Here is a 114448-nt window from a genome sequence, read left to right as displayed (position 1 = left end):
CGGTATCAAAGGGAGTCGATCGCCCGTGACGGTGAAGCCAGCGTGGTTACGAGTCAAAGCGCCGCAGTGGGAGCGCGTCGGCACAGTCAAAGAAATTTTGCGCGATCTCGACCTCAACACCGTTTGCGAAGAAGCCTCTTGCCCCAACATTGGCGAATGCTTCAATCACGGCACGGCCACCTTTTTGATTATGGGGCCTGCCTGCACGAGAGCTTGTCCCTATTGCGATATCGACTTTGAAAAAAAACCAAAAGCGCTTGACCCGACCGAACCCGATCGCTTAGCCGAAGCCGTGCGGCGAATGCGGCTCAACCACGTCGTTGTCACTTCTGTCAATCGCGACGATTTACCCGATGGCGGCGCGACACAATTTCAGCGCTGCATCGAAGCCATTCGAGCAGCTTCGCCACGAACGACGATCGAAGTTTTAATTCCTGATTTGTGCGGCAACTGGGAAGCACTCGCGCAAATTCTCGCGGCGAAACCAGAAGTGCTCAATCACAATACCGAAACGATCGCCCGCTTGTATCGCCGTGTGCGTCCGCAAGGTGACTATGCGCGATCGATCGAACTGCTGCGTCGCGCAAGAGAAATCGCATCTGGGGTCTATACAAAATCTGGGCTAATGGTCGGTTTGGGCGAGACAGATGCCGAAATTGAGCAGGCGATGCGCGATTTGCGATCGGCAGACTGCGATATTTTGACGCTGGGGCAATATCTTCAGCCCAGTCCTAAACACTTGCCCGTGCAGGAATTTGTCACGCCCGATCGCTTTGCGGCATGGCAGCAGTTCGGTGAATCGATCGGCTTTTTGCAGGTGGTTTCTTCCCCGTTGACTCGTAGTTCCTATCATGCCGAACAGGTGCAGCAGTTGATGCAGCGCTATCCTCGCGCTGTGCAGCCATCTCCTGCGCTCCAATAAGGTCGGCTCGCACTGGAAGTCACAAAAGATTGTATATTTGACTACTTCTAGGGCTAGGCAGCGCTAGATCTTGTTCTAATGCTGTTGGAGAAGGCATCGAGTTTAGATGACACAAAGATGCTGTGATTTTCTCAGTAATCCTTGAACTCATGTGCTGCATGATACTTTGCTTTGAATCGATCGCAGTTATTTTCTTTACATCTTGTCTGAGCAGTACGTACTGCGATCGCGTCTGCCGCTCGGCCATTCTGTCAGCCCAGAAGCCGATTAATGCTCGTTCTTTTGCCAAACACTGCGTGGGATTGCGGTGTCTTCAGTCTCTTCGTGAAGTTTGAGTAAAGTGAAAAGTGCTTCTCTCGATCGCTGCGTAAATATGCGGTGAAGTTCGGTTGTGATTTTGATATCTTGATTTCCGGTTTGATTAAATGAAAACAAAATCAATTTGAGAACCTGAAAACAACTGATTAGATTCACTGTCTATTTGGCACTGAATCTAAACACTGAAAATCTCTGAGGATCGTCACGACAGCTCAATTCAGTTGGTTTCGCGATCGTGACGATCACCTGAAGCTTATTGCCTTTGTGCAGCTTCAGCATCAAGCACGTCAGGGGTATCGTCATTTCTTGAATGGCCCATCTAACAAACTAGCAGCGATCGCTGCTAGAAAGCTGGATTGAGTGAGTAGCGCTGGCAACTCGCTCACAAATGTCGATGCAGTTCTGATGCATAGGAGTTCATTACCGCAATGAGCAGCTTGGATTCGCAAATTGCCACCTCCATTCTTGACAAGATCGAGAATGCTGAGCCGCCACAAAGTAACAAGGGAGTCTTGCCTGAGCCATTGGCAAACACCGACTTACTCACTGGTGCTGTGGAAAACAAAGTGGTTAATTTCAGCGCTCCTGCTGCCAATGGTGGTTCCAGCACGACGATCGCCGTCGAAGTGCCAATTGCCGTCGAGAACGTCGTTGAGAACATTGTGACGGGTACAGACGGCAGCGATCGCCTGATCGGGCTGGCTGGCAACAACATTTTCCAACCGCGCCTCGGCTTCGATCAGGTCGTGGGCGGCGCAGGCATCGACACGCTGGTAGTCGATTACTGGCTCCAAGATGGTGCAGTACGAGGCGGTGGAGCAAGCGGGATCGTAACGCGATCGACCCCAACTGGAACCATTCTTGAGCGCGTTGAATACACCTCGATCGATCGCTTCCGCATTCGAGGGTCTAATCAAAACGATGACCTGCAAGGAAACAGTCTCGATGACACCCTTGACGGCAGCGCAGGCGACGATCGGTTGGAAGGCGGTGCAGGTGCAGATAGCCTGATCGGAGGCGAGGGCAGCGATACGACTGTGTACCGCAACTCCACCAGCGCAGTCACGATCGACCTGAGCACAGGCACGGCTACAGGTGGCGATGCCACAGGCGATCGGCTCGACTCGATCGAGAATTTGGTTGGCTCTCGTCACGCCGACAGGCTCACGGGCGATGGTCGTGATAACGTGATTGCGCCGCTGCTGGCATTTGCCGCAGGCGATCAGCCCGATTCGATCGATTTTGCAGACGGTGGCGAGGGCAGCGATTTGCTCATCCTCGACTATTCTGACGTTGTTGCCGAGAACGGACTGGAGCAGCTTGACCGCAGCACAAACGGCACGGGACGCTACGCGCTCACCATTCAAGGACAGCGCCAGCAAGTGCACTACGTCAACTTTGAGCGCTTTGAGATTACCGGAACCGCACAGAACGATCGCATCTACGGCGGCACGGGCAGCGATCGACTGGTGGGCGGAGCTGGAGACGATCTGCTTGATGGTGGCACGGGCAGCGACACTCTTTTAGGCGGCGCAGGCAACGACATCATCATTAGCCAAATGAGCGGCAGCAGCCAAATGAGCGGCAGCAGCCAAATGAGCGACTCACGATCGCTCGATCGCGCGGCAGTCAATCCTGTTGTCGTGCTGGATGGCGGGGCGGGCATCGATACGCTCTCGGTTGATCTCAGCCGCCAATCTGTCAATATTCTGCTTGATTCCCGTATCGATAACCTGTTTCTTCAGCTTGCAGACGGCACGCGCATTCAAAATTTTGAGGTGCTTGCCAACATTAATACAGGCAGCGGCAACGACACGATCGTCCAAACAGGCCGCGTGGACAACATCATTCATGCCGGAGCCGGAGACGACATCGTGAATCCGGGGGCAAGCCTCACAATCGATCAGGTAGACGGCGGGGCGGGCATCGACACGCTGGTGCTGAACTACGCTAGCGAAACCTTGAGACGCCTGAGCGTGAATGGCACTGTTTATACGCTTGAAAATTTAGATCAATCGACTGCATCGAGTGTTCAAACTACCAACTTTGAAACCGTGAATATTACAGGCACACCAAACAACGATTTGATTTCAGGAACGATCGGCAATGACATCCTCCTGGGTGGCAGCGGCAACGATACCATCAGCGGTCTGGGCGGCAACGATACGATCGATGCTGGAGCCGGAGATGATGTGGTGATCGCCGCAAATCGACCACCCGGTTTATTTGCGGCTCAAACCAACGATGTGCTGGTGCTCAATGGTGGAGCCGGGATTGATACGCTCTCGGTAAATCTGTCTCAAAAGCAAGGCCGGATCGTTTTTGACAGCACCAATCCGCAAATCCTTCAGCTTGCTGATGGCACTCGGATCAGCAGTTTCGAGATCTTTCAAGATATTTTGACGGGCAGCGGCAGCGATCGCCTCGTGCAAACAGGCGCAGTGGATAACCAGTGGGCAACCGGAGCAGGTGATGATTTTGTCAACTCCGGCTTGGGCAACGATACGGTCGATGGCGGCTTGGGAATCGATACGCTCTACCTCGACTACTCCAGCCTGGATGGAACGATCGAGCGCTTAGCAGACAGCTATCGTGTCACCAGTGCGGCAGGACGCAGTTTGACCCAGGTGAACTTTGCCAATTTCGAGCGCTTCACCGTGATTGGCACTGCCAACAGCGATCGACTGATCGGCGCAGCAGATGAAGACATCTTGCAGGGCGGCGCGGGCGACGACACCTTGAGCAGCGAAGCAGGAGACGATACGCTGACGGGTGGCCTTGGAAACGACATGGTAAACGGCGGTGAGGGCATCGATCGCCTCGTTGAAACTGGCGATGTCAATTTCACCGCCACCAACACCAGCTTAATCGGCTTGGGAAGCGATACCCTTGCTGGCGTTGAACAGCTTGTTCTCACAGGTGGACAAAGCAGTAATGTAATTGATGCTTCGGCCTTTAGTGGCGCAGTCACACTTGCCGGATTGGGCGGCAGCGATGTGCTGATTGGCGGCACTGGCAACGACAGTTTCAGAGGCGGATTGGACAACGATACCCTGCGCGGCGGCGCGGGCAGCGACACTGTGATCGAATCAGGCAATGTCAACTTTCTCCTCACCGATCAAAGCTTGAGCGGCATCGGACTCGACACGCTGGAGGGCATTGAGCAAGCAACGCTCACGGGTGGTGCAAGCGCCAATACGATCGATGCGTCCCTGTTTTCTGGAAGCGTAACGTTGAGCGGTGGTGCAGGCCACGATACCTTAATCGGTGCAACTAATTCGATCGGGCAGCCAATTTCGCAATACGCCAGTAGCGTGATCGCCGCGAGTTCCGAGTTTGGCAGCGGTTTTTGGTCGGCACAGCAGGCGCTGGGTGTTCCCGATGTGTTCAGCTTTGGTGACTCGCGGCAAGCTTGGACACCTGCCACTCGCGACGGCGGGATCGAACAGCTCACGGTTGGATTTGCCACACCAGTTCAAGCAGCAGGTGCTACCATTCGCCAAAACTCAGGAAATGGATTTGTCCGCAAAGTTGAAGTTCTCAACGTAGACAACACGTTTACCGAAGTGTGGCAGGGCGTCGATTCAAGCTTGTCAAATACAGTGTTTGATTTTCGGGTGGACTGGGCACCGACAAACAGTTTGGTCAAGGGTCTGCGGATCACGATCGATACCAACCACGACCCCTACGCCTGGGAAGAAATTGACGCCGTTCAGCTTCACGGCTTCACGGCGGCGATCGGCGATCGGCTGGAAGGCGGCACAGGCAGCGACATCCTCATTGGCGGCGCGGGTGACGATACGCTGGTGGGTGGGGCAGGCAGCGATCGTTTTGTGTTCAACAGCGTTCACGATGGCAGCGATACAATTTTGGATTTTGCAATTGCGAGCGACGTTCTTGATTTGCGATCGCTAATCGAGAACATGGGCTATGGTGGCAACACGCCGATCGCAGACGGCTACTTGCAGCTTGTGCAGCAAGGCGTCAATTCGCAGATTCAAATTGACGCAGATGGACGCGGCAGCCGCAGCAGCTTTACAACGCTGGTGACGCTTAACAACGTGAACGCAAATACTTTGGTGCGTGGCAGCAATTTACTGCTGTGAGTTTATGGTTTGAAGCGGTTTGAGACGGTTGCATCTACAGGACAAGAGATGATTCAATTAAACGGTAATCCGGTTCTCCAAATCGGCAATTCTCACTACGAGTCTCCGGAGCAAGGCACTGCGATCGTCAAATTGCAAAGGCTGTTGCGGCTGCACGGCTATCGACAGGTTGCGATCGACGGTGAGTTTGGTGCTCAAACGCAACAGGCCGTTTTGGATTTTCAGCAGCGGTGGCACTTGCCCACCAGTGGAATTGTGACGCCCGAAACTTGGCTGCTGCTTAGACGCAGTTTGATTCAGCCTGCGATCGAACTGCGTGAAGGTGAATGTTCGCGTGCGGTAATTGAGCTTCAGCATTTGCTACAGCTCCACGACTTCACCTATGTCATTGTCAACGGCTATTTTGGCGCGATGACCAAAGCTGCGGTGATGAACTTCCAAAAGCAGCAGGGGCTACAGGTCAACGGCATCGTCACGGCAGAAACCTGGGCAACGCTGCGACATTTGCCTTAACCGATCGCCCGCTGAGCATCTGCTACCGTTGCGCTGCCTGGAATGGCGCAGCGGCAATGGTGCACGCGCTTGTGCTGACATCGCGTATGAATATCGATCGGCTCAAGTGCGCCGCGCTGTGACTGCGTTGGGACAGCAAGTCACACCAGTGCGCCTTCTTGAGGACGATTCTTCTTGGATATTACAACCTTCTGAGGGTATTGCGGATAGGAGATTGAATCTTTTCATCTGTAAAAAGATTGTAAAAGCCAAGCGTTTTAAGTAGAAACAACAATTGTTTATAAACTGCCACGCGAGCTGAGCAAGTTATTTTTGATACCCATAGAAGCTGAAATTAAAAGATAATTAAGACCCTTAACAAGCAGAAAAATTTCTAATACAAAAGAGGTGGCTTCACAACCCCAATTCAAGATAAGTAAAATTTAGTTCAATCTCTGGCTTACAGACTCCAAAGCATTTGAGAAATCTGTCTTTTGAGGCAAGCTTTACTCAAAACAACAACAGTTTACCCAAAGTTATATTTGTCCAAGAAAAAAGAGACTTTGATCGATAAAAGCGAAGAAATACGAAAGCTGGAAATCAACCGTCGATCGCTTCAAGTGTTCACGCAGCAAATTGAATAGCCTGTTTCTAACAAAAATCAGCCTATTTCAATCAGATATATTGAGAGTCGCCTCACCTCCAAAAAGATGAAAACCTATTCTTGTTACGTTTTAGTATTAGCGCCTCCGACCGACGATGTTCGCGTCTTAGAAGGCCTGCTCACGCACTTGCAATGTCAAACGATTGTGGCGCGATCGACCGAACAAGCGATCGCGCAGGTACATGAAACCGTTCCCTGTCTGGTCATCCTGGCAGGACAGCAGCCGCACCAGTCGATTGCCAGCGAGCTACGCAATACAGAGATTTCCAGCAGCGCGACGATCGTGGCCTTGAGTGATTTTCACACACCCAACTGGAACTATGAAGACAACTCTGGACTCGACGGCTTTCTGGTCAAGCCAATGACGAGCGATGTCCTCACGTCGCTGGTGCAGTCGGCAAAGGTGCGGCAAACCTGCTCACAGGCAAGCTAACCGCAGTGGCAGAATAAAGGGATGGAAGTTGCTTCTTTTTTGCCTTATCTTTATCGTGTCTTGCAGCCGACGTTTCCAGATTGCCTCTGGGCAGGCACGTCCGATCGCCCGATCGTTGCCTTAACCTTTGATGATGGCCCGCATTCGCGCCACACGTCCGAATTAGTTGAAGTTCTCGATCGCCACTCGATCATCGCTAGCTTTTTCTGGCTGGGCATCTGTGTCGATCGCACGCCTGATCTGGCTCGCGAAATTTGGCAGCGCGGCCACTGGATCGGCCTGCACGGATATGACCATCGATCGTTTCCGCTGCTCAGCACCAGCGAATTGCAGCAGACTTTAGCGCAGACGCAGCGATCGATCGCGCAAGCTTGTCATCTGGATTTAGCCGACGTGCAGGCAAAAATTCGCGATGTACGTCCGCCCAACGGACTTTTCACTCCGCAGATTTTACGGCAGTTGCGCCAGTGGAACTATCGCCCCGTGATGTGGAGCGTGGTTCCCGAAGACTGGGTGCGTCCGGGCGTTGACAAAGTTGTGCAGCGCGTCCTCGCTCAGGTGTGCAATGGTGCTCACATCGTTTTGCACGATGGCTATTGCGGTGGCGAAGATGTGGCAGAAACCGTCGATCGCCTCATCCCCTGCTTGCTCGATCGCGGCTACGAGTTTGTGACGATCGACGAACTGTGGCAGGCTAGGTCGATCGCAGCTTGCGACGCGCCACCCAAAACAGAAACGACACCACGATAATCGCGGCAATCACCTTGGACACCGGAGCGAGATATTCATCGACGAGTTCGTAATTGTCGCCCAGGAAATATCCGGCAGCGGTCAGCAGCGTTGTCCACAGAACGGTTCCGATCGTGGAAAACACCAGGAACACGGGTAGATTCATGCCGCTAATTCCAGCAGGCAGCGAGATTAGCGTCCGCACACCGGGAATCAAGCGACCAATCAAAACCGCCTTGATGCCTTGTCGATCGAACCAGCGATCGGCGCGATCGATGTCCTTCCCGGTGACGGTGAGCCAGCGACCGTAGCGATCGGCCAAGTCGCGAACGCGCTCTGTGCCCAGAAAATGACCAATGTAGTACCAGGGCAACGCGCCCAAAACCGTGCCGATCGTTCCGGCAAGCACGGCCAGAAAAAAATTCATTTCGCCCCGCGCAACGGTAAATCCGGCCAGGGGCATGATCAGTTCAGACGGAATCGGCGGAAACAGATTTTCGAGAAACATCAACAGGCCAATCCCCCAATAGCCGAGGGAAGTCATGACATTGGTAATCCATTCCGCCATTAGGCAAGTCCTTGTGTGAATTGAAAAGTCGTAATTCGTAATTCGTAATTTGGGAGTCGAGCTTGCGGCTGTACCCAATTACGAATTACGAACTTCTAATTACAAATTACGTTCCTGCTGTCCAGGAATTGATGTACTCGGTTTGCTCTGCGGTGAGCGAGTCGATCGCAATGCCCATTGCTTGCAGCTTCAGGCGAGCGATCTCTTTGTCTACTTCGGTCGGAATTGAGTGCAATCCGGGCTGAAGCTGACCTTTGTTCTTGACCAGATATTCGCAAGCCAAGGCTTGGTTTGCGAAGCTCATGTCCATGACGGCGCTGGGATGGCCTTCGGCAGCGGCCAAGTTGACCAAGCGACCTTCGCCCAGAACAACGACCGATTTGCCGTTTTTCAGCTTGTATTCTTCGGTGAAGTTACGAGCCTGCTTGACTTCATTCGCCATTTCCTTGAGCGATTTCAGGTCGATTTCGATGTCGAAGTGGCCGGAGTTGCACACCATCGCGCCGTCTTTCATCGCCTCGAAGTGTTCGCCGCGAATCACGTGCTTGTTGCCCGTCACGGTGATGAAGATGTCACCCTGGGGAGCGGCGAGTGCCATCGGCAGAACGCGGAAGCCGTCCATCGTCGCTTCGATCGCCCGAATCGGATCGATCTCGGTCACGATCACGTTTGCGCCCATGCCACGAGCGCGGAGGGCCGTTCCCTTACCGCACCAGCCGTATCCGGCAACGACGATCGTTTTTCCGGCCAGCAAAATGTTCGTGGCGCGGATGATGCCGTCCAGCGTCGATTGGCCTGTGCCGTAGCGGTTGTCGAAGAAGTGCTTCGTGTCGGCGTCGTTGACGTTCATGGCAGGAAAGGTGAGAACGCCATCGCGCAGCATCGCTTGCAGGCGAACGATTCCCGTTGTGGTTTCCTCCGTTGTGCCGATCAGGTCGGCGATTTGGTCTTGGCGCTCTTGAATCAGCGTCGCCACCACGTCGCTGCCGTCGTCAATAATAATGTTTGGCTTGTGGTCGAGCGCGATGCGGACGTGGCGATGATAGGTGTCGTTGTCTTCGCCTTTTTGGGCAAAAACGGAAATGCCGTGATCGGCCACGAGGCTAGCGGCTACGTCGTCTTGAGTGGAAAGCGGGTTGCTGGCGATTAAGAGCGCATCGGCTCCGGCAGCTTTGAGGGCGATCGCCAGATGCGCGGTTTCGGTCGTGACGTGGCAGCAAGCAACCAGTCGAATTCCGGCTAAGGGTTTTTCTTTGCCAAAGCGCTCTTGAATCTGGCGCAAAACGGGCATTTCGCGGCCTGCCCACTCGATGCGCTGTTTGCCCAGCGGCGCGAGTGACAAGTCTTTGACATCGTGTTTAACAGTGGTGAAGGTCATGCCTGATTCAAATCCTTAAAATTTGTGGCGATAATTAACCTCTCTGAGCTTAACCGAAATTAATTCGGGCTGCTGCTGGCGATCGCATCTCAAACCTTGTGCTGTCCGACGATCGCAGCCAATTCACGAAGATTGCTGTGTCAAAAGGATCGATCGCCAGCAATGCGCTCACGGCAGCTTATGATCTGAAATGCCGCTAATTCTAAACAAATTGTGAAAGCGATTTCTCTGCTGGGTTCGACTGGCTCGATCGGAACGCAAACGCTCGACATTGTTGCCCAAAATCCCGATCGATTCCGCGTCGTCGGCTTGGCCGCTGGCCGCAATGTGGAAATGTTGGCCGCTCAAATCCGCCAGTTTCGCCCGCAGATTGCCGCGATTTGTGATGCGGATGCGCTGCCGCAGTTGCAAGACGCGATCGCTGATCTGGATGCGCCGCCGATTTTGCTGGCCGGATCAGACGGCGTGGTGGAAGTGGCTCGATATGGAGATGCGGAAGCGGTTGTCACCGGAATTGTTGGCTGTGCAGGACTGCTGCCGACGATCGCGGCGATCGAAGCGGGAAAAGACATCGCCCTTGCCAACAAAGAAACGCTGATTGCAGGTGGTCCGGTTGTTTTGCCGCTGGTGCAGAAGCACAAAGTTAAGCTGCTGCCTGCGGATTCCGAGCATTCCGCGATCTTTCAGTGTTTGCAAGGTGTACCGGAGGGCGGCTTGCGGCGCATTTTGCTGACGGCTTCGGGCGGGGCGTTTCGCGATCGACCCGTCGAGCAGCTCGCCTCGGTGACGGTGGCGGACGCGCTCAAGCATCCCAACTGGACAATGGGACGCAAAATTACGATCGACTCGGCCACGCTGATGAACAAAGGGCTTGAAGTGATCGAAGCGCACTATCTGTTTGGCGCAGACTACGACCAGATCGAAATTGTCATTCATCCGCAAAGCATCATCCATTCGCTGATTGAACTGCAAGATACATCAGTTCTCGCGCAGCTTGGCTGGCCGGATATGCGCCTGCCGCTGCTGTATGCGCTGTCGTATCCCGATCGCATCCCGACCGACTGGAAACCGCTCGATCTGGTCAAAGCGGGCGATCTCACCTTCCGCGAACCGGATCACGCCAAATATCCCTGTATGCAGCTTGCTTATGCTGCCGGACGCGCTGGCGGCTCGATGCCCGCCGTTCTGAATGCGGCGAACGAGCAGGCGGTTGAACTGTTCCTCAATGAGCAAATCGGCTTTTTGGATATTCCTCGCCTGATCGAGCAGGTGTGCGATCGCCATCAATCCGACAATCGCCCCGATCCCAGCCTCGACGACATTCTCGCTGCCGATCAGTGGGCAAGACAGCAAGTTTCGATGAGCCATTTTGCGATCGGAGCAGCCCATCCGGTCATCGAATTCACCTAGATCAAGTGTGTTTCTCGCGGCGAATCAGGCTGAGATAGTTTCCCAAAAAGGGTAGGCCAGCGATCGCCGGAAGTAAATAGCGAGACGTACACAGCAGTCCTAACGCGGCTGCCGTTGCTGGATTGAAATACGGCTGATAAAACAAAATCAAGGCTGCATCGCGAGTTCCAACTCCGGCAAAGGTCAGCGGTAGCAGTCCCGCCAAAATTGCCAGCGGTGCCAGCGCAAGATTGGCAAGAAACGGCGTCCATGCATTCAAAGCGAGGATGAAAAACCAGATTTGCAGCAGGTGCAGAAACCAAATGAAAACCGAGAGGCTGGCAACTCGCCACAGCCGCAAGCGATCGCGCCAAAAATGATTGTGCATCGCGTCCCAAGCGGTTTGTAGCTTGTCTAACTTTTTGCCAGAGACGATCTGGCGAGCAAGCTGAAAGGCGCTCAGGGCAATGCGGCGACTGGCGATCGCGCCCAGACCGATCGCCAATCCACCGACAACGGCAAACGTCATCAGCGCAAACAGCCAGTCGCGACGCGGATAGATCAGCAGACCGATCGCGCACCAAAACAGCAGCGACAGGAGATCACAGGCTTTCTCAAAAACGACCAGTGAAAGCGATTGCGCTCCGTCTAAGTTGGCTCGATTCCGTTCCCTCTGCGCTACGCGATCGCGCATAAAATACGCCTTGGCAATATCGCCCATCTTCGAGGGCAGCACCATATTTAGCGTACAGGCGGCGAGAATCAAGCGGTTTGATTCGCCCCATGCCAGCCTACCGGGACTGAGAATTTGCAGCCGCCAAGCCGTCAGTCCGGTGAGGGGAATCACCATGCCCAAGCTGATCAGCAGCCAGAAGCGATCGCCATTGGCAAACGCCCGCGCCAATCCCTGCACGTCAATTCGCCAGTAGATGACGGCCAAAATCGCCAAGCTGACGATCAGTGAGAGAAAGCGCTTCATGAATTCCGCCAGCTTGAGCGCACTTCGATCGCTTGGTTCAGTTGATAGCTTGCAGGCGCAATCAAAGCAGGCTGCAATTCTTCCAGGCTGAAGCTGTCCGCACTGGCAACGTGACGCAAATTTTGGCGCGGGCTGGGCGTGGCCGTTGAATTGGGAGAAGCGGCAAAGCGATCGATTACCTCAACGCCATCAGCGGAAATTTGCACGGTGCGATCGAACGGGACGCCTTGCGCTTGTCCTGTCCGAAAAATCATTTGCTGTTTGAGCAAGGGAATGAGGCGATCGCCCAATAGTTTCGCCAAAATTCGCAACAGGCCATGCTTGAGCGGGGTGGAAATGTGGAATTTGGATGCTTGACACGCGCCGGAAATGCGGATTGTGTCGGCGGATCGATCGAGCTTCCATTCGTCTGACCACCAGTTGCTTGTCCACAAATTTTTGCCGGAACGAATGCGCCAGCCAAAATCGACGATCGCCCCTTCCTGCCGATGAATCCGCACCAATCCGCCTTTTTTCGCCGCAACGTAAGCCGTCCAGGTTCGAGCGGGATTCCAGAAAATCCAGTAGCCGCAGCCTTCCAGCCAAATTTCGGATTCAGGTGAGGGAGCTTGCGGCGGCAGCATTTTTTCTAGATGGGGCAGAGCGCGAACGACGCTGGCGTAGATGTAGTGGCAGTGATAGCGATCGTCCGTCGCCCAGAGAAAATGCTGCGGTTCATCCGCATTCGCAAACAGCGTTTCGACGAGCCAAGAGGCGATCGGATTTCTTGCCGCCGCCCGCACCAAGCCATACGGTACGACGTAATCGGTGTTGCGACAGTTCAGCGTTGAGGGCAGTTTGCCATCTGCGCCGACCAAGCGCGACAGGAAAGTGACGGCGCGATCGATCGCTTCGATGGCGCGATCGTCCTGCGTCACGTCGTAATAGTCCGTCAACGCATCCAGCGTCACCGCCAAATAGCCGAAGTCGGGGCCACCGTATTCATAAAACCAGCCTTCCGGGTGCTGACTGGCGAAGAGGCGATCGGCGTGGGGTTTGACTTGTTCCGGCGAAATCAGCGACAGTTTGGCCGCCAGCGCCAAGCCCGCCAAGCCCGCCGCCTGCTGATTCATCGCTTTCGACTCGACGCGATCGGCCAAATGTTCCGCCAACCGTTTCAGCGGTTGCCAGTCGATCGAATCTCGTAAATGCAAAGGCCACTGCGTCAACACGCGACCAGCGGCGTACAGTCCAAAGGCGGCAGCGGGATAGCTGCGCTCAAACGGGTAGTATTCATCCACGCCGCCCGATCGATCGACCTGTCTTCCCAGCGCATTCACAGCGGCAACGCACCACGATTCGATCGTTTCTGGTTGAACATCGGCCAGCAGATCACCTTGCCGAACCGCATCGATCGCAAACACGCCCTGCTGCAAAATCGATGAGGGAAAATCGCGGATTTTGTAGTGCCAATAGTTGCGATCGAAACAGCCGAACGTGGGCGAATTTGGGTCGCGATCCATCTGCGTCAGAACGCGCCTCAGTTGGGCATTGGCATAGCGGTGAAGTTGAATCGACAGGTCAGGCATCGATCGCAGTACAGGGTTTGCCCAAACAGGCTAACCTGTCGCCTGTCGGTAAGTAAACTGGGCAAGCTTGCTTTTGGTTGCCCGGTCGAGTAGCTTGAAAGGATTCTGACCGCCAAGTTGTGCTGTAGCAAAAGCAAGTTTCAAAGCTAAATTATCGATCGAATTCGCCATGAATGGAAAGCGAATTGTTGCTTATTGCAGCGGAAGTGTGATTTTGGCGATCGCCTTCTTCGCCTATATGGAATTTATTTATATGTTGGGTTTTCCAGATGGATTTGTCTCGGAACTGCAATTGATTCAACGAAATTTCGCTTATGTATTAATCGGCGTCAGCGTTGGTTTCAGTTTCTATTTTTTCTGGTTGGGTGCGATCGCGTCTCGCAGACAGATTAGCAAGCCGCTATTGGATGCGATTGTTTTGTATCTCTTATTTATTATCAGTATTGCCTTGATCTACGATCACTATCGCCTGCGTTGAATCAACAGCGCGATCGCCCAAAAAATCAGGGATGTCCAATGGCGGCATCCCTGATTTTTTGGTATGAGGTTGTGATAGTTAAGGCGCGATCGCGCCCAAAGCTCTACCAGGAGTGGGGAGTGTGATCGATCTCCCTAAATCCCCCTTAACAAGGAGGACTTTGAGGAGTGGTTCGGCTCCCTCCTTAAAGAGAATTGGGCAGGATCAAACGACCTCAAACCGCGCCCTAGTCTTTGCCTGTGATTCTTTCGAGCGCTTTTTCGACTTGGTCTTGCGCGGTCACGGCTTCTTCTGAATTTTCAGTTGTGCTGAATTTCTCCAGATCTGAATCCTCCTGGACTTCATTTAAGCCATTGTTAGCCGCTTCGGTCGTGGCTTCTCCACCCGGAGGGCCACCTTTGAGTGCATCTTCAGAGCGCTCGTAGATGTTGTTGATCGGCGCTTCACCTTCACGAGGATCGCTCTTGGGAGCGCTGATTGCCAATGCCGGAAATGCATAGGTAAAAAATACAACCGTAGCAACAAAAGCCGCTAGCAAAAAGCGCAGCGGACGCAGTTTAGATAGAGTCGATCGCATAGACATTATGGTTTACCTCCAAGCTTTGTATCGGAGAAATCACGAATGTCTTTTTATAACCCGAATCTCGATCGCTCCGTATCGACCTGAAGAATGAGCTTGCTAGCACAAGCTCGCCGAGCGTACCCTATCTTCAGACAGATTCATCTAAAGTTTTTTTGCAAAACTGATATGAATTCGACCCTTTCTGCTATCGGTTCCTAACAAAATAGATTAGTCTTGACAAAACGCAAATTCACGCGCCAACTCCCAAGGGCCATTCAAATAGCGCCATAGCAGCAGACCTTCACCGATCGCCTCCGACTGCTTCCAGCTTGCCGCCAATTCCTGATAAAGCTGTTTTGCTTCCTCCGGTGAAACTTTGTTTTGAATCGTCACATGTGGCCTGTATTTCTGCTGGTCTTGGCGCGTCAGCCAGATTTGCCAGTCGGCAGCAAGGCGTTGATGCAAGTGCAACAAATCAGGCGCGTCAATTTCAGCCGCGACACCTTTGCCGAGCGATCGCACAGTGGGAAATTTCAGCTTGATTAATTTCGTCTGAGCACAAACGGTTTCGAGGTGCCGCTCGATCGTCTCAGCTTGATCGCCCGGAAGCGCATGAAACAGCGTGATGTGGGCAGGCAAAAAGTTTCGCGCTGGCGGAAAGTGACGCTGGCGCAAATCGTTGAGGCGATCGAACGCGGCGCGATCGAGCTTGAGTGTCAGAATCAGCGGGGGTGAAGTCATGAGCAGGCAAGTCGCAATAGATCTTTATTTTTCACGGTTCGATCGCCCAAATCCTCCTCCGGGCGTTTCAATGATGAACCTGTCACCTGGATGCATTTGAATTTTGGCTTTGCTGGGGAGAAGTTCGATCGATATCCGTCCTGCTGCTGAACCGTCCTGATTAGCTCGATCGCAGCCGTTCGGTTTACTGCTAATTCACCCGCTCTCTTGCCATGCTATCCTAGAGAAGTTGTCTAAAAACCCACACATCCGGGGTTTCGGGTGTTTTTCGGCTTTTTGTAGCTTTGAAAAATACGCCCGGATGGAAGGATTAACCCGAAAGGAGTTTCAGTTCATGCCCGTTGTTTCATTGGCTCAACTGCTTGAGTCAGGCGTCCACTTCGGCCACCAAACCCGCCGCTGGAATCCGAAGATGGCTCCGTATATCTACACCGCCCGCAACGGCGTTCACATCATTGATTTGGTGCAAACCGCGCAACTGATGGACAACGCCTACAACTATTTACGGACGGCTTCCGAGCAAGGCAAAAAAGTTCTGTTCATCGGCACGAAGCGGCAGGCAGCAGGCATCATCGCCCAAGAAGCGTCGCGCTGCGGCTCGTACTACGTGAACCAGCGCTGGCTGGGCGGCATGTTGACGAACTGGGCGACGATCAAAACGCGAGTCGATCGCCTCAAAGACCTCGAACGTCGTCAGGAAACCGGAGCGCTCGATTTGCTTCCCAAGAAAGAAGCTTCGACGCTGCGCCGCGAACTGGAAAAGCTGCAAAAGTACTTGGGTGGCATCAAGAACATGCGGAAAATTCCCGACATTGTTCTTTTGGTTGACCAGCGCCGCGAATACAACGCCGTTTCTGAATGCCAAAAGCTGGGAATTCCGATCGTCTCGCTTCTGGATACGAACTGCGACCCTGATACGGTTGATATTCCGATTCCCGCCAACGATGACGCAATTCGATCGATCAAGCTGATCATTGGTCGGCTGGCAGACGCGATCAGTGAAGGGAAAGGGATTCACGGCCAGTCTGATACCGAAGAAGAATACGACTACGAAGGCGCAGAAGAAGAATACGACTACGAAGCTGAGTTTGCGCCGGAAGACGAGGAAGCCGAAAGCTAGTTTGATTTGGGATGAGTTTTGCGCGTCATGACTCATCCCCAGCGATCGCGTCACACTAAAAATTTGAGAGAGTGATTGAGACAATGGCAGAAGTAACCGCAAAATTAGTGAAGCAACTGCGCGACGAAACAGGCGCAGGCATGATGGACGCGAAGAAAGCCCTGATTGAAAACGAGGGCGACATCCCCAAAGCGAAAGAATGGCTGCGGCAAAAAGGCATCACCTCGGCTGAGAAAAAAGCAGGCAAGGTTGCGGCTGAAGGCTTGGTCGGCAGCTACATCCACACGGGCGGACGAGTCGGCGTTTTGGTGGAAGTCAACTGCCAAACGGATTTCGTCGCTCGCAACGAAGCCTTCAAGGAACTGGTGCAAAACATCGCCATGCAGATCGCTGCTTACTCGAACGTGGAGTATGTGCGCGTCAGCGATATTCCGGCTGAAATTGTCGAGAAGGAAAAATCGATCGAAATGGGTCGCGAAGACATGGCAAACAAGCCGGAAAACATTCGCGAAAAAATCGTCGCCGGACGGATCGAAAAGCGCCTCAAGGAAATGACGCTGCTCGATCAGCCCTACATCCGCGACCAGAGCATCACGGTCGAAGACATGGTGAAGCAAAGCATCGCGCAGTTGGGCGAAAATATTCAAGTCCGCCGCTTTGCCCGCTTTGTCCTGGGTGAAGGCATCGAGAAAGAAGAATCCGACTTTGCCGCAGAAGTGGCCGCGCAGACGGGCGGTTAAGTTGCGGTTTCGATCGCTTCCCAAAAGACAGGTCATCTTCCGGCCTGTCTTTTGCTGTTTTTAATTGACTCAAAACTATGGCTTCAGTCGATCGAATCAAAAGCGAAATTGTCCAGCTTGAACAGGCAACGCAGGCGATCGCCCAAGAATTTCGCGATGCCTACACGCAGTACCTCACGGCTTTAGCCAAGGCAATGCAGCAGCAGCTTATTCTGGCGAGCTTTCGGCTGTGTACGCAGGGCTATCCCGATCGCTTTCTCAAGCTTTCCTTTGATGAGCGACAACGGCTTCAGCAGGCATTGCGGCAGGTTGGGCAGCAGGCGATCGAGCAGTTGATGTTGCCGCTGCAAGAGCCGTCATCGGCTCCAGAATTTGATCAAACGGAGGATGACGACGAGTTTGATGAGATGCTGTTTGTGCCGCAGGCAGACGATCGAGATCAGGACGAAGCGGAAGCAGACGAAACGAGCGAAGCAGACGAAGATGCGGCTGAAGATGACGAATTGCTGGAAGTCACCATTTTGCAGTTGCGCTTTGACGAGCCGATTCCGCCGAAAGCGCTTCAGCAGTGGCGCGAGGGCGTCGAGGCAAATGTGGCGATCGTGCTGCAAACAATTTCTCAAGCTGCTAATCGGCTATTGCATCAAGCCAAAATTCTGCCCAAGCCCTTGCCGCCCGTTTTGGAAGTGGCGGCGCAAACCGGAATTGTGGCTGAATCAGCCAGCAGTACGCCGAATCTGCTGAATCTGCTGATCGATACGGGCGGAGAAGCGGAAACGAAGATGACGCAGATTATTGCGATTCGACTGCGGCTGGCGGAAATTGAATTTGCCGAGCCTGCTTTGACAAATGGGCGATCGCAAATTCGCGCACTGGTTGCCCGCTTGCAGCAGCTAGAGCGCAACTATCGCAAAAAACAGCGCGATCGCGCCGTTGCCGAAGCCGAAGCCGCATGGCGATCGGCGTGGTATGAGGAATAATTGAAAAGACATCTTTGCTGCGATTCGCATGGACTGGTCACGGCTGCAAAATGCGCTTTCCTATGAGGTCGATCACGGCTTCAGCGATGTGCTGGGCACTCGCTATCGCTTCAGCGAATTCCTCAGCCTCAGCTTGAAAGAGCCGCCTGCCGAACTTCCTAGGGTCGAGCAAGAACGCTTGCAGGAAATCAGCGATCGCTTTGCCCGCTATCCCGACCTGACCGAAATCGAACGCCGCCACCTCGTCGCCAATGCCAGACGCGCCCTGATGCACTCGCAGCGACTCGTCGAAACCAAGGCGGAAGTGCAGACGGATCGATCGCGAAGCGCTCCCGGAACGGTATCGCGCAGCGCAGAGGAAACGGTATCGCGCTATCGCGCCAAAGAAGCGACTGTACGAACGACGGCGCTAGCCGATGCCAGTCGTCATGTTGAACTCGATTGGGCTGTCACATTCTTACCGGGAATTGGACCAAAAAATAGCGAAAAGCTGGCAAAACTCAATCTGTTCACCGTCCGCGATCTGCTCTACTACTATCCGCGTGACCACATTGATTACGCTCGTCAGGTCGATATCCGAGAGGCGAAAGCGGGAGAAACTGTAACCTTGGTTGCCGTCGTGAAGCGCTGCACCTGCTTCAACAGCCCGCGCAATCCAAAGCTGACGATTCTGGAATGGCTCTTGCGCGATCGCTCCGGCTCAATCAAAATCAGCCGCTTCTATGCCGGAACGCGCTATCAAAATCGCGGCTGGCAAGAGCAGCAAAAACGCCAATATCCACCGGGAGCGATCGTGGCCGCTTCCGGCTTGGTCAAGCAAACGAAGTACGGCTTGACGCTGGACGATCCGCAGCTTGAGGTGATTGATGCGGAAGGTGGATCGATCGATTCGCTCAAAGTCGGGCGCGTCGTTCCCATTTATCCTTTAACTGAAGGCGTTCCTGCCGATCTTGTGAGAAAGGCTGTGGTTGCCGCATTGCCTGCGGTTCAGCAGTTGCCGGAAGCCTTGCCGGAAGTTTTGCGCCAGCAAAATGGGCTAATTGGGATTCAAGAGGCGATCGCGCACATTCACTTTCCGCCGGATTCCAAGGCGCTCGATCGTGCCCGCCATCGCCTGATTTTCGATGAATTTTTCTACCTCCAGCTTGGCCTTCTCCAGCGACGCAGACAGCAGCGACAGGAACAAACGAGTGCCGTCCTCGCGCCCACTGGAAAACTGCTCGACGAGTTTTACAACGTCCTGCCGTTTGCCTTGACGGGCGCACAACAGCGCGTCATCAACGACATTTTGAACGACTTACAAAAACCTGTACCGATGAATCGTTTGGTGCAGGGCGATGTCGGTTCGGGAAAAACCGTTGTCGCAGTGGCGGCAATTCTGGCGGCGATTCAGTCCGGCTATCAGGGGGCGTTGATGGCTCCGACTGAAGTGTTGGCCGAACAGCACTATCGCAAATTAGTCGAGTGGTTCAATCGTCTGCATCTACCCGTCGAACTCTTGACCGGATCGACCAAAACCGCCAAACGTCGCGAAATTCACAAGCAGCTAGAAACGGGTGAACTGCCGCTTCTCGTCGGAACGCACGCGCTAATCGAAGATCCCGTCAAGTTCCAGAAACTCGGACTGGTCGTGATCGATGAGCAGCATCGCTTTGGTGTGCAGCAGCGAGCCAAATTGCAGCAAAAAGGCGAACAGCCGCATGTTTTGACAATGACCGCAACGCCGATTCCGCGTACCTTAGCGCTGACGATGCATGGCGATTTAGACGTCAGCCAAATTGACGAACTGCCACCCGGACGCAAAGCGATTCACACAACCGTCTTGGCGGCTCGCGATCGCACCCACGCCTACGATCTGATCCGCCGCGAAATCGCCCAAGGCCGCCAGGTTTACGTGGTTCTACCTCTGGTTGATGAATCAGAAAAGCTCGATTTGAAGTCGGCGATCGAAGAACATCAGCGCTTGCAGGAAGCCATTTTCCCCGAATTCAAAGTCGGATTGCTGCACGGACGGATGACGAGTGCAGAGAAAGATGAAGCGATCGAGCAGTTTCGCCAAAATCAAACGCAAATTCTTGTTTCTACCACAGTCGTCGAAGTGGGCGTGGATGTCCCGAATGCAACCGTGATGCTGATTGAACATGCGGAACGGTTTGGACTGTCGCAGCTTCACCAGTTGCGCGGGCGCGTCGGACGCGGCGGAGCGCAATCGTTCTGTTTGCTGATGAGCAGTTCCAAAGCGGAAACCGCGCAGCAGCGTCTGAAGGTACTGGAGCAGTCGCAAGATGGGTTTTTCATCTCTGAGATGGACATGCGCTTTCGGGGGCCAGGGGAAGTGCTGGGAACGCGCCAGTCGGGTTTGCCGGATTTTGCCCTCGCGAGTCTTGTTGAAGATCAAGATGTGCTAGAACTGGCGCGGACTGCGGCGGAACAAGCGATCGCCCAAGATGAAACGCTAGAAAGCTGGCCGGAGATGCGTTCAGAACTCGCCTACCGCTATCGCAAACTTATGGGCGGCGCAATCCTCACTTAGGGGTTAGGGGTGGAGGTGATTCGCCGCGATCAATCGATTGACTTTCATCCGGCTCAGTCCCTCAATGCTCCAGCCCAACTCCTAATCCCTGTACCTCTATGAACAGAAAGCGCTTGTCTGAAATTGGCTTAGGACTGCTGGGCGTGCTGATGTTCAGCTTGTCGATCGCAGTGATCGCCCATGAACTGCGGCAAAACAACCATCAAGACATTCTCCGCAGCCTTGCCGCCATTTCCAAGTTGCGGCTGCTGAGTGCGATCGCGCTGACAGTAGTGAACTACTGGGTGCTGACCGGATATGACCTGCTTGCCCTGCGCTATGTCCGGCGATCGCTGCCCTATCGTCGCGTTCTGCTGACGGCCATTATCAGCTACGCGATCAGCAACAGTGTCGGATTTGCAGTTCTGACGGGTGGCGCAATTCGCTATCGGCTCTATTCGCTGTGGGGCATGGGCGCGATCGATATTGCCCGCATCGTCGCTTTTAGCAATCTGGGCTTTTGGATCGGGCTATTTGCGATCGGTGGCGCGGTGTTTTGGCTGGAGCCAATCGCGATTCCAGCTTTGCTGCATCTGCCGTTCACCTCTGTTCGACCGATCAGCGTTTTGTTTCTGACGCTGGCACTGGCCTATTTGATCACCAGCTTGGTGAGTCAGCGATCGATTAAAATTGGCCGCTGGCTTGTGCCGCATCTGCCGATTAATCTGTCGCTGCTGCAAATTTTGCTGACCTCGCTCGACTGGGCGATCGCAGGCGGTGTGCTGTACGTTTTGCTGCCAGAGAGCGACATTTCATTCCCCGCTTTCTTTGGCGTGTATCTCTTGGCGCAAATGGCCGGACTGATCAGCCATGTTCCCGGTGGGCTGGGCGTGTTTGAAACGATCGTGCTGCTGCTGCTAGAGGCCAAAATTCCCTCTGTCGATTTGATCGGGGCAATGCTGGCCTATCGCGGCATCTATTACTTTTTGCCGCTGGGCGTGGCGATCGTGCTGCTGAGTTTTTACGAAGTCAAGCAGCATGTGCGTCCTCCGATTCGCTAGCCGCTGATCGCTAAATTGTCGCGATGCACGACCGTTTCCGCTCCGCCATAGCCGAGAATTTGAGGAATTTGCTCGGATCGAGCACCGCGAATTTTTTGAAGTTCGCTGCTGCTGTAGTTGACGATGCCTCTGGCAATTTCCTGGCCGTGTCGATCGCAAATCTGGACGGCATCTTGACTTTGAAATTCGCCTTTGACTTCAACAATTCCCGCCGCCAGCAGCGACTTGCCGCCTTTGCGAACGGCTTCCACCGCACCCGCATCGAGATACAGCCGTCCCGCCGTCACCAGTCCATGTGCAATCCAGCGTTTGCGGGCGCTAACTGCTTCCTGTTCCGGCTTAAACTGCGTCCCCAGTGGTTCACCCTGAAGGATGCGATCGATGTTGTGCGGCGATCGTCCCTCGGTGATTACCGTTCGCACTCCGGCAGCAGTGGCAATTCTCGCAGCGGCGATTTTTGTCACCATGCCGCCCGTTCCCCAAGCCGAGCCGCGATCGCCCACTTCCACGTTGAGTTCGCTCAGGTCGGCAATGCGATTCACCTCGACGATCGGCTGCGCGTCCGGGTTCGATCGCGGATCAGCCGAATAGAGGCGATCGACATCCGTAAGCAGAAACAGCCAGTCCGCCTTCACCAAACTCGCCACCAGAGCCGAGAGCGTATCGTTATCGCCAAACTTGAGTTCTTCCGTTGCCAGCGTGTCGTTTTCGTTGACGATCGGAATCACACCCAGCTTCAGCAGTTGCCGAAACGTCCGGTACGCATTGACATAGCGGCTGCGCTGAACAAGATCGCTGCGGGTAATTAGAACTTGCGCGATCGGCTGCTGAAGCGAACTAAAAAAGTCGTCATAGACACGCATCAGGCGACCCTGCCCGACTGCGGCGACTGCTTGCTTCATGGCGATCGTTTTCGGTCGCTCTGTCAAGCCCAGCCGCGCACTGCCCACACCCACTGCACCCGAAGAAACCAAAATCACCTGATGCCCCTGCCGCCGCAGGTCGCTCAAGGTTTCGACTAGGGTGGCGATCGTCGAAAGCGCCAAAAAACCGCTATCCGGACGAGTCAGACTGGATGTTCCAATTTTGATTACGATCGTTTGCGCCTTCATCCCTCATCCTCATCCCTCATTCTCATCGTAAAATGCCAGCCCTCTAAACGTAAGGACTGGCATTTCACAGCAGTATTCACAGGGATTTATCGGCTAGGGTCTCAAATTCGCTGACCCCATTTGAACTGTAATTAGAATGCCAGGAATTTCTCACTTTCTGATTGTTCGTAATCTTTTCTTTATATTTACTTCAAATGCGAAAGATTAAGAAAGATTAAGTCTTGCTGTTGGAGGGAAGTGTGGCACCCAAAGCCTGCGACAGCCAAACCTCAACGGTGCGGACAGGATAGCGCTGGGCAACCTTGGCCGGATCAACCATCGGTTCCACTAAAATCGTGAACATACCGAGTCGATTTCCGGCCAGCACATCGGTGAACAAGCGATCGCCCACCATTGCCACCTGCTCGATCGGAATGTCCATCGCTTCAACGGCCTGCCGCAGCTTGCGCCGTGACGGTTTTCTTGCGCCCAGAATGTAGGGCAGATTCAGCGCTTCGGCAATGCGGCTGATGCGATTTTGGCTGAGATTGTTGCTGACAAGCCACAGCGACACGCTGGGTCGGAGCGTTTGCACCCAAATTTGTAGATCCTCAGACACTTCGGCCAAACTCATGGGCACTAGTGTTTCATCTACGTCGAGCACCAAGCCTTTTAGGTTGTTCTGATGCAAAATTTCTGGCGTCAAGCTCAAAATTGGCTCGCCTAAAACTAAGTCGGGTTGTAGCAGTTTGCCCCAAGACATAAGCCGTTTCGATTGAAAAAGTGAATGAATGCAGTAGAAGGATTTGCGGCTTGCCTATTGAAGCACCCCGATCGAAAAGCTTTTCAGCAAGCACCCGTCTTGCAGTGGCCGACCATCGCCCGCTGAGAAAATGTATGCGGCATGACTGCACGCGCTCGAAACTGCAAGCAGCGGGCGACCATTTCTCAAGCGCAATTTCTACCTGAAAGCAGCGCTTCAGCAAAGCGGCAGTTTTCCCATTCTATCGAGTTTTTGGGGCGATCGCGCTAGTTGGGAGTGCTCTCAGACGGCTGCGCGGCCAGATCATCTTGAATTTTGATCTGGGCGGCTTCATGTTCGGCCAGGGTGCGGCTGAAAACATGCGTGCCGTCATAGCGAGCCACAAAGTAAAGGTATTCCGTATCTTGCGGCTTCAAGGACGCTTCGAGGCTGGCAAGTCCCGGACTGGCGATCGGCGTGGGTGGCAAGCCCGCATTAATGTAGGTGTTGTAGGGCGAAGGCTGACGCACCTGAGCCAGCGTCAGCGGTTGACCCGGAGCCTGCCGCAGGTTAAACGCATATTCCACAGTCGGGTCAGCCCCAAGCGGAATGGATTCCCGTAGGCGACGAGCGAAGACACTGGCGATCGTGTCTCGTTCCTCATCCACAACCGATTCTTTTTCGACAATGCTCGATAGCGTCACCCAGTCCTTGAGGCTGTAGTCCGATTGCCCTTCTTGATAGACGGGGAGGGCGACTTGCTCGAAGCGATCGAGCATTTGATTCACCACCTGTTCGGGCGTGGGATTTTCCGGCGTTTGGTAGGTGTCGGGAAACAAAAAGCCTTCGAGATGCGGCAGATCTTTGGGCAGCCAGGGGTAGCGATCGTAAGGCACTTGGCGAGCCGCAGCAAGAAACGCATCAGCCGAGAAGAAGCCTTCTTCCTCGAAATAAGCAGCCATCTGTCGCATCGACCAGCCTTCGGGAATCGTGAAGCTGGCCTGCACGACATCGCCCTGCCAAACCTGATTGGCGATTTCATCGAGCGGACTGGCAGGCGAAAGCTCATACGTGCCTGCCTGAAAGCCGCCTTCGCGATTTTGCAAGCCTTGCCAGCGCGTCCACAAATTCCAGGCTCGGCGCGATCGAATCAGGCCTGCGGACTCTAGATCTGCACCGATTTGCTGGGCAGATGTTCCCGGCGGGATTTCGATTTGCACGGTGCTGTCGGCGGCTTCTCCGGCGCGGGCAGGAGCGGTTGCCCAACTCCACCACGACCAGCCCTGCCAAGCGCAAACGCCCAGCGTGGCTGGAAACACAAGCAGGTAGAAAAATCCTTTGGAGATGCGGCGGGCGATCGTCATGAGTCAACCCCTTGGGCGATTGGCAAGCAAATCTAGGCTATTCCATTTCATCGAAAAGCTGGTCTTCAAGCTGCGATCGAATGGCTTGAAATTCCGCTGGTGATAGTAGCTCAGGTTTGCCTGTTTTGTCCATCCGAGCAAAAAACAAAAGCGGATCGAGCGGAGTGCAAATCGCGTATTCCTGCTCTTCATAGAAGAAATTGCCGAGCAGTTGAAACTGTTCGGATTCTGCTTCGGGCATTCCTTCATCTTCAATGTCGAGCGTGATGATGTCGTCTTCTTCGGCGGGTGGAATTTCGCCGGATGCGGTCAAGGTCAAAGCCGTCCGCGACAAGGTTAAATCCTGTTCGGCCATGACTGCGCGGGCAGTAGAAAACACTTCGTCAATTTCTTCGTCTTCGATATCAACGAGCGTTTCGGCTTCGTCGTCTTCTTCGTCTGGCTCCCAAGCAAAAATTTCGATCGGCGCATCGACAGGCAGCAGCAGCACATATTCTTGCCCTTCGACTTCCAGCGAATGCTCAATGTAGCAAACGAGCGATCGCCCCGCTTCGTCTGTGAGCGTCAGGGTCGGCGCATCCGATTCGTGATCATCGTTGCGTGCATTGTTTTGACCCGATGCCATACCGTATCCTCCTAAGCTGCCAAACACAGAAAATTTAACGATCGCGATCGCTTGGCGATAAAGCCACTACAGAAAAATTTACAGCATGGCCTGACCCGAAAACCGCTTTTTCGCAATTTCTGCCAGAAGGTGTGCCCTGTTCGAGAACAACCCGTGCAAAACCAGCGCATCCGTACAGCGGTGGCCTGCCGATTGATCGCCCGGTTTAAAATCGCCACTCAATCCAGCTTGGCAACCACAGGGGTCAGCAAAATGGCGCTTTGACTGTCCACCAGCAGGGCAGTGAAATTCTGTCTGGTCAAGATTTGCAGCACTTGATTTGCTGCGGCGAGATCTGGCGTTTGAATGGCAAGCAGGTAGGGACGCTGGCCGTAAGCAACCAGACCGACATCGCGAGACAGGACTTGCCGCACTTCGATCGCCACTTCCGGTCGGTTCGCATAGTCCACCAGGACGGCATAGCCTGCTCCGAGCGGCTGCGGATTGTAGATCGTGGTGGCGGGTGCAGCGGCGACGGGCGATGTGGGAGCAACAGGCGCTGGGGCAGCAGGCGAAGCAGGAGCAATCAGTGCAGCGGCTGACGTGGGTGCAGGACTGGGGGCGAGGCTGGTCGGCTGAGGAAATGGATCGACTGGTGGAACCACAGCGGGTTGAGGAGTAGGAGTGATAGCGGCTGTCGCGGGTGGAGCGATCGCCGCCGGAGTGGGCGCGATCGCAGGAGCCGCAGCAGCGACAGGGGGACGCGCCACAAACGTTCGTAGGCCGCTGGCGTCGCTGGCATACTGCGCCCAAGACTGAGCAACCTCTGGCGTGTTGAAGCCGTCGATGCGTAAAACGCGATCGGTCAGATAGGTGCAAACCGTCGCAGTCGCATTGCCGGGAAGCGCGTTGCCCAATTGCGTTTGGATTTCCTCAGTTGGATCTACCACGATCAGCAGATATTCATTGGGGCGCGGCGGTTCACAGGCAGGAAGCGATTGCGATCGACTCGGCAGCAGGGGCAGCGTGACGGTGGCGATCGACAAGGCGGCAGCGCTCAGCAACAAACGAATGGGCGGCATCGATCTTGGCTCCCTCAAACGAAAATGCAGTTTGCAAATTATCGATCGAATCGACGCATTAAGTACGCCACGCCAAAATCGCCGTTGGGATGATTCTCCAACCGTTCCGCCAGGTCAAACACTCGTGCGGCCAAGTCTTCGCCTAATTTTTCGATCGTGGCTTCGCGTTCGCGCTCTGCCGTTTCGCGAGCCTTGATGCGGATTTGCCATTCGCTGGTGAAAAGGTGTTCGATCGCCGTGTGCAAACCAAGCTTTTCCAGCACTTCCCATTCGCCATGATCGCACCAGATGCCGTTGCAGTTCGGGCAGCGCTCCACGTAGAAGGGCGTTTTGAGGCTGACTTTGGCGCGGCTGAGGTAGTGGTTGCACTCTGGACACAAAGCGGCTTTGGTGTCGAACGGCGACTGCACATAATCTACATCCAGCGTCGCAGGCAGATCGTGAATTCGATCGTGCTGGCTTTGCCAGGTTTCATATTCGGCAGCGGGAATCCAGGTTCCTTTGCAGTCTGAACAGCACTGCACAGCCAAATTGCCGCTGAGCGTGCTGCTTTCGAGTTCTGTTTTGCGGTCTTTGGGGCAGCGCACCGTCATTTCTCCACTCGCTGCTTTTCATTAAACCATCGCGATCGACGGTTCGATCGCCCTCACGATACGATCGAACCCACTGCCCTCCTTTTCCCATGCTGCTCGGCCTGGATTTTGGCACAAGCTCAGTGAAAGCCCTGCTGCTCTCGATCGAGGGCGCGGTTTTGGCAGAAGCGTCGCAACCCTATCCGGTCGATACGCCACAGCCCAACTGGGCAGAAACCGATCCGCAAGCGTGGTGGAATGCCGCTGCGATCGCCGTTCGCTCGATCGCTCAAGGCCAATCCGTGCAGGCGATCGGACTGTCGGGACAAATGCACGGCGTTGTGCTGGCAACTGCAACAGGTGCGCCATTGCGTCCAGCGATTTTGTGGGCAGATACGCGCTCGCATCCGGCAATTGCCACCTATCAGCAGCTTGATTTAGAAATGCGTCGGCGGCTTGCCAATCCGATCGCGGCTGGCATGGCCGGAACTTCGCTGCTGTGGCTGCGCGATCGCGAACCGGAAATCTACAGGGCGGCTCGCTGGGCGCTTCAGCCGAAAGACTGGATTCGCCTGCGGCTAACGGGAATTGCCGCTGCGGAACCATCCGATGCGTCGGCAACGCTGCTGTATGATTTGCCGAGCGATCGCTGGGCGGAAGACATTGCCGCTGCCTTGAACTTGCGCTTTGATTGGCTAGCTCCGATCGCCCCTTCCAGCCAAATTGCCGGACATCTCACATCGGAAGCTGCCGAACTGTTCAATTTGCCTGCGGGGATTCCCGTCGCGGCAGGAGCGGGCGACACGGCAGCGGCTTTGGTTGGCAGCGGTTTAACCGAGTCGGGACTGGCACAACTGACGATCGGCACAGCCGCGCAGATTGCCGCGATTCGATCGCAGCCCGCGATCGATCTGCAAACGGGAACGCATTTGTTTCGATCGGCTCTGCCTCAGCAGTGGTACAGTTTGGCCGCAATGCAAAATGCTGGACTGGCATTGGAATGGGTGCGCCAGATTTTGGGCTACAGTTGGCCGCAAATCTACGCCGAAGCGTTTGCGATCGAGCCTGGCTGTGCAGGCTTGACGTTTCTGCCGTATTTGACGGGCGAACGCACGCCGCATCTTGATCCACAAATTCGCGGCAGTTGGATGGGGTTGAGCTTGGTTCACACTCGCGCTCACCTGATGCGATCGAGCCTGGAAGGAGTCGCGTTTGCCATCCGGCAGGGACTCGACGCGCTGCGGTCAACGGGAATCGCGATCGAGTCGCTGCGATTGGCAGGCGGCGGCTCGCTCGAACCACAATGGCGACAGCTTTTGGCCGATGTTTTGCAAGTGCCGCTGCACAGCATGAGCCTCAGTGCTGCCTCTGCTCAAGGTGCAGCCCGACTTGCTGGCATGGCGATCGGATTGGAATTCAACGCGCCCCAAATCGCTCAAGCCACCGTGCCGCGATCGATCGCACGACTCGAAGCCGCCTATCAGCGCTTTTGTCAGCTTTACCCGCGCCTTGCTGGATTTCGTTCAACCTGAGCAGGATGCATGGAGGAAGTGGAAATTATTAAGCGAAAAATTTCACTTCTCCAGGACTGACGCATCAGCACCCAAAAATGAATCTCCAAAGCTCAAGTCGGTTTCAACGGACTCAGCCTGTCAACCCATTTGAATGGGTTTGCGCTTTCAGCCGGAAATTGATTGCACGGCTTTTGCCGCTGTCCTGATTTTCCACTTTGAAAACTGAGTAAAATTGTCGAAGCATCCTTCCCAAGCCTCAGTGAATTAACTGAAGCCTGCAACTATCTTTAAGGCATTGAGCTTTTAGACATTGAGTCACTTCAAAATCCTCGAATTGTGACGATGAGGAGGCAAGCAAGCTCAATCTCAACTTCGCTCAATTCTTTGACAATCTGCCCGCATCGATCGCCAGGAAAAAGCAATTTGCCTGTCGCCATTCGCCGCACGCGCGGGAATGCTATTGCCAAGCATTTCATTCACCTGGCGCTGCTCCAACGCCATTCATCCGGTCATCCGACATTCACTGCAATGACAGCTACTCCGCGTCTCGATGTTGTCGCTCAGGCGATCGCCCAAAGTCACAGTCAGCAGCGCGTCAAAAAACTGCTGGTTTACGCTTGTCACGGCAGTTGGGAAAGCGAACCACTCAAGCTGAATCAATATGCCTGGATCGATTTGCTGCAAACAATCCAGCAGATCGCCCCAACCTTCGATCGCCTCCAGGCGCATCTGACAACGCTCGTCAAAACGTTGAACAAGCCTGCCGAATACACGCTGGTTGCCAACGTCATTGCCAACTGCTGCCGCCTGCTCTACACAGCACCTCCCCCTTCGCCCGAAAAGCGCCAGCGCTATGACCAAATTGCCGCTCAGCTTCAGGCCGAGCCGGACGCAGTACGCATCAAAAAGCTGTTGGTGTGCGCCTGTCACAATGTCTGGGAAAACGATCGCGCCCGACTCGATCGGATTTCGCTGAGCGAACTGGTCGAAGAACTGCACAGCCTCGCCACGACGATCGAGCAGCTACAGGCCGTCCTCGAAAGCATTGTTAAAACGCTGAACCGACAGGGACACTATCGCATCGTGGCGCAAGCGATCGCGCAAATTTTCGCGCCGCTGTATCGCGACGAACTCGAAGCCACAGTGGTTTTGCCCGATCCGCCGATCGCGCCGTCTGCCGATGCGCCCGGTTCGATCGTCAAGTCAACCCCCAGCCTGCCGCTGTCTGCCCGTGTGGATGCGCTGCTGTTTGATCTGCGGCTGGAAATTCTCAAATATGCGAATCCGCTGCGGGCAAAGCTGTTGCTGTTTAGCGCTCTGCATGAACCGATCGACCTGTCGCAAATCAGCCTGCTCAAAACCGACGACCTCGATCATCTGCTGCGATCGATCATCCGCATTCATCCCACGCCTGCCGCCTTGGAACTGCACCTCAATGATACAGCTCAGCAGTTAAAGGGCGACTACGTCCAAACGGCACGATCGATCGCGCGATCGCTGCAAGGTTTCTACCAAGATGCGGATCTGCGAAACTTTTTGCGATCGCCGGATGTTGCGGAGGGCGACCAGATCCGCACCTTTGCCGTCACAGCAGGCAAAACCGAACTGGCAGGCGGAGCGATCGGGCACTCAACGGATCTGAGCCGCCCGCTTGAAATTACGGGAACTTCCGCTGCTCCTGCCTCCGTTCAAGATCGTTTTTCTGCTTAATTCCTAACCTCAATCCTTCTGTGCATGAATGCGATCGAACTGCTCAAACGCTACGAATCTGGTGAAACCAACTTTCAAGGTGTCAGCTTGCGAAATGCCCGTTTACCGGGTGCGGATTTGATCGGCATCAATCTCAGTGGAGCCGATTTGCAAAGCGCCATTCTTGTTTTGGCCTATCTCAATCGCGCTCGGCTGAACAAAACTAGCCTCAAGCAGGCGAAACTTTGTGGCGCAAATCTCAGTCAGGCCAGCTTGACAGGAGCCTGCTTGCAAGATGCCGATCTGCATGGCGCAATTTTGCAAGGTGCTGATCTGCGGAGTGCCGATCTGACGCTGGCCTATTTGCTCGATTCCAATTTAGTCGGAGCCGACTTACGCAACGCCAACCTCAGCGGTGCAAATTTGACGGGAGCCTGTTTGCGCGGCGCGAACTTTCGCGAAGAAAACAATCGCTACACCGCCAATCTGCGCGGAGCCTGTTTGCGTAAGGTTGATCTGCGCGGTGCGAATCTCACCGGAGCCGATCTTGCTCGCGTCGATTTGCGCGGTGCGAATCTGAGTGAAGCCACGTTGCGCGAAGTCGATTTGCGCGAAGCCGATCTCACCGAAGCCAATCTCAGCGGCGCACTGCTGACTGAGGCAAATTTGACAGGCGCAATTTTGCGGCAGGCGTTGCTCGCAAATGCCAAGCTGGAGCGATCGCACCTGACCGAAGCCGACCTTGCCACCGCAAATTTGCGCGGAGCCGTGCTGCCCGATGCCAAGCTCGATCGTGCTCACCTTGTCCGTGCCGATCTCAGCTTCACCAACCTTGCTCGCACTGACCTGAGCCGCGCCAATTTGACGGACGCGAATTTGCGATCGGCCAGCCTCACCGATGCCTATCTTGCCCGTGCCGACTTGAACGGAGCCGATTTGCGCGAAGCCGGATTGATCCGAGCCGAAATCAGCAGCGCGAATTTGATCAACGTTCAGCTTGAAGGCGCGACGATGCCGGATGGCAGCATCAGCACTTAGCTGGATGACAAAATTTCCTAGGCAAAATGGGAACGTTTGGAGCGATCGCGTCATCCAGTCAGGCAAGAGTGCAACCGGGAATTTCTCCGGATGTGTTTAGAAATCGGGGGATTCCAGTTAAAGTAAGGTCGGACTAACCGTCGATTTTTCGGCTCGCCATACAAACGACTTCATGAGAATTCGGATCGATCGCCCCGTCAAGTTTTTCTCAAACTGGGAGAAACAGCCTGCTTTTGCCTGGGCTATTTCCCTCAGTTGGGTGCTGCTGCTGTGTGCAATCGCGTTTGGCTATCACTTGGGTAGCATCGGACTGGTGGATGAAACCGAGCCGCTGTTTGCCGAAGCTGCGCGCCAAATGGTCAAAACAGGCGACTGGATCACGCCTTATTACAACGGCCATACGCGATTTGACAAGCCGCCCCTCGTGTACTGGCTGATGGCGATCGGCTATCGAGCGATCGGTGTGAATGAGTGGGCAGTCCGTTTGCCGTCTGCTCTTGCTGCTACTGCTCTGACGGTGTTTGGCTTTGTGACGCTGCGTAAGTTCGGCTATGTGCAGCCTGCCGACGGCACCGAAGCAGCATCGGATCGCCATGCTTCAACTTCGCGATCGCTCTGGCTTTCGGCTTGGATTGGAGCAGCACTGATGGCACTGAATGCCGAAACGCTGGTTTGGGCGCGGACAGGCGTTTCAGACATGCTGCTGAGCGGCTGTATGGGAACTGCACTGATGGCATTTTTCTGGGGCTATGCGACCGAGGATCGATCGAGCAAAACCCGCTGGTATTTCGCTTCCTACGTTTTGTGTGCGCTGGCCGTTCTCACCAAGGGACCAGTCGGTGTCGTTCTGCCAATCTTGATTGTCGGCGCATTTTTGCTGTATGTCGGTCAGTTGCAATCGACCCTGCGCGAAATGCACCTGCTGCCTGGAGCGCTGCTGTTTCTAGCGATCACGCTGCCCTGGTATTTTCTGGTGATTCGCGCCAATGGCGATGCCTACATCAATTCGTTTTTTGGCTATCACAACATCGAGCGGTTTACCAGCGTCGTCAACGACCATGCTGCCCCCTGGTATTTCTACTTCATCGTTGTTCTGGTTGGCTTTTTGCCCTGGTCGCTTTATCTGCCGATCGCCATTTCCCGCTGGCGCTTGGGGCAACGCCGCCAGTGGCAGTCGCAGCCGCGATCGACGCAGTTTGGCTTGTTTGCGCTGTTTTGGTTTGCGGTGATCTTCGGCTTTTTCACGATCGCCGTCACCAAACTGCCCAGCTATGTCCTGCCCTTGATGCCTGCCGCTGCGATTCTCGTTGGGCTGCTGTGGAGCGATCAGATGCAGCGTCCGCGCTTGCAGCGGAGCGTGATGATTACAGCGATCGTGAATTTGGTGTTTTTGGTCGTTTTGGCAGGCGTAGTGCTCTACAGCGCTAACTGGATGGGTGACGATCCCGCCATGCCAAACTTGCCGGAAACGATGCGGCAGTCCGGCGTTTTGATTTGGGGCGGCTTAATTTGGGTTTTGGCAGCCGCGATCGGAGCGCTGCTGCTTGTTTCGCGGCAGGGTCGCTGGCTGTGGAGCGTGAATGCGATCGCGTTTGCCGCTTTCATTTTGTTTACGATCGTTCCCGCAGCGTTCTTGATGGATGTCGAGCGACAGCTACCTTTGCGCCAAATTGCCGCCACGATTCGCACCTATCCGCCAACGGAAACTGTCCTGATGGTTGGCTTTGAAAAGCCCAGCTTGGTGTTTTACACGCAGCGATCGATCACTTATCTTTCGCATCCCGATCGCACGATTGACTACTTGCGGCGATCGCGCACTGAGCAGCCTGCGCCTCAATCTGCCCTGGTATTGGGCTATCCAGACAAGCTGGAAGAAACGCGACTGCGTCCCAGGCAGTACGATTTGATTCAAACCGCAGGTGCTTATCAGCTTTGGCGCGTTCCGCTACCGCTACGCGAATAGGGGCACGGCACGCCGTACCCCGATCGGAAGCATCCTAAAACTGTGATCTAAAAGCGATCGCTTCAGTCGTCGAATTCGCCGAGCATTTTGACTTCCGGTTCTAGTCGCACTGACCAGGACTCTTCCACCTTTGTTTGCACGTGGCGGATGAGCTGGAAGATATCGGTGGCCGTTGCGCTGCCGCAGTTCAAGATGAAATTTGCGTGCCGCTCTGCAACTTGCGCTCCGCCGAGCGAATAGCCCTTCAGTCCCGTCTGCTCGATCAGCCAGCCTGCCGTGCGGAAATCAGGATTGCGAAAAACGCTGCCACAGCTTGGCAGATGATAAGGCTGCGTGGCGCGACGCGCATCGAGATGGGCGGTGGTTTCGGCGATCACCTGCTGCGGATCGGCTCCGGGTTGCAGTTGAAAAGTCGCCTGCGTCACCAGTTGACCGCTGCCCTGCAAAATCGACGTGCGATAGCGAAAGCCCAATCGATCGCGATCGAACGATTCGAGCGTCCCTGTCTGCGAAATTACCTGAGCGTTGAGCAGAATATCTGCTGTTTCCGATCGATGCGCTCCGGCGTTCATTGCCACTGCACCGCCGACCGAGCCGGGAATGCCCACTGCCCACTCTAGCCCTTGCCAGCCGCGCTCTGCCGCCTGCCATGCAAGACGAGCGATCGGCACGCCTGCTGCTGCCGTCACCTGTCCGGTTTCCGGGTCAAAGCGGGTAAAGCGCAAGTGGCGCGTTCCCAAGATCAATCCGGGCAGGCCGCGATCGCTAATCAGTAAATTCGTGCCTGCGCCGAGCAGCGTCACAGGCAGCGCTTCGGACTTTGCCCATTCCAGCAGCGGCCATAAATCAGCGGCATCACGCGGAGCCACATACCACTCGGCTAGCCCGCCAACGCGCCAAGAAGTGTAGTTTGCGAGTGATACCTGCGCTTTGATCACGCTGGTTGTATCGGGCAGACAGATGGTTGGAGGATGAGACACAGGTGCGATCGAGCGGCGTTTCAGCTTTTGGAGCGGGATGCCGACACTGCGAACACTGGATCGATTATCAGAAAGGGTCATAAAAATCAACTCTAAAGAGGGAACAGACGCTTGATTCGTTCAGTCGTCTCTCTAGTGAGAGAAAATTTTGAGGAGAGCACGCGCCGGAAATGCGATTGCTAAGCCGTTGCTTCTGGCGCTTCAGCCTCAAGCTGTGCAAAATAAGCAGTCAGTTCCGGAATGATACGGTTGAGATTTCCCGCTCCCAAGAACATCACCAGATCGCCAGGCGCAAGCTGCTCCATCAGAAAAGCAGAGACAGCAGGCAGCGTCGGTTGAAACACAACCTGCGGATGATGGGCAGCGATCGCGTCCGCTAGCTGAGCACCACTGACGCGATCGAGCTGCGGCTCTCCTGCACTATAGATTTCTGTTGTGATCACGAGATCGGCGCAGTTGAACGATCGGGCAAACGCTTCCAAAAAGGTTTGCGTGCGGCTGTAGCGATGCGGCTGAAAGACGGCCACGACTCGACGCGCTCCTGCTTGAATGCGAGCCGCTGCCAGCGTTGCTTGAATTTCGCTGGGGTGGTGCGCGTAGTCGTCAATAAAGCGAATGTGGTTTGCTTCGCCGCGATACTCAAACCGCCGTCTTGCTCCGCTGAAGGTTTCAAGAACCGAAGCGATCGTGACGAATTCCAGTTTTAACTGACGCCCGACGGCGATCGCCGCTAGCGCATTGCTGAGATTGTGACGACCGAGCAGCTTGAGATTGAGCGCTCCCAACAGTGTGCCGCGCTCCCAAACTTGTGCCGTTGTTCCCTCCGATCGATAGCTGATGCGATCGACCCAGTAATCTGCTTGGCGATCGTGCAGGCTGTAGGTGATCTGCGGCTGTAGATCGTTGCGTACCGTGTCGCAATCGATGCAGCCCACAAGAATTTGACAGCGCTGTGCAAAAGTTTTGAACGTGCTGACCACCTGATCGAGCGTCGCATAGTGGTCGGGATGGTCAAGCTCGATATTGGTGACAACGCCGATCGCCGCCGACAGTTTGACCAGCGAGCCGTCAGATTCATCTGCCTCTGCTACTAGATATGGCCCGTCGCCGAGGCGAGCGTTGCCTTCCCAGGCATTGACCTCGCCGCCGACCACAATTGTCGGATCTAGTCCTGCGTTGAGCAGCAAATAGCCGATCATGCTGCTAGTAGTGGTTTTGCCGTGCGTTCCGGCAACCGCAATGCTTTCGTATTCTTGAATCAGCGCAGCGAGAATGTCCGATCGATGAAAGATCGGACAGCCCAGATCGAGCGCAGCGCGATATTCGGAATTGGCCGGATTAATCGCCGTTGAGCAAACAACCTGCGGCAACACCGGGTCAGGTGAGAGTGTAACAACACTTGCGGTTCGAGTCGGTTCCGCTTGCGGTTCAACGGGCGATCGAAAATGCGTCAAATTGGCTGCATCTTGGCTCCAAAAGATATGTGCACCTTGTTCTTGCAGCCGCTGTGTGATGTGGCTGAGGCTAATATCTGAACCTGAAACGGGCAGCTTGCGTTTTGCTAAAATATAGGCGAGAGCCGACATTCCAATTCCACCAATCCCGATGAAATGAAACGGCTTCCCGCTGAAATCTACAGAATTCAGCATTCTTGCTCCTTAAACACCACACCACACCGATAACACGCGGATATCATAGCAAGATTTGCTTTTTTGCGATACATCCGCGAGCGCGAAATGAAATTCGCCTAAATCAAATCGAAATCATCGATATTGAGTTAACTACAAGCGTTTCTAACTCGATTTCTGAAACCGATCAAAAATTTTCAGCTATATAAATTCAGCATCTCGGCTTTGTCAAAAAACGATCGAAAACTCAAGGCTGCTTACGGAAGAGGCAGCTTCAAGCCTGGTTTTATCTTTGCGTGTGTCCACTTACTGAGAAGGTCGTGAAAGGCGAGGCGATCGCAATGCCCCGACGCGCCATCTTTGGAGGCACATTCAATCCGATCCACTGCGCTCACCTGGAGATGGCCTGCGCTGCTTGCGAACAGTTTCATCTCGATGAAGTCGTTTGGGTTCCCACACTCGCGCCGCACTATAAATCGCAAGCTGCACCGTTTGAGCATCGGCTGGCGATGGTGGAACAGGCGATCGCTCCTTATCCTCAGTTCACCTTGGCTGGCTTATCGGCGCGATTTGCGATCGAGATTTTCACGGCGCTGCAACAACAAAAACCTGACACTCACTGGTTTTGGCTGATCGGACTAGATGCCTTTGCGACGCTGCCGCGCTGGGTCGATCGCCACAAGCTTGCTTCCCAGTGCGATTGGCTGATTGCTCCGCGCGGCGAGCCGGACAAAACTCAACCGCAAATTCACCGGATTGAACGTCAGCTTCAGGCCGAGGGGATCACGTTACGCTGGCAGATGCTCGATCGATCGCCCAGTCCAATTTCTTCCAGTTTGGTGCGCGATCGCTGCCAAGCAATTTTACCTATTGCAAAATTAGTTCCAATGCCCGTCCAGACTTACATTCAGCAGCATGGCCTCTATCGATCGTGATCCCCAAAGCCGATTCCAGTCACTGATCCCTATTGAGAGGCGTACCTCGAAAGTGTATGATTTTCTTGACCGTAGACCGCTAGCAGAAATGGAACTGACTTGAAATTTGCGCTTCAGGTGCAGTGCAAGTTTTTCTGAAATTAGGGTCTAACCAGAGCGATACCCTTCGGGGACGCCGCGATCGATTTTAGTAAACAGAGGGCAAGACGCAGTGATTAGAGTAGCGATCAACGGTTTCGGACGCATCGGACGTAACTTCATGCGATGCTGGCTCGGACGAGAAAACAGCAATTTTGAAATTGTCGCCATCAACGACACATCTGATCCCAAAACAAACGCGCATCTGCTGAAATACGATTCGATGCTCGGCAAAATGAATGCCGACATCAGTGCCGACGAAAACACCATCACGGCAAACGGCCATGTGGTGAAATGCACCTCCGATCGCAATCCGCTCAATCTGCCCTGGAAAGATTGGGAAATTGATTTGATCATCGAATCGACGGGCGTGTTTACCAGCCGCGAAGGAGCCTCGAAGCACCTCGAAGCCGGAGCCAAGAAAGTTCTGATTACCGCTCCGGGCAAAAACGATGACGGAACGTTTGTGGTCGGCGTCAACGACAAAGACTATGACCACAGCAAGCACACAATCATCAGCAACGCAAGCTGCACGACCAACTGCCTCGCGCCGATCGCTAAAGTGATTCACGAATCGTTTGGCATCGTTAAAGGCACGATGACGACGACGCACAGCTACACCGGAGATCAGCGCTTGCTAGATGCAAGCCACCGCGATCTCCGCCGTGCCCGTGCTGCCGCCTTGAACATTGTTCCGACCACAACCGGAGCCGCTAAAGCCGTCGCGCTGGTGCTGCCGGAACTGAAGGGCAAGCTGAACGGCATTGCTCTGCGCGTTCCGACGCCAAACGTATCGATCGTCGATCTCGTAGTGCAGGTCGAACGCGGCACAATTGCCGAGCAGGTGAACGAAGCCCTCAAAGCTGCTGCCGAAGGACCAATGAAGGGCGTTTTGGCCTACAGCGATCTTGAACTGGTTTCCTGCGACTATCGGGGAACCGATGAATCCTCGATCGTGGATGCCAGCTTGACGATGGTAATGGGCGGCGACATGGTGAAAGTTGTCGCCTGGTATGACAACGAGTGGGGCTACAGCCAGCGCGTGGTTGACCTAGCTGAAATCGTCGCCCAAAAATGGACAGCATAGGCGATCGCTCTTTCACAGTCTAGTCAGCAAAGGGGCGTCGTGATCTTTGCCCCTTTGCTGGTTGATGCCCTAAGAAGCAGAATTACCGCTGGTTTCCGGCGCTTCAAACTTGTAGCCAACGCCGCGCACTGTTTGAATCAGCGCAGGCTGCGTCGTATCGATCTCGATCTTCTTGCGAATCTGGCCGATGTGGACATCGACAACGCGCTGATCGCCGACATATTCGTAGTCCCACACCTTCTGAATCAGTTCGGCTCTGCGCCACACGCGACCGGGATGACTCGCTAGAAAATGCAGCAGATCAAACTCTAGCGCCGTCAGCAAGATGGCCTCGTCGTTCAGCGTGACTTCGCGGCGAACCGGATCGATCGATAGCCCGTTAAACGTTAAAGACTGCTGAGCAGGCGGCGTAATCGGTCGTTGCCGCTTCAAAATCGCACGAACGCGCACTTCTAGCTCACCCAGGCCAAACGGCTTGGTCAAATAGTCGTCTGCGCCTTGAGAAAAGCCGCGAATCTTGTCTGCTTCGTCGGTGCGGCTTGTTAGCATCAGAACGAACACATTCGTGCGGCTTTGCATTTCTTGACAAAGCGTGTAACCCGTGGCGTCTGGAAGATTAACATCTAGAATCACCAAATCTGGGTTGAACTGCTCAAATAGCGTCATGGCCGATTTGCCATCTTCGGCAGACTCCATCTGGTAGTTTTGCTTAGACAAGAACCGATGGATGAGTGTGCGGATGGCAGGGTCGTCATCAACGACAAGAATCTTGGCTGAAGCCATGACCATTACCTTTCAAAGTGGAGGGTTAAATGAACAGGTATATTCCCTAACCCATTATGAAACCTGAATGAAAAGTTGCCAGTATTTGATCAACTGTTCCCAAATCGATTCACAATGGAGATGGAGGTAGATGCGCCACCCTAGCTGCCCTAACCCATTATCCTTCTAAAAATTAGCAATGAGAATATCCTGAATGGGAAAAAATTGTCATGCTGAGGTTGAGTCAGCCAGTGCAGCGCACAATCTTTGCAAACCTGTGACAATTGTTTGCGAAGCGAAAGTAGGCGGTTACACTAATGGCTAGTGGCTAGAGCACCTGATTAGCGGTCAGAGCAGCCGTCGAGAACGCTGAGCGTTCGCATTTCTTTCTGCTCATCATACTCGATACTAGTGGGGGTCTTTCGGGAGGTCGTCAATGAGTGATCAAAATCACTACGCGAAACTTGGCGTAGATGAAAGTGCTTCGTTTGAAGAAATTCAAGAAGCCCGCAATCGATTAGTTGAGCAGCACAGCGGCGATCGCCGTCAGGTCGAAGCGATCGAGGTCGCCTACGACGCGATTTTGATGGATCGGCTGCGGCTGCGACAAGAAGGCAAGATCAAAGTGCCTGATGTCATTCGGTTTCCAGAACGCACCGTAGAGCCGCCCGCAAAACTTGCTCCAACGCCGTCAGCAAATTCACCAGACTGGCTTCAGCGCATGGTGGATACGCCGAGTCGGACGGACATTTTGCTACCCGCAGGCTTGTTTTTGGTGACGGGGCTGCTGAGTGTTTTGTCCTCACCGCAGCTTGCTCTGGCGCTGGGGGTGGGGTTCAACCTTTATTTCCTCAATCGCAAAGAGCGCAAGTTTGGGCGATCGCTCCTCCTGACGCTGGGCGGACTGGTGGGCGGCGTGTTTCTTGGCTTGCAGCTTGGGCAGTTTTTCCCTCAGCCGCTCGCCGCCGCAGGGTTGTCGCTCGAAGCTTTTGCCTCGCTGGTGACGTTCTTTGTCCTGTGGCTCATCAGTAGCTTCTTGCGTTAGCAACCATGACGATCGACCCCAAAATGCGACTTCTCGGCGGTTGGCGAGAAGTCGCGTCTTGTTTTCAAGCTTCGATCGATTCTAGCCGCTCCGCAAATTTGATCCCCTCATTCTGACGGACTATCGCTAGAATGATGGTTAAAGTTCTGTCAACTTTTGTTCACATGCTTACCGTTCGCGAAATACTGCCATCGTCACTGATTCGCGAATCACTCCACTGCAACGCACTCAACTGTCAAGCTTCAATCATCCATGCTTCCTCATTTCGTCGCTTTCAGTTGAGATCCGCCAATTTTTCTATTTAACCACAATGACTTTAACGGCTACTTGCACCCCCTGCTACCGCATTCCTCCCAGCCGATCGGGTCGATTTACTGCCGCCTGCCCTTCGTAAGCGACGGCTGCGTCGCAAAGATGCAGTGATGGCTCGATCGCTGCTTTGTTGGACTTTCAAAGTTGTGTGTTCAGGAGAAGCAATTCATGCTACACCGCAAGATCTATCAACTCTGTTGTGATGGTCGCGAAGTTTGGATCTTTCTGCGGGATCAACAGCGCTGGATTGAACGCGCTCGTATTCTAGACATTGAAGGAGATTTGGTTACACTGCGCTACGAAACAGAAGAAGACGACGAAATCTGCTCTTGGGAAGAAATGGTGCGGCTCGAAAGCATCGGCGCAGTGACGCAAAAACTGGCAACTGTGCCGCGCGGCGATGTGGAGCCGTTGGTGTCAGAAGACTGCCCCGAAGCCGAACAGATTCGTCGCCGTCCTGACGAACCGTAAACGCAAATTTCTGGGCGCGATTTTTTCTAGGTTGGATCGATCGCGCCCCTTTGCTAGCGATCGCGCCGACTAGTCCGGCCACTTTTCAAGCTGGTCGTTACGCAGCCAAACATTCGGCGCAGGCATGTAGCCAAACTTCACCAGCACATAGTCGCCCTTAGCATCCACCACTTCACCTTTGGTTTCATAAATGTAGGGCGGAAATCGATCGTCGCTTGCTTTCGCTTCCAGGCTGTTTTCCATCTTGTCGCGCAAAGCTCGCACCAAATCACCTTTCTTGACGGGCATGATTGACTCCTTCTTGTGTCCTTTCAGTAGTTTGACATTTTCTTAAGCGGGAAGCGCGATCGCTCACTTTGGTTGCAAGCTGTCGTTCCATCATCTCCAACCTCCTTGAACTCCCTATAGATCTTTCTGTCGATCGAGAGTAGGATCTTCAGCATTTGCTGGCAGCGTGGGGATGTGACGGAGTTTTCGATATGACCAACAGTGGCAAGCCAAAGCGTCGATCGCCGCCTGCGATCAAAGTAATCGTGCCGAATCGATCGAGTCGGGCGAAAAAACCGCTTCCTGCCCAAGCAAACCTGCCCACTGATGCGTTGCCTGTTGTGAATGCTAGGATTGCTCCGACACCTGCTTCACCTGTAATGATTGAACCGGAACCTGTGACTGAAGGTGAAACGCTGGCAGCACCGTCGCACAAATGGCGCTGGCGATTTCCAACAAGCTTAAGGTTTTGGGCAGTTGCTGCCCTGACCACCACGCTTGGCATTGGCGGCTTGTCGATCGCGCTGCTGCTGAAGCTGCCCGCCCTGCCAAACTGTCCATCGATTTTTTGGCCGACCGCCTCGGCCCGACTGCGGTTTTACTGTGCCGACCTTGCCGCCAACAAGCAAACCGTTGATGATTTGCTCGAAGCGATCAAACTGATCAACAGCCTGCCCGCCGATCACCCCCTGCGTCCCGAAATCAATCGGCAAATCGAAACCTGGGCAACCGATATTTTGAATTTGGCAGAAGCCGCGTTTAACAACGGCAAGCTGGACGAAGCGATCGCCACTGCTCGGCGCATTCCCGCCAACACTTCCGCACACAGCTTGGTGGAAGACCGAATTAAAAAGTGGCAAGACATTTGGCAAAAGGCCGACTCGCTCTATCAGGGAGCGCAAAACGCCCTGAAAGCGCAAGATTTGCAAAAGGCATTCACCCTGGCGGTTCAGCTTCTCGATGTCGAGAACGAATATTGGCGGACGACGAAATATCGCGAACTGAACGGGCTAATCGCCATGTATCGCGAAGATGGCAACAAACTCGGTCGCGCCCGCAGCCTGATCGATCGCGGCGGCAAAGAAAACCTGCTGGAAGCCGTCAAACTGATTGAGGAAATCAAGTCAAACAGTCCGCTGTATGCCGAAGCCGACAAGGTGATGGCCGAACTGGGACAAAAAATGCTTGATTTTGCGTCTGCCGCGCTCGATCGCCAAGATTGGGAAGGTGCGCTGGACGTGCTGCGCCAAATTCCCGAACGCGCCAAACTGCAAGCCCAAGTGCAAGACTTCCGCGACTTGGCCGAAGCGCAGCGGCAAGCTTGGGGCGGCACGGTGGCCGATTTGGAAGCGGCGATCGTGCAGGCGCAACGGCTCGCGCCCGATCGCCCACTGTACGATCGCGCTCAATCGCTGATTGGCCGCTGGCGGCTGGAAATCGAAGCGGTCGGCTATTTGGAACGCGCTCGCCAGCTTGCCGAACCAGGCGGACTGGGTGACTTGACATCGGCCATTTCTGAAGCCTCAATGGTTCGGCAGGGAAATCCGCGTCGTGCCGAAGCGCGTCGCCTGATTGCCGACTGGTCGCAGCGCGTGGAAGACATGCAAGACCGTCCGCGCCTCGATCAAGCCGAACAGCTTGCGATTCCGGGCGATATGGCTTCGTTGCAGGCGGCGATCGCAGAAGCCAGCCAAATTCGCCCTGGTCGAACGCTTTATCCCCAAGCGCGAGAGCGCATTCGCGACTGGACAAGCCAAATCCAAACCATGCAGGATCGGCCAATTCTCGATCGCGCTCGTCAGCTTGCCCTTTCAGGCAATTTGCCAGAGGCGATTCAAACAGTGGAATCGATCGCGTCTGGCCGCGCGTTGTCTCGCGAAGCTCAAACGGATTTGCGCGACTGGCGTGCCCAAATTCAAGGTCAAACGCAATTGCAGCAGGCATATCAGGCCGCCAGCAGCAACACGATCGCAGGTTTGGTTTCATCGATTCGGATTGCCAGCCAAGTTTCTGCGAATAGCTCAGCTAGGGCAGAAGCCGATCGCCTGATCGATGCTTCCAGCCAAGCGCTGCTGCAAACGGCTCAGGCACAAGCCCAAACGGATTTGGCGGGGGCGATCGACACTGCCGAAAATATCCCGTCGCGATCGTCTGTCTACGGCTCTGCCCAATCGCTAATTCAAGAATGGCGATCGCGCCAAGTTCCCGTTTCGCCGTCTATCCCGTCGTTCTAGGGCGATCGCTAGTCCTCCAAAATTTCACCCAAATACAGCCGCACAAATTCCCTAGCCGCATCAGGATTCATCTGCTTGAGCGCTTTGGTAATTTCAGCAATATTCTCGGCACTGGGATCGAGACCATGAAACCAGCGACCGACGTTGGCGCGACTAATGCCCATCGTGACGGCTAGCTTGTTTTGCGTGATGCCGTATGTTTCGAGAACTTGCTTGAGTGCTTGGCTGGCTCTGCCCATGCGGAAAAATTATTCATCCTCCTCGGTCGATTGAAGAATGTCGCCTAAGTAGAAATCGACAAAGGCTTGTGCGGCATCGGGGTTAATCTTTTGCAGAGCGGCTGTGATGGCGGTGATGGTTTCGCCTGTCGGGTCGGTGCGCTCGTGCGTCCAGCGATAAACCACCGTGCGCTCAATGCCCATTGTGACGGCTAACTTGTTTTGACTGATGCCAAACGTTTTGAGGGTTTGCTTGAGCGATCGACCTGCCTTTCCCATGCGCTCGATCGTGTCAGAGGACGATGACCGAGTAAATGTGAATTAACTAGTTCACATACAGTATGATGTAAGCAAGTAAGTTTACATACAATTTCTGGTGTCCTATGGCTGAAGAATTTTTGTCAAATGGTGATGCAAATGTTCCACCGATCGATCCGCCTGTCGATCGTCCGAAAAAGCGCGATACCGTTCCGGGAGCGCTTCGCGATCGCCGTGAAGCCGTCCGCATTATCGTGGTCGGCTCTGATCCGGCAATTACAAACATCATCTATACGCTGTTTGTGAAAGAGTTTGCTGAAATTTATGAATGGAGCGATTCGCTTCCTGAACCGAATACCGGAAAGCTGATGCGCGTCGTGACAAAATACGTGAATTTGGATTGATGGTAGTCGGTCAACCTACAACGATGATGTCGAGTGCAGGCGGGGAATTGATATGACGGCGATCGTTCTCAACCTCAAGCCGCTAATTGAACTGAATGATGATCAGTTTGAACAATTGTGCCGCAATCATCACGACCTTAGCTTTGAGCGAACAGCAAAAGGAGAGTTAGTAATTGTTCCTTTAGTTGGCGGTATAGATGGCATTCGTGAAGCTGAGTTGATTAGCCGTTTGGTTTTGTGGAATCGACAAACGCGATCGGGAATTGTGTTTAGTTCTTCGGCTGGTTTTCGGCTACCAAATGGGGCAATTCGATCGCCTGATGCGGCTTGGGTGTCGATCGATCGCTGGGAAAATCTCACACCTGATGAGCAAAAAAAGTTCGCGCCGCTGTGTCCTGACTTTGCGATCGAGCTTCGGTCAGAAACCGATGAAATTACAGATTTGCAGCAGAAAATGCAGGAATATCTCGATAATGGTTTGCGCTTGGGCTGGCTGATTAATCCTCAAGATCAACAAGTTGAGATTTATCGAGTGGGACAATTAAAGGAAGTGTGCGATCGTCCTTCAGAACTCAATGGTGAAGATGTTCTTCCGGGTTTTGTTCTTGGTCTTGCGATGATTTGGGAGAGTTAGGAAGAGAGGCGATACCGTTTTGGGACAGCGCGATCGATTGGGCTGCGTGGAATGCCCTGAATTAAAATTCGGGCTAATAGCTGATGTCCGTTGAAACGGACTGGATTGAATTGGGTTAACCCGTTTTAACGGGTTTTCGCTGTGAGCCTGAAATTTATTTCAAGGCGATCGATCCGTTACGATTTGCCTTTGTTCTGCTTCCACGCTTCAATTTCTGCGATCGGCAACAACAAAGTCTCCTCAATCTCCTGCCGCACTTCTCGACTGACATAACAATCACTATTCAAACAGTTCACTAACAGCAAGTTTGCATCGTAATACTGATGCAAAAGTTCCTCCTGTTCTTCGCTAAATTGCCAGTTGTGACCAACATCTCGATATTTAATCATTAATATTCTAAGTTGCTTAACCCAAGATTTTCCCTTGGTGTTGTACCATTTCAGCAATGCTTTTTCCTCTACAAACTCAGGGTCAGGTAGTTCTTGTCCGAGAGTGCTCAACTCCTTGAGAGTTTCTGCATCTCTGCTTGCAGTCAAAGAATTCTTGATGACTTTTACAATGCCAGAAATATTTTTGCTGTCTGGAAAGCTATTAGCAAAAGTACAGACTGTATCAAGTGCCAGTCCGCACGTCAGTAAATCTTCATTGTCATCTGTGGCTTGAAAGGTTGAATCGAGGAGTATTGCCAAATCAGGTGGACCTGGCAATACTTCTATAGATCGTTGAGGATTAGTTACATGTCTCCATCCTAGTTCTTCTGCGCCATAAAAAAAGTAAAATGCTCTAATCGCAGTCAATCTGTAAGGAGCTTTGCTAGAAATAGCCTTTTGGCTAGTCCACTCTAAAAACTGCTGTAGTTTTTTGTTTTTTTCTAATATATTATCAATTTTAGCTTTCATTAACTGCATTAAAATAGTTGCATTATTTAGTATACTAATTGTTAGCAAAAATACTTCCCTATAACGTCTTTCAGTAATGTGATTGACTAGCGTTTGTAGTGACTGCTCTAGTTTTTGTGGATCAGAATTATTGGTGAATTCTTGGGCGGTGAAGAATTCGTGAAACGTGAGATGTGAAAAAGAATAAATGCCTCTGGCTCGTTCTACAAATAGGCCATGATGAGATTCGATCGACTTCAACACAGCCGCACTATCGACTTCTAATGCTTCTGGATCAGTGCTGGCATCGGGCAGATTTTGAATATATTCGCTGATATAGCGTTCGGCTTCTCGCTGCTTAAAAAAGTAGTTGCCTGCTTCAAACGTCTTGCGGGCAATCTGGCCGAGTAGGGCTTCTTTGCGCTTGAGTGACAGACCTTTGTAGACTCGATCGCGCTCAATGTTGCGCTTGACATCCCATTTTTTCAGCAGCACATCCACGCCGTTTTGATAGAGTTCAGCGCGATTGCTTGGAAAATCGCCAGAATCTTCAAATACCAAACACAGCAGCGTCAGCAGCAGCGGACTCGCCGCCAGTTCTCGAATTGGTTTGTCTTCTTTGAGCTTCTCTAAAAATCGTTTGGCTTTGACGGCATCATTACGGCTGCGAAACCAGTTATTAGAAAACTCAGCAATTTGTCGATCGTCAAAGTCAGCCACTTCAACTTCGGTGAATTGCTCATAGGTATATTCTTTGGCGGCAATTCGGCAGGTAATCACAAAGCAATTTTGAGCATACTGCTGTGAAAACGCTTTAATTTGCCGCAACACTCGATCGCTATCCACTTCCCGCACTTCATCCAGCCCATCGAGCAAAATTATCGCTCTGCCCGCCTGCACGATCGCCTCAAACGACAACCCTGACCAGCGATCGAGATATTCCAACAGGTTTGGCTGGCTTTCTGCTTCGGCAAAATCCTTGAGCGTGACAAAAACAGGGACGCGATCGGGCTTGAATTTGCCGCCGATGCACTGCATGGCTAACCGCTTGAGAAACGTGGTCTTTCCCGCTCCCGGTTTGCCCAAAATCATCAGCTTGTCAAACCGCTCCACCGCCACCAAACCCGGAACGCGCTGTTCTCGCACATCGCCCAAGCAAAATCGATCGAACTGCTCGCGCCCCGCCTCGCGCATCATCTCCGCCCACTCCAGCCCGCGACGGCTCGTAATCCGCTCCAAGATGTTGACATCGGTATAGATGTCGTCCAGCCCGATCGGATAGCTCATATCCAATACGCGCATCGTGCCGCAAGCTTGCTCGATCAGTGGTTGAATGCGATCGCGCACTTCTTCAACAAGGCGATCGATGTTGGGAGGGTCGATCGGCTCTGGTTCTGCTGGCTGTGACGCAGTTGAAAGGTCAGCGATCGCCTGCCAATCAAGATTCAACGCTTGGCAGATTTGCACAAAGAGTTTGCGATCGATAGATTTGCCGCTGAAAAACTTGATTGCGGTTGAACGAGATACACCTACTTTTTCTCCTACCTCTTCAGCGCTGATTGCCTGATTGGTTAAAGCAATTTTTGCTTGATCAATTCCTGTTTGAGACAGTTTCAGCGATCGCCCTGACATAGCCCAACCTAAAAACTTGTGTTGATTCTAACCTCCACAAACGAAAGTTATACTCAACTCACACCAAAGTCGAATGCCACAAACACTATACGGGGACTGAACTTCAGCCACCGCAAACTTAAGCTTATAGACATCTTCTACAAGAGGTGTCCTATGAACACAATCAACAACTTTCCCGCCTTTCACCAAGTTCTCTCGATCGTCACTTGCTTTACACTGCTTTCAGGTGGTGGGGCTGTCGCATACTCAATGAAGGATTCGCTTTCACCCCAGCAAGCTCGTGTGGCCGAGATCTGCAATACATCTTGGACTATTGGCTTCGGCGCGATCGTTGGCTTACTCGGCAGCAAAGCGATCGACAAACCACCTTCAGACGAAGACGAAGAAGAAAAATAGTCGATCGATCCACTTCCGAACTGCAACAGCGAACCTCAAAACTCGAAGTTTGCAGTTCGGAACTCGGAACTTTGAGCTTTGAACTCGAAACTTGGAGTTCCGAACTCGAAGCTTGAGGCTTTGAAGTTGAATTGTCGAGTTTGGAACTTGGAACTTTGAGTTCTGAGCCGCAAAGGTGCAGTTCCAATCTCGATCGCCCAGCCTCAAAGGTGGAACGTTGCAGCAAAAAACACGATCACTCTACTCCCGAATCCAATCGGTGACGCCACCCGGTTTATCGATCAAGACAATTCCTTGCTCTTTTAATTCGGCACGGATGCGATCGGCCTCTGCAAAATTCTTTGCCTTCTTTGCTTCCTGACGTTCTTGAATTAATTCCTGAACTCTTGCATCTCTTATTGCTGAAGGTTCGATCGCTCTAGCATATCCAGATACACCCGCTCCCGCGCCAACAGATACGCTTATTTGTGGTGTGCTTTCCATTTCCACTTCTGAAACTAGAACTTGTAAACCTAAAACCTCAGCAAGGACAACGAGTGTTTGCCAGTATTGTCGAAGCGTCTGTGAATCAGAAACAGTCTCCTGTTTATGTTTAAGACGATTGCCTTCTTTTTGCAGTCCTTTGGCGAGTTCAAACAGGACAGCGATCGCACCTGGACTATTAAAATCATCATCCATTGAGGCAATGAAGCGCTGAACTTCATCACCATTCATATCAATTCGCATTGTAGATGGATTGCCAAACGATGAATCTTCAGTGTCTGTCCAGCCAAGTTGCTGACCGAATTTGTAGCCGAACTGCAAGCCGTCAGTGAGGGTTTGCCAAGCGTTATGAGCAGAGGCGATCGCTTCAGCCGTGAAGTCGAGCGGGCGACTGTAGCTGGCTTGCAAAACGAAGAGGCGAACCGCCATTGGATCTGCGCCATCACGATCGAGCAAATCGCGAATGGTAGTAAAATTGCCGAGCGATTTTGACATTTTCTCGCCGTTGACCGTCACCATGCCGTTGTGCATCCAGTAGCGAGCCAGCGGTTTTCCGGTTGCGGCTTCCGACTGAGCAATTTCATTTTCGTGATGCGGAAAGATCAAGTCGTTGCCGCCTGCGTGAATGTCGATCGTGTCTCCCAACCGATCGCGCACCATTGCTGAGCATTCGATATGCCAGCCCGGACGACCTGCGCCCCAAGTTGATTCCCAAGCGGGTTCTTCGGGTTTCGCGCCCTTCCACAAAGCAAAATCGGCTGGATCTTTTTTCTTTTGCTCTTCCGCATCGAGATCGACGCGCCCGCCCGCGCCCGCCTGAGCATCTTCGAGCCTGCGGCCTGAAAGCTTGCCATATTCAGAAAACTGCCGCACCGCGTAGTAAACATCGCCCTGGCTCCGATAGGCGAAACCTTTTTGCTCTAGTTCGTGAATCAGGCGCTTGATGCCGTCGATCGTATGCGTCGCTCTGGGATATTCATCGGCCTCCATCACGTTTAGCCGCGTCATGTCCTCAAAGTACGCTTGGATGTAGCGATCGGCCACTTCCTGCATCGACGATCCTTCCGCATTCGCCCGATTGAGAATCTTGTCGTCAATGTCGGTGAAATTCTGCACATATTTCACCTCGTATCCCACCCAGCGGAGATATCGCCGCACGGTATCCCACACGATGCAAGCCCGCGCATGACCCACGTGGCAAAAGTCATACACCGTCACACCGCAGTAATACATCCCGACCTTGCGAGGTTCGATCGATTCAAAAATCTCTTTGCGGCGAGTCAATGTGTTGTAGATCGTCAGGGTCATGTTTGAGAAGAAAGTGAAAAGTGCGAAGTGAAGAGCATCAGCCTGATACCCGACACCCAAATACAATCAAATCGGCAATAATGAGAAGTGTTCTCAGGCTAGCCGATCTTGGCCTGCTTAATAATATTCTGACGTTTCCTCACCCCGACGCTATGCAATCAGCCGTTTCTCCTCAATCTTCGTCAATGGACGATCAAAAGCGCGGTCTGCCCGTCACCATCATCACCGGATTTTTGGGCAGCGGCAAAACCACCCTGCTCAACCACATTCTTACGAATCAGGAAGGGCTGAAAACCGCCGTTCTGGTGAACGAATTCGGTGAAATCGGCATCGACAACGAACTGCTGATCAACCTGGGCGAAGACGAAAACATGGTGGAACTCAGCAACGGCTGCATCTGCTGCACCATCAACAGCGATCTCATGGAAGCCGTCTACAAAGTGCTGGAGCGGCAAGATCAAATTGATTATCTCGTGGTGGAAACGACTGGATTAGCCGATCCTTTGCCGATCGCCCTCACCTTCTTGGGAACCGAACTGCGCGACTTGACGCGGTTGGATTCGATCGTCACCGTCGTCGATTCGGAAAACTACAGCCTCGACCTGTTCAACTCGCAAGCTGCCCACAACCAAATTGCCTACGGCGATATCATCCTGCTCAACAAAACCGATCTGGTCGATGAAGCGGACGTAGACGCGCTGGAACTGAAAATTCGCGATGTCAAAGAAGGCGCTCGCATCCTTCGCACCACGAAAGCGCAAGTGCCGCTGCCGCTGATCCTCAGCGTCGGCCTGTTTGAGTCCGACAAATATTTCGGTCAAGAAGAGCATGATCATCACGATCATGAACACGACCACGAAGATCATTCGCACTGCGACCACGATCACGGCCACTGCGAACATGACCACGATCATGAGCATCATCATCACTCGGATCACTTGGCGATCGATGGCTTCACCTCAATTTCGTTTGAGAGCGATCGCCCCTTCGCCATTCGCAAATTCCAAAACTTCCTCGACAATCAGTTGCCCGCCTCAGTCTTCCGCGCCAAAGGTATCCTCTGGTTTGACGAAAGCCGCAACGAAGACGGTTCGCCGCGCCGCCACATTTTCCACCTCAGCGGCAAACGTTTTTCGCTGGATGATGATGAGTGGAAAGGTCAGCCGAAAAATCAACTGGTGCTGATTGGTCAGAATTTGGATCACGACAAGTTGCGATCGCAAATTCAAGCCTGCGTCTGTATGCCTTCGACCAATCGCGGTCGCGGATTTGGCAAATAGAAACGACTAAATAAAAAAGCTGGGACGCATGAAAAGCTCATTAGCCCCAGCTTTTTTATTGCAAAAAATTGTTCAATTCTGAGAAATTTTCAACTTTTTCTCATTTCGAGTCGGGCTGCTGCCATCCTTCCAATGCAGCAAGCAAAATAGTTACGAGCGGATGATCAACCAGTTCTTTTAACGCTTCCACTCCGCCTGCTTTGAGTGCGCCAATCACTCGCGATCGCAACACAGGATTCGCTTCAATTTCCTCTGCGGCTTTCGCAGCAACCGCCAATTTTTCAGCCTGCGTCGTCGTTGGATAAGTTTGCGATAGCTGCTCTAAAAGCTGCTGGATTTCGGTTGCGGCTTCTGCGAGGGTTTGCCGCTGTTCTGGAGAGTAAACATTCATGTTTCCCTCGACATTTCCAGCAACGCCGCCAACAGGCGCATGAAAGATTTGAGTCACTTTAGAGGATTGATTGTCTGCCATTGCGATCGCTCTCACATCAATCGGTTTGCTAGCCAACAGCTTAACAATTTCCGTCATGTTCGTACTTTGTTCGCGGTAAATTGCAATCTGCTCATCTTTCGCCTGCAAAGTCGATCGATACTGCGCTTCTAATACCGCCAACCTCGTTTCATAGAATTCCATTGCCTGACGCTCGATCGCGCCTTTGTCTGCATCCGGTGGCACGTTGAGACGAATCACGAAAGCATCGTTTTTGTTTTCAATTGCTTGAATTGATAATTCTTGCTCTTCGTACTCAACTCGCAAATCTTCCAATGAAAGTGCAAATGCTTTCCAATCGATGCCGTTGCTGAAGATTAAATCGACGGTTTCTAGGGATTTTTGAATTAATTTTGTAAAGTCACCTGGGGCGAAAATTCTGCTGCCATTGCTAGGGCGGCGTTCTCCCTCTCTGCCCTTTAAAAAGATATAGTCGCAAATTACACCATCTAGTTGCGTTGCACGATTAATGTGCCAGTCTTCTACGCCAGCTCCAGTTAATTGTGCTCCTCGCAAGATGGCACCTAGAGCCTGAGTTCGCCACAGAATGGCATGACTGAGGTTGGCACCAATAAGATATGCGTTGCTGAGGTTAGCATTGTTGAGGTTGGCGCTATTGAGGCCAGCATTACGCAGGTTGGCATTGTTGAGGTTAGCATTGTTGAGATCGGCATGGCTAAGGTTGGTGCTGCGAAGGATAGCATTGCTGAGGTTAACGCCGCTCAGAATAGCACGGCTGAGGTTGGCATCACTAAGGTCAGCATCACTTAGATCAGCACTGCGTAAATTGGCATTTTTCAGGTCTGCCCTGCGCAGATTGGCCTTGCGGAGATTGGCTCCACTGAGATCGGCACTGTAGAGGTTAGGTTGTAGTATGGACTTATCTTTTCGCCATTGGTTCCAGCGATCGACCCCTTCCCCCAAAATCCTCAAATGCTCTTCGTCTGCCATTTCTTAAACCCGATCGCCCTACAAAACCTCTAAAGCATTCGGTAACTCATTCAAATCAACACCTCGCCGCTCAACATATCGACGCAGATTGATTTGCACAAAAAGATCTTTGAGTTCTTCCGCAATTTCTTCAGGCGGATTTCCGGTTAAAGCCGTGACGAGCAAGCGTTCTGCAACTGAAAAATTGCCACACTCGATCGCCAACCTTGCCGCGCTGCAATGCAAACTCGATCGAGTCGGTTCTGCATCCAAATCATCCGCAATCAGTTCAGCCGCTTGAGCTTCGTTTTCAAATGCTTGCTGGAGAAGCTGAGTTGCTTGAGTGCGCTCGCTCGATTCTGCTGCCGCCTGTGCCAAGTCCATTGTTTCTTGATGCAGCAGTTCAAACAGCGGTTCTGACGACGGCTCAAGCCCCAAACGACGACGCATTTCCTCTAGCGAGATGCCGCCTTCTGCTTCATGCTCCTGACGCGATCGCTCCAAAATTTCCAAAAACTTCGGATTGTTCGCCAGCGCGATCGATTCGGCATCGTCTTCAAATTCAGGCATTGATTCTGCGGATCGATCGCTCATAGGTCAACCTCTTCGCCTCCAATGAATATCTTGTTTCGTTCTTTCACGCTGATCGCCCGAATGCGAACAATCTGTAGTGGTGGATCAACCTCTTCAACTACATCGTAGTACACCCGCAAATTCGCGATTCGCAGTTCCCAGCTTGCCAACGGATTCGATCGCATCGGCTTTCGATTTCGAGTTTCAGTCATCGGCTCGTAAAGCAATTGCTGCTCAATCGCCGTTAAAACAATTTGCTGTTGTCGAACGGTCAATGCTCGCAAATGCCTTTGTGAAGCAGGCGAAAACTCTAGCCAATAACGCATAAACTAACCGGGCGATCGACCCCTTCCTTCAAAATCCTCAAATGCTCTTCGTTTGCCATTGGGGATTACTCTTTGTCAAGCTTTGGAATTTCACCAAGATTGTGCTTTTCGATCAAGGCTTGATTTTCAGGTTTCTCTAGCCAGTCTTGCAGCGCTTCAGTGAGAACATCGCTGAGATTCCAGTCTCGATCGCCATTCTTCAAAGCCGTCACAGCCCGAATCAATTTATTTAAGTCGGCAGGGATGTAGCCGCGAAATTCTCGCTTGTCAGCCATTCGCTCTGTTGCAATTTGGCTCAATTCTGTCATGCCTACTACCGAAATCTACTTTTACTGGTTAACGCATTTACGCGCAAACGCAAAAATGCTATTTTGCTAAAAGCTGAGTTTTACAAAAGCAATGACGCACACCTACACGCCCGATAGCTATCGGCCTTATATCATCGTGGCTTCGTTTCCGGGGCAGTTGCCGAGAGCAATTTGCCGTCTCTACAACCAGATCGATGCAGACGATCAGGTGCGGTTCTTGCAGCGACAGGTCGGGCAGGGATCGTTTTTCGTTGTGTTTGACCCGCCGCAGGTGTTGAGTGAGCAAAAATAGAAGTGCGATCGCTCCAAACGATATCAAGCAAGTCCTATGGTGCAAATTCCTCAAAAAACCTTGACTTTGGCGGAATTTCTGAAGCTGCCAGAAACCAAGCCCGCCAGCGAATTCATTGATGGACAGATTACTCAAAAGCCAATGCCACAAGGACAGCACAGCCGCTTGCAGGGCAAGTTAGTGACCGCAATTAACGCTGTCACTGAAGATCAAAAGATTGCCTTGGCTTTTCCCGAATTACGCTGTACGTTTAGGGGACGATCGACGGTTCCTGATATTGCCGTATTCACCTGGGATCGCATTCCAAGAAACGATCGCGGACAGGTAGCAAATCGGTTTGAAGCGGCTCCTGACTGGTCAATTGAAATTCTCTCACCGGAACAATCGCAAAACCGATTAACGCGAAATCTATTGCACGGCTTGAAGCACGGCACTCAGCTTGGCTGGATTATCGATCCGGATGATGAAACGGTACTGACTTATCCAGCAGGACAAGCACCCGAATTTTTTGAAGAAGCAACGGATATTTTGCCTGTTCCTAATTTTGCGATCGAACTGCAACTGGCATTAGGAAATTTATTTGCGTGGTTAAAGCTGTAAGTCTGACTCGATCGCGTCCAAAGTCGATCGATCCACGCGATAATTTTTGCTAAGAAGCATTGCGAGAATAAATATGGCCGAATTTCAACCTGGAAATCCAAAAGGTTGGGGCGATCCGCTGCCACTGGTGTATGTGCTGGTGGGCGTAATTTTGGTGTCGAGTTTGGTCGATCGATTGGGATTGGCCTCAGATTTGCAAGCGCCCTGTCCGCCCGTCAACGGTGTAGCGCAACAGTAGAACGATAAATTTCTGTAAAGCAGGCATAGAGCGGCGATGCGGTCTTCCTCCCTCGAAAGTCAGTAGACACATGGGGCGAGGAAGGTATCATGGTAGGCAACCTTGATATTTCTTTACGATCGCACTCGTTGCATGGTTGCTTCTTCATCCAACTTCACCAAGCTCAAAGATACCTTTACGCAAAAGGTGTTCTTGGGGCATGAGCCAAGCCCGGAACTGCTGGCAATTTTGCTGGTGTATTTCGTTCAGGGCATTTTGGGACTGGCGCGGCTGGCCGTCAGCTTTTTCCTCAAGGACGACTTGGGGCTAAGTCCCGCTCAGGTGTCCGCCCTGATGGGAATTGTCGCGCTGCCCTGGATGGTGAAGCCGCTGTTTGGCTTTATCTCCGATGGCCTACCGCTGTTTGGCTATCGCCGCCGTCCCTACCTGATTTTGTCGGGGCTGCTCGGCACGGGAGCTTGGGTGATGATGGCGACAGTGGTGCATTCGCCTTGGGCGGCAACAACCGCGATCGCCCTCAGTTCGCTTTCGCTGGCAATTAGCGATGTGATTGTGGATTCGATCGTCGTGGAGCGGGCGCGGGCAGAATCGCAAAGCGATATCGGATCGCTGCAATCGATTTGCTGGGGAGCGTCTGCCGTTGGCGGCTTGCTGACGGCTTACCTGAGTGGCCTGCTGCTAGAGCATTTCACGGCGAAAACGATTTTCGGCATCACGGCCACGTTTCCGCTGATTGTCACCCTCGTTGCTGGCCTGATTGTGGAAGAGAAGGTGACTCATCCGAACAACTGGTCAGCGGTCAAAGATCAGGTCGTGCAGCTAAAGCAGGCCGTGACGCAAAAGGCGATCTGGATGCCGACCGTATTTTTGTTTCTGTGGCAGGCGACGCCTTCGGCAGATTCCGCCTTTTTCTACTTCACGACGAACGAACTGCACTTTCAGCCGGAGTTTCTGGGTCGCGTCCGACTGGTGACGAGCCTCGCTTCCCTGGTGGGAATCTGGATGTTTCAGCGATTTTTCAAGGCGTTGCCGTTTCGCGTCATTTTCGGCTGGACAACCGTAATTTCCACGATTCTCGGTATGACGATGCTGATTTTGGTGACGCACACCAACCGATCGATCGGCATTCCCGATTCCTGGTTCAGCCTCGGTGACAGCTTGATTCTCACGGTGATGGGGCAGATCGCCTACATGCCCGTCCTCGTGCTGGCGGCAAGATTATGTCCGCCCGGAGTTGAGGCGACGTTGTTTGCGCTGCTGATGTCGGTGACCAATTTGGCGGGCTTGCTGTCGTATGAATTTGGCGCGGTGTTGATGCACTGGCTGGGCGTGAACGAAAGCAACTTCGATCGCCTCTGGCTGCTGGTGATCATCACCAACCTCAGTACGCTTTTACCTTTGCCGCTGCTGGGCTTGCTTCCGGCTGCATCGTCCGAATCGGCAGAACCAAATGCTTTGCCGCAGGCGACCGCGCCGACGATCGATCCGGTGATTGCCAATTCACCCGTGACGGCGGAGTTTATGCCGGAACTGGTGGCGGCAGAAGAGGCGATCGACTAATTTTTTGGCAAAGCCCCCTAAATCCCCCATGAATGGGGGACTTTGAACTTTAATTCATTTCATATCATGCAGAGCTTTCAGCTACACGAACGCGCCGAATCGGTTCCCACCGAGGCTTCTTATGTCCTGACCGACTGGCAAAAGGGATATCGATCGCTGCCGCACGAATACAGCTATGAAATTGACGAGATCGACGGTGAAATTCCGGTTGACCTGCACGGAACGCTGTTTCGCAACGGGCCAGGACTGCTGGAAGTCGGCGGACAGCGCTTGCATCATCCGTTTGATGGTGACGGGATGGTGTGTTCGATCGCCTTTGACAATGGCCGCGCCTACTTCCGCAATCGCTTCGTCCGCACCGAGGCATACTGCGCCGAACAAAAAGCCGGAAAAATGCTGTATCGCGGCGTGTTTGGCACACAAAAGCCCGGAGGCTGGCTGGCAAACTTCCTCGATTTTCGGCTGAAAAATATCGCCAATACGCAGGTGATTTACTGGGGCGGCAAGCTGCTCGCCCTGTGGGAAGCGGCGGAACCGCATCGGCTCGATCCGCACAGTTTGGAGACGATCGGCAAAGAATATCTGGACGGCGTTTTGCATCCGGGTTCTGCATTTGCCGCGCATCCCTGGATCGATCCCGAAACACAAACCTTGGTCAACTTCGCGATCAAACCCGGACTTTCCACCACGATTACGATCTACGAACTCGACGCGACAGGCAAAGTGATTCGCGAACACGCCCACGCTGTTCCGGGTTTCGCCTTCATTCACGACTTCGCGATTACGCCGAACTACTGCATCTTTTTCCAAAATCCCGTTGCGTTCAATCCGATTCCGTTTGCGATCGGACTGCGCGGCGCGGGGGAATGCCTCAAATTCCAGCCGAACAAGCCGACGCAAATCATTTTGATTCCCCGCGACGGCAAATCACCCGTGCAAACGCTGCAAACCCAATCCGGCTTTGTGTTTCACCACAGCAACGCCTTTGAAAAAGATGGCGCAGTTTGTATCGATTCCGTCTGCTACGAAGCGTTTCCCGCCGTCGATCCAAATTCCGACTATCGCGAAGTCGATTTCGATGCGCTTTCGCCCGGACATCTGTATCGCTTCCGCCTTGATCTGGAAGGCAAGAAAGTCGATCGCCACCTGATCGAATCGCGCTGCTGCGAATTTCCCTACGTCCACCCCAGTTTGGCCGGACGCCCGTATCGCTACGCCTACCTCGGAGCCGCGCATCGATCGCAAGGCAACGCCCCGCTTCAAGCGATCTTGAAAGTCGATTTGGAAACGAGCGATCGCCAGCTTTGGAGCGCCGCCCCACACGGCTACGTCGGTGAACCGATTTTTGTGCCTCGTGCCGCCCAATCGTATCAGGACGGTTTACCTACCACGTCTGCCGTTGGTGATGAAGATGACGGCTGGATTTTGACGCTCGTTTACGATTCGCAGCGAGAGCGATCGGATTTGGTGATTCTTGATGCGAAAGATCTCAGAGAACCGATCGCCCGTTTGCACCTGAAGCACCACGTTCCCTACGGACTACACGGCAGCTTCACGCCTGAATATTTCGGCTGTGCGGGTTGAATTTGTGGCAGCCCCCTAAATCCCCCAAAATTGGGGGACTTTGAATTAGCAGCAGTCGTGATGTTTGGCAGGCGGAACCGGATCATAGCCGCCCGGATGGAATGGATGACAGCGGAGAATGCGCCGCATTGCCATCCAGCCGCCACGCCATGCACCGAATCGTTCGATCGCCTCGATCGCATATTGCGAACAGGTCGGCTGAAACCGACAGGCGGGCATGAGCAGTGGCGAAATCAGCAGCCGATAGGCTCGAATTAAACTCAGCATCACAGTCTTCATGGCTCGATCCTAGCGCGATCGAGAGGGTCGAGCGCAATGCCGTAACGGACGAATGCGATCGACTTATGTGCGCCCAAAGGAGGCGGAGCCATCGCGCCCGTCGAGCAAATCCAGCCCGATGCGGAGGCGATCGACTGCAAACCGAGCCGATTCATTTCCGGCAATCAAATCCAGCATCAAATTCCGCAAAAAATCCGCCTGAGTGCGCTCCAGAATGACCAAAGGTCGCGGTTCATTCGCCTGCCGAATTGCAGCGAGCAGTTCTTCGACCAGTCGCCGCTCGGCTTGCCGCTTGTAGGCTTCCAAAATCAAATCGTCTGCGCTCGGCAAAGCATTCGGGTCAAATTCCGACGGATCTTCTGGCATCATGGAAAAACTACCATTGCGTGTAGAAACAGCACCCGTGCGATTTTGGTTCCAAGCTCGATCGCACGGGTTTTGTTTTGGTTGTCGTCCAAACTATATCACAGGTAAGTCACCGGAATCCATAAAGGATTGCTAAGGATTACTTTGTCAGGGCACAACTTACTGTGATCTGCAAAGACTTAGAATTCAGGCATCTCACCTTGTACATGCGCCTTAATTCGATGCCTAGTCAGAAGCCGAAAGTAATTGTTTATATGTCTGATGAGGTGAAGCAGGCGTTAGAAGTGTTGGCGAACGAGGAGCGGCGATCGCTCTCGCAAATGGCACTCATCCTCATCGAAGACGGATTAAAATCTCGTGATAAATTGTCTGGCGATCGATCGAGCTAGTACATAGCGTAGCTGAGTAACCACTGCGCTATTAAAAATCTTCAGTACGACTAATTATTAATTCAGTCAATTTAGAGTGGTGCGTGTTCTTCATCGACACCGCCTTGAAAACAAAGTTGTACCGCTGAGCTTTTTCCCTTATTTCCCTTGTGTTGTCGTAGGTCATCAAGAACTGACCACGTAAAGAACTTGCTGTGCGAAACAGCTCTTCATGATCAAGTTCACTATGTTTATAAAGCCGCTTTCCTGCATTTTTTCCTCCTGCTGTGTAAGGCGGGTCGATAAAGAAGACCACATCTTCACGATCTACATTTTCCCTTAATACCTTTAATCCATCACCCTCCACAAAATTAATGTTGTTCTGAGCAGCAATTGCAAGAATGCGCTTTTTCAATGTTTCAGGATACCAGCGTGATGATATTCCCTTTCCATTTTCACCGTTCTTAATTAAGCCAGTTCCTGCTGCAAGTATTCCTCCACGATTTACACGGTTTCTTAAAATGGTATGAAATGCTCGATCTTCGCACGAAATAGGAGATTGAAACAATACTTCTTTTACGTTCTCAATGTTCATCTCAAAAGACTCGATTCGGCTTGCTAGTTGCTCAACATTGCCGTCAAGTATTGTCTTCCAAACGGATGCAACATCTTCATCTATCTCAACCATTTTCACAGTATTTGTAAGCTGCTCAAAAGCAGCAGCAAGACTGATACTACCGCCTCCTGTAAATGGCTCAATCAACTCGTTCGGTCTGGTGTCAAAACAAGAAAACCAACGTCGAATGTGGGGCACGAACCATGTTTTGCCGCCAGGATATCGAAATGGGCTGCGCTGAGGCACAGACGCAACATTGACTATTTGTTCACTTCCAATTTCTTGAAATAGATTTAGTTGTTGCATTAGATATTTTCAAGCTCATCGAATAGATCGGTTTCATCAGCGGGCAAGTCAGCAGGAACATCTGAAATTTCTACAGTGCTTGCCCCATTCAACTTTGCATTAAGTTTCAGTTGCAAGTTCGCGATAAAATCTTCAACGGCTCCTGCTTCCGAAAGGGTAATTCTGTCTAGTGAAGGCTTAAACTGCGTGTAAATTGTTCGCGTAGGAGTCAAATTATACCGCTGTTGTTGCTCGTCATAAACCAGGTCATAAATCAGCCACGCAATATCTGCCTCTGCTTTAGCAACTTGAGGCAACGAGGGAAGCCTATCGAAAAAGACACTGTGAACAGCGACAGCCTGCTTTCTGCCCCAAGCTTTGAAGATACCACCCTTATAGATAAGCTGTGGAGCAAGCCTCTTTCTTGAAGACGATAGATAATCTGGGCGCGGCACTTTTTTTCTGCTTCTTGACCAGTCAGTAGTTAAATATCCAGAAGGGTCATCAGCGTAAGGCTTGAAAAAAGATTTGCGAAGGTTGCCGCTTATATATACAGACTGCACTTCAAGTGAGCCAAAGTCGGTTACTTTACCTTCTTCATCATAAGCAACTAGAACAACATCGATGTTGCCCGCCGATTTCCCATTTTTGTCATTCAATCTTACTTCTACAAGGGTCGTCCAGCGAGTGCCTGGAGAGAAACAAAAAGCAGCGGCGTGTTCTGCAATGATCCAATTCTGACGAAAACGCACAGGACAAATTATTGCTAATTCATCATTGTCGAAAATGGTACAAACGCCAAGTGGATCAACTACGCTATCTTTCGTGCAATTTGGAACCTTATTATTGAAGGGACAAAGTCTATTATTTCTATGTCGTCTAGCTTCTTCTGTGAAGCTATCGGCGGGAAATCCAAAAACTTCGGCAAGGGGCTGCTTATTCAAGACTATTCTCGATTAAATTTGTTCACAATCGATTGTATTGAGTATTTCGATGTTTTCAGATAAATTGCAGAATTAATTTCTGCTTAACAGCCCTCTTGCGGAACCAATCGCCCCCACCCCCGATCTTCTGCTAAAATCCGACCTTGCGACCTTTGACGAAATTCGATCGCAGCCGTGACCAAGCTGATCATTCAAATTCCCTGCTACAACGAGGAAGCGACCTTGGGGGTGACGCTGGCGGAACTGCCGCGCAGCCTGCCGGGGATCGATCGCGTGGAGTGGCTAATTATCAACGATGGCAGTCGCGATCGCACAGTGGAAGTGGCCTTAGAAAATGGCGTCGATCATGTCGTTGACCTGCCGCACAATCAAGGGTTGGCACAGGCATTTATGGCCGGAATTGAGGCCAGCTTGCGGGCGGGAGCCGATATTATTGTCAACACGGATGCCGACAATCAGTATTGCGCGGCAGATATTCCGAAGCTGGTCGAGCCAATTTTGAACGGGCGGGCGGAAATTGTGATTGGGGCAAGACCGATCGCCAAAATTCGGCATTTTTCCCCGACCAAAAAGTTTTTGCAGGGCTTCGGTAGCTGGGTCGTGCGGCTGGCAAGCAATACGCAGGTCGCCGACGCACCGAGCGGCTTTCGGGCGATTAGCCGTGAGGCAGCGATGCGGCTGAATGTGTTCAACGAATATACCTACACGCTGGAGACAATTATTCAAGCCGGACAGCGCGGCATGACGGTGATTTCCGTGCCGATTCGCACGAATGGCTATTTGCGTCCGTCGCGCTTGGTGAAAAGCATTCCTTCCTATGTGCAGCGATCGCTGTTCACGATCCTCCGCATTTTCATGACCTACAAACCCCTGCGGTTTTTCATGATTTTGGGAAGCATTCCGTTTTCGATCGGGACTCTGTTAGGAATTCGCTGGCTGATTCTATTTGTGTTAGAAAATGGAACGCGATCGCGTGCGCCTAGTTTGATTTTGGCAGCAGTTTTAATTTTGATTGGCTTTCAAATTTGGATGTTCAGCCTTGTTGCAGATTTAATGGCTGTGAATCGCAAAGTGCTAGAAGATATTCAGCTTCGGCTGCGGCGAGCCGACCTGGACGGGCGCGATTCCACTCCACATTCTCGCGATACCGAGACGGGAACGCTGCGCGATCGCAAAATGCCATAATGTTCTCGCCGCGATCGCTTCTGCAACAATGCCCACTGACTACTGGAATCGACTGCAAACCGAGGTGATTCGCCCCGGCAACTGTACGCACTGTGGAGCCTGCGTCGGCCTGAATCCGCAACTGCTGGAGTTTCGCCAAACCGAACAGGGGCCATTGCCGCAGTTGCGATCGATCGAAGCCTTGAACCAGTGGCCGGATGACAAGAAGCTGGCAACCTTTTTTGGCAGTTTGGAAGAAATTCTCGCAGCGCGATCGCAGCAGATGCCGCTGGCGTGGTCGGTCTGCTCTGGTCGCGGTGTGCCGTATCCCGACTTGCTCAACTGGCTTTTTCCCGACACCGAGCGCGATCCGCTGATTGGAGCTTATCGGCAAATTTTCACGGGCTACGCTTCTGATCCAGGTGTGCGGCGGCGGGGTGCATCGGGTGGCGTGATCAGTCGCGTCTTGATTCACCTGCTGGAGTCAGGTCAGATTGACGGGGCGATCGTTCTTCAGCAAGGCTTGCACGACCCGGAAACTGCCACGCCAATCATCGCCACGACTCGCGCCGACATTCTTGCCGCCGCCCAAAGCGTCTACGCCGTCACGCCGATGCTGACGCTGCTGCCGGAAATGGAAAAATTTGCTGGTCGGCTGGCGTTTGTCGGACTGCCAGAACAGGTGACAGCCCTGCGGATGCTGCAAGCTGCTGGACATCCTGCCGCGCAAAAAGTTGTGTTTGTGGCCGGGCCATACACGGGGACGAATATGTATGCCGGAGCGGTGCGGGCGTTTTTGCGGATGCAAGGCGTGGAAGATTCGATCGCCATCACCGCGCTTCAGTGGCGAGCGGGAGAATGGCCGGGATATTTGCGCGTTGAAACGGCAGACGGACGAGAATTCAAAGCCCAAAAGTTCTACTACAACTATTTGATTCCGTTCTATATTTCGCGCAACTGCCAAATCACGCCGGACTTTACGAATGAGGCAACCGATCTATCCGTTGGCGATGCGTGGTCGCCTGCCTTTGAGCAAGCGGGCGGCGGGCATTCGGTCGTCGTTGCTCGCAGCGAATTGGCTGAAAAGATTCTCGCTCAAATGCAGGCCGCAGATGAGTTGCACTTGGAGTCGATCGCCCTTCCCGCTGCCCTCGCCATGCACGGCCACATGCTCGACTTCAAAAAGCGCGGCACGTTCATCCGTCTCGCCGTTCAGCACTTTTTGAGAGAGCCGATTCCCGATTTTGGCTATCGTCCGGCCAAAATTCCCCTGAGTCGCTGGCTAGTGGAAGTGGTGATCAGCGGTTCGTTTGCCGTTGGGCGCAACCCGATCGCCCGCTGGGTCGTCTCCAAACTGCCGATCGAATTGGTTGGTCCCGCCTTCAACAGCTTACGAAAAACCTGGAAAGGTCTGTCCAAACCGACCAAGCGCAAAGGATTAGCAGAAGTGGAGTTTATAGAGACGAAAAATGAACGGTGGCAAGAGGTGCGATCGCGCTTCAAAGATTAATTTGCAGCACTTAAACTCGATACCGTTCCGGGAGCGCTTCGCGATCGCAACTCCCGAATCGCCACCCCCGAACCTCGAACTTTTGCTACTTCCAAACAGTCGGCAATTATTTTCTGTAAATCAACATTGGGAAAATAGCGACTGGTCGATCGCTCTTGATAAATGCCTGCTTGCAGTTCATAAATTACGAGTCGATTACGCTTGAGTAGCCAAACCTCTGGAACTTGGTAGACTGCGTAATCGTTAGCGTCAGAGTAGGTCGTTACGTCGATTTCATTTCTCCATCTCGATATTTGATGCGTGGAATTGAGGAATCGCCGCGACTGTCGGACAGCGCGATGTAGTCCTGCCAAGAACCGAGCATTCGCACCACTGTTCCAGCCGAAAGCTGAATTTTGTCGCGAGAAATGAAGGTGTCCATCATAATTTTGGGAATGAGAAATGCTGCGTCGAAATCTTTAAGAAATTGCTTGTCTTACCATTCAGTTTACTCATGGCGATCGCGTTTCGAGTCTTGAAAAGGCGATTTTGGAACTGCCCTGTTGACTGATATTTGATTGCTGATATTTGAGTGAGGGTGTGTCGATCGACAAGATGCATGAAATTGGCTGAAGCATTTCGATTTTTCCGCATCTTTTCTGTTAAGTTCTGTGAATAGTTTGCTCGGATTAGATGTAATTTTTGCGACAAAACAATATTTGGCAGTAGTGTAATTTACCAGATTGATGCAAGGTTGCAATTCAAGCTGTCTGGAGCGATCGCCCTAGACAGTTTCCCGGCCTCTGAGTTTGCCTGGTTCCGGTTCGCCTGTTTACTACTGTTCCTTGGAGCAAGCTGTGAGTCAAAAATTTTCCCTATCGCGTCGTCAGGTCATTCGGGGACTGCTTGCCACTACCGCGTTTGGCCTCACCACGCAATTTGGTACCGGATGTACTTCGGAGCGATCGACTGCCGAAGCAGGTGGCGGCGAAGGCAGTGGCGACGAGCCGATGACGATCGGCTTCATCTACGTCGGTCCCAAAGACGACTATGGCTACAACCAAGCTCATGCCGAAGGTGCAGCGGGCATGGCGCAGAAATTTAGCTGGGTGAAGCTGGTCGAAGAAGCGAACGTACCGGAAACCACCGCCGTTGCCGAAACGATGCGAAACATGATCGACATTGACGGCGCAAAAGCCTTATTTCCCACGTCTTTCGGCTACTTTGACCCGCACATTCTCAAAATGGCCGAGGAATACCCAGACGTGCAGTTTTTCCACTGCGGCGGGCTGTATGTCGAAGGCCAGCATCCCAAAAATGTCGGCAGCTACTTTGGCTACATTGACGAAGCACAATATGTCGCGGGTATCGTCGCAGGCATGACCTCCAAAACTGGCAAGCTCGGCTTCGTTGCCGCCAAGCCAATTCCGCAAGTGTTGCGAAACGTGAACAGCTTCACCTTGGGCGCTCGCAGCGTCAAGCCCGAAGCCACCACGCAGGTCGTGTTTACGGGCAACTGGGCAGAGCCGATTAAAGAAGCCGAAGCCGTCAACAGCATGGTCGATCAGGGCATTGATGTCGTCACCTGCCACGTAGACAGTCCGAAAGTGGTGATGGAAACGGCGGAACGGCGCGGCATCTTCTGCACGGGCTATCACGCCAATCAAGCCGCGCTTGCGCCCAAAGGCTACCTGACCGGAGCCGAGTGGGACTGGACGAATATCTATTCGCGGCTGGCAGAAGATTTTCGATCGGGCAAAACGCTGGCAGACGGCGGCATTCCCCATCTGCTGCGCGGCGGCCTCAAAGACGGCTTCTGCAAAGTCTCCGCCTACGGTTCTGCCGTTAGTGCGGAAGCCAAAGCCGCCGCCGACGCCGCCAAAGCCGGATTCATGGACGGCAGCTTGGTGATTTACAAAGGCGGCCTGCAAGACAACAAAGGCAATGTCGTCGTTCCAGCAGGGCAAGACCTGAAGCAGCAAGACCCGAAGCTGGAAGCGATGAACTATTTGGTGGAGGGTGTGATTGGGTCAGTGGGAAGTTAAAGGGGTGGCGGGCGGCGGGCATCAGGTGTCGGCAAAACAGCTTGAAAGCAAAACAGCCTGAAACCCGATCGCCCACACCCGATCGCTCCCTCCAAGCTCTGGCCGATCCCCGATCCCCAATCCCCAACACTTCTATGCTCAGCTATCGATCGCGCAAAGCCTTAGAGTCGATCGCCCTGCCGATCGCCGCACTGCTGGTTTCTTTAATTCTGTTTGGCATCTTTTGTGCGTTTGCCGGGGCGAATCCGTTTGGCGTGTATGCGTCGATTTGGAAGGCGGCTTTTGGCAAATGGAGTACGTTTCAAAATAGCTTGATTCGGGCGGCTCCCCTGATGCTGTGCGCGTTGTGTACGGCTCTGCCTGCTCGCTTGGGACTGGTGATTATTGGCAACGAGGGCGCTTTGGTGGTGGGCGGACTGGCGGCGATCGCGATCGGTCTGCCGCTGTCGGCCAGTCTTCCGGCTGGCATGGTGCAAATTGGCATGGCGATCGCCGGACTCGTGGCGGGCGGCTTGTGGATTGCGATCGCGGGCGCGTTGCGGCACTACCGCGCGGTGAACGAGACGATTAGCAGTTTGCTGTTGAACTATGTGGCGATCGCGCTGCTCAATCACCTGGTCGGCGGCCCAATGAAAGACCCCAGTTCGCTCAACAAGCCCTCAACGTTTCCCCTACCCGAAGCAGTCATGCTCGGATCGATTCCCGGCACTCGCGTTCACTGGGGCTTGCTGTATGGTCTGATTGCCTGCGTGATTGCCTACTTTTTGATGCAGCGCACCACGTTCGGTTTCGCGGCTCGAACCGCAGGCGGCAACATCCGCGCTGCCCGAATCGCCGGATTGCCCGTCGGCAAACTCACCGTCATCGTCTGCTTCCTGGCGGGTTCCTGTGCAGGCTTGGCCGGAATGGTGGAAGTTGCAGCCGTGCAGGGCGCAGCCAACGAATCGCTGAACGTGGGCTATGGCTACGGCGGCATTCTGGTCGCATTCGTGGCGCGGCATAATCCGCTGGCGGCGGCGATCGTCTCCGTCTTAGTTGGCGGCATTCTTGCTAGCGGCGGCATTTTGCAGCGATCGCACAACCTCCCCGATGCCACCGTCCTCGTCTTTCAAGGCTTGGTCTTCCTCGTCATCCTGTTTAGCGAATCGCTCTATGGCCGCTTCGAGTTCTTCAAAGAAAAGCCCGCAATGGTCGCGCCGCCCGAACCGCCGACAAGTCCGGGGCAAGAATCGATCGTGGTTTCTTGAGGGGTAAGGGATTAGAGCGTGTTTGAAAAGCCTTTCGTGATGGCATTGCTTGTGGAGATCCCCCTTGAGAACCCGGACTTTGAGCGGTGGTTCGGCTCCCTCCTTCTCAAGGAGGGCTGGGGAGGATCGTGAGTTAAAACACACCCTAGAGGTTATGTAACACCCGAATCCTGAATTTAACGTCCAAAGGAGAAGTGATGACGGCAGAAGCAATTGGTTGGTGGGGTGTGCCCTTAGCGATCGCAGCCGGAACGATGCGCGGCGGCACTCCCTTTTTATTCGTCAGTTTGGGCGAATGCCTGACTGAAAAAAGCGGCAAAATCAACCTCGGATTAGAGGGAACGTTGCTGACTGGGGCGATGAGCGCTTACGCCGTGTCCTATCTGACGGGATCGCCTTGGTTGGGCGTTCTGGCAGCGGGATTTGCGGGAATTTTGCTCGGATTGATTCACGGTTGGCTGTCGCAGCAGCCCAGAGTCAACGATGTCGCGGTTGGGATCGCGATGATTATTTTTGGCAGCGGCATCGCATTTTTCTTTGGCAAGCCGTTTATTCAGCCGTCCGCGCCGCAGTTGCCGACGATCGATCTCGCAGGCGGCGGAACGGCTCCCGCTTTGCAGGCCGCTTTGCAGATTAGTCCGCTGTTTTTGTTGGGCGTGGCGATCGCTCCCTTGATGCAGTGGTTCTTTCGATCGACGCGCTGGGGTTTGTTTATTCGTGCGGTCGGGGATAGTCCGGATGCGGCGCGGGCGATGGGCGTGTCGATTTTCAAGGTGCGGCTGATTAGCGTGGCGATCGGCAGCTTCCTTGCCGGAATTGGCGGCGCATCTTTGTCGCTTTACTATCCGGGCGTTTGGACAGAGCGGATATCGAGCGGACAGGGCTTGATGGCCGTTGCGCTGGTGATTTTTGCCCGATGGAATCCGATGCAGTGCTTGGGGGCGTCGCTGCTGTTTGGTGGGGCGCAGGCGATCGGCCCTGCCCTGCAATCCGTTGGCATCGAGCAAGGCTACTACTTGTTTAATGCTGCACCTTATATTTTGACTCTGGCGATCATGATTTTTACCTGCTCCCCCAAGCGCACCCTCACAGGCGCACCGGGCGCACTCGGAACCGACACTTAGAACCAACAGGAATTGCAACCTCTCATTTCTCCGGGTTTTCTACTTGCACCTCCTCCTCATGCGCTACATCGAATCAGAACCGTACAAATATCCGTTTAACGGCGATCTCCGTCCCGAAAACACCGCCCTGATCGTGATCGATATGCAAATCGATTTTTGCGGCAGGGGCGGCTACGTGGATCAGATGGGCTACGATCTATCGCTCACCCGCGCCCCGATCGCCCCGCTGCAACGACTTTTGGAGGTGATGCGATCGCAAAACTTCCACATCATGCATACCCGCGAAGGGCATCGACCCGACTTGGCCGATCTGCCGGAAAATAAGCGGTGGCGATCGCGGCAAATCGGCGCGGGGATTGGCGATCCCGGACCTTGCGGCAAAATTCTCGTCCGGGGTGAACCGGGATGGGAAATTATTCCTGAACTCGCACCGTTGCCCGGTGAACCTGTGATCGACAAACCGGGAAAAGGCTCGTTCTACGCAACCGATCTCGACATGATTTTGAAGCTGCGCGGCATTCAAAACTTGATTTTGACGGGGATCACGACCGATGTTTGTGTACACACGACGATGCGCGATGCGAACGATCGCGGCTACGAATGCCTGATTTTGTCCGACTGCACCGGAGCGACCGACTACGGCAACCACCTCGCCGCCCTGAAGATGGTGACGATGCAGGGTGGAGTGTTTGGTGCGATCGCAAATTCCGCTGCGGTGATTTCTGCCATTCAACCCTAATTTCTTCTAACTGCCATGACTGCGATCGACCCCATCCAATCGCCTACTGTCACGATTTTGCCGCCGCCCGAACTGGCGATCGTCAACATGACGAAGCAGTTTGGCTCGCTGGCTGCGCTCGATTCGGTTTCGATGACGCTCAAACCCGGAAGCTTTCACGCTTTGCTGGGCGAAAACGGCGCGGGCAAAAGTACGCTCGTCAAGTGCGTGATGGGCTTTTATGCGCCGACATCCGGCGAGGTAAAAATTGACGGGCAGACGGTGGCGATCGACTCCCCCCGCGATGCCCACAAATACGGAATCGGCATGGTGTATCAGCATTTCACCTCGGTTCCGGCCATGACGGTGGCTGAAAATCTAGTTTTGTCGCGCTTCGACAGTCCGAATTTGATCAACTGGAAACAGGAAATGGACGGACTGCGGGCATTCATGACGACCGCGCCGTTTCAGGTTCCCCTGGATGTGCCGATCGCCCAGCTTGCAGCGGGACAAAAGCAAAAGCTGGAGATTCTGAAGCAGATCTACTTACACAGCCGCATTTTGATTCTGGATGAGCCGACTTCGGTGCTGACGCCGCAAGAAGCCGATGAGGTGCTGGGACTGCTGCGCGAACAGGTGAATGAGGGCAAACTCAGCGTCTTGATGATTTCGCACAAGTTTCGCGAGGTGATGGCCTTTGCGGACGAAATTACCGTCTTGCGGAAAGGCAAATTTGCCGGAAGCGGAGCTGTCAAAGATCTTACGGTTAGCGACATGGCCGAAATGATGATGGGCGACAGAGGCGATCCCCAAGCCGTCGAAAAAGTCGCGCACCTGCAAACCAAACCCGTCCTCGAAGTTCGATCGCTCCACGCCAACAAAGACAACGGCCTCGAAGCCGTCAAAGGCGTGACGTTCACCGTCCACAGCGGCGAAGTCGTCGGCATCGCGGGAATTTCCGGCAACGGCCAGCGCGAACTGGTCGAAGTCTTGGCCGGACAGCGCGAAGCCACACAGGGACAGGTTCTCGTCAACGGCCAGCCCTACCGCGCCACTCGCGCCGAAATGCGCCAGCATCGCGTTTTTGCGCTGCCAGAAGAACCCTTGCGAAATGCCTGCGTTCCCCACATGAGCGTGGCGGAAAACATGGCCTTGCGGACGTTCGATCGCCCCCCGCAGGCCAAAGGCGTTCTGCTCATCCTCCAAGCGATCCGCCAGATGGCGCAAAGCTTAATCACCCAGTTCTCCGTGAAAACGCCGTCACCCGAAACGCCCGTCGGCAACTTGTCCGGCGGCAACGTGCAAAGAACCGTCCTCGCCCGCGAATTTTCCTCCAATGAAATCAATTTGCTAATCGCCGCGAATCCCTGTTTTGGCCTTGATTTTGCTGCCGTTGAATTCATTCACGGGCAAATTATTGCCGCTCGCAATCGCGGCGTTGCGGTTTTATTGGTCAGCGAAGATTTAGACGAATTGTTGAAGTTAAGCGATCGCATTCTCGTGATCAGCGGCGGCCAATTTGCCTACGAAAGTTTGACAGACAAAGCAGATTTTGCGGCGATCGGTCACGCAATGGCCGGACATTAATCAGAAGGGTTATTTCATTCTCGCAATACAGCCTTGAAATAAATTTCAGGCTGAAAGCGAAAACCTGTTCAAACAGGTTGCGATCGCCCTCTCAGTCCGTTTTAACGGACTTCAGCTTTTAGCCCGAACTTCAGTTCAGGGCAAGCCAGCGCAGAATGAAATAGCTTTAATTGATCAACAGATAAACCAACAGGAAACCCATGCCAGAATTATCAACCTTACTAATATTTGCTGCCGCCAGTTTTGCGATCGCGATCGTTCCTGGTCCCGCCGTTCTTTACATTGTTGCTAGAAGCATCAATCAAGGTCGTTTGGCCGGAATTGTTTCGATGTTGGGAATTGAATTTGCCAATTTCTTTCACATCGCTGCCGCTGCGTTTGGGCTTTCTGCGCTGCTGATGTCATCGGCGATCGCATTTAGCATCATCAAATATTTGGGTGCAGCCTATTTGATTTATCTTGGCATTCGTACACTGCTGACTCGTGAAGAAGTTCAGCCCAATCGCCCCGTCGAATCAGACAGCCTGAAACGCATTTTCTTTCAAGGGGTCGTCGTCAATATTCTCAATCCAAAAGTCGCGCTGTTCTATTTTGCGTTTCTGCCTCAGTTTGTCGATCGCTCTCAAGATTCAGCCGTTTCACAAATTCTGATTCTCGGCTGTTTGTTTGTCGCGATCGCCACAGTCAGCGACGGACTTTATGCGCTGATTGCCGGATCGATCGGCCAGTGGCTGAGAGGAAATCTTCGCTTTCTTCGCGCTCAGCGCTATTTCAGCGGCAGCGTCTATCTGGGATTAGGTTTAACAACTGCATTTGCCGGATCAAGCAAAGACTAGACAATATGGTGACAATTTCTGCTCAACCTTATGATTACAAACTGCCAGCATTCAGTCAGGTTGCGCTGGTAATTATCGACATGCAGCGTGATTTTTTAGAGCCTGGTGGATTTGGAGACGCATTAGGAAATGATGTCACTCGGCTGCAATCGATCGTCCCCACTTTGAAAACACTGCTCGATCGATTCCGCGAATTGCAGTTGCCAATCATTCACACGATCGAATGTCATCAGCCGGATTTGTCCGACTGTCCACCGTCGAAACTTGATCGCGGTAATGGCAGCTTGCGAATTGGCGATCGATCGGCAATGGGTCGCATTTTGATCAAAGGCGAACCCGGAAACGACATCATTTCAGAACTTGCTCCGCTGCCTGGAGAAATTGTGATTCACAAACCGGGAAAAGGCGCATTCTATGCAACTCCACTGTCGGAAATTCTGCGATCGCGTGGAATTACGCATCTGCTGTTTACGGGCGTGACGACTGAGGTTTGTGTGCAAACGACGATGCGCGAGGCGAACGATCGCGGCTACGAATGCCTCTTGGTCGAGGACTGCACCGAAAGCTACTTCCCCGAATTCAAGCGGGTGACGATCGAAATGCTCCGCGCCCAAGGCGGCATCATCGGCTGGACAAGCTCATCTGAGGCTGTTTTGGCTGCTTTGGCCGCCAGTCCTGCAACAATTTGACGAGGCAATCATGCAGCCGATTCATCTTGCGGTGAATGGAACTTTGATGCGCGGCTTGGAACTGAATCCGAATTTGCTCGCTGTCGAAGCCAAATTTGTGCGCGAGGCGGAAACTGAGCCGTGCTATCGGTTGTGGTCGATCGCGGATCGCCATCCAGCCATGCTGCGCGTTCGGGAAGGCGGACGATCGATCGCGGTTGAAGTCTGGGCAGTGCCGCCAGCCGGACTGGGAACAATTTTGCAACAGGAACCGCCCGGATTGTGTATTGGCAAAGTTCGCCTTGCCGATGGCGAAATCGTCTTGGGTGTGTTGGGCGAAGCGATTTTGTGTGAAGATGAGCGAGAAATTACCGAGTGGGGCGGCTGGCGGGCTTATGTGGGCTGGCGTCAGTCGCGTGACTCCCAGGCAGCAGACGAGTTAGGCTAGAAGAGCAAGGAGCATTGGCTCCGTTCATCTCACATCTTGCATCGGGCGAACACCGATGGAAGTTGAAATCGGGTTTTGCGGGGCAGCGCTTTTCTGCCCAACCGGATAGGCGATCGCCTGCCCCAGCACCTCTTCTCAGTTTCTGTTGGTTTCTATTGGTTGCGATCGCCGCTTGATCCACTCCTTGATCGAGGGCACGATCGCCGCTTTCCCTGACTCGATCGCCGTAGCGTCATTGGCGCTCGGTCGTTTTGTCGATGGCAAGACGCGCAAGATCTGAGTACAAGCTACACACCCTTTTTTATGTCGCGGAATGGACTACTTGATTTACTGCGTTTAAGCTACAAAACCGCCCAAATTTCCCAACAGCTTGAGACTTCAACCGCAGAAGCTCAAGGTTGGCTGAACGAACGTTTATCGCGCCGCCGACTGCTGCAAAGTAGTAGCGTTCTGGCAGGGGCGATCGCGCTCAACACCGCTTTTCCCTCGATCGCTCGCGCTCAGCCGATTCCGAAAGTGCTGATTGTGGGAGCCGGAATTGCCGGACTGACTGCCGCCTATCGTCTGCATCAAGCTGGAGTGCCGATCGACATTGTGGAGGCGAGCCATCGCGTCGGTGGCCGCATGAGCAGTTTGACGAATGTGCCCGATGCGCCTGGAGTGGTAGAACTGGGCGGCGAATTCATCGATAGCGCCCATGTGCATATTCGATCGATCGCGGCTGAGCTTAACTTAGAAATGGCCGATTTGCGATCGGCAGACCGAGGCTTGATTCCGGAAGTGTTCTACATTCGCGGCAATCACGTCAGCCATCGCACGATCGCGGAAGAGTTCAAGCCGCTGGCCGCACAGATTCTTCGAGACTTGGAATCGATCGCGCCCGATGAAAAAATTACTTACCATCATCCCAGTCCGGCAGCGATGCGGCTCGATCGGCTGTCGCTGGCCGATTATCTCGATTCCACGTCAATCAGCCCGACGCTGCGCGAACTAATCCGCGTCGCCTACGTGACCGAAATGGGGATGGAGATTGAGGAACAATCCTGCCTGAATCTGCTGTTTTTAATCGGCACAGAAATCGGCGGCTGGAGTACCTACGGCATCAGTGACGAGCGCTATCACGTGATCGGCGGCAACGATCGCATTCCTCGCGCTCTGGCCGATCGCCTCAGTCCGTACATCGAAACGGGAACTGTTCTCGAATCGATTCGAGCGCGAGCGGACGGCGGCTATCGAGTCAGCCTGCGGCAAGACGGCATCAATCAGGCGCGGACTTACGATCGCATCTTGCTGACTGTGCCTTTCCCCGTTTTGCGCCAAATCGATCTGGCGGTTGAAATGTCTCCGGTCAAGCGGCGATCGATCGACCAGCTTGGCTACGGAACCAGCAGCAAACTGGCCGTTCCTTTTCAAGAGCGACTGTGGCGATCGCGCTATGGCTCAACTGCCAGTATTTACTCGGATCTGCCGTTCCAAAATACCTGGGAAAGTGCCCGCTACCAGTCCAGCCCGACCGCATGGCTGACGGATTTGCGCGGCGGACAGGCCGGAATTGAACTGGGTGCAGGCGATCCTGAAAGTCACGCTCAACTGCTTAGCCGCCAGCTTGACTCAATTTTTCCCGGTCTAGAACAGGTCGATCGCGGGCGGGCAGTCCGTGCATTTTGGGCAGGCGAACCGTATCAGCAAGGGTCGTATTCTGCCTATCGCGTCGGTCAGTGGACATCGATCGGCGGGGCAGAAGGTGAACGCATCGGCAACATTTGGTTTGCGGGCGAACACTGCTCCTACGCCGCCCAAGGCTACATGGATGGCGCGTGTGAAACCGGAGAATACGCCGCTTTGGGGATTCTGGAAGATCTGGGTTTGCCGACAGCGGCGCAAGCGGCTCGGCTGGAACACCTGCGGCGATCGCGAAGCATCTCACGGCCAACCGTTGAATCTACGTGAGTTCGATGAACCAGATTGAGGTGCGACGACGCTTGGGGGTTAGCCCCCTAAATCCCCCATACATGGGGGACTTTGAGGTTGATTGGTGGGGCGGAAGCGCTGTCCGCAGGAATCGCCAAACCCTAAATTCCCATGAGTGAGCTTCAAAGTCTCCCACTGGTGGAGGATTTGAGGATCTGTCCGGCGATTCAACCGCAGCGAACACACTCATCGAACTTACGTTGATCTGATGCGGCTTCTAGAAAAAGCGTGAGGCAGGAGAAATTGACCTCCTGCCTCACCAAGGCGATCGATTGTGTCGAACTTTGCTGTGTCGAACTTGGCGCTTAGCCTGCTTGACTCCCGCTGTAGCGAGCCAGGCTGAGCGTTTTTGTGAACGTGGGGACACACACAGGTTCATCGCTGGGCACAGTCAGGCGATCGGACAAGTTGGGCATTTCTTGCCAGCAGTGCGAGCAAAACCAATAAATACTATTGCGACGAGCGTGACGCAGCAGGGGTTGGGAGCAGCAGGGGCAAGTGTTCATGAAATTGATAAAAAAATAAAAAACAGTCGTAGCAGGCAAAGCAGCAAGTTCCAAAGCTATTAAACTCTATTGTTCCCAATCTTGCCGTTGGGGAAACTACCATTTAAAGTGGGGAGTTTCACTCACTTACCGCTTCATAAAGACAGTTAGTTGTAACAAAAAGAAACAACAAGAAAAGTGAAGAACTGTATCAAGAAAAATCTTTGCTCTCTTTTATTCTAATAAAGCTCAAATTTCAAAGTTCTGGGTCTGACTCGGGGTAGAAATTCATAGAGTGAGCGTTTCAATTTGCCCTTAAGATGTCCAAAAATCGTTGGTTTTGGTAGCTGTCGATACAACTTAAAGCTTCTTCACCTATCGCAGGATAGATTTAGGCAGCCCGATCGATCGTTCTGAAGAAATCTATTTTCGACACTCAAAGCTTTAGTTGATCCCCAATGCGAATTGAATCTGTTTTCCTGCATTTGAAAGTCGATCGCGTCAATTGCGTGCCGGATCAATCGATATCTTGCAGCCAAAGCCACAAAATTTTGCCAGCAAAAAGCCGCTGCCAATTTCGGAATAGCAGCGGCTTTGCTCAATCAAGTCAACTAAACGTATCGTCTCATTTCAATGTGTAGAATTCCGGCTTCCTGAAATTCTTCGCTCCACTGCTGAAATCCTAGCTTTTCATAGAAGCTGCGGGCATGAACTTGAGCATTGAGCTTGACTTCGGGAATTTGCCGATCGCGCACCAAAGCGATCGCGGTTTCCATTAGCTTTTTGCCAAAGCCGCGCTTGCGATAGTCGGGCAGCACGGCGACACGCTCAATCTTGGCAATGCGATCGCTCAAGACACGCACCCTGGTGGTTCCAATTACTTTGCTGTCCTGAATTGCCAGCAAATGAAACGCCGTTTCGTCTAGTCCGTCTACTTCAACCGCCGGATCAATATGTTGCTCCACCTGAAAAACTTGAGTACGGACGGCACGAATCACAGGTGAAGCCTCAGAATAGGCAACAGTTTGAATCATTGCTATTACGTTCAGTAGATGACACATGGGCAGATTTTATCAGTCTGTAAGTGATTCTTCGTCTATTTGTTGCGTATTGTTACCTATTCATGATGGAGCATTACGGAGTGTTGGAACTTGTGACGAGCGGGCGCGTCCAGTCTTTGTCCGGAATTATTTTGTCTGGAATCATTGTTGATGAACTGTTGCGATCGAGGAGTGTGGTGTGATACGTCGAATTGCTTGGGCAGCGTTGAGTTTGGCGCTGATTGAAATCCTCAGTCCGGTTGCCGCGATACCGTTCCGGGAGCGCTCCGCGATCGCCACACCGACGCGATCGCCCGATCGTGGCGTTCCGGAACGGTATCGCACCGTTGCGTGTGATGCACTTGTCGTGGGTGGCGGGTTGGCAGGCGTGGCAACTGCCTATGAAGCACTTTTGGCCGGACGCACGGTTTGCCTCACGGAAATTACGGACTGGCTGGGCGGCCAAATTTCCGCTCAGGGTACGTCAGCCTTGGATGAACGCCCGACGCAGCAGGCGCGTCAGTTTTATTCGCGTGGCTATTTGGAACTGCGTCGGCGTCTGCAAGAGCGCCAACGCGATCCAAATCCGGGCGACTGCTGGGTGAGCGAAACTTGTTTTTCGCCGCGCGTGGGCGATGCGGTGGCTCGCGAAATGCTGCGCGAGGCGGCACGACGCGGACGCGGACGGCTCGAATGGTTTCCTTCAACCGTTGTGAAGGAACTTGATCGCAGCGGCAGTCAGATTCGATCGGTGACGGCGATCGAACATCGTCCCGCACCGGGCGCACCTGCGCTCAACACCGATCCGCTTTCTCAAACGATCGAAGACTGGTATCGCTACGAAAATTCCGATCGCTTCCAAAAGCAAATCATTCGCTTTGTCCCCGCTCAGCGCGAACGCAATCGCACTCATCCCGCTGACTGGTACGTCGTCGATGCGACCGAAACCGGAGAAATTATCGGACTGGCGGATGTGCCGTATCGCTTGGGAATTGATGCGCGATCGTACTTGGAGCCGTCTTCTTCGAGCGCTTCCAACGATCCGTATTGTCCGCAGGGCTACACCTACACCTTTGCAATGGAGGCAACAGCGGAGCGGCAGCGGCATGAAATGCCTTCGTTCTATTTGCGCTACCACAATTACTACAGCTACGAACTGTCGCGCTTTGATTTTGATGCGGTCTTCACCTATCGCCGCATTTTTGCCGCCACACCAAGACGCAATCGCCCCACCAATCGCCGCAGCTATCAAGATTACACCGTGCATCCGGGCGATATCTCGATGCAAAACTGGACTTGGGGCAACGACTATCGACCGGGAACCAATCGCGACAATTTGATCTACAGCCGCGAACAGTTGCGATCGAGTGGACAACTGAATCCGGGCGGCTGGATGGGTGGACTTCGCACCGCTAGCCTACGCAGTGCAGAAGAATTGGCGCGGGGCTATTTCTACTGGCTGGCAATGGGCACAACCGACTCGCAGCTTGGGCCGGGTGTGAAAGTGCCGCAGCCGAATATTCGCTATTTGTCCGGACTTGATTCTCCGATGGGCACGGCTCACGGTTTGTCGAAGTATCCCTACATGCGCGAAGGCCGACGCATCATCGGACGACCGAGCCTCGGTCAGCCGCAGGGATTTTCCGTTTGGGAAGTGGATATTTCGCGACGCGACTACAGCGATCCGTACTACCAAACCACGCTTTCGCCCGAAACCTATCGCCGCCTGCGGGCTACCTTAGCCGGACTGAATGCCGCTTCGGTGATCGGGGGTCAGGTTTCGCCGGAAAATGCGATGCGGCGGACGCGATCGACCATCTTCCCGGATGCGGTCGGCATTGGTCACTATGCGATCGACTTTCACCCCTGTATGCAAGAGTCGCCGCCGGAAAAAGCTGGAAACCGCGAACGGGAAGGCGAACGACGCGGAGCCGGACAAGCCTATCCGTTCCAAATTCCGTTGCGATCGATGATTCCGCAGCAAGTCGATAATCTGCTGGTGGCAGGCAAAAGCATTGCGACAAGCCACATTGCTGCCGCTGCCTATCGCGTCCACTCGTTTGAATGGTCGTCGGGTGCGGCAGTGGGCAATGCGATCGATTTTGCCCTGGATCAAGGCGTTTTGCCGTATCAACTGGTCGATCAGCTTCCCCAGCGCGAACCGCTACTAGAGCAATTTCAGCAGCGACTCAATCAGCAGAACAATCCAACTGCTTTTCCAAATACGTCGATCTTTAATGAAAACTGGGAAGATTGGCGCTAGATTGCGGGGGCACGCCGTGCCCTGACAGGTCGGTTGGGTTCCAGCAATTGTTTGTCTATCAACAATTGCTGGAGATGCGATCGCGTCCGCATTAATTCTCAGCTTCAACGTACTCCAAAATACTTCTCGGTGGGGGAATCGGCTCGCCATCTTCTCGCAGTCCTTCTAAATGAAATTGAACTGCTTCATGAATGAGTTCTCGAACTTCATCTAAAGTTTCACCAACCGCGACACAACCTGGCAAGTCAGGCACATAAGCCCCGTAGCTGGTTTCTCCTTGTTCGATCACCACTGCGTAGCGCATTTTCTCCTTCCTAATCTTGCTCTAGCTGAGCTTGTTTCCAAATACTTTTTAGCGTACCGATCGGCACGTCAACACTAAGCTTACCTGACACTGTAACAGCACCCGATTTCGTTTGATGTTTGAATTGTCGATGACTGCCCTTCGTTCTGGCAAGATACCAACCGTCTTCTTCAAGCCTTTTGATTACATCCCGTACTTTCATGGGTTAAGCCTTTGTACTACTTAGTGCTAGGTAGTATGCACTAAGTAGCGCTAGGTAGGACTCTTTTTTGGGGTTAGGCGCGAAAAGACGTTAGTAAAGTCTGAAAACGCCCGCACTCTTAGCTCTACGAAGACAAGATTTTATTGATCAAAAATCCCCCGCCCGGAGGCGAGGGATTTTTGGTTTATGCGCCTACATCAAACTCGATCGCGCTATCCGCCGAATCGACTTGATGTTGAGGCAATCACAAAGGCGGCGTAGGTAAGGATGTAGCCAACCGTGAAGTGAGCCAATCCGATCAGCCAGCCTTGGACGATCGACATTGCAACTGGCTTATCCTTCCAGCGAACGAGGTTGGCGAGCGGGGTGCGCTCGTGTGCCCAGACCAGCGTTTCGATCAGTTCTTGCCAGTAGCCACGCCAGCTAATCAGGAACATGAATCCGGTTGCCCAAACCAGGTGTCCAAAGAGGAACATCCAGTTCCAGACGGCCAGATTGTTCATGCCGTAGGGGTTGTAGCCGTTGATCAACTGAGCGGAATTGAGCCACAGGTAGTCGCGGAACCAGCCCATCAGGTAGGTTGAGGACTCATTGAACTGTGCCACGTTGCCCTGCCAGATGCCCAGGTGCTTCCAGTGGAAGTAGAACGTCGCCCAGGCGATCGTGTTGAGCATCCAGAAGATGGCGAGGTAGAAGGACTGTTCCCAAGCCGAGGTTTGGCAGGTGCCGCCACGACCGGGGCCGTCGCAAGGGAAGGTGAAGCCGAAGTCTTTTTTATCGGGCATCAGCTTCGTACCGCGAGCATCGAGTGCGCCTTTGACGCAAATCAGTGTCGTGGTGTGCAGACCCAGGGCGATCGCATGGTGAACCAGGAAGTCGCCAGGGCCGATGGTCAAGAACAGCGAGTTTGTGCCGCTGTTGATGGCGTCGAGCCAGCCGGGAAGCCAAGCGGCTCCTGCCGTCGTTGCCACGCTGTCAGCGTTCGACAAGAGGGTGTCGAAGCCGTACAGCACTTTACCGTGTGAAGACTGAATGAACTGTGCGAACACAGGCTCAATCAAGATTTGTTTTTCCGGCGTGCCGAAAGCGTTCATCACATCGTTGTGGACGTACAGCCCCAGGGTGTGGAAACCGAGGAACAGCGAGACCCACGAGAGGTGAGAGATGATCGCTTCTTTGTGCTGGAGGACGCGATCGAGGACGTTGCCTTTGTTCTGAGCCGGATCGTAGTCCCGCACCCAGAAGATCGCGCCGTGTGCAAACGCACCAATCATCAAGAATCCAGCGATGTACTGGTGATGGGTATAGAGCGCGGCTTGCGTGGTGAAGCTCTGACCCATGTAAGCGTAGGGCGGCAGAGCATACATGTGCTGAGCCACCAGCGAGGTGACGACGCCCAATGCTGCCAGGTGGATGCCCAACTGGAAGTGCAGCGAGTTGTTATAGGTGTCGTACAGCCCTTGGTGCGGCAGGTTGAACTGGCCTTCGGTCTTGGTGCCAAAGAAGTTCTTGGCGTTCAGCATTTCTTTGATGCTGTGACCGATGCCGAAGTTGGTGCGGTACATGTGTCCCGCGAAGATGAACAGGACGGCGATCGCCAAATGGTGATGCGCGATGTCCGTCAGCCAAAGCGATTGCGTCTGCGGATGGAAGCCACCCAAGAACGTCAAGATCGCGGTTCCTGCGCCTTGCGACGTGGTGAACAGGTGATCAGGCGTGTCCGGGTTTGCCGCATACGCGCCCCAGTTGCCCGTAAAGAAAGGGGCGAGACCTTCGGGGTGCGGTTTGACGGCGAGGAAGTTATCCCAGCCCACATGAATTCCGCGTGATTCAGGAATCGCAACGTGAACCAAGTGACCTGTCCAAGCCAGGGACGAGACGCCGAACAAGCCTGCCAGGTGGTGGTTGAGGCGCGATTCAGCGTTTTTGAACCAGGACAAGGAGGGACGGAATTTCGGCTGCAAGTGCAGCCAGCCTGCAAACAGGAACAGCGCGGACAAGAGGAGCAGGAAGACTGCGCCCATGTAGAGTTCGCCGTTCGTCCGCATTCCGATCGTGAACCACCAGTGGTACACGCCGGAGTAGGCAATGTTGACCGGATTTGACGCGCCGCCTTGCGTGAACGCTTCGACAGCGGGCTTACCGAAGTGGGGATCCCAAATCGCGTGGGCGATCGGGCGGACATGCAGCGGGTCTTTAATCCACTGCTCAAAGTTGCCTTGCCAGGCGACGTGGAACAACAGGCTGGAAGTCCACAGGAAGATGATCGCGACGTGACCGAAGTGGGAAGCGAAGATCTTTTGGTAAAGATTTTCTTCCGTCATTCCGTCATGGCTTTCAAAGTCATGCGCTGTGGCAATCCCATACCAGAGCCGACGAGTGGTCGGATCCTGAGCCAGGTCCTGGTTAAATTTTGGGAATTTAGTTGCCATGTGTGAAACGAGTCCTCCGATTGCTCATCCGACTGCAATGATTCGAGCTAGGAAGAATGCCCAGATTGTGACAATTCCACCCAGGAGGAAGTGAGCCACCCCGACAGCCCGACCCTGAATAATGCTCAGAGCGCGAGGCTGAACAGACGGAGCCACTTTCAGTTTGTTGTGTGCCCAGACGATCGACTCGATCAGTTCTTGCCAGTAGCCTCTGCCGCTGAACAGGAACATCAAGCTAAACGCCCAAACAAAGTGTGCGCCCAAGAACAAGAGACCGTAGGCCGACAGTGCCGAACCGTAGGAACCGATCACCTGCGTCGCTTGTGCCCACTGGAAGTCGCGCAGCCAGCCGTTAATCGTCATCGAGCTAGCCGCAAAGTTGCCACCAGTGATGTGCGAGACCGAGCCGTCGCTGTTGACCGTACCCCAGACATCCGACTGCATTTTCCAACTGAAGTGGTAAATGGCGATCGAAATTGAGTTGTACATCCAGAACAGACCCAAGAACACATGGTCGAAACCAGAGACTTGGCACGTGCCGCCCCGACCAGGGCCGTCGCACGGGAAGCGGAAGCCCAGATTCGCCTTGTCGGGAATCAGGCGCGAACTGCGGGCGAACAACACGCCCTTGAGCAAAATCAGCACCGTCACGTGAATCGTGAAGGCGTGGATGTGGTGGATCATGAAGTCTGCCGTTCCGAGGGCGATCGGCATCATCGCGACCTTACCACCGACAGCGACAATGCCGCCGCCGAACGCATAGCTAGCCGGAGCAAGAGCATTGGGAGCCGTGCCACCAGGAGCCAAGGTGTGGATGTTTTGAATCCACTGGGCAAACACGGGCTGAAGCTGAATGGCGCTATCCGAGAACATATCTTGCGGACGGCCAAGGGCTTGCATCGTGTCGTTGTGAACGTACAGTCCGAAGCTGTGGAAGCCGAGGAAAATACAGACCCAGTTGAGGTGAGAGATGATCGCATCGCGGTGACGAAGCACGCGATCGAGCAGGTTGTTTTGGTTCACTTCAGGGTCGTAGTCACGAACCATGAAGATCGCCCCGTGTGCGCCTGCCCCCACAATCAAGAACGCTCCGATCCACATATGGTGCGTGAAGATCGATAGCTGCGTCGGGTAGTCCGTCGCCAGATAGGGGTAGGGCGGCATCGCGTACATGTGCTGAGCGACGATGATCGTCAGCGAACCCAGCATTGCCAGGTTGATTGCCAGTTGCGCGTGCCAGGAAGTGGTCAGAATCTCATAGAGACCCTTGTGACCTTCGCCAGAGAACGGACCTCTGTGCGCTTCCAGAATTTGCTTGATGCTGTGGCCGATACCCCAGTTGGTGCGGTATTGGTGGCCTGCGATGATAAACAGAACGGCGATCGCCAAATGGTGGTGCGCCGAATCCGTCAGCCACAAGCCGCCCGTGACGGGGTTGAGGCCGCCTTTGAACGTGAGGAAATCGGAATATTCGCCCCAGTTCAAAGTAAAGAAGGGAGCCAAGCCTTTGGAAAAGCTGGGGAATAGCTCGGCCATTAAGCCGGAGTTCAAGATGAACTCTTGCGGCAGAGGAATGTCCTTTGGAGCAACTCCAGCATCCAATAGCTTGTTAATCGGCAGCGCGACGTGAATCTGGTGGCCTGCCCAAGACAAGCTGCCCAAACCGAGCAAACCTGCCAGGTGGTGATTCAGCATCGACTCGACGTTCTGGAACCATTCCAGCTTCGGAGCGCGCTTGTGATAGTGGAACCAGCCTGCAAACAGCATCAGGCCAGCCATCACGAGGCCACCGATCGCCGTGCAGTAAAGCTGGAACGAGCTGGTGATGCCAGCCGCACGCCAAATCTGGAAGAAGCCAGACGTGATTTGAATACCGTGGAAGCCGCCACCGACATCCCCGTTGAGAATTTCTTGTCCGACGATCGGCCAAACGACCTGAGCGCTGGGCTTAATGCCAGTCGGGTCGAGCAGCCAAGCTTCGTAGTTAGAAAAACGCGCACCGTGAAAATACATTCCGCTCAGCCAAATGAAAATGATGGCTAAGTGACCAAAGTGGGCACTAAAGATCTTGCGGGAAATGTCTTCCAGGTCGCTGGTGTGACTATCAAAATCGTGAGCGTCGGCGTGAAGATTCCAAATCCAAGTGGTGGTTTTGGGGCCTTTAGAAAGGGTGCGATCGAAGTGACCGGGCTTGCCCCACTTCTCGAAAGAAGTAGGAACCGGATCTTTATCGACGACGACCCTAACTTTCTTCGTCGCGTCTCGCTCCCGTGAACTTGTTGTCATTAGAGACTCTCCTCTCTCTCGACAAGGAACGAGTAATCCATATTCTTAGGCATTTGTCTAGCTCTTTCCCCCGATCTAATCCGTGTTTAGTAAGCGATGAGACCAGTTGTGGAAGAACTTCGGAAGTTCTTGTAACTTTTGTAAAGGTCGAGTTACGACTTTGGGAAAGAGTAAGGTTCGCACAGTCGCCCGAAGGCAGAAGCTGTAAGGCAGACCGCACATACCTAAGAGGTTCTCTTGAGCATTATAGGGTGGTCTCTACGCGCAATCTCAAGCGGGTTAACAATAATTCAAATTGAGCAAACGATGAATCTGTCTAGGTTCCGACCTAACCGATCGGCAGCAAAATTGCAATAGATAACGATAGTTTTACAAATTGCAACATCTAGTTTTTATCTATCGACAAGATAAGTTCTTTCGATAAAATACTGTCGTTCGCCCCTACAAAATCGTGTATTAGTGCGATCGAATTTTCTTCAAACAGATCTATATAATTTAGAGTTGCTGCGCTGTTTCGCTTCGACAGGAGTTCGCGTGTGAGGATTTTGGGTTGGCGACGGGCGATCGTCTCCGTTATGGCGATCGCGCTGTGTTTCACGCTTTGGGCTTGCGGCGGCGATCGCCCTCCAGTCGCGGGCAAAGGTGAACCAACCCGACTGGGCAGCAGAATTTCTGAAGTTGCGCCGCCCGCTGTAATCGAGGAGTTGCGATCGGAACTGGAGCAGTATCAGCCGCAGGTGTCGATCGTCTCTCCGCGCCCCGATGAAGTCCTAGACGACAATCAGGTGACGGTGAAATTTCGCGTCCAGGATTTGCCCCTGTTCAAGAATGCCGCTTTGGGTTTGGGGCCACACCTGCATGTCTTTTTAGACAATCAGCCGTATCAGGCGGTTTACGATGCGGACGGATCGATCGAATTTACCGATCTCACTCCTGGAACCCACACCATCCGCGCTTTTGCCTCGCGTCCCTGGCACGAAAGCTTCAAAAATGAAGGAGCCTACGCGCAAACGACCTTCCACGTTTTCACCAAAACGCCCAACAACAATCCTGATCCCAATCAGCCACTTTTGACCTATAGCCGTCCACAGGCGAGCTACGGTGCAGAGCCGATCATGCTCGATTTTTATCTGACGAACGCGCCTTTGCATCTGATCGCGCAGGAAGATCCAAACGACGATATTCCTGATTGGCGAGTGCGGGCGACGGTGAACGGGCAGAGTTTCGAGATCGATCGCTGGCAACCCGTCTATCTCAAAGGCTTCAAACCTGGAAAAAACTGGGTGCAGCTTGAATACCTCGACGAGCAAGGCAATCCGATCGTCAACGCTTTTAACAATACCGTTCGCCTGATCACCTATGAACCCGGCGGATCAGACACGCTCTCGAAGATTGTGCGTGGCGATGTCGATGCGGCCACTGTGCGGGGAATTGTCGATCGAACCTACCAACCACCCGCCCCGGAACCAGAACCAATTCCAGAACCTACACCCGAACCATCGCCTGGGCCAGAGGAAGTCTTCGAGCCTGAGCCGGAAGTGGTTGAGCCGGAGGAGACGATCGCGCCTGAAGTTGAACCGACACCGGAACCTGAAGTGGCGGAACCATCGATCGAACCCGTTGAACCCGCACCGACAAACGTTTCGCCAACCAAAGATAACGAACCTATCGAACCATCTGTAACGCCTGCACCCGTTGTAGAACCCGCGCCGTCGAGCGAACTTCCACCAGTTGAACCCGTGCAGCCTCGTCGCGGATGGAAAGAATTCTTGAAGCGCGGCGGAGATGGCTACTTCAATCGGCGCGGTAGACCACCGGGAGCGGCAAAAGCGATCGAATCTGCACCACAAACGCTGCCGGAAATTATTGAGCCGGAATCGATCGAGCCTGACGTACCGCTGATTCTGGAGCCAACTGGGGAACCGGAAGTCCCAATTTTGCGATCGCCAGAACCCGCTGCTGATTGATCCATTCCATCGATCGAATTTGTAAGATCGGTGTTATGGCCATCGTTCAATCAATTGAGTCGATTGTTGTGAATCAATCGTCAGACCAATCACCTGTTTCAAGTAGTGGAACTGATAAATGTCGTGTAACGCTGCGATTTTTTGGCGATCGCCTTGATCCTAATTCCATTACTGAGGTTCTTGGTGTACAGCCAACCAAATCATGTCGTAAGGGAGACATCTTTCACGGCAAAGTGCGCGATCGAATTGAGAAAACAGGAAAGTGGATTTACCGTTCTGATGAATGGAAGGCAATTCACCTTGAAGATCAGATTAATCAGCTACTCGATCGATTGCCTGAAAATCTTGATGTATGGCATGAACTAACAGCTAATTTTCAAGCTGATTTATTTTGTGGCTGGTCAGTAAAGCGATCGAATCCTGGAATCTTCTTTTTACCAGAGACACTGAAGCGAATTGTCGATCGAGGATTAGGCTTTGGTTTAGATATTTATTTTTCTCCCGAAGAGGATGAACAGTCGTAAATGCCTCAAATTCGCGCTCCAGAATTTTCGGCAAAGCTGCCCTGGCTGAACGTCGATCGCCCACTTTCCCTAAAGGAATTGAAAGGTCGAGTTGTTCTGCTTGATTTCTGGACATATTGCTGCATCAACTGTTTGCATATTTTGCCCGATCTCAAGTATTTGGAAGAGAAGTATCCCACGCTTGTCGTAATTGGCGTTCATTCGGCCAAGTTCGATCATGAGAAGGATGTGGAGAGTATTCGGCAGGCGATCGCTCGCTACAACATTCAGCATCCGGTTTTAGTCGATAGTGGTTTGCATACCTGGCGAAATTATGTGGTGCGGGCTTGGCCGACATTTGTAGTGATCGATCGCAACGGCTACATTGCAGGCACGTTTGCAGGAGAAGGAAAGCGCGAGCTTTTAGATGAATTAATTGGCAATTTGATCGAGGAAAATACTTCAGATTTGCCGCCAATTCGGAAGCAGCAAGAGCCGATTTTGTCGCCGATCGCTTTTCCTGGAAAAGTGCTAGCCGATGCAGAGAGCAACCAGCTTTTCATTGCAGATTCCGGCCATCATCGCATCGTTGTAACGACCTTAAATGGTGAAGTAAAACACACGATCGGTGTAGGTGTAGCCGGATGGAAAGATGGTGATTTTGAGACAGCGCAATTTGCCGCACCGCAGGGGATGGCGATCGATCCCAATCACCGATTTCTCTACGTTGCAGATACAGACAATCATTTGATTCGCCGGATTGATTTTCAAAAGCAAATTGTGGAGACGATCGCGGGAACCGGACAACAAAGCCGCAACATTCGACCCCATAGCGGCTATGGACTGGAGACTGCCTTGAATTCGCCTTGGGATCTCGCTTTGGTGGCGGATAGCTTGCTGATTGCAATGGCGGGATCGCATGAAATTTGGGAATTGCGGCTTAGCACTGGAATGATTCGCACCTATGCCGGGACGGGGGCAGAATTTCGCGTCGATGGGGCGATCGAAGAAGCCGCTTTTGCTCAACCGAGCGGGTTAGCGATCGCAGGGCGCGAACTATTCATCGCCGATAGCGAAATCAGCAGTATTCGTGCAATCGAACTGGGCAGCGATCCCCAAGTGCGGACGGTTTGCGGCAGTGGAGATCTGTTTGGGTTTGGCAATCGCGACGGGCAAGGCGAAGAAGTCCGGCTTCAGCACTGCATGGGGATCGCCTACGGGCTGGGCGCTCTGTGGATTGCCGACACCTACAATCACAAAATCAAGCGCGTTGATCCCCAGACGGGCGAATGTACAACGATTTTGGGCGGCTTTGCGGAACCAAGCGGATTAAGCATCGCGGGATCAACTTTATTTGTGGCGGATACGAATCATCACCAAATTCAGCGAATTGATTTGGACAGTTTGACCGTGAGCGCGATCGAATTCCCCGGACTTTGTGCCCCAGGATTATGCTTTCCGAGTTGATGCTGCATTCGATCGACGTTTCCGCCACTGTTACTTACTGGTATGAGGGCAACTGTCCGCAGACTGGGGATCGCTTGAGACTGCCGCGCACAAAATTTGTCGAGTCGATCGCCCACAGGCTCATGCAGCAGCTTGGGGATCAAGAGGAAGGCAAAATGTTCGGCGTTTTGCTGGTCGAAACTGCGGAGGGAAATCAAGCTGTCCTCAAAGCATTTTCAGGATTATTAAATGGCAAAAGCATGATCCCCGGTTGGGTTCCGCCGATTCCCGGTCGAGAATCTGTTGCCTTGCAAGAAGCTGAAACACTTCAAATCTTGAGCGCCATTTCGCGGGAAATTATTGAACTTCAGCAGCTTTCAATTCGGCAGGAATTCGATCGCCTCTCCAGCGAATTTGCAGTGAAACTTCAGCAGATGTCGATCGACCATCAACAGCGGCAACAGTGGCGACAAGAGCAGCGCGATCGTGTCGGTGAATCAGTAGAACTTGACAATCAAAGCCGTAAGGATGGGATCGATCGCCGCAATTTAAAGCGTCAGCGCGATCGAACCTTACAGCCGCTCATCGAAAAAATTGCTCAGGCAGATGCGCGAATTCGCGAACTGAAGCAGCGCAGGCGATCGATCTCGCAGCAGCTTCAAGCAGAAATGCATAGAGTTTACTCACTGACGAATTTTGCGGGACGATCGATTTTTCTCAATCAGATTGGCAGCTTGCCCACCGGAACGGGTGACTGTTGCGCTCCAAAGCTGCTGCACTTTGCCGCAACTCATGGTTTGAAGCCGCTGGCGATGGCTGAATTTTGGTGGGGAAAATCTCAGAGTGACAAAATTTGCGGCGAATTTTATGGAGCTTGTGTCGATCGCTGCCAGCCAATTATGGGATTTTTGCTGTCAGGATTGCCTCAGTCTGCCTTGTCAATTCTTTACGAAGATGACGCGCTAATTGCAGTTGATAAACCTGCGGGATTGCTGTCCATTCCGGGTCGAACGCTCGATCGCCAAGACAGCGTTTTGAGCAGGCTGCATGGAAGCGCACTGGCTGTGCATCGACTCGATCAAGAGACATCCGGCATTTTGATGTTGGCACGGGATCAACAGACGCAGCGCTTTTTAAGCCAGCAGTTTCAACAGCGGCAAGTGAAAAAAATTTATGAAGCGGTTTTGACGGAAGCGATCGAACCAACCGAAGGCGCGATCGATCTGCCGCTGTGGAGCGATCCGGGCGATCGTCCACGTCAAAAAGTCGATCGGCGCGGTAAGCCGAGCCTAACGCAGTTTCGCAGGCTGGACAATTCGACCCGCTTTGAACTGATCCCCGTGACAGGGCGGACGCACCAGCTACGGGTTCACTGTGCGATTGGGCTGGGTGTGCCGATTTTGGGCGATCAACTTTATGGCAGTCCGACCGGGGATCGCCTGCATTTGCACAGCCGCGAACTACATATTCAGCATCCGCAAGGGCACTGGCTGACGTTGCGATCGCCCGTGCCGTTTTAGCGAACAAGGCGCAAATACGGACGGTAGACCCAAGCCCCACCCAAGGTTTCTGCCCAGTCGCCATTCGATCGACCGCTCAGCGTTACGGATGCACCTTGAGGGAGGTTTTCGATAACAAAATATTCGGTTCCGGGACCATAGCGTAGCGGAACTGGCTGGCCGTTAGGCGAATCGACGATCGCCAGAATTCCTTCGGGATTTGGGCGACCAGAACCATCCCCTGGCGGATCGCCCAAAAAAGTCGTTGTCACTCCGGTCACGCGCCCATCGCGAATGTTCACCCGACAGTCGAACCGAAATGGACGAAAGCCGCCTGTCGCGTCTAGGCTTCCTTCTCCGGTTAGCCCGTTTTCCGCGTTAGAAATGAAGTAGCTCTGGAGCGTATTAAGCGCAACCAAAATGTTGCCACCTGCTCGTTGTGCCACCGCAGGCTCGCAGCGATCGAGCAGAAAATAAACCTGTTGAGTTTGCTGCTTGACACGCGAATCAACAGTTTGCGAATGAGCGCGAACAGGCAAAAAAACCGTTAAGGTCGTTGAAAGAATGGCGATTGCACCAACACGAGAAACTAGCATAATTAAACGGTTAAGTAAATCAGTGAAGCGTTTTTAGCGTTCAGATATCGTATCACCGGATTTCGGATCAATTGATTAACAAATTCTAAAGCTGCCCAAAATTAGCGATCGCTTGTTGTCAATTCAAATAGCTGATTGCTCAGCGCGATCCAATCGGCCACGCTGAGATCTTCGGCGCGAACTTGTGGATTAAGATCGAGCGATTCCAAAAGCGCGACGAGTCGATCGCGCTCAATCACGCTTTGCAAATTGTTTCGCAACATTTTTCGCTTGGTCGCAAATCCGAGTCGGACTAATCGATCGAGCCACTGCGGATCTTTGAGCGTCGGATCGATTGGATGCGGCGTCAAACGAACGATTGCAGAATCAACTTTGGGCGGCGGATAGAATGCTTTCGCTGGAACGATCGACACCTGCTCGCAGTTTGCCAACGCCTGTACCCGAACTGAAAGCGCACCAAAATGGCGCGATCCCGCTTTTGCACACAGGCGATTGGCAACTTCAAGCTGAACCAGCAGCACGATCGATTCAAACGGTCGTGGATTGGGTCGAGCGATCGTTCCGAGCAGTTTTTCAAGAATTGGTCCCGTGATGTTGTAGGGAATATTTGCGACAACTTTATTCGGCTGCTGAAACTGCGGAAAATTTTGCAGCAGTGCATCCAGATCGATCGCCAAAAAATCACTTTGCAGCAGCAAAAAGTTTTCGATTTCGCCCAGCTTTTTCACCAATAGCTGACATAAATCACGATCGATCTCAACGGCAACGACGGCTCCGGCGCGATCGAGCAGTTGCCGAGTCAAAACGCCTTGACCGGGACCAATTTCTAAGACGCGATCGGAACCGGATAAATTTGCAGATTCAACAATGCGGTTGAGCGCTTTTTCACTCCGCAACCAGTGCTGACCAAATTGTTTACGAGGCTGAGGCATGAAGTCGATCGCAAAAGCACCATCAACCATTTTGCCTTAATTAAATTCGTCTTGCTTAGCCAAACCAGTTAGAAGGCGCAAGCGTTGACGAAACTGCCTGCGGCAAATGGCGCATTGCCCACTCAGCATCTTCTTGAAAAATTTGCTGAATTCCTTGATGAATCAGCGCTTCAATCTGCAATCGCTCTTCGATCGAAGGGCAAAAAGCTCGTGAGTTAAATTGCGTTTCTGATTCGACCACTGCATAGGCAACTCGCGATCGCGTCATTACGTAAACAATCAACTTCTGTCGCAAGTCAGGAATCGCAAATGCTTGTTGATAAGGCCGATCAGGATATTTTGACAGGACTTCTTCAATTTCTTGAATGACGATCGGTTCGGTTAAATTTACAATTGCTTTTGTCACTTTTTCCTCCTACTGCTGAGTTCAAAGTATGCTCTAACTTCTGATTCATCATTGAGAAAACAGAAAAAAGTTGCACCGCCAAAATAGCGAATGCAGCGATCGAATTTGACTGCGAATACTAGCTGTTGAAAGCTCAGAGGACAGTTGGCAAAATGTGTAGTCAAGCGATCGCTTCATGCTCAACTACAAATCGTTTACTTCAACTAGAACAAATGTATGAGCAGCTTCTTGTTGACATTCAAGTAGACCGCTCTTTCCTCACACCACTGTAATAAATAGAAGCTTAACAAGTCCTCAACAAGTATTGACAAAATGCGAATTTATTTTCACTAAAATTAATATCAGCAGAAGCAGTGACTCAACCTAGATAAATTGATTGAAATAATAGAGAGTTGCGCGAATTAATTTGAGACTTTATCGCGATGTTGTATTGAATTTAACAAGCAGACGACATGAGTTTTGGCTGATGTTTCCAAATGCTCAATTCTTCCAAAAGCACGACCCAAGCGATCGCGACGCTACTGCGCTCCTACTCCCACTACAACAAAGAGCCAATTTCAAAGCCAGCAACTTGCAGATTTGCTAGCATCAGTTTTATTTCACCTGATCTTTTGATCGTGCAAATGCTCGCTCTACCCGCCGCGATCGCGAATGCTTTAGCCGCAACTTAATCGTATGGTTTGTGCAGATTCAACGATTCTTTGACATAAAACTCGCTGAGAAACAAAGTTAAATCAATGACGGTAATTATCTGTCCGGGCATTCATCCGCCTGAATTGACGGCAAGCTTCGTTCAACAGATCGGGGCTTACGTGGATGACTATTTGATTGTGCCGAGCGACAGTTACCCCTACTCTGCCCCACATATTTTTCACTATATTTATCGTCAGTTTGTTGTGCCACGTCCGACGAGTTCTCAAACTGTTGCCTCCACGCCGCTTGTATTCATCAGCTTTAGTGCAGGCGTCGTTGGTGCGATCGGCGCGGCGTGGATGTGGCAGGCATTAGGAAAAAAAGTCAAGGCGTTCATTGCATTCGACGGTTGGGGTGTGCCGCTGATCGGCAATTTTCCGATTCATCGCATCAGCCACGATCGCTTCACCCACGACAGTTCGATCGCTTGGGGCGGAGCCGAAAGCTTCTATGCCGATCCGCCCGTTGCTCACCTCGACCTGTGGCGATCGCCGCAAACTGCGATCGGTTGGCGCGTCCAAGCGCAATGTCACCCGCCTGAAGCCGATCGCACGACGGCAGCAGATTTCTTGCTTGCCCTGCTCGCCCAACATCACGAGATCAAGCCGAAAGCGCCAATTTTGCAACCTCCAACGCCCAACACCCAGCATCCATAAGTCAGCAAATGCTGACATGAGTGAACTCATTCGATCGCCCTGTGCCAAATTGGAGAAAAGCCGAGCAGTCGCGAGATGCGGTTGCGAAAGAAATTTCTCAAGCAGCAAATATTGCGTCTCGACAGGAATTCCAGTCAGAACTAGACTGGAATATTAACGGCTTTTGTGCATCGATCGTTACAGAAATCGTCTTTATGCGTGAGGTTATGCCTGTGCTTTCTTCCAGTGCTGCATCCGCCCCAGCAGCGTCGCAAATCGCTTCGTCTTCGTCTACGCCTCGTCAATTTCCCATTCGTGCAACAGGTGGCTATGCGCTGATTGATAGCCTCAAGCGACATGGCGTTACTCATATTTTTGGCTATCCAGGCGGCGCAATTTTGCCGATCTATGACGAGCTATATCTGGCCGAAGCTGCGGGCGGCATTCAGCACATTCTGGTGCGGCACGAACAGGGCGCAGCCCACGCCGCAGATGGCTACGCCCGCGCCACAGGCAAAGTGGGCGTTTGCTTTGGCACTTCTGGTCCCGGTGCGACCAATTTGGTGACGGGAATCGCGACCGCGCAGATGGATTCGATCCCAATGGTGATTGTGACGGGTCAAGTGGCACGCCCCGCGATCGGTTCGGATGCCTTCCAGGAAACGGATATCTACGGAATCACCTTGCCGATCGTCAAGCATTCCTATGTCGTTCGCGATGTGCGCGACATTCCGCGTATCGTGGCTGAAGCCTTCTACATTGCCAGTTCTGGTCGTCCTGGACCTGTCCTGATCGATGTGCCAAAAGACGTTGGCCTTGAACAGTTTGACTATGAACCTGTCGCGCCGGGCAGCGTCAATCTGCCGGGATACCGCCCGACCGTGAAGGGCAATCCGCGCCAGTTGTTCCAAGCCCTGAAGCTGATTCGGCAGGCTAAGCAACCGCTGCTTTATGTGGGAGGAGGCGCGATCGCAGCCAGCGCCCATGCCGAAATTCATGCGCTTGCTGAACGCTACCAAATTCCCGTCACGACAACCTTGATGGGCAAAGGCGCATTCGACGAACGCCACCCGCTCGCCCTGGGAATGCTGGGAATGCACGGCACGGCCTACGCTAACTTTGCCGTCACCGAATGCGATCTACTGATTGCCGTTGGCGCAAGATTTGACGATCGCGTCACGGGCAAGCTGGACGAATTCGCTTCGCGTGCCAAAGTCATTCACATCGACATCGATCCGGCTGAAGTCGGCAAAAACCGCACGCCCGAAGTGCCGATCGTCGGAGATGTGCGGCGGGTTTTGACAGATTTGCTCAAGCGCGATCGCGAAGATAATTTCGCTCCTGCTCCGGCTCAGACTCGTGACTGGCTGGCGCGGATCGATCGCTGGAAGCACGACTATCCGATGGTTGCACCTTCCTACCCCGGCATGATTGCACCGCAAGAAGTGATCGTGGAACTGAGCAATCAAGCTCCCAACGCCTACTACACCACTGATGTCGGCCAGCACCAAATGTGGTCAGCGCAGTTTCTCAAAAACGGGCCGCGCCAGTGGATTTCCAGTGCTGGACTCGGCACAATGGGCTTTGGAATGCCTGCGGCGATGGGCGTTCAAGTGGCGCTTCCGGATGCACAGGTGATTTGCGTCAGCGGCGATGCCAGTTTCCAAATGAATTTGCAGGAATTGGGAACGCTAGCGCAGTACGGCATCAACGTCAAAACCGTAATTCTCAACAATGGCTGGCAGGGCATGGTGCGTCAGTGGCAGCAAGCCTTTTACAACGAGCGCTATTCGTCTTCCAACATGGAGCCGTCGATGCCCGATTTTGTCTTGCTGGCGCAGGCATACGGCATCAAGGGCATGATTGTGACAGAGCGAGATCAGCTTGAAGATGCGATCGCTGAAATGCTCGCTCACGAAGGCCCTGTCCTCATGGATGTCCACGTCAAGCGTGACGAAAACTGCTACCCGATGGTGGCTCCCGGCAAGAGCAATGCCCAAATGATCGGCCTGCCCGATCGCCCCAAACTCGAACAGGCGATCGAACTGATCCACTGCACGAACTGCGGCGCAAAAAACGCCAGCACCAACAACTTCTGTCCGGAGTGCGGCACGAAGATCTAAGGTTGACTTGAGCAACAAATCACAACAAACGCCAGGAGGAGGTTTTTAACAAGCCTCCTTTTTTCGATCGCACCACTTTGAGTAAAAATGCTAAAGTCTCAGGGAATATGCTGTCTTTTTGTAAAGCGTGATGGCGATCGCGAATGCTAAAGCTAAGTAGACAACAAATTGTGCTGACCGTTGGTGCGGCAGTCGGAGCGCTTGCCCTTGGAGCCGGAGCCGCCCTAGTGTATTTCAGTGAATTGGGCGATCGCTTCTCTTGGCTCAACCTCAATGCTGACGGGGCAACTCGGCTGCAAACTTCAGACGCAGAAGCCTCTCAGGTGCTTGCGTTGGTGAATCAGCCGATCGCCCAGCGGCAACCTACCCTGCAACTAATCGCGGCAGGTGCAGAGTCGGGCGATCGCCATCGTGCCCGCTATTTGCTTGCCAGCGATTTGATCGCGCAAAACAAAGCGGGTTCTGCAATTCCACTGTTAGAAGGTTTAGCCCAAGAGTATCCGGTTCTGGCTGCGCCCAGCCTCGCCAAGCTTGCCCAGGCTTATGCCGCAGCGGGCAATAGCAATCAGGCGAATCAAACCTGGAAGACTTTAGTAGAACGCCATCCAAACGATCCGGCAGGTGCGGAAGCGCTGTTTGCCTTGGGGCGTAGCGATCGCAAACAGTGGGATCAGCTTCTCGCCAAATTTCCCGCCCATCCGCGATCGCTAGAAGTGGCACGAACCAAGCTGAAAGAAAATTCCAATCAGCCTGCGCTCTTGCTGCTGCTGGCGCGACATGGCGTTTCTCAGCCGGATATTACTTCGATTCTCGATCGCCTCACAGTGGAATATGCGGCTCAGCTTAAACCGGAAGATTGGGAAGCGATCGCGTTTGCCTATTGGGAAAATCAGCGCTATGGCAATGCAGGGTCGGCATATGCCCGTGCCCCTCGAACTTCGCTGAATGTGTATCGGGCGGGGCGCGGCTTGCACCTGAGTGAACAGGCAACCGCAGCGATTCCTTTTTACACGCAGGTGGTGCAGCAGTTTCCCGACTCGGACGAAGCCGGACTTGCGCTGGTGCGGCTAGCGGCGATCGCACCCAAGCCAGAAATTGCAATTCAATATTTGGATCAAGTCATTGCTCGCTATCCCGATCGCGCTCCTGAAGCGCTCTTGAAGAAATCGCAAACGCTCGACGCACTCAACAGCCCAGAATCCGCCTCAAAAGCTCGTCAGCAACTGCTCAGCCAGTACAGCAAGTCAGACACGGCTGCTGAACTACGCTGGGAACTGGCCGAACAGCGATTTGCCGCTGGAGATATTAATGGCGCGTGGACGATCGCGCGTCAGTTGGTCAGCGAAAATCCCAACAGCGAATATGCACCGGAGGCAGCGTTTTGGGTCGGCAAGTGGGCGCAGCAGCTCGGCCAGCAGCAGGACGCAAAAACGTCTTTTGAGTACGTGTTGACGCACTACCCAGAGTCGTATTATGCCTGGCGATCGGCTTCTTTGCTGGGTCTGGATGTGGGGGACTTCACGACTGTTCGCGAGAAACAGCCGGAAGTGGTGAAACCGACGCAGCGACCTGATTTGCCTGCGGGTTCACAAACGCTGCAAGAGCTTTATCGATTGGGACAAGACCGCGAAGCTTGGGCACATTGGCAGGTTGAATTCCAATCGTTTATGCAGCCTTCCGTCGTGGAACAGTTTACAGACGGCGTGATGCGCTTGGGTGTGGGCGATAACCTGAACGGAATTTTCATGATTTCAAGTTTGCGAAATCGGGAGAAGGCTGAAGATCGATCGGCCTATCAAGATCTAAAGCAGCAAATTTCCTACTGGCAGGCGCTCTATCCGTTCCCGTACATTGGGCAGATTAACAAGTGGGCGAAAGAGCGCAAGCTAAATCCGATGCTGGTGACAGGTTTGATTCGGCAAGAATCGCGATTTGAGCCGAAGATCGAATCGTCCGCAGGCGCACTCGGCCTGATGCAGGTGATGCCCGGAACGGCTGATTGGATCTCGGAGCAAATTGGCGTCCAATCTTTTCAGATGACCAATCCTGAAGACAATATTAAGTTTGGCACTTGGTATTTGGACTATACGCATCGTGAATACAGCAACAATTCGCTGTTTGCTGTTGCTAGCTACAACGCCGGACCAGGAAATATTGCCGACTGGATCGATCGATTTGGCTTTCGCGATCCAGATGTTTTTGTTGAGCAAATTCCTTTTCCTGAAACTAAAGGCTATGTCGAATCCGTCTTCGGCAATTATTGGAACTATTTGCGACTTTACAATCCCAAAGTGTCAGAAATGCTCGACAAGTATTCACCGGAACATGCTCGAATTGGCGGGTAGATTCACCTTGCCGCTAGCCTCCCATGCCGTCAACTGCAAGCGGGTTTCGGCTTTTTCTCCGCCTACAGTCACAGGAGAACGTTAGTCGGACTGCAAAATGAACCAGATAAAGGCAAGATTGTGAAATTTTGTATCTTTCACTGCGCGAACGACATTGCTTGTCAATCTGACGTTTGAAGTGAAACGACTTCTGTTTTTCCGGTTGGGTCAAGCCTGAATTTCGATTCATAATAGAGATATTCCACCATGATGCAGCCTAACTCAACTTACACTTTGTAATTTAGATAACAAGAATCGAGACGATCGCCACTCTTAGCTTTTAGCAAATCTCAGCAGTGAATTTCGATGGCTGGAGTCATCTAAATACAGTTTGAATGAATACAGCTTGAACCTTTAACTTCCTTTGACTGGAGCAATATGAACGCTGAATTTTCAGTTAGAAGACCCTGGCTTGCTTTGACGCTACTCGGCTCAGCTTATGCTTTGTTGGGATGGTATTTATCAGCACACCACATTCTTTGGATTTTTGGTGTTTTTGTGACGCTTGCAACGTTAGCGATCGTTTGGAAAGGAACTCTGATTTTAGAAAATTTATCTTTGTTGAAATCTTCTCGGCTATTTGGCTTGATTATTACTGGGCTGATGATAAGTTTGCCTCTTGCGCTGATTGTGGGAGGTTCGCTGTTTTTGAACTTAATTTTTTTACCTGTTGCGACGATGTTCTTTGCTGAAATTGAGATGCGATCGGCTGGTTTTAAGCAGCTTCAGCTATTTTTTTATCTCACGCTTTTGGCAGGACTCGGCCTCGGACTGGGTGAAGCGATCGATCTCGTACTGGTTCCAAGCGGGCGATTCTAAATTCACAAACAGGTTGCTTCAATTTGCCGCATGATTGCAAATGAGAAGCCCGCCCATAGTGGCGTATTAATTTGGACAGTGTCCAATCCTTCTGCCGTCCAGTGGTTGCTGTTGTGCAGAATTGAATAGTGGCCGATCGCCTTGAAATAGTTAGTTTGGGTTGGCGGATGATTGCTCAGTTGAATCACTTCTCCTTGCTGGTTTCGCTGCATTGCATTTTGAAGAAATTCCATCAGTTTTAGATAGTCCGATCGCGTCACGCCGACGCATTTGATGTTTTGAGTCGGAAGACGATCGTATGCCTGAATGCCAAGAACCGATGCATCGGAAAAGAACATCGCCTGCAAGCCTCTAGATAGCGTATCGCTCAGTTCGGTAGGCGGATTCATGTACCAGTTTCGATCGCCCCATCCGAAGCCTAAATACTGCTGCTGATGGAGCGGAAGTGGCAGATGGTTTCGCCAGTCAAAGCTGTCGGTATAAACCGGAACGAGGATATTCGTGTGAATATCAAACTGAATAGCGCAGACTTTATACTGACAGCTTGCCTGCGATCGATGCTGCCAACGGCGCGGCAGAAACGAGCCTGCCGCAAGCAGCACTGATAATGAGATGAAGCCAACGAAAGAAATTGCCATACACCTTTTTAGCTGCGTCTTCATGATGCGATCGCTTGCGCTTCCACTAGCGCCAAAACTTGAGTTGATTCTACATTTATCGAAAGCGAATTGGCGTCCTCAAAACTAATAGCCGCTACTTTCCTCTGCCAAACGGTTCGATCGCGTCGTAGTCGTCGTAGGTTTCGTCGGTCACGGGAACTGTATCTTCTAAAGTAGGCATGAGAAACGCAGGGGCAGATCGTACCTGCCCGCTGCATCCTGCTCCCATGCACACGAAACTGTTTCCCTTGCTAAGGGGGTTACAGGGGAATCTCCGTTGGGCTATCTCACGACTAGAAAGTTGTAGAACACGCCCTGGCGAGTCGATCGCACTGCCTAAACGCCTTAAGAAAATATAAAAGCCTTGACTTATTGCATTCGAGCAGCGTATTGTTGATTCAGTATAAATACTGAGTTCAGAGTGTAGTGCAAAACGACTTCGCCTTTCCACCCTGCGCTGGATCAAGGCGAATTTGTTCTGACTGTCGATCGTAATCTTGCTTGAACCTCGGCTGGAACAGTGCCGAGCGGTTCTGATTAGCAAGATCAAGACTGCTTACATCCTCAACCCAAGGAAAATCTATGAATCGTCGTTCCGACAACACGTTTGGTGGTGCCCGCACGCTTCAGTTCAACCGAACGATTCGCGATTCTGTCGGACAGCGCGATCGAATTGATATCTACAAGTTCACTGCTTCAGGCTCATCCAATTTCTCGATGTCGCTCAGCGGACTGCGGGGAAATGCCAACGTTCGATTGCTCAACAATCGATCGAGGACGATCGCGGCATCCAATCAGCGGAGAAACCGACCAGAGCGCATCGGGGCAGATCTGGAAGCGGGAACCTACTATCTTCAGGTGCAGTATGTCGATCGACGCGGCACAACGCCCTACAGACTTCAGGCTGCCCTCACACCATCGTCCAATCCTAACCCTGACCCAGAACCGCCGCTGCCGCCGCCTGTTGGGGATGATTCGATCGCCACTGCGATCGACATTGGAACGCTCACCACAACCACTGTCAAAGAGGAATTTGTTGGGCCAGAAGATCCCGTCGATTTCTTCAAATTCACCCTCAACGACATTGCCAATGTGGAAGTAAGAGTTGAGGAGTTGAGTGGGAGTGGAACGTTTGAACTCATTCGCGACGATAACAACAATGGACTGGTCGATACTGGCGAGATTTATAGATCCAGCTTCGGCAGTTTTTCGCCGATCGATATGCCATCCGGCACCTATTTTCTGAGAGCTTCAAGCAATTCTGCAACTCGCTATCGACTCACTTTTGTCCCCACGCTTTTTGGTGGAAATGTCTCTCCCGATCCAGGAAGCACTCTGGCTACCGCATTTGATTTGGGTATCTATTCGGGCACGCGATCGATCAAAGAGTATATTGGTGCATTCGACACGGCTGACATCTACCGATTTACGCTCAATGATCTGTCAAACCTCCAGATCAACACGGGCAACAATAATCTTACGGTTCAATTGTATCGGGATGACAACAGCAACGGGTTAATCGATGACAACGAAACTTATCATTCGAGCGCGAGCAACTTGAATGTAGATATGCCATCAGGCAATTATTTCCTCGGCATCGTGCAGCGTTTTAGCAACTCAGCCGCCGCATACGAAATGACTTTGGTGGGAACCCCTTATGGCGGAAATGGACTGCCTGATCCCGGAAATACATTGCCTACCGCTCGTGATCTGGGTGTACTCAATGGTACTTCTTCCCGAAGGGAGTATGTCGGCAACTTCGACCTAGTTGATTTCTACAGATTCACGCTCAACAATGCTGCTAACTTTCAAGCTAGGCTGAATACTTCAAATGCTTCTACTTCCTTGTTTCGAGATGCAAATAACAACGGCCTGATCGACAGCGGTGAGGAATTGTCGTTCGGAACTTCAAGAGATTTGCAAGCGGGCACTTATTTCTTGCAAGTAGCTCGCAGATTTAGTAATTTGTCAACAAACTATCAGCTAGATTTAATTGCTCCTTAGCGATCGCTTCAGAGAAAATGCTTCGCCTGAAACTCAAGCGATCGAGTTTTCTAAGATGTGTTTTCAGCGATCGAACCTTTCAAAACACGCTTTAGTGCCTGCTTTAAAAGTCCTGGAAGGGTGGATGGTGGACAATCGATCCCCCTAAATCCTCTTTAACAAGGGGAGTTTGAGTGGTTCAGTTCCCTCCTTCTGTATGGGGTTAGGGAGGGTCAATGCCTTTCAAAATACGCCCTAGTCGATCGCCTTCAAAGTTCCCAAACCGCACACAGGAATGTGAAGCCCGCTGTCTCGTTAGAAATTCAAGATCTTTGCGTCTTTGAGTTACTTTTGTTTCACCACAATGGAGTTAATTCCTAACATGAAATCGCTCAAACAATCCCGACTCGTCTATCTCGCTCAGGGTGTTTTGCTGCTGTCTGTTCTGGCTTCTCCCCTGCTTGTCGCAACTGCGGCGGTTGCGGTTGAACAAACGGTGGCTCAGGCTTCCACTCAGCAGCGGCTTCGCGTTGCCATCCTCGACTTTGACTTTGCCACCACCGGATTAACAGGCGGAGCCTACAGTTTTGCCAGCGGCGGCGGTCCCGGACAGGGAATCAGCGATTTGCTCACGAATCGCATGGTGCAAAACGGCACATTTTCGATCATCGAACGCAGCCAAATTGCAGCAGTGTTGCGAGAGCAAAATTTAGGCGCATCCGGACGGATTGATGCCTCCACCGCTGCCGAAATTGGACGGATCTTGGGCGTGGATGCAGTGATTGTCGGTTCTGTGACGCGCTTCAATGTTGAAGAGCGGCGATCGGGTCTTTCAATTTTGGGAATCGGCAACTCCAGAAGACGGTATCTGGCTGAAGTTGAAGTCAATGCCCGGATGATCGACACTACCACTGCCGAGATTCTGGCCGTTGCCGAAGGGTCTGGAGAAGCGGAGGAGCGAGGAAATAACTTCTCGCTGGGCGGTCTGGTGACATCGGGATCGGACGCAAGTAGCACCGATCGCCTGCTGAGTGAAGCGGCGGAACAGGCCGTTGATGCCCTCGTGGTTCGCTTGACCGAGCAACGGTAGACCGCAGCATCACAAGCAGGGTTTGTGCCGACTGGGATCGCATATCGCAGTCGGCATTCGTTTGAACAATCGATTCTGATCAAAGCAGCGATTCGCCTCGATTGAAATCAAAAACATTCAATCGAATTTCACTTGTTTGTGAAATTATTTGCTAGCGATCGCGACGGGGTTCTGGCGGTTTTTCGTAGTCCTCGTAGGCGGCAACGATGCGCTGGACGAGCGGATGGCGAACGACATCGGCCTTGGTGAGCTGACAGAAGGCAATGCCCTCAACGCGACGGAGAATGCGTTCTGCGATCGCCAGCCCCGAAGCTTGATTGGGTGGCAAATCCGTCTGCGTCAGATCGCCCGTTACCACCATGCGCGAATTCGATCCCAAGCGCGTCAGCACCATTTTCATCTGAGCAGGCGTTGTATTTTGGGCTTCATCCAGAATCACAAACGCATTGCTCAACGTCCGACCGCGCATGTAGGCCAAGGGCGCAACTTCGATTACGCCGCGCTCCATCAGGCTCGGCACTTTTTCCGCATCGAGCATTTCATACAGCGCATCGTAGAGCGGACGCAAATAGGGATTCACCTTTTGCTGAAGATCGCCCGGAAGAAAGCCCAAGCGTTCGCCTGCTTCGACAGCAGGACGGGTCAAAATCAAGCGTTCGTACTGATTGCTGAGCAAAGCTTGAACCGCGACGATCGCCGCCAAAAACGTTTTTCCCGTTCCGGCTGGCCCAATGCAAAAGGTTAGATCGTGCGTCCGAATGGCCTGGATATACTGCCGCTGGCGAAACGTTTTGGCGCGGATGTCTTCGCCGCGCCGAGTTCGGGCGATCACGTCGCGCTGCAAGTCTTGCAGTTCGTCTTGGCGATCGGTGTCGAGTGCCTGCCGTGCGGTGGCGATGTCGGGATTCGTAACTGGTTTGCCCTGACTCCAGAAAGGCTTGAGCGATCGCACCAGTCGCACACACAAATCCACCTGCTTTTCCGTGCCGCTGATCAGCAGTTCTTGACCGCGCAGGACGAGCGTTGCGCCTGTTTGTCTCGCGATTTGTTTGAGATTGCTTTCTTGCTGACCCGCAAGCGCCATTGCCGCCTCAGCGCTTTGCAGGTCGATCGTCGTGCTGGTCGTCACGCTGGGGGACGTGGGCGCGGTGGACGACGCGGGCGATCGGGCGACACACCGCCATTGCCGGAGGTCGATCGCGGTCGTCCTGCTGATTCACTCTGAGGTCGATCGCTTTGCGCTCCGTAAATGTCGAGATGCGCCGTATAGCCAACCGTTTGCGCGACGGCCTGAAGCACCGTGCGGACGGCTTGAATGTTGCGCCCGCCACGACCAAAAACGCGGCCTTTGTCTTCGCCTTCAAAGGCCAATCGAACCAGCACTCGGCGCGGGCGGGGGGCAATTTCACAGTCCACCTTAAGCGCGTCGGCTGATTCAAGAAACGGCGCAATGAGAAAGCGCACTAGCCCCGCATAATCGGGCGAGGCTTCCGTAGCAGGATGATCGGTCACAAACAAATTATGCTTGAGCAGGTTCGGCGGCAGGTTCGGTGGCTGGCGCGGCTTGTCCAGTTCCACCCAGAATGTTTTGCTTCCGCAGCAAATCGCGAACGGTGTCGGTTGGCTGTGCGCCTTGGGAAAGTCGGCGTTGAATGCCTTCGACATCCAGGCGAATTTCATCGGTGCGGGGATTGTAGAAACCCAATTCTTCGAGCGGGCGGCCATCTCGACGGGAAGTGCTGTTGACGGCTACAACGCGGTAGCTGACCTCGCGCTTTTTACCGAATCGCTTTAATCGCAGTTTAATCATGCCGATCGTGAGTGTAGCTTGCAGAAATTGCAGTTGAACAACTAATCATAACATGGCGATCGCGCCACTTGTTCAATCAACCCCAACGGCTAGCGGGTCGGTGTGTCCGCATTAGCGGGTTGATCGCTGGGCGCTTCCGCATCGCTGGGCATAGCTGCATCATCGGCAGCAGCGGCATCCGGAGCAGGCTGCACCGTTTCGCTTTCGATCGCTTGTGTTTGCGGCTTTGTCACGAATTCGTAAGTCGCTTTGGAAATTTGGCGAATCAGCTCTTGAGCGCGCGGATCGTTGCGCGGACGCTGCACCATCACAGTGGCAATGTAGCGCTTGCCCTGCGGCGTGTCGATCAAGCCGACATCGCCGACCATCGAGCCGATGTCTCCGGTCTTGTGGGCGATCGTTGCACCTTGACCGATTCCCGTTGGCAGCAGCGTATCGGTCTCGGTCTTCAGCATGATCGAGAAGAGACGATCGCGAGACTGCATCGACAATAGATCGCCCTGACTGATGCGGGCGAGCAGTTCTGCAAGTTCTTTGGGCGTGGTGGTGTTGGTTCCGGTCAGGTCGGGCAGCAGATTTCGCAGCGCTGTGTTGGTCAGTCCCCACTGGCGGAAACGCTGATTGAGCAGTTCGATTCCGCCGAGTCGAGCGATCAGCATGTTGGTGGCTGTGTTGTCGCTGATCACGATCATCTTGGTCGCGGTTTCTAACACGCTGTAGCGCGATCCGACTTCTTGATACTGCATATCGCCCGATCCGGTTGCGACATCGGCCTGCTTCATCGTCAACGATTCATCGAGCCGAATTTTGCCCGCATCCACGTCTTGCAGCAGCGCAATCAAGATTGGCATTTTGATCATGCTGGCCGAGGCAAACATCGACGAGCCGTTCAGATCAAGATAGTCGCCTGTTTCGATGTCAAGGACGAAAACACCAGGAGTCAACCCTGTGTAGCCGGACGTGAGCGATTCGATCGAGTTTTGCAACCGAGTCATCGGCTGTCCGGTTGGAAGCGCGACCGGAGACATTGCCACTCGGACAGGCTGACCTTCGGTGGCAACCGGAGAATTGAGCGTGGCCGATCGCGCTGCCTGCGTCACATCCTGCCGCAGTGCCGGATCAAGAACAGAAATGAGCGTTCCGGCGATCGCCCCGACGCCCACGCCCAAAATCAACAGACGCACCAGATACGTCAGCGGCGACGCTTTGCGGCGAGCACGGCGCGACTTGCGGGCAGATTCAGCAGGAACGGCGGCATGGCGAGCTTGGCGGCGGCGAATTCTTTCTTTAAGCGCTTCGCGGGTAGGTGGAGTTGGTTCAATCGATCGCAGGCGGCGCGGTTCACTGGAGCCAAACCCTGTGGGGACGCCACGAGTCCGTTCCGGCAGCGCTTCGCGCTCAGTGCTGGGAAGCTGGCGCGAGCGCGGCGCGACAGATGGATCAGAGCGACGCGCAAAGGCTGCGGGCTTGAGTAGCTTGGATTCTGCGGTCGGACGGGCTGCCGCAGGTTGTCGCTGAGCAATTCGCCGTCTCCGTGCCAGCCGCGATGATTGATTTGCCTCCTGCATGAAGTTCGCCTCCGCGATCGAGAGTGATGGGATGTAGCTGAAGTCAGTTGCGCTACGGGTAGCGTTGCCCTGCCATCTGTGTCGCCGCAAATTCTACGATATCTACACTAGATTTGCCAATGTGCGATCGCAAAAAATTTCTTACCGAGAATCATCTGGAGATTGATCCCGACTCACAAACCAAGCCATCTGGCGCAAAATTCCCCGCAGCATCGCGACTTCTGCCGCTGACAACTGCGATCGATTGAACAGGCGGCGAAACTTTTCCATTCGACTTTGCGCCGTGTGCGGATACAGATAGCCAATTTGCAGCAAAACCGTTTCAAGCTGATCGTAAAAGGCTTCAATCGATTCGATCGCCGCTCGCTCAGCCGTTTCCGGCGCGGGAAGCTGGGGATCGATCGCCATTAAATAAAGTTCATAGCAGCACACCGCCACTGCCTGCGCCAAATTCAGAGAAGGATAGTTCGGACTGGAGGGAATCCGAAGCAAGCGCTGGGCATAGTGCAGTTCTGCATTGTTCAAGCCTCGGTCTTCCGGCCCAAAGATCAAGGCGGCCTGATGGGGCGATCGCACCTGCAACAGCCAGGGCAAACTTTGGCGCGGTGACTCTAACACGCTCTCGATTGCCTGATCGCGTCCGGTTGTGGCAATGGCGCGATCGCACCCTTGCAGCGCATCCGGGATTGTCTCGACGCAGATCGCGGCTTCGAGAATGTCGATCGCGTGAACGGCCATCTGCCGTGCTTCAGCCCCTAGCGGATCGCAGTGGGGATCAACGAGGACAAGCTGCTGCAAACCCATATTTTTCATGATGCGGGCGATCGAACCGACGTTCAACGCGCCCGCAGGTTCGACTAAGACAATCCGAATGGCAGACAAAATAGACATCAAAAGAGTAGACGGAAAAATCAAAAAGTCAAGTTTCAACAATCCAGTAGCTACAAGAAACTTAACATTTCCTAACATGAATTACGACGTTTGATCGATGCATTGCAAGCGAGAACCTTGAGAAAAATTAGCGATCGAAGCGATCGCCGTGTGAGAGCATAAAGATAGTCAACGCGAATGGAACACAACTTTAAGATGGGTACACAAAAATCAACAGTCGTCGTCACCGGAGCATCGTCGGGCGTTGGGCTGTATGCGGCGAAAGCGCTGGCGCAGCGAGGCTGGCACGTGGTGATGGCCTGTCGAGATTTGCCAAAAGCCGAGAACGCCGCCAAATCGGTTGGGATGACGCCTGACAGCTACACGATCATGAAAATTGATCTAGGGTCGTTGGACAGCGTCCGCCAGTTCGTTCAAGATTTTCGGGCGACGGGTCGATCGCTTGATGCCTTGGTTTGCAACGCCGCAATTTATATGCCGCTGATCAAAGAGCCGCTGCGATCGCCCGAAGGCTATGAACTGACAATGACGACGAATCATCTCGGTCATTTTCTGCTGTGTAATTTGATGCTGGAAGATTTGAAAAATTCGCCTGCCAGCGATCGCCGTCTCGTCATTTTGGGAACCGTCACCCACAACCCGGATGAACTGGGCGGCAAAATTCCACCCCAGCCGGATTTGGGCAATTTTGAAGGCTTTGAAGCCGGATTTAAGCCGCCGATTTCAATGGCAAATGGCAAAAAGTTTGAGCCAGTCAAAGCCTACAAAGACAGCAAGGTTTGCAACATTTTAACGATGCGCGAACTGCATCGCCGCTATCACGAATCAACCGGAATAACCTTCAGTTCGCTCTATCCCGGTTGCGTTGCGGACACGCCGCTATTTCGCAATCACTACCCGCTGTTTCAAAAGATTTTCCCCTGGTTCCAAAAAAACATCACAGGCGGCTATGTGTCGCAGGAATTGGCGGGCGATCGCGTTGCTGCTGTTGTTGCCGACCCGGAATACCGTCAGTCTGGCGCGTACCTAAGCTGGGGCAACCGTCAGAAAAAAGAAGGCAAATCCTTTGTGCAGCGGGTTTCTCCGCAGGCGCGTGACGATGCCAAAGGCGAACGAATGTGGGATCTGAGCGCGAAACTGGTGGGCTTGACTTAGGCTTGAGCAATTCGGATGTCAAGCGATTGGCATTCGATCGCCCCATAGTGTGTGTTTTCAAACCCTTTGATCCTCCCCACCCCATAACAAGGAGGGAGTCATCCTCAAAGTCCCCCTTGTTATGGGGACAGGGGGATCAACCAACGGCCATGCGATTCACCAGAAGCTTTGAAAACACACCCTAGCCGATCGCCTCCGACTTCAAATCCCGCTCCATCAACGCTTCCAGTGCGGCTTTCGGCGTAATTTTGCCGTTCAGCAGGCGATACACCTGATAGGAAACGGGAATTGGAATGCCTTGGCGATCGGCCAGCTTCACCAGCACGTTTGTCGTGTTGACGCCTTCGGCTGTGCCTTGCAGGTTGGTGAGAATTGCGGAGAGCGATCGCCCCTGCGCCAGCCCAAATCCAACTTGATAGTTGCGGCTGAGTGAACTGTTGCAGGTTGCCAACAGATCGCCCAAGCCCGACAGTCCAAAAAACGTTTCTGGCTTTGCGCCCAGATGCGTTCCGATCCGAATCATTTCGGCCAGAGCGCGAGTAATCAGCGCGGCTTTGGCATTCGTGCCCAACTGCAAGCCGTCGCACACGCCCGACGCGATCGCAATCACGTTCTTCAACGTGCCGCCCAACTCCGTTCCCAAGGGATCGCTGTTCGTGTAGACGCGGAAGCGATCGGAAGCAAAGACGCGCTGAACAGTGGCGGCAGCTTCGGCATTCGTGCTGGCAACAACCGTTGCGGCGGGCAAACCCTGCTGAATTTCCTGCGACAAATTGGGGCCAGAGAGAACGGCGATCGCTTGATTGGGAAATGCCTGTCGCCAAATCTGTGTCGGGGTCAAGGTCGTGGCGGCATCAAGTCCTTTGGTCGCACTGACCAGAATGGCGCGATCGCTCAGCGGCAACGCCTGCACCTGCGCCACCACTTCGGGCAAGCCTTTCATTGAAATGGCAGACACGATTACATCTGCCGCATCAACTGCATCGGCCAGCGTCAGTTCCCCCCGTCGCGACCATAATCGAACGGTGTGACCAAGCTGTGCAGGCTGCATGGCGAGAACTGATCCCCACGCGCCCGCGCCCAAAACCGTGACGATGAGCGGTTTAGCCAAGATCGATCGCGCTTTCAAGAATTTGAGCCATCACAATCACAGCGGATTGACTAATCGGAGCAGGCAGCATTTCGCCGCGAAAATCAAGGAACTGCACGACGATCAAATAGGCAATTCCGAGCAGCAGCGCGATCGCACCTGTGACAATCGCAACGATTTTTGAGCGATCCATATGCACGTCTCAATTCTTAACCTGTTCTTGTTTTACAGTGACATAAAACTCGGCAAAATCGGGAATAACTCAAGCGTGACGTTGGCCTAGTAACATGGATACCGCACAATCTTCCTCTCCGGCAGCTTTATCGATGTTCGATCGATCGATCGTTGTGCAAACGCAAAATTTGCAAAAGCAATATCGCACCGGATTTTGGCTCAATCAGAAAGTCACGCCGCTGAAAAGCTGTACGCTGCAAGTGCATCAGGGCGAAACGTTTGGACTGTTGGGACCCAACGGAGCCGGAAAAACCACGCTATTAAAATTGCTGCTGGGGATCATTCGTCCCACTGCGGGAGAAGCGATGCTGTTGGGAAAACCTGTGGGCGCGGGCTTCGCCTCCTCCGGGCGCATTGTTCGCCAGCGCGTCGGCTATCTGCCCGAAAATGCCTACTTTTACGACTACCTGACCGGATGGGAATTTTTGCAGTACACAGCCGGACTGTTTCAAATTCCTGCTGATGTTGCCCAACGCCGCATCGCGGAACTGCTGGATCTGGTTGGACTCGCGCAGTCTGCCGCCCGCAAAAAGCAATTGCGCCGCTATTCCAAGGGAATGCTTCAGCGCATCGGCATGGCGCAAGCCCTGATTAACGATCCTGAAGTTGTCTTTCTCGACGAACCGATGTCCGGCCTTGATCCGCTCGGACGCTATCAGATTCGCGAAATTATTGCCTCACTCAAATCGCAAGGCAAAACGGTATTTTTTAATAGCCACGTGCTGTCCGATGTCGAGCAGATTTGCGATCGCGTCGCGATTCTTGCCCTCGGTGAACTTCTATGCGTCGGCTCAATTTCTGACCTGTTGGGAGCAGCAGATTTATATCAGGTGAAAGTGCACGGCGGCAGTGCCGATGTGCTGCAACAGTGGATTCCCGATTTGCAGTTTCAAGATGGCTATTGGTACGGCCATCTGAAAGGCGATCCGCAAGATTTTCTCGCCACGTTGCGCTTCATGAACGCTCAGCTTGCCGCAATGAATTTGTCACGCCCGACGCTCGAAGAATTTTTTGTGCAGCAGCTTCGTCAGCGCGGCATTACAGCGAGTCAATAAATCTAGAACTGAGCGGCGTTGCTGGTGTTGCGATCGCTTGCGTCTTTTTAACTTTGGAAATTGCAGCCTGTATTTGTCGTTTGGGCGATCGCCTTTCCGCAAACGTTGACCATGCTAGCGCGGTAAGATGATGACTTCGTTGAGGGTTGCGTGGTTTGAAATGATGCCGAATGCTTGCGTGGTGGGATTGGGAAAATCAGGAATTGCCGCAGCGCGATTGCTGAAGCGACAGGGTTGGAACGTGACGGTGAGCGATCGCAACGCCTCCCCCAGTTTGATCCCGATTCAGCAAACGCTCGAATCCGAAGGAATCACGGTTCTGCTCGGCCACAGCTTCACGCCGAATGCAGATTTTCAGCAAATTGTCGTGAGTCCGGGTGTGCCTTGGGATTTGCCTGCCTTGGTGGAAGCTCGCGATCGCAACATCGAAACGATCGGTGAGATGGAACTGGCATGGCGATCGCTTTCTGATATTCCCTGGGTCGGCATTACGGGAACGAATGGCAAAACCACGACGACCGCTTTAATTGCCGCAATCTTTCAAGCAGCGGGCTTCAACGCGCCCGCCTGCGGCAACATTGGGTATGCGGCTTGTGAAGTCGCTTTGGCAGACGATCGCCCTGACTGGATCATTGCCGAAGTCAGCAGCTACCAGATCGAATCATCCTCCACCCTCAAGCCGCGCATTGGTGTGTGGACAACCTTCACGCCCGACCATCTCAGCCGCCACTACACGCTGGAAAACTACTTTGCGATTAAGGCGAAACTGATTAACCAGTCGGCTGAAATCGTATTGAACGGGGACGATCCATATTTGCGGCAGGCATTGGCCGCTCGCTGGCCGAAGGCCTGCTGGACGAGTGTTCAGGAGCGCGGTGGACTGGTGGGCGATGGCTTCGCCTCCTCTGGGCGCGGTGCGTACATTGAATGCGGCTGGGTTTGGTTTGATGAAGAAAAAATTTTGCCTGCTGATGCGCTGAAGATGGTCGGGACGCACAACCAGCAAAACTTGCTGATGGCGGTGGCAACGGCAAAATTGGCGGGCATTGAGGCGGGAGCGATCGCCAGCGCGATCGAATCCTTCCCTGGCGTACCGCATCGACTGGAGCGCATCTGCATCCGGGATGGCGTGGAGTTCATCAACGACAGCAAAGCCACCAACTACGATGCGGCAGAAGTGGGTCTGTCAGCGGTGACGGCTCCGGTCATTTTGATTGCGGGTGGAGAAGCGAAAGCCGGAGACGATCGCGCTTGGCTTACCAAAATTGAGCAAAAAGCCGCTGCGGTTTTGCTGATCGGCAGTGCGGCGGCAGCGTTTGGCGATCGCCTCACTCAGATCGGCTACTCAACTTATGAAAAAGTGGAAACGCTAGAAAATGCCGTTCCAAGAGCCGCTGAGCTTGCCAAGCAGCATCAGGCCAATGTCGTTTTGCTCTCTCCGGCCTGTGCAAGTTTTGATCAGTTTCAAAGCTTTGAGCAGCGGGGCGATCGCTTCCGCGAGTTGTGCTTGGCGTTGTGAGCTAGCCAGACTCGGATGATTTGGCACTGCGGGAGATCAGCAGTGTTCTATCGGGTGGCAACACGCTTTCAGCGTGAGACAAAGCGCGGCTTGGCACTTCTGCATCGGGCGGCGAGGTCGCATCGATCGGAACCGTTTCGATGCGATCGATTAGATCGGCAGAAACCGCAGGCAAATCTCGGTGCGTGCTGCCTGTGAAAAATACGATTGTTGAGCCGCCCAAGCGAATTTGATCGCCTTGTTGCAAGCGACGCGCTTCGTGAATGCGATCGCCATTGATGAAACTACCGTTGCTGCTGTTGAGGTCGGCTAGATAAAACCCTTTGTCTTTGATGTAGCGAATGGCAGCATGACAGCGCGACAGGCGCTTATCTTGCAGCGGAATTCCGACCTGACGGCTATCGCGCCCGATCGTCCAGATGTTTTGTGGCTGCGTTAAGATTTGTGTTTGATCGTTGATCAGATTCGTGATGAGCTGGACGCGATCGCCCTCGATCAATCCTTGAATGTAGAACAGCTTTTGCTCTAGCAGCAGCGCATTGGTTGCGTTCTCCAGGTCAAGCAGTTCATCAAGCAGTCCCCGACGATGCTCATAGAGCTTGAGGAACGCTTGATACACATCTAAGCGCTGACTAAGTTCTCTATCGTCAGAGGTGTCCAAAGGGGCGTTGGAAAAAAGAAATGATGCTGACCATTCTAGCCGAAAAAATTCGTGAAAACACTCGCCCTAAGGAAGGGATCAGGAGATAGAGGTTAGACAAGCGTTGGCAAAAGGCGATCGATCGCCGCCTTCGCTCCAACCCCTCACTTCACGTTCAGGCTTTCCTGATTTAGGCCGGGGCGATCGAAAGATGGATATAGGAACTTCTTGGCCGACCGCAGGACTGCACGGGGGCAGCATTTTGAAACAGCGTCACTGGTTGGATTTTGCCGAATTCGCTTCGCTGGTTGGATTGGGTGTTGGCTCGATCGTTTCCTTTTTTACGACCCTTTCTGCTCAGTTTCTCTACACCTCTGCCCCCCTCTCGGCCTTGGTGCTGCTGAACATTGCCAACCGCAAGCGGCTCGAAGAACAGCAAAATCGCAACACCAGCACGGCGATCGCCGAACTCGATCACAAGCTGACACGCCATCTTGCTCTGCTGACGCATCAGGTGCATTCGCTGCCGACCGTCGAAACGGTGAGCAGTTTGCGGCGATCGCTCTTGCTGAAAAATCGCGAAGTGCTAGAGCATTTGTCCAGTGATTTAGCGAATGTGCAGCAAGACTTGCAGCAGCGAATTGAAGCGATCGAGCAGCAGAATTTGCGATCGCTGCGGCCAGAAATGCGACAGATGCGCGAACAGTATGCCCATCTGTTTGATTCAGTGGCGCAGGTCAGCTACCAGCTTCAGCGGATGACCAACTCGAATCGGATTGAACATTTGGACGCCGCGATCGCCCAAACGCGCGATCAGGTGAATCAAATTCAAGCACACTTGCAGGAACTCAACAGCACCACTAAGCCGACGCTGAGCCTGCTGCAAGACCAAATTGCCAGTGTTCATCGCCAGTTTCAAAAATTGCCGCCGCCCGTTGATGCCACGTCGCTCAAGCAGGAAGTTGGGGAACTGGTGCGTATCGTGGCGGATCTTGCGCCCAAGCGCGAGTTGAGCAGCCTGACGCGCCAAGTGCGCGATCTGCACCAGCAGCAAGACCATCAGCGACAGACGATCGCCGCGATCGAGGCAGCAGCGATCGAGTTTCGGCAGCACTTGAGCGATTTGCCGCAAGCGTTGGACGTAGCCGATCCGAAGCCAACGATGAACATTCACGCGCAGGTGCAAATGCTGGTCAGCAGCTATTTGGCGCATCTGCGATCGCAGCTTACATCCGTTCAAGAAGCGACGCAGCTTTTGATGCAGCAGCGCTCTGTAGACTCGCAGCCATCCGCGCCGCCACTTGATGCGATCGCGCTGCAAAGACAAATCCAGCGCAATCTCAGCACCGACATGACGCTGCTGAAAAAGCAAATTCGTCGCCTGCTGAACCAGCAGTTTCAAAGCGTGAATGCCCAACTGCAATTTCACGCACCCGGATATCGGCTGGTGGCGGATGTGCCTACTGTTGGCGACGCGGGCAGTCGATCGATTCTCGAACAGGCGATCGCCCAAGCGCAGCATCGCCTAATTCTGATTTTTCCTTGGTCAAAACCTGAACTTGACAGCCAAATTGTCGAACGACTCGAAGCGTTTTTGCTGCGCGGCGGACGGCTGGATTTAGGCTGGTGTCACCAAAGCGATCGCGAAGATCCGCGCCTGCTTACGCCGCTGGTGCGCGGCTGGTCAGCAGCAGGACTGCGCCCGGAACTGCAAGCCACGCTCGATCGATTGCTTGCCCTGAAGCGGCAACATGGCGATCGCCTCCGGTTCCAAATTTTGGGAACAGCAGAAAATTTTTTGGTATGCGATCGCGCGTTTGCGGCCTTGGGAATTGCCGAAGCGCTGGCGATGCAAACAATTTTGGGTGAACTGCAACTGAAGCTCTGCACAACCGATCGCGCCGTCATTGAACAGCTAATCTCGCGGTTTGAGCAGCCCCACTTATCTTCAGACGACCTCCCTGCCTACTGGAATCGTGCCGTGACGCGAGCCGACCTGGGCGACAAAGCAGGCGCGATCGCTGACTACACGCATGTTTTGCACAGGCAACCCCACGATGCGATCACGCTCAACCATCGCGGTGTGGTGCGCTACGACTTGGGCGATCGCGAAGGCGCACTGTCGGATTTTCACCTATCCCTCCAGCATGACCCGCAGCAAATCGCGCCCTACTGCAATCGGGCTTGGCTGCATGTCGAAGCGGGAAATTTCACCGAAGCGATCGCCGACTACACGCGATCGATCCAGGTGCAGCCCAGCGCGATCGCTTATTTCTATCGCGGGCTTGCCTATCAGCAGCAGCAAGATTTCCGCCGCGCTCTGAGCGATTTTGATGCTGCCGTTTGCCTCGCGCCGACTGTGGCTGCGGCCTACTACTATCGCGGCACGACGCATCAGCAGTTTGGCAATCACGACCGCGCGATCGCTGACCTGGAAATTGCCGCTGATGGCTTTGTCGATCGCGGCCAAAAAAGCAACGCCCAAAAAGCAGTCCGGGCTTGGCGACGATCGCAACGAGTGCTCGGCGCAAGCGATCGGATGTCAGAGATTCGGGGTTAGAGGGTTGCTGGGGGCGATCGGGCTGTAACGACCCCGTTCACCCGCCGCTAGTAACCTCTCAAACTCAACGAAAAGACTCGCAACGGTCGGTGTGCAACGGGATTGTTAGACAGTGCCACCTCCCAACCTGGAGTAAACAATCCGAACTACTTGGGCTACAATACGACAAAACAGAATTGCCTTGATTGCTCCCTTCAAGCCCTGTAATACTTGCTGCCAAATCCTACAGATAGCGGTGCGCCCTCATACTGACAAGATACACCAATCTTTAATCTTCTCTTATGGTCATAGTAGGTGTGAAAGTGTGTCTGTTTACGAGCTAATTCCAACTCGGATGGGTTAATACTAAGTACTCCTAAAATTGCCGCAGAATTAAACGGGCGGCTCTGACTCCAAGGTGCAGTCTTTTTTAGTTCAATATCTACATAATTCACAAAATTTCCTTCTGCCTCTAATAGCATATGGGCTTGATCAAACTCAACGATGATATTGCCAACTTTATTGGGTTGACCACCAACGGCGCTTGCCGCATCTGCAATAGACATTCCCACATACTGAAAAGGACGATGAAAGGGTGTTCTCAGAACATACAATCCGTAGTCAGTAGCCCTATTTATGGCATCTCCAAGTGTTAACGTTTCGAGATAATCGCCATTTCGAGGAGTAGCTGATGCGTGTGAATTAACTATTGAAACTAATTGAGTGGGCAAATCATTTATATCTTGCTCGAAGCAATTCTGAACAGGAACTGGAATTGATACTGTATTCTGTTCTTGCCAATTCCTATTGAGTGAACCGAGAAAGTCTTGAGGAAAAGACCAGTAAAATAAACCATTTTTGCTATCAACAACAATTAAGAATGTTGGATTTGGTTGAAGAAGCCAATAATTGAGAGTTGTGACTTTGATGGGAATTGTGATTGAATCACCTTCTACTTTGGCTTCTTCTTTTCCTTTACATTGAATATTGAATAATTTCCCAGTTGGGTGTTCTCCCCGCATGATTTCACAGATGAAGTCGATACCGAGGTCTCTCTCTTGAGGGACAGGAATAACGTTGCAAAACTCGACAAAAACAGAACTGAGGAGATCAGCAGCACTTACCCCAATCTTTTGCGATTTAGAACGTTTAGGTAACTTGGTCATGACGATACTAGAGATTTTTTCAATCTTAACCCACCAGCTATTTAGAGAAGGAAATAGACATGAGCAGTAGGATTAATTTTGGCTGTCTAACAAGTTATTAGGCAGAATGTTTCCGTATACAGGCAGCCTAAATAGGATGTGAACAAATGGTAGGCTGAGGGTGTGCCTCAAACTCTACCCTCTCAGACAATGGAAACGCTCGAACAGTTTATTCAAAGTAACCCACATA

Annotated in this window: 108 protein-coding genes; 58 read left to right on the top strand and 50 right to left on the bottom strand. The window is 53.0% G+C overall.

Features of this window, described 5'->3' with window-relative positions; translation table 11 throughout:
* The first annotated feature begins 4 nt into the window (after nucleotides 1-4).
* The 5 genes from lipA to H6F67_RS10715 all read left to right on the top strand — a co-directional run bounded on the left by lipA (nucleotide 5) and on the right by H6F67_RS10715 (nucleotide 7685).
* The gene (gene lipA, locus H6F67_RS10735) at nucleotides 5-922 is read left to right on the top strand and encodes a lipoyl synthase (protein ID WP_313926801.1); all 918 of its coding nucleotides are present in this window, start codon (nucleotides 5-7) and stop codon (nucleotides 920-922) included.
* Between the two features lie 746 nt (nucleotides 923-1668).
* The gene (locus tag H6F67_RS10730) at nucleotides 1669-5346 is read left to right on the top strand and encodes a type I secretion C-terminal target domain-containing protein (protein ID WP_190766143.1); all 3678 of its coding nucleotides are present in this window, start codon (nucleotides 1669-1671) and stop codon (nucleotides 5344-5346) included.
* Nucleotides 5347-5394: 48 nt separating this feature from the next.
* Nucleotides 5395-5859 carry a peptidoglycan-binding protein gene (locus H6F67_RS10725; RefSeq protein ID WP_190766141.1) on the top strand — a complete coding sequence of 155 codons (465 nt, stop codon included), beginning with the start codon at nucleotides 5395-5397 and terminating at the stop codon, nucleotides 5857-5859.
* Nucleotides 5860-6548: 689 nt separating this feature from the next.
* Nucleotides 6549-6935, top strand: coding sequence for a hypothetical protein (locus H6F67_RS10720; protein WP_190766138.1), 387 nt, complete (start codon nucleotides 6549-6551; stop codon nucleotides 6933-6935).
* 21 nt (nucleotides 6936-6956) lie between these two features.
* Entirely contained in the window at nucleotides 6957-7685 is a 729-nt protein-coding gene (locus H6F67_RS10715) for a polysaccharide deacetylase family protein (RefSeq protein WP_190766136.1), read from the top strand.
* On the opposite strand, the gene H6F67_RS10710 is transcribed toward H6F67_RS10715, so the two are convergent.
* Nucleotides 7630-8232, bottom strand: coding sequence for a DedA family protein (locus tag H6F67_RS10710; protein WP_190766134.1), 603 nt, complete (start codon nucleotides 8230-8232; stop codon nucleotides 7630-7632). The genes H6F67_RS10715 and H6F67_RS10710 overlap by 56 nt on opposite strands.
* A gap of 106 nt (nucleotides 8233-8338) precedes the next feature.
* Nucleotides 8339-9610 (bottom strand): adenosylhomocysteinase, encoded by a 1272-nt coding sequence (gene ahcY, locus H6F67_RS10705; protein WP_190766132.1) that lies wholly within the window; start codon nucleotides 9608-9610, stop codon nucleotides 8339-8341.
* A gap of 213 nt (nucleotides 9611-9823) precedes the next feature.
* On the opposite strand from ahcY, the gene dxr reads away from it, so the two are divergent.
* Entirely contained in the window at nucleotides 9824-11020 is a 1197-nt protein-coding gene (gene dxr / locus H6F67_RS10700) for a 1-deoxy-D-xylulose-5-phosphate reductoisomerase (RefSeq protein ID WP_190766130.1), read from the top strand.
* A gap of 1 nt (nucleotide 11021) precedes the next feature.
* Here dxr and H6F67_RS10695 read toward each other — a convergent pair whose 3' ends face one another.
* Genes H6F67_RS10695 through H6F67_RS10685 form a run of 3 tightly spaced genes read right to left on the bottom strand, consistent with a single transcriptional unit; the run spans nucleotide 11022 to nucleotide 13717 of the window.
* Nucleotides 11022-11978 carry a lysylphosphatidylglycerol synthase transmembrane domain-containing protein gene (locus H6F67_RS10695; RefSeq protein WP_190766128.1) on the bottom strand — a complete coding sequence of 319 codons (957 nt, stop codon included), beginning with the start codon at nucleotides 11976-11978 and terminating at the stop codon, nucleotides 11022-11024.
* Nucleotides 11975-13546: a hypothetical protein gene (locus tag H6F67_RS10690; protein WP_190766126.1), complete on the bottom strand. Its 1572-nt coding sequence runs from the start codon at nucleotides 13544-13546 to the stop codon at nucleotides 11975-11977. Before H6F67_RS10690 ends, H6F67_RS10695 begins: the two co-directional genes overlap by 4 nt.
* A gap of 30 nt (nucleotides 13547-13576) precedes the next feature.
* Entirely contained in the window at nucleotides 13577-13717 is a 141-nt protein-coding gene (locus H6F67_RS10685; protein ID WP_190766124.1) for a hypothetical protein, read from the bottom strand.
* Between H6F67_RS10685 and H6F67_RS10680 the strand changes: the two genes are divergently transcribed.
* Complete coding sequence (locus tag H6F67_RS10680; protein WP_190766122.1) at nucleotides 13716-14024, top strand: hypothetical protein; 309 nt, start codon at nucleotides 13716-13718, stop codon at nucleotides 14022-14024. The genes H6F67_RS10685 and H6F67_RS10680 overlap by 2 nt on opposite strands.
* Nucleotides 14025-14250: 226 nt before the next feature.
* On the opposite strand, the gene H6F67_RS10675 is transcribed toward H6F67_RS10680, so the two are convergent.
* Both H6F67_RS10675 and H6F67_RS10670 read right to left on the bottom strand, forming a co-directional pair.
* Nucleotides 14251-14607 (bottom strand): hypothetical protein, encoded by a 357-nt coding sequence (locus H6F67_RS10675; protein WP_190766120.1) that lies wholly within the window; start codon nucleotides 14605-14607, stop codon nucleotides 14251-14253.
* Between the two features lie 207 nt (nucleotides 14608-14814).
* Nucleotides 14815-15327 (bottom strand): 2'-5' RNA ligase family protein, encoded by a 513-nt coding sequence (locus tag H6F67_RS10670; RefSeq protein ID WP_190766118.1) that lies wholly within the window; start codon nucleotides 15325-15327, stop codon nucleotides 14815-14817.
* Between the two features lie 334 nt (nucleotides 15328-15661).
* Here H6F67_RS10670 and rpsB point away from each other — a divergent pair, with 334 nt between their 5' ends.
* The 5 genes from rpsB (at nucleotide 15662) to H6F67_RS10645 (ending at nucleotide 21740) form a co-directional block, all read left to right on the top strand.
* Nucleotides 15662-16447, top strand: coding sequence for a 30S ribosomal protein S2 (gene rpsB, locus H6F67_RS10665; protein ID WP_190766116.1), 786 nt, complete (start codon nucleotides 15662-15664; stop codon nucleotides 16445-16447).
* A gap of 83 nt (nucleotides 16448-16530) precedes the next feature.
* Entirely contained in the window at nucleotides 16531-17187 is a 657-nt protein-coding gene (tsf, locus tag H6F67_RS10660) for a translation elongation factor Ts (protein WP_190766114.1), read from the top strand.
* Between the two features lie 77 nt (nucleotides 17188-17264).
* Nucleotides 17265-18167, top strand: a complete 903-nt coding sequence (locus H6F67_RS10655; protein WP_190766112.1) for a hypothetical protein — start codon at nucleotides 17265-17267, stop codon at nucleotides 18165-18167.
* Between the two features lie 28 nt (nucleotides 18168-18195).
* Complete coding sequence (gene recG / locus H6F67_RS10650) at nucleotides 18196-20700, top strand: ATP-dependent DNA helicase RecG (RefSeq protein WP_190766110.1); 2505 nt, start codon at nucleotides 18196-18198, stop codon at nucleotides 20698-20700.
* Nucleotides 20701-20798: 98 nt separating this feature from the next.
* Entirely contained in the window at nucleotides 20799-21740 is a 942-nt protein-coding gene (locus H6F67_RS10645) for a lysylphosphatidylglycerol synthase domain-containing protein (RefSeq protein WP_190766108.1), read from the top strand.
* On the opposite strand, the gene proB is transcribed toward H6F67_RS10645, so the two are convergent.
* From proB to H6F67_RS10615, 6 genes are all read right to left on the bottom strand, one after another.
* The gene (gene proB / locus H6F67_RS10640; protein ID WP_190766106.1) at nucleotides 21737-22852 is read right to left on the bottom strand and encodes a glutamate 5-kinase; all 1116 of its coding nucleotides are present in this window, start codon (nucleotides 22850-22852) and stop codon (nucleotides 21737-21739) included. The genes H6F67_RS10645 and proB overlap by 4 nt on opposite strands.
* A gap of 214 nt (nucleotides 22853-23066) precedes the next feature.
* Nucleotides 23067-23594, bottom strand: coding sequence for a YqeG family HAD IIIA-type phosphatase (locus H6F67_RS10635; protein WP_190766104.1), 528 nt, complete (start codon nucleotides 23592-23594; stop codon nucleotides 23067-23069).
* A gap of 266 nt (nucleotides 23595-23860) precedes the next feature.
* On the bottom strand, nucleotides 23861-24937 hold the full coding sequence (gene mltG, locus H6F67_RS10630) for an endolytic transglycosylase MltG (protein ID WP_190766102.1): 1077 nt from the start codon (nucleotides 24935-24937) through the stop codon (nucleotides 23861-23863).
* A 37-nt stretch (nucleotides 24938-24974) separates the two neighbouring features.
* Nucleotides 24975-25562: a DUF3727 domain-containing protein gene (locus H6F67_RS10625; protein ID WP_190766100.1), complete on the bottom strand. Its 588-nt coding sequence runs from the start codon at nucleotides 25560-25562 to the stop codon at nucleotides 24975-24977.
* A gap of 218 nt (nucleotides 25563-25780) precedes the next feature.
* Entirely contained in the window at nucleotides 25781-26623 is an 843-nt protein-coding gene (locus H6F67_RS10620; protein ID WP_190766098.1) for a hypothetical protein, read from the bottom strand.
* Nucleotides 26624-26661: 38 nt separating this feature from the next.
* Entirely contained in the window at nucleotides 26662-27216 is a 555-nt protein-coding gene (locus H6F67_RS10615) for a zf-TFIIB domain-containing protein (RefSeq protein WP_199304347.1), read from the bottom strand.
* Nucleotides 27217-27305: 89 nt separating this feature from the next.
* Between H6F67_RS10615 and xylB the strand changes: the two genes are divergently transcribed.
* The 4 genes from xylB to H6F67_RS10595 all read left to right on the top strand — a co-directional run bounded on the left by xylB (nucleotide 27306) and on the right by H6F67_RS10595 (nucleotide 33399).
* Nucleotides 27306-28727 carry a xylulokinase gene (xylB, locus tag H6F67_RS10610; RefSeq protein WP_190766096.1) on the top strand — a complete coding sequence of 474 codons (1422 nt, stop codon included), beginning with the start codon at nucleotides 27306-27308 and terminating at the stop codon, nucleotides 28725-28727.
* A 510-nt stretch (nucleotides 28728-29237) separates the two neighbouring features.
* Nucleotides 29238-30419 (top strand): hypothetical protein, encoded by a 1182-nt coding sequence (locus H6F67_RS10605; protein ID WP_190766094.1) that lies wholly within the window; start codon nucleotides 29238-29240, stop codon nucleotides 30417-30419.
* A 24-nt stretch (nucleotides 30420-30443) separates the two neighbouring features.
* Entirely contained in the window at nucleotides 30444-31436 is a 993-nt protein-coding gene (locus tag H6F67_RS10600; protein WP_190766092.1) for a pentapeptide repeat-containing protein, read from the top strand.
* Between the two features lie 172 nt (nucleotides 31437-31608).
* A complete protein-coding gene (locus H6F67_RS10595) occupies nucleotides 31609-33399 on the top strand; it encodes a glycosyltransferase family 39 protein (protein ID WP_190766090.1) in 1791 nt (596 codons plus the stop codon).
* Between the two features lie 62 nt (nucleotides 33400-33461).
* Here H6F67_RS10595 and murB read toward each other — a convergent pair whose 3' ends face one another.
* Nucleotides 33462-34460 carry a UDP-N-acetylmuramate dehydrogenase gene (gene murB, locus H6F67_RS10590; RefSeq protein ID WP_190766088.1) on the bottom strand — a complete coding sequence of 333 codons (999 nt, stop codon included), beginning with the start codon at nucleotides 34458-34460 and terminating at the stop codon, nucleotides 33462-33464.
* Nucleotides 34461-34558: 98 nt separating this feature from the next.
* Nucleotides 34559-36028 (bottom strand): UDP-N-acetylmuramate--L-alanine ligase, encoded by a 1470-nt coding sequence (gene murC / locus H6F67_RS10585; protein ID WP_190766086.1) that lies wholly within the window; start codon nucleotides 36026-36028, stop codon nucleotides 34559-34561.
* Nucleotides 36029-36303: 275 nt separating this feature from the next.
* Here murC and nadD point away from each other — a divergent pair, with 275 nt between their 5' ends.
* Together nadD and H6F67_RS10575 are read left to right on the top strand one after the other, a co-directional pair.
* Nucleotides 36304-36942 (top strand): nicotinate (nicotinamide) nucleotide adenylyltransferase, encoded by a 639-nt coding sequence (gene nadD, locus H6F67_RS10580; protein WP_190766084.1) that lies wholly within the window; start codon nucleotides 36304-36306, stop codon nucleotides 36940-36942.
* Nucleotides 36943-37153: 211 nt separating this feature from the next.
* The gene (locus H6F67_RS10575; protein WP_190766082.1) at nucleotides 37154-38167 is read left to right on the top strand and encodes a type I glyceraldehyde-3-phosphate dehydrogenase; all 1014 of its coding nucleotides are present in this window, start codon (nucleotides 37154-37156) and stop codon (nucleotides 38165-38167) included.
* A gap of 69 nt (nucleotides 38168-38236) precedes the next feature.
* On the opposite strand, the gene H6F67_RS10570 is transcribed toward H6F67_RS10575, so the two are convergent.
* Complete coding sequence (locus tag H6F67_RS10570) at nucleotides 38237-38950, bottom strand: response regulator transcription factor (protein WP_190766080.1); 714 nt, start codon at nucleotides 38948-38950, stop codon at nucleotides 38237-38239.
* A gap of 415 nt (nucleotides 38951-39365) precedes the next feature.
* Here H6F67_RS10570 and H6F67_RS10565 point away from each other — a divergent pair, with 415 nt between their 5' ends.
* Entirely contained in the window at nucleotides 39366-39974 is a 609-nt protein-coding gene (locus tag H6F67_RS10565; protein WP_190766078.1) for a CPP1-like family protein, read from the top strand.
* Nucleotides 39975-40454: 480 nt separating this feature from the next.
* Nucleotides 40455-40757 (top strand): DUF6679 family protein, encoded by a 303-nt coding sequence (locus H6F67_RS10560; RefSeq protein ID WP_190766076.1) that lies wholly within the window; start codon nucleotides 40455-40457, stop codon nucleotides 40755-40757.
* A gap of 69 nt (nucleotides 40758-40826) precedes the next feature.
* Here the strand turns inward: H6F67_RS10560 and H6F67_RS10555 are convergent, their stop codons facing one another.
* Nucleotides 40827-41045, bottom strand: a complete 219-nt coding sequence (locus tag H6F67_RS10555) for an NAD(P)H-quinone oxidoreductase subunit O (protein WP_190766074.1) — start codon at nucleotides 41043-41045, stop codon at nucleotides 40827-40829.
* 191 nt (nucleotides 41046-41236) lie between these two features.
* Between H6F67_RS10555 and H6F67_RS10550 the strand changes: the two genes are divergently transcribed.
* On the top strand, nucleotides 41237-43258 hold the full coding sequence (locus H6F67_RS10550) for a chromosome segregation ATPase (protein ID WP_190766072.1): 2022 nt from the start codon (nucleotides 41237-41239) through the stop codon (nucleotides 43256-43258).
* Between the two features lie 8 nt (nucleotides 43259-43266).
* Here the strand turns inward: H6F67_RS10550 and H6F67_RS10545 are convergent, their stop codons facing one another.
* Together H6F67_RS10545 and H6F67_RS10540 are read right to left on the bottom strand one after the other, a co-directional pair.
* Nucleotides 43267-43497, bottom strand: a complete 231-nt coding sequence (locus H6F67_RS10545) for a helix-turn-helix transcriptional regulator (RefSeq protein ID WP_190766070.1) — start codon at nucleotides 43495-43497, stop codon at nucleotides 43267-43269.
* Between the two features lie 9 nt (nucleotides 43498-43506).
* Entirely contained in the window at nucleotides 43507-43755 is a 249-nt protein-coding gene (locus H6F67_RS10540; protein ID WP_190766068.1) for a helix-turn-helix transcriptional regulator, read from the bottom strand.
* Between the two features lie 104 nt (nucleotides 43756-43859).
* Between H6F67_RS10540 and H6F67_RS10535 the strand changes: the two genes are divergently transcribed.
* Together H6F67_RS10535 and H6F67_RS10530 are read left to right on the top strand one after the other, a co-directional pair.
* Nucleotides 43860-44138 carry a hypothetical protein gene (locus H6F67_RS10535; RefSeq protein WP_190766066.1) on the top strand — a complete coding sequence of 93 codons (279 nt, stop codon included), beginning with the start codon at nucleotides 43860-43862 and terminating at the stop codon, nucleotides 44136-44138.
* 52 nt (nucleotides 44139-44190) lie between these two features.
* On the top strand, nucleotides 44191-44772 hold the full coding sequence (locus H6F67_RS10530; protein ID WP_190766064.1) for a Uma2 family endonuclease: 582 nt from the start codon (nucleotides 44191-44193) through the stop codon (nucleotides 44770-44772).
* A gap of 176 nt (nucleotides 44773-44948) precedes the next feature.
* Here H6F67_RS10530 and H6F67_RS10525 read toward each other — a convergent pair whose 3' ends face one another.
* Nucleotides 44949-47117, bottom strand: coding sequence for an NACHT domain-containing NTPase (locus tag H6F67_RS10525; RefSeq protein ID WP_206753905.1), 2169 nt, complete (start codon nucleotides 47115-47117; stop codon nucleotides 44949-44951).
* Between the two features lie 318 nt (nucleotides 47118-47435).
* Here H6F67_RS10525 and H6F67_RS10520 point away from each other — a divergent pair, with 318 nt between their 5' ends.
* On the top strand, nucleotides 47436-47678 hold the full coding sequence (locus H6F67_RS10520) for a hypothetical protein (protein WP_190766060.1): 243 nt from the start codon (nucleotides 47436-47438) through the stop codon (nucleotides 47676-47678).
* 240 nt (nucleotides 47679-47918) lie between these two features.
* On the opposite strand, the gene cysS is transcribed toward H6F67_RS10520, so the two are convergent.
* Nucleotides 47919-49469: a cysteine--tRNA ligase gene (cysS, locus tag H6F67_RS10515; RefSeq protein ID WP_190766058.1), complete on the bottom strand. Its 1551-nt coding sequence runs from the start codon at nucleotides 49467-49469 to the stop codon at nucleotides 47919-47921.
* A 152-nt stretch (nucleotides 49470-49621) separates the two neighbouring features.
* Here cysS and H6F67_RS10510 point away from each other — a divergent pair, with 152 nt between their 5' ends.
* Nucleotides 49622-50749 (top strand): GTP-binding protein, encoded by a 1128-nt coding sequence (locus H6F67_RS10510; protein WP_190766056.1) that lies wholly within the window; start codon nucleotides 49622-49624, stop codon nucleotides 50747-50749.
* Nucleotides 50750-50849: 100 nt separating this feature from the next.
* On the opposite strand, the gene H6F67_RS10505 is transcribed toward H6F67_RS10510, so the two are convergent.
* The 4 genes from H6F67_RS10505 to H6F67_RS10490 form a co-directional block, all read right to left on the bottom strand.
* On the bottom strand, nucleotides 50850-52190 hold the full coding sequence (locus H6F67_RS10505; protein WP_190766054.1) for a pentapeptide repeat-containing protein: 1341 nt from the start codon (nucleotides 52188-52190) through the stop codon (nucleotides 50850-50852).
* Nucleotides 52191-52208: 18 nt separating this feature from the next.
* Complete coding sequence (locus tag H6F67_RS27340; RefSeq protein ID WP_199304346.1) at nucleotides 52209-52763, bottom strand: hypothetical protein; 555 nt, start codon at nucleotides 52761-52763, stop codon at nucleotides 52209-52211.
* Entirely contained in the window at nucleotides 52760-52954 is a 195-nt protein-coding gene (locus H6F67_RS10495) for a hypothetical protein (RefSeq protein ID WP_242020588.1), read from the bottom strand. The genes H6F67_RS27340 and H6F67_RS10495 overlap by 4 nt, the downstream gene beginning before the upstream one ends.
* 179 nt (nucleotides 52955-53133) lie before the next feature.
* Nucleotides 53134-53376 carry a hypothetical protein gene (locus H6F67_RS10490; protein ID WP_190766052.1) on the bottom strand — a complete coding sequence of 81 codons (243 nt, stop codon included), beginning with the start codon at nucleotides 53374-53376 and terminating at the stop codon, nucleotides 53134-53136.
* Nucleotides 53377-53467: 91 nt separating this feature from the next.
* Here H6F67_RS10490 and H6F67_RS10485 point away from each other — a divergent pair, with 91 nt between their 5' ends.
* The 5 genes from H6F67_RS10485 (at nucleotide 53468) to H6F67_RS10465 (ending at nucleotide 57650) form a co-directional block, all read left to right on the top strand.
* Complete coding sequence (locus H6F67_RS10485) at nucleotides 53468-53668, top strand: hypothetical protein (RefSeq protein ID WP_190766050.1); 201 nt, start codon at nucleotides 53468-53470, stop codon at nucleotides 53666-53668.
* Nucleotides 53669-53704: 36 nt separating this feature from the next.
* A complete protein-coding gene (locus H6F67_RS10480; protein WP_190766048.1) occupies nucleotides 53705-54268 on the top strand; it encodes a Uma2 family endonuclease in 564 nt (187 codons plus the stop codon).
* 73 nt (nucleotides 54269-54341) lie between these two features.
* Nucleotides 54342-54506, top strand: a complete 165-nt coding sequence (locus H6F67_RS10475; RefSeq protein ID WP_190766046.1) for a hypothetical protein — start codon at nucleotides 54342-54344, stop codon at nucleotides 54504-54506.
* 132 nt (nucleotides 54507-54638) lie between these two features.
* A complete protein-coding gene (locus tag H6F67_RS10470) occupies nucleotides 54639-56066 on the top strand; it encodes a folate/biopterin family MFS transporter (protein ID WP_190766044.1) in 1428 nt (475 codons plus the stop codon).
* Nucleotides 56067-56132: 66 nt separating this feature from the next.
* Nucleotides 56133-57650 carry a carotenoid oxygenase family protein gene (locus H6F67_RS10465; protein ID WP_190766042.1) on the top strand — a complete coding sequence of 506 codons (1518 nt, stop codon included), beginning with the start codon at nucleotides 56133-56135 and terminating at the stop codon, nucleotides 57648-57650.
* Between the two features lie 45 nt (nucleotides 57651-57695).
* Here the strand turns inward: H6F67_RS10465 and yidD are convergent, their stop codons facing one another.
* On the bottom strand, nucleotides 57696-57929 hold the full coding sequence (gene yidD, locus H6F67_RS10460; RefSeq protein ID WP_190766041.1) for a membrane protein insertion efficiency factor YidD: 234 nt from the start codon (nucleotides 57927-57929) through the stop codon (nucleotides 57696-57698).
* A gap of 63 nt (nucleotides 57930-57992) precedes the next feature.
* Entirely contained in the window at nucleotides 57993-58298 is a 306-nt protein-coding gene (locus H6F67_RS10455; protein WP_190766039.1) for a hypothetical protein, read from the bottom strand.
* Nucleotides 58299-58516: 218 nt separating this feature from the next.
* Here H6F67_RS10455 and H6F67_RS10450 point away from each other — a divergent pair, with 218 nt between their 5' ends.
* Complete coding sequence (locus tag H6F67_RS10450; protein WP_242020587.1) at nucleotides 58517-58684, top strand: ribbon-helix-helix domain-containing protein; 168 nt, start codon at nucleotides 58517-58519, stop codon at nucleotides 58682-58684.
* Nucleotides 58685-58715: 31 nt separating this feature from the next.
* Here the strand turns inward: H6F67_RS10450 and H6F67_RS10445 are convergent, their stop codons facing one another.
* Both H6F67_RS10445 and H6F67_RS10440 read right to left on the bottom strand, forming a co-directional pair.
* The gene (locus H6F67_RS10445) at nucleotides 58716-59585 is read right to left on the bottom strand and encodes a DNA adenine methylase (protein WP_190766035.1); all 870 of its coding nucleotides are present in this window, start codon (nucleotides 59583-59585) and stop codon (nucleotides 58716-58718) included.
* On the bottom strand, nucleotides 59585-60508 hold the full coding sequence (locus H6F67_RS10440) for a NotI family restriction endonuclease (protein WP_190766033.1): 924 nt from the start codon (nucleotides 60506-60508) through the stop codon (nucleotides 59585-59587). The genes H6F67_RS10445 and H6F67_RS10440 overlap by 1 nt, the downstream gene beginning before the upstream one ends.
* A 174-nt stretch (nucleotides 60509-60682) precedes the next feature.
* Here H6F67_RS10440 and H6F67_RS10435 point away from each other — a divergent pair, with 174 nt between their 5' ends.
* Complete coding sequence (locus tag H6F67_RS10435; RefSeq protein WP_190766031.1) at nucleotides 60683-61693, top strand: glycosyltransferase; 1011 nt, start codon at nucleotides 60683-60685, stop codon at nucleotides 61691-61693.
* Nucleotides 61694-61721: 28 nt separating this feature from the next.
* On the top strand, nucleotides 61722-63182 hold the full coding sequence (locus H6F67_RS10430; protein ID WP_190766029.1) for a Coenzyme F420 hydrogenase/dehydrogenase, beta subunit C-terminal domain: 1461 nt from the start codon (nucleotides 61722-61724) through the stop codon (nucleotides 63180-63182).
* A gap of 262 nt (nucleotides 63183-63444) precedes the next feature.
* Here H6F67_RS10430 and H6F67_RS27660 read toward each other — a convergent pair whose 3' ends face one another.
* A complete protein-coding gene (locus H6F67_RS27660) occupies nucleotides 63445-63606 on the bottom strand; it encodes a hypothetical protein (RefSeq protein WP_242020586.1) in 162 nt (53 codons plus the stop codon).
* 412 nt (nucleotides 63607-64018) lie between these two features.
* Here H6F67_RS27660 and H6F67_RS10420 point away from each other — a divergent pair, with 412 nt between their 5' ends.
* The 10 genes from H6F67_RS10420 (at nucleotide 64019) to H6F67_RS10380 (ending at nucleotide 73784) form a co-directional block, all read left to right on the top strand.
* On the top strand, nucleotides 64019-65206 hold the full coding sequence (locus H6F67_RS10420; RefSeq protein WP_190766027.1) for a BMP family ABC transporter substrate-binding protein: 1188 nt from the start codon (nucleotides 64019-64021) through the stop codon (nucleotides 65204-65206).
* Between the two features lie 41 nt (nucleotides 65207-65247).
* Entirely contained in the window at nucleotides 65248-66453 is a 1206-nt protein-coding gene (locus H6F67_RS10415; RefSeq protein ID WP_242020585.1) for an ABC transporter permease, read from the top strand.
* A 197-nt stretch (nucleotides 66454-66650) separates the two neighbouring features.
* Entirely contained in the window at nucleotides 66651-67577 is a 927-nt protein-coding gene (locus tag H6F67_RS10410; RefSeq protein WP_190766025.1) for an ABC transporter permease, read from the top strand.
* Between the two features lie 58 nt (nucleotides 67578-67635).
* Nucleotides 67636-68316, top strand: a complete 681-nt coding sequence (locus tag H6F67_RS10405) for a cysteine hydrolase family protein (protein ID WP_190766023.1) — start codon at nucleotides 67636-67638, stop codon at nucleotides 68314-68316.
* Between the two features lie 15 nt (nucleotides 68317-68331).
* Entirely contained in the window at nucleotides 68332-69882 is a 1551-nt protein-coding gene (locus H6F67_RS10400; RefSeq protein WP_190766021.1) for an ABC transporter ATP-binding protein, read from the top strand.
* A gap of 200 nt (nucleotides 69883-70082) precedes the next feature.
* Nucleotides 70083-70718, top strand: coding sequence for a LysE family translocator (locus H6F67_RS10395; protein ID WP_190766019.1), 636 nt, complete (start codon nucleotides 70083-70085; stop codon nucleotides 70716-70718).
* A gap of 5 nt (nucleotides 70719-70723) precedes the next feature.
* On the top strand, nucleotides 70724-71407 hold the full coding sequence (locus H6F67_RS10390; protein ID WP_190766017.1) for a cysteine hydrolase family protein: 684 nt from the start codon (nucleotides 70724-70726) through the stop codon (nucleotides 71405-71407).
* A 10-nt stretch (nucleotides 71408-71417) separates the two neighbouring features.
* A complete protein-coding gene (locus H6F67_RS10385; RefSeq protein ID WP_190766015.1) occupies nucleotides 71418-71834 on the top strand; it encodes a glutamyl-tRNA amidotransferase in 417 nt (138 codons plus the stop codon).
* Nucleotides 71835-71979: 145 nt separating this feature from the next.
* Nucleotides 71980-72114, top strand: coding sequence for a hypothetical protein (locus tag H6F67_RS28105; protein ID WP_277874577.1), 135 nt, complete (start codon nucleotides 71980-71982; stop codon nucleotides 72112-72114).
* Between the two features lie 23 nt (nucleotides 72115-72137).
* Nucleotides 72138-73784 carry an NAD(P)/FAD-dependent oxidoreductase gene (locus H6F67_RS10380; RefSeq protein ID WP_190766013.1) on the top strand — a complete coding sequence of 549 codons (1647 nt, stop codon included), beginning with the start codon at nucleotides 72138-72140 and terminating at the stop codon, nucleotides 73782-73784.
* A 326-nt stretch (nucleotides 73785-74110) separates the two neighbouring features.
* Here H6F67_RS10380 and H6F67_RS10375 read toward each other — a convergent pair whose 3' ends face one another.
* Nucleotides 74111-74311 carry a hypothetical protein gene (locus H6F67_RS10375; RefSeq protein ID WP_190766233.1) on the bottom strand — a complete coding sequence of 67 codons (201 nt, stop codon included), beginning with the start codon at nucleotides 74309-74311 and terminating at the stop codon, nucleotides 74111-74113.
* Between the two features lie 590 nt (nucleotides 74312-74901).
* Nucleotides 74902-75324, bottom strand: a complete 423-nt coding sequence (locus H6F67_RS10370; RefSeq protein ID WP_199304345.1) for a GNAT family N-acetyltransferase — start codon at nucleotides 75322-75324, stop codon at nucleotides 74902-74904.
* A 205-nt stretch (nucleotides 75325-75529) separates the two neighbouring features.
* Between H6F67_RS10370 and H6F67_RS10365 the strand changes: the two genes are divergently transcribed.
* Nucleotides 75530-77593: an FAD-dependent oxidoreductase gene (locus H6F67_RS10365; protein WP_313926799.1), complete on the top strand. Its 2064-nt coding sequence runs from the start codon at nucleotides 75530-75532 to the stop codon at nucleotides 77591-77593.
* A 91-nt stretch (nucleotides 77594-77684) separates the two neighbouring features.
* Here the strand turns inward: H6F67_RS10365 and H6F67_RS10360 are convergent, their stop codons facing one another.
* From H6F67_RS10360 to psaA, 4 genes are all read right to left on the bottom strand, one after another.
* Nucleotides 77685-77897: a type II toxin-antitoxin system HicB family antitoxin gene (locus H6F67_RS10360; RefSeq protein ID WP_190766011.1), complete on the bottom strand. Its 213-nt coding sequence runs from the start codon at nucleotides 77895-77897 to the stop codon at nucleotides 77685-77687.
* A 10-nt stretch (nucleotides 77898-77907) separates the two neighbouring features.
* The gene (locus H6F67_RS10355) at nucleotides 77908-78099 is read right to left on the bottom strand and encodes a type II toxin-antitoxin system HicA family toxin (protein ID WP_190766009.1); all 192 of its coding nucleotides are present in this window, start codon (nucleotides 78097-78099) and stop codon (nucleotides 77908-77910) included.
* A 212-nt stretch (nucleotides 78100-78311) separates the two neighbouring features.
* The gene (gene psaB / locus H6F67_RS10350; RefSeq protein ID WP_190766007.1) at nucleotides 78312-80531 is read right to left on the bottom strand and encodes a photosystem I core protein PsaB; all 2220 of its coding nucleotides are present in this window, start codon (nucleotides 80529-80531) and stop codon (nucleotides 78312-78314) included.
* 24 nt (nucleotides 80532-80555) lie between these two features.
* Nucleotides 80556-82817: a photosystem I core protein PsaA gene (gene psaA, locus H6F67_RS10345; protein ID WP_190766005.1), complete on the bottom strand. Its 2262-nt coding sequence runs from the start codon at nucleotides 82815-82817 to the stop codon at nucleotides 80556-80558.
* Between the two features lie 536 nt (nucleotides 82818-83353).
* Between psaA and H6F67_RS10340 the strand changes: the two genes are divergently transcribed.
* Genes H6F67_RS10340 through H6F67_RS10325 form a run of 4 tightly spaced genes read left to right on the top strand, consistent with a single transcriptional unit; the run spans nucleotide 83354 to nucleotide 88253 of the window.
* Nucleotides 83354-84784, top strand: a complete 1431-nt coding sequence (locus H6F67_RS10340; RefSeq protein ID WP_190766003.1) for a hypothetical protein — start codon at nucleotides 83354-83356, stop codon at nucleotides 84782-84784.
* Between the two features lie 35 nt (nucleotides 84785-84819).
* A complete protein-coding gene (locus tag H6F67_RS10335; protein WP_190766000.1) occupies nucleotides 84820-85308 on the top strand; it encodes a DUF4279 domain-containing protein in 489 nt (162 codons plus the stop codon).
* Complete coding sequence (locus tag H6F67_RS10330; protein WP_190765998.1) at nucleotides 85309-86754, top strand: thioredoxin-like domain-containing protein; 1446 nt, start codon at nucleotides 85309-85311, stop codon at nucleotides 86752-86754.
* Nucleotides 86739-88253 carry an RluA family pseudouridine synthase gene (locus H6F67_RS10325; protein ID WP_190765995.1) on the top strand — a complete coding sequence of 505 codons (1515 nt, stop codon included), beginning with the start codon at nucleotides 86739-86741 and terminating at the stop codon, nucleotides 88251-88253. Before H6F67_RS10330 ends, H6F67_RS10325 begins: the two co-directional genes overlap by 16 nt.
* Here H6F67_RS10325 and H6F67_RS10320 read toward each other — a convergent pair.
* The 3 genes from H6F67_RS10320 to H6F67_RS10310 form a co-directional block, all read right to left on the bottom strand.
* Nucleotides 88250-88828 (bottom strand): SH3 domain-containing protein, encoded by a 579-nt coding sequence (locus H6F67_RS10320; protein ID WP_190765993.1) that lies wholly within the window; start codon nucleotides 88826-88828, stop codon nucleotides 88250-88252. The two genes, H6F67_RS10325 and H6F67_RS10320, sit on opposite strands and share 4 nt — an antisense overlap.
* A gap of 101 nt (nucleotides 88829-88929) precedes the next feature.
* A complete protein-coding gene (gene rsmA, locus H6F67_RS10315) occupies nucleotides 88930-89760 on the bottom strand; it encodes a 16S rRNA (adenine(1518)-N(6)/adenine(1519)-N(6))-dimethyltransferase RsmA (RefSeq protein ID WP_190765991.1) in 831 nt (276 codons plus the stop codon).
* Nucleotides 89761-89815: 55 nt separating this feature from the next.
* Nucleotides 89816-90166: a hypothetical protein gene (locus H6F67_RS10310; protein ID WP_190765989.1), complete on the bottom strand. Its 351-nt coding sequence runs from the start codon at nucleotides 90164-90166 to the stop codon at nucleotides 89816-89818.
* 737 nt (nucleotides 90167-90903) lie between these two features.
* Between H6F67_RS10310 and H6F67_RS10305 the strand changes: the two genes are divergently transcribed.
* The 4 genes from H6F67_RS10305 (at nucleotide 90904) to H6F67_RS10290 (ending at nucleotide 96820) form a co-directional block, all read left to right on the top strand.
* Nucleotides 90904-91515, top strand: coding sequence for a hypothetical protein (locus tag H6F67_RS10305; RefSeq protein WP_190765987.1), 612 nt, complete (start codon nucleotides 90904-90906; stop codon nucleotides 91513-91515).
* Between the two features lie 206 nt (nucleotides 91516-91721).
* Nucleotides 91722-93617 carry a biosynthetic-type acetolactate synthase large subunit gene (gene ilvB, locus H6F67_RS10300; protein ID WP_199304349.1) on the top strand — a complete coding sequence of 632 codons (1896 nt, stop codon included), beginning with the start codon at nucleotides 91722-91724 and terminating at the stop codon, nucleotides 93615-93617.
* 143 nt (nucleotides 93618-93760) lie between these two features.
* Nucleotides 93761-95962 carry a transglycosylase SLT domain-containing protein gene (locus H6F67_RS10295; protein WP_190765985.1) on the top strand — a complete coding sequence of 734 codons (2202 nt, stop codon included), beginning with the start codon at nucleotides 93761-93763 and terminating at the stop codon, nucleotides 95960-95962.
* Nucleotides 95963-96379: 417 nt separating this feature from the next.
* Nucleotides 96380-96820: a hypothetical protein gene (locus tag H6F67_RS10290; RefSeq protein WP_190765983.1), complete on the top strand. Its 441-nt coding sequence runs from the start codon at nucleotides 96380-96382 to the stop codon at nucleotides 96818-96820.
* A 2-nt stretch (nucleotides 96821-96822) separates the two neighbouring features.
* On the opposite strand, the gene H6F67_RS10285 is transcribed toward H6F67_RS10290, so the two are convergent.
* Both H6F67_RS10285 and H6F67_RS28100 read right to left on the bottom strand, forming a co-directional pair.
* Nucleotides 96823-97458: a DUF2459 domain-containing protein gene (locus H6F67_RS10285; protein ID WP_190765981.1), complete on the bottom strand. Its 636-nt coding sequence runs from the start codon at nucleotides 97456-97458 to the stop codon at nucleotides 96823-96825.
* 115 nt (nucleotides 97459-97573) lie between these two features.
* On the bottom strand, nucleotides 97574-97708 hold the full coding sequence (locus H6F67_RS28100; protein ID WP_277874576.1) for a hypothetical protein: 135 nt from the start codon (nucleotides 97706-97708) through the stop codon (nucleotides 97574-97576).
* Nucleotides 97709-98061: 353 nt separating this feature from the next.
* Between H6F67_RS28100 and H6F67_RS10280 the strand changes: the two genes are divergently transcribed.
* On the top strand, nucleotides 98062-99483 hold the full coding sequence (locus tag H6F67_RS10280; RefSeq protein ID WP_190765979.1) for a PPC domain-containing protein: 1422 nt from the start codon (nucleotides 98062-98064) through the stop codon (nucleotides 99481-99483).
* A gap of 343 nt (nucleotides 99484-99826) precedes the next feature.
* A complete protein-coding gene (locus H6F67_RS10275) occupies nucleotides 99827-100552 on the top strand; it encodes a CsgG/HfaB family protein (protein ID WP_190765977.1) in 726 nt (241 codons plus the stop codon).
* A 151-nt stretch (nucleotides 100553-100703) separates the two neighbouring features.
* On the opposite strand, the gene H6F67_RS10270 is transcribed toward H6F67_RS10275, so the two are convergent.
* The 5 genes from H6F67_RS10270 to H6F67_RS10250 all read right to left on the bottom strand — a co-directional run bounded on the left by H6F67_RS10270 (nucleotide 100704) and on the right by H6F67_RS10250 (nucleotide 104821).
* Nucleotides 100704-101681 carry a PhoH family protein gene (locus H6F67_RS10270; RefSeq protein WP_190765975.1) on the bottom strand — a complete coding sequence of 326 codons (978 nt, stop codon included), beginning with the start codon at nucleotides 101679-101681 and terminating at the stop codon, nucleotides 100704-100706.
* A complete protein-coding gene (locus tag H6F67_RS10265; RefSeq protein WP_190766231.1) occupies nucleotides 101678-102130 on the bottom strand; it encodes a KH domain-containing protein in 453 nt (150 codons plus the stop codon). Before H6F67_RS10265 ends, H6F67_RS10270 begins: the two co-directional genes overlap by 4 nt.
* Entirely contained in the window at nucleotides 102072-102362 is a 291-nt protein-coding gene (gene rpsP, locus H6F67_RS10260) for a 30S ribosomal protein S16 (protein ID WP_190765973.1), read from the bottom strand. The genes H6F67_RS10265 and rpsP overlap by 59 nt, the downstream gene beginning before the upstream one ends.
* 89 nt (nucleotides 102363-102451) lie before the next feature.
* A complete protein-coding gene (locus H6F67_RS10255; RefSeq protein ID WP_190765971.1) occupies nucleotides 102452-103930 on the bottom strand; it encodes a serine hydrolase in 1479 nt (492 codons plus the stop codon).
* Nucleotides 103931-104071: 141 nt separating this feature from the next.
* Nucleotides 104072-104821 (bottom strand): RNA methyltransferase, encoded by a 750-nt coding sequence (locus H6F67_RS10250; RefSeq protein ID WP_190765969.1) that lies wholly within the window; start codon nucleotides 104819-104821, stop codon nucleotides 104072-104074.
* 195 nt (nucleotides 104822-105016) lie between these two features.
* On the opposite strand from H6F67_RS10250, the gene H6F67_RS10245 reads away from it, so the two are divergent.
* Complete coding sequence (locus H6F67_RS10245) at nucleotides 105017-105976, top strand: protochlorophyllide reductase (protein WP_199304344.1); 960 nt, start codon at nucleotides 105017-105019, stop codon at nucleotides 105974-105976.
* 181 nt (nucleotides 105977-106157) lie between these two features.
* On the opposite strand, the gene H6F67_RS10240 is transcribed toward H6F67_RS10245, so the two are convergent.
* Both H6F67_RS10240 and H6F67_RS10235 read right to left on the bottom strand, forming a co-directional pair.
* Nucleotides 106158-107087 carry an NAD(P)H-dependent glycerol-3-phosphate dehydrogenase gene (locus H6F67_RS10240; protein WP_199304343.1) on the bottom strand — a complete coding sequence of 310 codons (930 nt, stop codon included), beginning with the start codon at nucleotides 107085-107087 and terminating at the stop codon, nucleotides 106158-106160.
* On the bottom strand, nucleotides 107080-107259 hold the full coding sequence (locus tag H6F67_RS10235; RefSeq protein WP_190765965.1) for a hypothetical protein: 180 nt from the start codon (nucleotides 107257-107259) through the stop codon (nucleotides 107080-107082). Before H6F67_RS10235 ends, H6F67_RS10240 begins: the two co-directional genes overlap by 8 nt.
* A 94-nt stretch (nucleotides 107260-107353) precedes the next feature.
* Here H6F67_RS10235 and H6F67_RS10230 point away from each other — a divergent pair, with 94 nt between their 5' ends.
* Both H6F67_RS10230 and murD read left to right on the top strand, forming a co-directional pair.
* Entirely contained in the window at nucleotides 107354-108355 is a 1002-nt protein-coding gene (locus H6F67_RS10230) for an ABC transporter ATP-binding protein (protein WP_190765963.1), read from the top strand.
* Nucleotides 108356-108518: 163 nt separating this feature from the next.
* A complete protein-coding gene (gene murD / locus H6F67_RS10225) occupies nucleotides 108519-109874 on the top strand; it encodes a UDP-N-acetylmuramoyl-L-alanine--D-glutamate ligase (RefSeq protein WP_190766211.1) in 1356 nt (451 codons plus the stop codon).
* Between the two features lies 1 nt (nucleotide 109875).
* Here murD and H6F67_RS10220 read toward each other — a convergent pair whose 3' ends face one another.
* The gene (locus H6F67_RS10220; RefSeq protein WP_190765961.1) at nucleotides 109876-110535 is read right to left on the bottom strand and encodes an FHA domain-containing protein; all 660 of its coding nucleotides are present in this window, start codon (nucleotides 110533-110535) and stop codon (nucleotides 109876-109878) included.
* A 190-nt stretch (nucleotides 110536-110725) separates the two neighbouring features.
* Between H6F67_RS10220 and H6F67_RS10215 the strand changes: the two genes are divergently transcribed.
* Nucleotides 110726-113074 carry a tetratricopeptide repeat protein gene (locus tag H6F67_RS10215; protein WP_190765960.1) on the top strand — a complete coding sequence of 783 codons (2349 nt, stop codon included), beginning with the start codon at nucleotides 110726-110728 and terminating at the stop codon, nucleotides 113072-113074.
* A gap of 194 nt (nucleotides 113075-113268) precedes the next feature.
* Here the strand turns inward: H6F67_RS10215 and H6F67_RS10210 are convergent, their stop codons facing one another.
* Entirely contained in the window at nucleotides 113269-114219 is a 951-nt protein-coding gene (locus tag H6F67_RS10210) for a DUF4365 domain-containing protein (protein WP_190765959.1), read from the bottom strand.
* Nucleotides 114220-114448: the final 229 nt, after the last annotated feature.

Origin of the sequence: Microcoleus sp. FACHB-1515 (genome assembly GCF_014696105.1) — a bacterium.
In the GTDB taxonomy this organism is placed as follows: Bacteria; Cyanobacteriota; Cyanobacteriia; order Elainellales; family Elainellaceae; genus JAAUTJ01.
The sequence above is the reverse complement of the archived record's forward strand: the minus strand, read 5'-3'. Positions and strand labels throughout refer to the sequence as shown.

What these genes read in the sequence shown, in the direction of transcription:
- H6F67_RS10730 (WP_190766143.1), top strand. Translation starts at nt 1,669, where the DNA reads ATGAGCAGCTTGGATTCGCAAATTGCCACCTCCATTCTTGACAAGATC.
- H6F67_RS10725 (WP_190766141.1), top strand. Translation starts at nt 5,395, where the DNA reads ATGATTCAATTAAACGGTAATCCGGTTCTCCAAATCGGCAATTCTCAC.
- H6F67_RS10720 (WP_190766138.1), top strand. Translation starts at nt 6,549, where the DNA reads ATGAAAACCTATTCTTGTTACGTTTTAGTATTAGCGCCTCCGACCGAC.
- H6F67_RS10715 (WP_190766136.1), top strand. Translation starts at nt 6,957, where the DNA reads ATGGAAGTTGCTTCTTTTTTGCCTTATCTTTATCGTGTCTTGCAGCCG.
- H6F67_RS10710 (WP_190766134.1), bottom strand. Translation starts at nt 8,232, where the DNA reads ATGGCGGAATGGATTACCAATGTCATGACTTCCCTCGGCTATTGGGGG.
- ahcY (WP_190766132.1), bottom strand. Translation starts at nt 9,610, where the DNA reads ATGACCTTCACCACTGTTAAACACGATGTCAAAGACTTGTCACTCGCG.
- H6F67_RS10695 (WP_190766128.1), bottom strand. Translation starts at nt 11,978, where the DNA reads ATGAAGCGCTTTCTCTCACTGATCGTCAGCTTGGCGATTTTGGCCGTC.
- H6F67_RS10690 (WP_190766126.1), bottom strand. Translation starts at nt 13,546, where the DNA reads ATGCCTGACCTGTCGATTCAACTTCACCGCTATGCCAATGCCCAACTG.
- H6F67_RS10680 (WP_190766122.1), top strand. Translation starts at nt 13,716, where the DNA reads ATGAATGGAAAGCGAATTGTTGCTTATTGCAGCGGAAGTGTGATTTTG.
- H6F67_RS10685 (WP_190766124.1), bottom strand. Translation starts at nt 13,717, where the DNA reads ATGGCGAATTCGATCGATAATTTAGCTTTGAAACTTGCTTTTGCTACA.
- H6F67_RS10675 (WP_190766120.1), bottom strand. Translation starts at nt 14,607, where the DNA reads ATGTCTATGCGATCGACTCTATCTAAACTGCGTCCGCTGCGCTTTTTG.
- H6F67_RS10670 (WP_190766118.1), bottom strand. Translation starts at nt 15,327, where the DNA reads ATGACTTCACCCCCGCTGATTCTGACACTCAAGCTCGATCGCGCCGCG.
- rpsB (WP_190766116.1), top strand. Translation starts at nt 15,662, where the DNA reads ATGCCCGTTGTTTCATTGGCTCAACTGCTTGAGTCAGGCGTCCACTTC.
- tsf (WP_190766114.1), top strand. Translation starts at nt 16,531, where the DNA reads ATGGCAGAAGTAACCGCAAAATTAGTGAAGCAACTGCGCGACGAAACA.
- H6F67_RS10655 (WP_190766112.1), top strand. Translation starts at nt 17,265, where the DNA reads ATGGCTTCAGTCGATCGAATCAAAAGCGAAATTGTCCAGCTTGAACAG.
- recG (WP_190766110.1), top strand. Translation starts at nt 18,196, where the DNA reads ATGGACTGGTCACGGCTGCAAAATGCGCTTTCCTATGAGGTCGATCAC.
- H6F67_RS10645 (WP_190766108.1), top strand. Translation starts at nt 20,799, where the DNA reads ATGAACAGAAAGCGCTTGTCTGAAATTGGCTTAGGACTGCTGGGCGTG.
- proB (WP_190766106.1), bottom strand. Translation starts at nt 22,852, where the DNA reads ATGAAGGCGCAAACGATCGTAATCAAAATTGGAACATCCAGTCTGACT.
- H6F67_RS10635 (WP_190766104.1), bottom strand. Translation starts at nt 23,594, where the DNA reads ATGTCTTGGGGCAAACTGCTACAACCCGACTTAGTTTTAGGCGAGCCA.
- mltG (WP_190766102.1), bottom strand. Translation starts at nt 24,937, where the DNA reads ATGACGATCGCCCGCCGCATCTCCAAAGGATTTTTCTACCTGCTTGTG.
- H6F67_RS10625 (WP_190766100.1), bottom strand. Translation starts at nt 25,562, where the DNA reads ATGGCATCGGGTCAAAACAATGCACGCAACGATGATCACGAATCGGAT.
- H6F67_RS10620 (WP_190766098.1), bottom strand. Translation starts at nt 26,623, where the DNA reads ATGCCGCCCATTCGTTTGTTGCTGAGCGCTGCCGCCTTGTCGATCGCC.
- H6F67_RS10615 (WP_199304347.1), bottom strand. Translation starts at nt 27,216, where the DNA reads ATGACGGTGCGCTGCCCCAAAGACCGCAAAACAGAACTCGAAAGCAGC.
- xylB (WP_190766096.1), top strand. Translation starts at nt 27,306, where the DNA reads ATGCTGCTCGGCCTGGATTTTGGCACAAGCTCAGTGAAAGCCCTGCTG.
- H6F67_RS10605 (WP_190766094.1), top strand. Translation starts at nt 29,238, where the DNA reads ATGACAGCTACTCCGCGTCTCGATGTTGTCGCTCAGGCGATCGCCCAA.
- H6F67_RS10600 (WP_190766092.1), top strand. Translation starts at nt 30,444, where the DNA reads ATGAATGCGATCGAACTGCTCAAACGCTACGAATCTGGTGAAACCAAC.
- H6F67_RS10595 (WP_190766090.1), top strand. Translation starts at nt 31,609, where the DNA reads ATGAGAATTCGGATCGATCGCCCCGTCAAGTTTTTCTCAAACTGGGAG.
- murB (WP_190766088.1), bottom strand. Translation starts at nt 34,460, where the DNA reads ATGACCCTTTCTGATAATCGATCCAGTGTTCGCAGTGTCGGCATCCCG.
- murC (WP_190766086.1), bottom strand. Translation starts at nt 36,028, where the DNA reads ATGCTGAATTCTGTAGATTTCAGCGGGAAGCCGTTTCATTTCATCGGG.
- H6F67_RS10570 (WP_190766080.1), bottom strand. Translation starts at nt 38,950, where the DNA reads ATGGCTTCAGCCAAGATTCTTGTCGTTGATGACGACCCTGCCATCCGC.
- H6F67_RS10565 (WP_190766078.1), top strand. Translation starts at nt 39,366, where the DNA reads ATGAGTGATCAAAATCACTACGCGAAACTTGGCGTAGATGAAAGTGCT.
- H6F67_RS10560 (WP_190766076.1), top strand. Translation starts at nt 40,455, where the DNA reads ATGCTACACCGCAAGATCTATCAACTCTGTTGTGATGGTCGCGAAGTT.
- H6F67_RS10555 (WP_190766074.1), bottom strand. Translation starts at nt 41,045, where the DNA reads ATGCCCGTCAAGAAAGGTGATTTGGTGCGAGCTTTGCGCGACAAGATG.
- H6F67_RS10550 (WP_190766072.1), top strand. Translation starts at nt 41,237, where the DNA reads ATGACCAACAGTGGCAAGCCAAAGCGTCGATCGCCGCCTGCGATCAAA.
- H6F67_RS10545 (WP_190766070.1), bottom strand. Translation starts at nt 43,497, where the DNA reads ATGGGCAGAGCCAGCCAAGCACTCAAGCAAGTTCTCGAAACATACGGC.
- H6F67_RS10540 (WP_190766068.1), bottom strand. Translation starts at nt 43,755, where the DNA reads ATGGGAAAGGCAGGTCGATCGCTCAAGCAAACCCTCAAAACGTTTGGC.
- H6F67_RS10535 (WP_190766066.1), top strand. Translation starts at nt 43,860, where the DNA reads ATGGCTGAAGAATTTTTGTCAAATGGTGATGCAAATGTTCCACCGATC.
- H6F67_RS10530 (WP_190766064.1), top strand. Translation starts at nt 44,191, where the DNA reads ATGACGGCGATCGTTCTCAACCTCAAGCCGCTAATTGAACTGAATGAT.
- H6F67_RS10520 (WP_190766060.1), top strand. Translation starts at nt 47,436, where the DNA reads ATGAACACAATCAACAACTTTCCCGCCTTTCACCAAGTTCTCTCGATC.
- cysS (WP_190766058.1), bottom strand. Translation starts at nt 49,469, where the DNA reads ATGACCCTGACGATCTACAACACATTGACTCGCCGCAAAGAGATTTTT.
- H6F67_RS10510 (WP_190766056.1), top strand. Translation starts at nt 49,622, where the DNA reads ATGCAATCAGCCGTTTCTCCTCAATCTTCGTCAATGGACGATCAAAAG.
- H6F67_RS10505 (WP_190766054.1), bottom strand. Translation starts at nt 52,190, where the DNA reads ATGGCAGACGAAGAGCATTTGAGGATTTTGGGGGAAGGGGTCGATCGC.
- H6F67_RS27340 (WP_199304346.1), bottom strand. Translation starts at nt 52,763, where the DNA reads ATGAGCGATCGATCCGCAGAATCAATGCCTGAATTTGAAGACGATGCC.
- H6F67_RS10495 (WP_242020588.1), bottom strand. Translation starts at nt 52,954, where the DNA reads ATGACTGAAACTCGAAATCGAAAGCCGATGCGATCGAATCCGTTGGCA.
- H6F67_RS10490 (WP_190766052.1), bottom strand. Translation starts at nt 53,376, where the DNA reads ATGACAGAATTGAGCCAAATTGCAACAGAGCGAATGGCTGACAAGCGA.
- H6F67_RS10485 (WP_190766050.1), top strand. Translation starts at nt 53,468, where the DNA reads ATGACGCACACCTACACGCCCGATAGCTATCGGCCTTATATCATCGTG.
- H6F67_RS10480 (WP_190766048.1), top strand. Translation starts at nt 53,705, where the DNA reads ATGGTGCAAATTCCTCAAAAAACCTTGACTTTGGCGGAATTTCTGAAG.
- H6F67_RS10475 (WP_190766046.1), top strand. Translation starts at nt 54,342, where the DNA reads ATGGCCGAATTTCAACCTGGAAATCCAAAAGGTTGGGGCGATCCGCTG.
- H6F67_RS10470 (WP_190766044.1), top strand. Translation starts at nt 54,639, where the DNA reads ATGGTTGCTTCTTCATCCAACTTCACCAAGCTCAAAGATACCTTTACG.
- H6F67_RS10465 (WP_190766042.1), top strand. Translation starts at nt 56,133, where the DNA reads ATGCAGAGCTTTCAGCTACACGAACGCGCCGAATCGGTTCCCACCGAG.
- yidD (WP_190766041.1), bottom strand. Translation starts at nt 57,929, where the DNA reads ATGAAGACTGTGATGCTGAGTTTAATTCGAGCCTATCGGCTGCTGATT.
- H6F67_RS10455 (WP_190766039.1), bottom strand. Translation starts at nt 58,298, where the DNA reads ATGATGCCAGAAGATCCGTCGGAATTTGACCCGAATGCTTTGCCGAGC.
- H6F67_RS10450 (WP_242020587.1), top strand. Translation starts at nt 58,517, where the DNA reads ATGCCTAGTCAGAAGCCGAAAGTAATTGTTTATATGTCTGATGAGGTG.
- H6F67_RS10445 (WP_190766035.1), bottom strand. Translation starts at nt 59,585, where the DNA reads ATGCAACAACTAAATCTATTTCAAGAAATTGGAAGTGAACAAATAGTC.
- H6F67_RS10430 (WP_190766029.1), top strand. Translation starts at nt 61,722, where the DNA reads ATGCCCACTGACTACTGGAATCGACTGCAAACCGAGGTGATTCGCCCC.
- H6F67_RS27660 (WP_242020586.1), bottom strand. Translation starts at nt 63,606, where the DNA reads ATGATGGACACCTTCATTTCTCGCGACAAAATTCAGCTTTCGGCTGGA.
- H6F67_RS10410 (WP_190766025.1), top strand. Translation starts at nt 66,651, where the DNA reads ATGACGGCAGAAGCAATTGGTTGGTGGGGTGTGCCCTTAGCGATCGCA.
- H6F67_RS10405 (WP_190766023.1), top strand. Translation starts at nt 67,636, where the DNA reads ATGCGCTACATCGAATCAGAACCGTACAAATATCCGTTTAACGGCGAT.
- H6F67_RS10400 (WP_190766021.1), top strand. Translation starts at nt 68,332, where the DNA reads ATGACTGCGATCGACCCCATCCAATCGCCTACTGTCACGATTTTGCCG.
- H6F67_RS10395 (WP_190766019.1), top strand. Translation starts at nt 70,083, where the DNA reads ATGCCAGAATTATCAACCTTACTAATATTTGCTGCCGCCAGTTTTGCG.
- H6F67_RS10390 (WP_190766017.1), top strand. Translation starts at nt 70,724, where the DNA reads ATGGTGACAATTTCTGCTCAACCTTATGATTACAAACTGCCAGCATTC.
- H6F67_RS10385 (WP_190766015.1), top strand. Translation starts at nt 71,418, where the DNA reads ATGCAGCCGATTCATCTTGCGGTGAATGGAACTTTGATGCGCGGCTTG.
- H6F67_RS10380 (WP_190766013.1), top strand. Translation starts at nt 72,138, where the DNA reads ATGTCGCGGAATGGACTACTTGATTTACTGCGTTTAAGCTACAAAACC.
- H6F67_RS10375 (WP_190766233.1), bottom strand. Translation starts at nt 74,311, where the DNA reads ATGAACACTTGCCCCTGCTGCTCCCAACCCCTGCTGCGTCACGCTCGT.
- H6F67_RS10370 (WP_199304345.1), bottom strand. Translation starts at nt 75,324, where the DNA reads ATGATTCAAACTGTTGCCTATTCTGAGGCTTCACCTGTGATTCGTGCC.
- H6F67_RS10360 (WP_190766011.1), bottom strand. Translation starts at nt 77,897, where the DNA reads ATGCGCTACGCAGTGGTGATCGAACAAGGAGAAACCAGCTACGGGGCT.
- H6F67_RS10355 (WP_190766009.1), bottom strand. Translation starts at nt 78,099, where the DNA reads ATGAAAGTACGGGATGTAATCAAAAGGCTTGAAGAAGACGGTTGGTAT.
- psaB (WP_190766007.1), bottom strand. Translation starts at nt 80,531, where the DNA reads ATGGCAACTAAATTCCCAAAATTTAACCAGGACCTGGCTCAGGATCCG.
- psaA (WP_190766005.1), bottom strand. Translation starts at nt 82,817, where the DNA reads ATGACAACAAGTTCACGGGAGCGAGACGCGACGAAGAAAGTTAGGGTC.
- H6F67_RS10335 (WP_190766000.1), top strand. Translation starts at nt 84,820, where the DNA reads ATGGCCATCGTTCAATCAATTGAGTCGATTGTTGTGAATCAATCGTCA.
- H6F67_RS10330 (WP_190765998.1), top strand. Translation starts at nt 85,309, where the DNA reads ATGCCTCAAATTCGCGCTCCAGAATTTTCGGCAAAGCTGCCCTGGCTG.
- H6F67_RS10325 (WP_190765995.1), top strand. Translation starts at nt 86,739, where the DNA reads ATGCTTTCCGAGTTGATGCTGCATTCGATCGACGTTTCCGCCACTGTT.
- H6F67_RS10320 (WP_190765993.1), bottom strand. Translation starts at nt 88,828, where the DNA reads ATGCTAGTTTCTCGTGTTGGTGCAATCGCCATTCTTTCAACGACCTTA.
- rsmA (WP_190765991.1), bottom strand. Translation starts at nt 89,760, where the DNA reads ATGCCTCAGCCTCGTAAACAATTTGGTCAGCACTGGTTGCGGAGTGAA.
- H6F67_RS10305 (WP_190765987.1), top strand. Translation starts at nt 90,904, where the DNA reads ATGACGGTAATTATCTGTCCGGGCATTCATCCGCCTGAATTGACGGCA.
- ilvB (WP_199304349.1), top strand. Translation starts at nt 91,722, where the DNA reads ATGCCTGTGCTTTCTTCCAGTGCTGCATCCGCCCCAGCAGCGTCGCAA.
- H6F67_RS10295 (WP_190765985.1), top strand. Translation starts at nt 93,761, where the DNA reads ATGCTAAAGCTAAGTAGACAACAAATTGTGCTGACCGTTGGTGCGGCA.
- H6F67_RS10290 (WP_190765983.1), top strand. Translation starts at nt 96,380, where the DNA reads ATGAACGCTGAATTTTCAGTTAGAAGACCCTGGCTTGCTTTGACGCTA.
- H6F67_RS10285 (WP_190765981.1), bottom strand. Translation starts at nt 97,458, where the DNA reads ATGGCAATTTCTTTCGTTGGCTTCATCTCATTATCAGTGCTGCTTGCG.
- H6F67_RS28100 (WP_277874576.1), bottom strand. Translation starts at nt 97,708, where the DNA reads ATGGGAGCAGGATGCAGCGGGCAGGTACGATCTGCCCCTGCGTTTCTC.
- H6F67_RS10280 (WP_190765979.1), top strand. Translation starts at nt 98,062, where the DNA reads ATGAATCGTCGTTCCGACAACACGTTTGGTGGTGCCCGCACGCTTCAG.
- H6F67_RS10275 (WP_190765977.1), top strand. Translation starts at nt 99,827, where the DNA reads ATGGAGTTAATTCCTAACATGAAATCGCTCAAACAATCCCGACTCGTC.
- rpsP (WP_190765973.1), bottom strand. Translation starts at nt 102,362, where the DNA reads ATGATTAAACTGCGATTAAAGCGATTCGGTAAAAAGCGCGAGGTCAGC.
- H6F67_RS10255 (WP_190765971.1), bottom strand. Translation starts at nt 103,930, where the DNA reads ATGCAGGAGGCAAATCAATCATCGCGGCTGGCACGGAGACGGCGAATT.
- H6F67_RS10250 (WP_190765969.1), bottom strand. Translation starts at nt 104,821, where the DNA reads ATGTCTATTTTGTCTGCCATTCGGATTGTCTTAGTCGAACCTGCGGGC.
- H6F67_RS10245 (WP_199304344.1), top strand. Translation starts at nt 105,017, where the DNA reads ATGGGTACACAAAAATCAACAGTCGTCGTCACCGGAGCATCGTCGGGC.
- H6F67_RS10235 (WP_190765965.1), bottom strand. Translation starts at nt 107,259, where the DNA reads ATGGATCGCTCAAAAATCGTTGCGATTGTCACAGGTGCGATCGCGCTG.
- H6F67_RS10230 (WP_190765963.1), top strand. Translation starts at nt 107,354, where the DNA reads ATGGATACCGCACAATCTTCCTCTCCGGCAGCTTTATCGATGTTCGAT.
- murD (WP_190766211.1), top strand. Translation starts at nt 108,519, where the DNA reads ATGCCGAATGCTTGCGTGGTGGGATTGGGAAAATCAGGAATTGCCGCA.
- H6F67_RS10215 (WP_190765960.1), top strand. Translation starts at nt 110,726, where the DNA reads ATGGATATAGGAACTTCTTGGCCGACCGCAGGACTGCACGGGGGCAGC.
- H6F67_RS10210 (WP_190765959.1), bottom strand. Translation starts at nt 114,219, where the DNA reads ATGACCAAGTTACCTAAACGTTCTAAATCGCAAAAGATTGGGGTAAGT.